The sequence below is a fragment of the Campylobacter sp. CCUG 57310 genome, from assembly GCF_013201975.1.
GTDB lineage: Bacteria > Campylobacterota > Campylobacteria > Campylobacterales > Campylobacteraceae > Campylobacter_A > Campylobacter_A canis.
Map to the genome: position 1 here is coordinate 111,843 of NZ_CP053845.1, position 115,343 is coordinate 227,185.

A 115,343-nucleotide genomic window follows, 5' to 3' on the forward strand; every position below is an offset into this window, starting at 1 on the left:
CTATAACAAAAGGTATTAGCTGCGAGGAGTGCCACGGTGCTGGAGCTCACTTATACGGAGCTAGAGGTGCGGGTATGCCAAGTAACTGCGAAAGATGTCACCAAAGATTTGCTTGGCATAAAGCAGACTCTGAAAAAAACCCAAGAAAACAGTTTAACGCATACTTTAAATCATCTTGTCCATCTTGCGGAACCGAAGGTGCTCAACTGTTTAACTCCGCTCACTACGATGAGGGTATGAGATGTAACACTTGCCACGATCCGCACGAAGTTACAGCCAACGACTGGAAAGACGGCTATACATTAACAGGACTTAAAAAGACTTGCGAAGACTGCCACGAAGTTCAAAAAAGCTTCTTTAAACAAGGCGGAATTCATGCTAAAGACAATTGTACAGGATGCCACATGCCAAATATGATGAGTTGTGAGAACTTCGCAGCTGTTCAAAATCCTGACAAAGGCGGATTTGACAACGTTCGTGCTTCACACATCTGGAACATCATGGTTGATAAAGATAGAAAATCAATCAACCCACCTGAAGGCAAACCAAGAGATCCTATGACCGTAAAAGGCTGGACACTTGATAGAGATGAAAACGGAAGATTCTTCGTTGACTTAATGTGGTCTTGCGGTAGAACAAGCTTTAGTGATCCTAACCTAATGGCTCCTGGAGCTAGCGGTTGCCATAGCCCTGTTCAATCAACATTGCCTGATAAGCTTAAATTTACAGATCAAGCTATGATTTATGACCTGGTTATGGAATGGCAACTTCCTGTTAAAGACGGCTACTCAAAAGTAGAGATTGCTCTTAGAAAGATTGATCGCGGTATGAGTAACAACAAAAAACTTACAACAGATCAAAAAGCTAGAGTTATATCTTATGCAAGACAAGCCGAGGATATCTTAGAAAAACTTAAAAAAGACGGTTCTTGGGGTGTTCACGGACCTAAATATTCTTTGAAACTAGTTGATGAAGCTTTGGTTTACGTTGAGCAAGCAACAAACATCTTAGAAGGTAAATCAAAATAAGCTAAACACGGCTGCGGGGCAAAAATCGCCCCGCTATACCTAGTGACGGTTCATTAGGATATATGGAGGAAAGAATATGTATGGATTATGTATAAGATTGATGATATTTTTTGCTTTAACGATATCGCATAATCTTTTTGCTAGTATGGATTCGCCTTTAAATTTTGGTATTGAAGGGGCAAAATCGCTTAGTATCAATCAAGCTGAGAAGATGCTAGGTCAAAAAGATACATATTTTATAGATATGAGTTCGCCTGCGGGTCGTCTGTTTGGACATATTCCCGGAGCGATTTTAAACAATGCGGACGAGTTGAATGCATCGTTATTGCCAAAAGATAAAGAGGCTCATTTAGTATTTTACTCTGATAATAGAATGAGCTTTGACAGCAGCGTTGCAGCAAAGACTGCTAAAGATTTGGGCTATAAAAATCTCTACATCTTAACCGATGGCGTAGAGGGATGGTCAATAGCCGGAAATAAGATAGAAAAAGTAGGTAAATCAAAAAGAAAGCTAACCGAAGAGAAGATAGAAGATTTTGAAGATATGGTTCACGGAGGAAGACTGTTTGGTCAAATTCCTTCTTGTAGAGATTGCCATAGCTCGGAAAAAATTCTATTTGCTTCAAAAGAGCAACGCGAAGAGCTTTTTAAAGATAAAGATTTCGTAAATGACAACTGTGCAAGCTGTCACAAAGATGTGAAAAAAGATTTTATGGGAAGCGTTCACGATGAAGCGTCTCATAAGAATTTAGATCCGAACAAAGAGCTTCCTAACTGCTCTGATTGTCACGGTATCCACACGGCGCAAGCTAGAATGACGCTTGATCTTAAGCAACTTAGCGAGCAAAAATGCGGCTCTTGTCACGAAGAGCAACAAAAGCACTATCACGATACCTTCCACGGCAAAGCGCTCTTGCTTAACAAGCCGGGCGATGCACCAAGGGTTGCGGCGTGCTTTGATTGTCACGGAACACACAACGTATTTAAGATCGATGATCCAAGATCAACTTTGGCTATGACGGAAAATCGTATCAAAACATGTGCCGAGTGTCACTCTGGATCAAATGAGAATTTCGTTAGCTTTGTAGCTCATGCGGATCATACCGACGGTGAGAAATTCCCTCTTTTATATACGGCGTATATATTTATGACGGGACTTGTTATAGCGGTATTTAGCTTCTTTGGTTTCCATACATTGTTGTGGTCAATTAAGCTTATTAAAACTAGACTTGAAAATCCGGTCGCTTGGAAAAAAGCAAGAGAAGCGGCTCATCACGATAGAGTTAAAGTTAGACGCTTTAGCGCATTCCACATGTGGCAGCACTTCTTTATGGCGGCTTCATTCCTTGGACTTGCGTTCTCGGGCTTACCGCAAAAATTCTATACGGCTCCTTGGGCTCAAGATATGATGAATTTAATGGGCGGACCTATCATGGCTACTCAAATTCACCATATTTCGGCAGTTATTATGTTTGCCGTATTCTTTAGCCATATAGCTGAAATAATCGCTAAATGGGGTAAATATGAAGGCGGTGTCTTTGGCGTAAACAGCTTGATGCCAAATATGCAAGACTTAAGAGATATGAGAGACCACTTCAGATGGTTTATGGGCAAAGGCGAAAGACCTCAGTTTGACCGCTGGACATACTGGGAGAAATTCGACTACCTTGCGGTGTTCTGGGGTATGTTTATCATCGGATTTTCCGGTCTTGTGTTGTGGTTCCCTACTTGGTTTTCAAATTTCTTGCCGGGTTGGGCGCTAAACCTTTCAACTCTAGTACACTCAGACGAGGCGTTGCTAGCGACAGGATTTATCTTTGCGATCCACTTCTTTAACACTCACTTTAGAGCGGACCGCTTCCCTATGGATACGGTAATCTTCTCAGGAAGCTTAACTGCCGAAGAGATGAGACAAGAAAGAAGCAAGTGGTATGACCGCTTGATGAAGAACGGAATGTTTGATAAATTAGTCGAGAAAGAAGATAACTTCAAATCATACAGCTTCCTAGCTAAATTCGCAGGATATGCGATGCTAGTAACCGGTATGGTGTTCTTATTTATGATGATCTACGCGTTTATAGCGTAACACTTATCCCCGCTTTTGGCGGGGATTTTACTTTTTATCTCAAAATTTTATTTTTTATGTATGGTTTTGATATTGTTCTATTCCGTAGAGTAACGGCTACTTAAATTTCAAATATTTCAATATGAGAAAATATGGCAAAGTAAAGTTGATTTTTAAATGAGATTAGTATTTAATAGTATGATTTTATAAAATTTGATTAAAGATAATTATGATAATTTGTCATATAATAGTAATTGCAGATTCTATTTGTATGATAAAATATCAAAATCCTGAAACATTTATTTATAGAAATTCTTATTATGCATTTCCTGCATTAATACTTTATGGATGTATTATAGTATTCAGACCAAATTATTTAATTTGGTCTGAAAATAAAGCCGTATTTTGGCTAACTATTTTTGTTGCAGCTTTTACAATATTAAATTTGCTAGTTATAGGATTTTAAATTTATAAAAACTAGCGAGATAACTCATCTATTAAACCGTTTCTAAAAATGTAACCAATTAATTTTTTTACATTACCAGAAGTGATTCTTTCGGTTTTGAATGCAATAATAAAAGGAATATCAATGTATTTTTCAATTTTTTTCAAAACTATATCAAATATTTTATCATAAATAAATTTGAAAATTTGTGTCTTTTTATTAGGAATATTTATTTTAGTTGCTATATTAAATTTAATATAATTTAAGTTTTAAAGTATTATTATTTTTTATACTTAGGAGGTATTATGAAATATAGAATTATTTCGCTAATTTCTCATACCGCTATAATAAGCTTAATAATTTATGACTTAAAATTTGCAAATACTCAAGATATGCTAGACGGTAGAGAAGCTATAGCTTTATTTTTGTATGCGATGGCATTAGTATTTGATCCTGATTTATTTGTTTCTGATGAAAAATATGTTAGTTATATCTTTGCAGGTATTGCTATTGTAGCTTATTTTATAGATTTTGTAGTCGTAGCACCAAAATAATTGGCGCTACGCATATTTAATCAATACGATAAGTCGTCTATAATACCATAAAGCAAAAGACCCATTTGGCTTTTCCATTTTATATTGACCGTATCAACGCAAATTCTATATCTAACATTTCTAAAAATATACTTAAATATATTGCCTATATAATGAGAAGTTACAGCTTCAATAATCAATGCCCTAACATATGGAATATGCAAGTAGCTTTCAATTTTCTTTAAAAATATATTAAAAGCTATAGAGTAGAGTTGTCCGCCGGGTAACCCTACAAGAGTAGCCGTAATTCCCTGTGAGCAATTGGCTATTTCTTTTAAAAAGAAATCCGCAGCTTTTGCTACGTTTGGCGTAATTTGAGAAGCTTGCACGTTTCCTATAGTTCCTCTAAAGATGAAATTTAAAATATCTGCATAAAACTGTTTTTCTTCTTGAGTTAGATTGCTATAATCAACACTAGAGGCTACTAATGCAATTTGTTCGTCATAATTATAATCAGCGCAAGAATTTTCGCAATTAGTTAAATCATAACTTATCGGCATATTATTTTTACTAGCCAAATTTAAACTTACGATTACATCGTTTATTTCAAAATTTACTTTTACTGTATTGTTTGTGTTTTTCATTTTTTATCCTTTAAAATTTAGTTGTAGCGAAATTCGCTAAGTAAAATTTCTGCATTAGAAATCAACAAATTCCTTAAATTTGTAATTCGGATTAGGAATCTCTTAATAATTAACCTTTTGTAATTCAGACAAGTAAAACATCATAAATTTAACAACCTCGCCTAATTTAATAGGTTTTTATAAAATTATTTGAAGTTAATATATTAAGAGTTAATTTATCCGAATTACAAAAAATTGTAGCCTTAAAATACTTAAAATTTTATTTAATTATAAAAATTATTATCATAATTCTTATTGTATATAATTTAAATTAAATTTATTATGCTCAAATTAACTTGGTTTTGGTATGATAAAAACTTTATCTAGTATTGAAATAGTATAAGCCAAATAGCCGATCAGAAGAGGTATAATTTTGTGGGTTGTTTAAATTTATTCGCTCTACTTTGGCGAGAGGGCAAAAAAAAAGGGGGGGGGATCTTTATCCTTTTAAAATTTATAATCACGTTTTTAAAATCATATAATCTCTCAAAGGATTAAATTTGTGGTATAAAATTTTCATCTGGCTAAAAAAGCCGAGTAATACTCTTTGGGTTATGCCTGCACTTGGAGCTATCATTGCGATAGTATTTGCCTTTATGGCGTTTTTAGGGACTTTTTATCTTCCGCCAGAGCTTTTACCCGATATCAAGCGAGATATATTACAAGATCTTCTTGACATCATAGCTTCAAGTATGCTCGCGGTTATTACCTTTTCGCTTTCCATTATGGTTTCTGCTTTTTCTAGCGCTTCTGCAAACGCTACTCCAAGGGCTACCGAGCTAATAATGGCCGATGATAATACCCGCATAACGATAGCTAGTTTCATATCGGCATTTATCTATGCGGTGATCGCTAAGATAGCTCTTGGGCTTGAATACTATGGTCAAAACGGCAGGTTTATACTATTTATAAGCACGGCTACCGTGCTTGTGTATCTTATCTATACGCTTATAAAGTGGGTTCATACGCTCTCGCATCTTGGTAGGCTTGGAAATACTCTTGATAAAATTTATAAGGCTACCGCAAAAGCCATGAAGAACCATGCCTTAAGCCCAAATTTGGGAGCTTGCTGGAGTCCAAACGACAAAGAGCCCGATATGGCGCTTTACTCTAAAGGCACGGGTTATCTAACTCATATGAATTTAAACTATCTTTATAATCTATCTAAAAAGTTTGGCTTTAAAATTTTTATTGATGTAAGATCGGGCGATTATATATTTAAAGGCGATGAGCTTGCATTTTTGTATTTTGATGAAGATACCGACTTAAGTGCAAAAGAAAAAGAGAGCATGCTTGCTCAAATTTATGAAAGCTTTGTTATAGAAACTCAAAGAAGCTTTGAGCAAGATCCAAGATTTGGACTTATCGTGCTTAGTGAAGTTGCGCAAAGAGCTCTATCTTCTGCCGTAAATGACCCTGGAACGGCATTTAGCGTGCTAAATTTGATAGCTAGACTTTTGCTTGACGAGAGCGTCTTGCAGGATAAGGACAAAGCATATATTTATCACCGAATAGGCGTTAAAGACCTTGATATAAGCGACTTTATAACTCAAAGCATAGATGCCATAGCCCGCGACGGAGCTTCAAACGTAGAGGTAGCTCTTAGGGTTCAAAAGACGCTTTTTGCCGTATACAAAAACAGCGAGGATGAAATTTTAAAATCCGCTTCCAAAGCTCAGGCTAAAACGGCTCTTGATAGAAGCTTAAGCGTGCTTGTAAGTGATTTTGACAAAGCAAGATTAAGTAAGAAGTATAGTGAATTTTTCGGCTAAGCTGTCTTAAAAATTTCAGTAACCCTATCAAGCACGCCTTGGCAAAGCGAGATGATGATACCGTAGTTTGTTATAGGCACTATGGCGTGTGAAGCTTTTTGCATGCGGTTTTTCATCATGGTTTTGTTTATCATGCAGCCTCCGCAGTGGATAATGAGCGCAAATTCATCCAAATTCGCAGGATAATCCTTGCCGTTTGTGTAGCTAAACTCAAGCTTTTTACCGCTAAATTTGCTAAGCATTTTTGGGATCTTAACCCTTGCTATGTCACCGTCTTTTGCGTTGTGAGTACAGGCTTCGGCTATTAAAATTTTATCGTTATCCTTTAGGCTTTTGGCTCGCTCAGAGCCTTTTATAAATTCGCTCAAATCACCCTTTAGTCTTGACATCAAGATAGAAAAAGTAGTGATTTTTGCCTCTTTTGGAGCTGTTTTTACGACTTCTAAGACGCACTGCGAGTCGCACACTATCAAATTTGGCTTAAATATCTGCGCGGTTTTTGACACATCCGCGCCACTTGAGACGCAAACGTAAGCCTTGCCGTCTAAAATTTGCCTTATGGCTTGCACTTGAGGCAATATAAGCCTGCCTTTAGGCGCTTCATCATCAATCGGCGTTATAAGTAAGACTATGTCGTCAGGATTTAAAATTCCGCTAAAAAGATCGTCAGTATCTTTTGAAATTTGCTTTGAAATTTCGGCTAAATTTTCATAAATCAGCTCTAAATTCAGACTCGTTTTGGCAGAAGTTTTGACAAATTTAAATGGCTTTATCAAATTTAAAAACTCATCCTTTGACCCTTTTAGGTCGCACTTATTTACAAGCACTAAAAAAGGCTTGCTTAGGCTTTTAAATTTGGCAATAAGCTCGCTTTCAAATTTGCCAAATTCGTTATTTTCTACAACCAAAAGGGCTATATCGATATTTTCTATCGTCTCGTTTGTCTTTAAAACTCTTTGCTTGCCAAGTTCGCCCACATCATCAACGCCCGCCGTATCAAATAGCGTAGCGGCGCCAAGCCCGTGTATCTCGATACTCTTTTGCACCGTGTCGGTCGTAGTTCCCGCAACATCGGATACTATAGAGGCGCTTTGATTGCTTAGCATGTTCATAATGCTTGATTTGCCGACGTTTCGCCTGCCGAAAATCCCTATGGCCGTGCGCATCGATTTTGGAGTGTTCACAGCCCTTGCCTTTGGTTAAAATGCACGCTGTTGCCGTTTGTAAGCGAAATTTTATCTCCTATCAAGGCAAGCATATCATCAAACCTATCATAAATTTCAGCCACGCTTTCTTTTAGACAAAATTTATTCGGATAGAGCCTATATAGATCGTGATATCTGCCTTGCGTGATTGAAGGCATGATGACGTTTGCACCGCTTCTTAAAGCCATTTTACGTCCTTCGTTTGGATCAAGCGTTTCAATAGCGGTTGTGGCGGGGATATTTATCTTAGGCAAAAGCAGTCTTGTTAGAGCGTTTGCTTTTAGGGCTAGCTTTATCTCGCCTGCTTTTGAGTACTCAAGCGGTGTGTTTGTAGCGGGTATAAAAGGCCCTATGCCTATCATGTCAAAGTCGTGTTTCTTTAAAAACATCAGATCTCTTGCTAGAATTTTAGCACTACTTCCCGGCAAGCCCACAAGCAAGCCGCTTCCCGTCTCGTAGCCTAAGATTCGCAAATTTTCTAAACACTTAATGCGGTTTTTTAGGCTCATGTTGGGATGAAGAGCTTTATAAAGAGCTTGATTGGTAGTTTCTATGCGAAGCAGGTATCTATCTGCACCCGCTTCTTTGTAGGCTTTATACTGCTCAAAGCTCTTTTCGCCAAAGCTAAGCGTGATCTGAACGCCAAATTTCTTTATCTCGCGTATGATCTCGCAAATTTCATCATCTTTAAATGCGCCACTTTCGCCTGATTGCATGACTACGGTTTTATATCCGCTTATGGCGGCTTCTTTGGCGCAAGAAACTACCTCATCTGCGCTCATCTTGTAGCGTTTTAGACTTTTGTTTTTGCTTCTAAGACCGCAGTAAAAGCACTCTTTAGCACAGATATTTGAGATCTCTATAAGAGCTTTTAGATGCACCTCTTGTTTTACAAATTTTTGTCTAACTCTATTTGCCGCCTCGAAAAGATACTCGCAGTTGTCATTGTCAGCAATGATCTTTTCAAGCCCGTAAAGCGAAGTGGTATGGGTTGCTTCAAGCTCATTTATAAATTTTATAGATGACAATCTCTTGCACCCTTTTCCATATCGCTTATCAAATTTCTAACTTTTTGCGCAACGCTAGGTAAATTTTCCTCAAGCTCGCTAAGATACTTTGGAATGATCACGTTTTCGCCAAGCTCTCTTGCTTCGGTTGAGCCGTAGTCTAGCAAATACTCCTTAAGCGTCAGTATCGCATTTGGCAAGCAAAGATACTTGATCTTGGCGTTTTTGGCATAAGGCATGAAGTGATCACCCGTGCGCCCCTCACGGTAACAGGATGTGCAAAAGCTTGGAATTTTGTCTTTTTTCATCACGTTTAGCACGAATTCATCGATACAGCGGTGATCTCCGATTTTAAATTGCTGATTGTCAAGCTCGTCTTTGATATTTTTCTTAGAATACCCGCCTATGCCTATGTTTGTGCCTGCGTCCATTTGAGAAATTCCGCACTTTCTTATCGCCTCATCTCTTACGGACGGCTCTTCTCTAGCCGTTAGGATAGTGCCTGTAAACGGACACATCAGGCGAATGATCGCAATAGCTCTTAAAAACTCATCATCACTTAGCGCATAAGGCATGTCGTTTGCGCCGGCTGAGGTCTTTTTGATACGAGGGAAAGAGATAGTATGCGGACCTATGCCGAAGTATTTTTCTAAACTCATGGCATGATAAAGCAATCCCAAAATCTCAAATTTATAGTCATAAAGTCCCAAAAGTGCGCCTATAGCCACATCATCAAGCCCTGCTTTAAGAGCTCTATGAAGCGCAAAAACGCGCCAGTCGTAAATGCCTTTTAACGTATTTTGTGGGTGGTATTTGGCGTAAGTTTCTCTGTGATAGGTCTCTTGAAATACTTGAAAAGTGCCTATGCCTTCAGCTTTAACTACCTTATACTCGTCCTCAAAAAGAGGAGCGGCGTTTATGTTTACCCTGCGAATGCTGAGGTTGTTTTTTCTAACACCGTAAATTTCTCTTACCGTCTTTGCGATATAGTTATAATCACTCTTTGGATGTTCGCCGTAAACCGCTATAAGGCGCTTTTGTCCCATATCAAGCAGGCTTTCTATCTCGTTTTTTAGCTCGTCGTCTTTTAAAATTTTCTTTTTCGTAGCGGTGTTTGAAGCGGCAAATCCGCAGTATTTGCAGTTATTTACGCACGGACTTGAGATATAAAGAGGCGAAAAAAGCACCATTCTGTTGCCGTAAACTTCCTCTTTGACCTCTGTTGCGGCTTCAAAAATTTCATCCCAAATTTCATCGTGAGAGTTATTTAAAAGCACCGCCGTTTCGTAAGGAGTTAGCATGGTGCCTTTTATAGCGTTTTCTTTAGCCTTTTTGATAACGGCTCTAACTTCATCTTTGCTTGCGTTTTTGGTTTGAGATAGAATTTCTTCTATCTCGTTTTCATTGATGAAATCTTCGTATTCGTGCTTGCTAACCCATTTTAGAATTTGTTCGTATCGTTCATCTGTCCACGACATAAATCGCCTTTAATGAGCGGGTTTTGCAGCATCAACCGCCATAAGATCGTTTTCTACCCATTTTGGGGCGTGATGGTGCGCATCATCAAGCGGCACGTCGCCCGCGCCTATTCTAAACATAGCTTTTAAATCCTCTACGTTTATAATCGCTAGCGGCATATGCACGCAAAATGCAAGTAAGCTTGTTAGTATCGAGCCCCAAACGTGGAAGTAAAACATCCATTTAACGAAAATTTTGCCCATCGCGGCAGGATATGCATAAAGCAACCAGCCTGAAACTATAAGCCCAAATATCATAAACATAAATATAAGATAAGCAGCCTTTTGACCGGCGTTAAATCTGCCTTGAGGAGCTACCTCTTCAGGACCGAATTTGATGCCAAACAGTCTTCTTGGATATCCGCCGAAATTCTTAAACCAAGCGAAAGTATCGCGATCCCAGATGAGTAAATTTCTCATCATCAAAGCAAAACGATCAAAATTTAAGAATACAAATCCGAAGAAATTTATCGTAAATACGATGCCTATACCGATATGCCAATCCATCATAAGCTCTGAAGTAGGCTCATCTACAAGCTGAAAGTAGATCAAAACACCCGTTACGATAAGAGCTATCCAAGTGATTAAGTTTACGTTATGAAAGACCTTTTCTGATAGAGGAAATTTTAAAACTCTTTTTTCATGCATGGTTAGCTCCTTGTAGGATCAAATTTTTGCGATCGAAATAAGCATTGGTATGCAGAAGTTTTTCAGCTATCTCGCCCATCGGTTCGGTCTTTAGATCCTCGTAGGATTTCGCACAGCTTGGGTTTTGATGAGAGCTTGTAAGCTTTAAATTTTGACAGCGCTTGTCATCTTTATATAAGCCTTCTTGGCGCATTGCGATATAGGATTTGCGTCTTTTGATGATGTCTGTGATGGCATATCCTGTCATTGCAACGACCGCCGTCATCACTCCGCCCACTTTTAAGAAATCTCTTCTTGAGAAGATTTTGCCTACCGGTTTTTCTATGTATTGAAATTTCATCTTTTGTCCTTTAAATTTATGCTTTTAGAGGTAGAGGAAGCAATGGATGAAGCCACGACGTTCCCATAGCGTGAACCGGCTGACCGCCGCCGTTTACGCAGCCTCCAGGGCAGTTCATAACCTCGATAAAGTGATATCTGTTAGAATCTTTCGTGATATGTTTTAGTATCGTACCGAGGTTTCTTGAAGCGCCGTTTACTACCGCTACTTTAAGCTCGAGCGTCTTGCCGCCGTAGTCCTTTAAAGGGATAGGTATAACGGCTTCGGTTAAGTCTTTATCATACCCTCTTACAGGGGTTAGCTCAGGATCTCTTAGCTCTTGTCCCGATAGTAAGAAATAAGCCGTTCTAAGTGCAGCCTCCATAACGCCTCCGCTGTTGCCGAATATCGTTCCTGCGCCTGTATATACGTTCATTGTTTTTTCCGGATATTCATCGCTCATTTCAAGCGGATTTATGCCCTTTTTACGGAAAATTTCAGCTATATCGCGAGCCGTAAGAGTTGCGTCTATATCAGGGAAGCTCTTTGTATCAGCAGGAATTTCGCCTGTCTCTTTTAGATACTGGTAAGCCGAGTTAAACTCAGGTCTGCTTGCTTCGTAAATTTTAGCCGTACATGGTGTAACGGTCGCTACGTAGATATCGCGCGGGTCTTTGTTCCAGACAAATTTAGCCGCCCATGTTTTAGCAAGCGGTCCGCCCATTTGGATAGGCGATTTTGCACCTGAGATGTGAGGTATGAGCTCGGGATGGAAAATTTCAGCATTTCTAACCCAAGCCGGACAACAGCTTGTAAAGTGCGGAAAAGGGTGGTGCGAAACGTGCTCTAAATCAGCGCTTCGCTCGCCAAGTAACCAGTATTTGATCTTTTTGATTAGCTCGGTTCCCTCTTCAAGTATAGTGTGATCGGCGGCGAAATTTACGTCGTACATATTAAAGCCCGCCATCTCAAGAGCGTTATACATCTTATTTATCGTTAGTTCGCCCGGTTTTCCGCCAAATTCTTCAGCCAAAGAGACACGAACGGCAGGAGAAGGGTGCGCTACGACAAAGGTCTTTTTGTCCTCAAGTTTAGCCATAACCTCATCGACAAAGCTCATCTGCTCGATAACGGCAAACGGACAGTTGATGAGGCACTGCCCACAGGCTACGCATAAATTTTGATCTATCCTGTGTGCGATGCCTAACGAGCCTTCTATCGCATCCGTTGGACAGAAAGAGCGACAGGTGTCGCATCCGACGCAATTATCTTGATTTATCGTTATGATACCTCTAAGTTCGCCTTTGCGATAAGTGCCTTCAAATTCAGCCTCACCGCCTCTTGAATTTGCAGACGGCGGGAAGGTATTTATCTTATAAACACTCAGCATAAAACCTCCTAAGAAAATTTTTATTTTAGTAATACTAATTCAAATTTCGTCATATTGTATATAAACAATTATTAATAGAAAGTAAAAAAGTAGATAATGTTTTTTATATGCAAGATAAAAGATATTTATAGTATTAGATTTGTCACTAAAATGTATCTAAAATCTTGCCAATGCCGTAAATTTAGGCTATAAAAGCTATATAATAGTTACTTTTTAAGGTTAAAATTTTGCCTAAAATTTGGTAAATCTGTAAAATAATAAATTTAAATATTTTGATAATAAATATAAAACAAATCCGGCTAGCATTTAAGATTTTAAAAACTAACTTTTGGTAAGATGTTTTAGGCAAATTTATTTCAAAGGAGCTTTTATGAGCGGCGTTGTATTAATCGTGTGTTTCGTTATAGCTATAATTTTGATGATTTGGCTTATATCAAAAGTCGGCGTACATCCGTTTTTGGCTATCATGCTTATATCCTTGGTTCTTGCGATCGTTGCGGGCATTGATCTGGTTAAGATACCTGGTATCATCGGCGACGGATTTAGCGGGATATTTAAAAGTATCGGTATAGTCATCATCTTTGGCGCGCTCATAGGCATGGCGCTTGAAAAGACGGGTGCTGCTTTAAAATTAGCCGATATGGTCGTAAAATGCGTAGGTGAAAAGCATCCTGAAATGGCTATGCTTATCATGGGTTGGATAGTAGGAATTCCCGTGTTTTGCGATAGCGGTTTTGTCGTCCTTGATCCTATTCGCAGAGCCATAAGAGAAAAGATCGGCGCAAGCCCTGTGGGAATGGCGGTAGCTCTTTCGGGTGGTCTTTACACCTCTCACGTATTCGTTCCTCCCACTCCGGGACCTATAGCTGCTGCCGGATTTGTGGGTATAGGCGGAAATTTGCTTCTTGTGATTATGGTTGGTATCGTAGTTTCTATCCCTGTGCTTATATCAGCTTACCTTTACTCTAAATACATAGGCAGTAAAATAATCATCAAAGAGGATTTAAACGAAGTAGGCAAGAGCTATGACGAGCTTATCAAAGAATACGGCAAGCTTCCGTGCGCATTTTTAAGTTTGGCTCCGATTTTAGCTCCTATCGTTTTGATGGCTCTTGGCTCGATAGTAAAAATCGCAGGCATGAAAGGTGCGATCGCAAATTTCTTTTTATTCTTAGGAAGTCCTGTTATAGCGCTTGGCGTAGGCGTTGTGTTTGCGGTTATTTTACTTGTAAATACGGGCAAGATAAAGAATTTAACCTAATGACAAACGATACGCTTAAGATAGTAGGACCGATTTTGTTTATAACGGCGGCCGGCGGCGTGCTTGGCAAGGTTATAACCGCAGCGGGATTTGTTGAATTTATGAAAGCGAACGCTCACGTTATAGGCTCGGTTGGAATATTCTTTCCGTTTCTTATATCTGCTATCATCAAGACGGCTCAAGGAAGCTCAACCGTCGCGCTTACTACTACGGCGGCGATTATGGGGTTATTTACCGACAGCACATCCATGATGACGGCTCTTGGACTTACTACGGAAATGGGTGCTGCTCTTACCGTTATGGCTATCGCAGCGGGAGCCATGACCGTATCTCACGCTAACGACAGCTATTTTTGGGTTGTTACGAATTTCAGTAAGATGACGCCAGAACAAGGCTATAAGACCCAAACTACCTTGACTATTATCATGGGAGTTGTGGGTATGGCGACCGTTTGGTTAGCTTCGCTTATATTGCTATAATTAGCAAGTGATTTCTCGGCTAAATTTGAACTTGCACTAGAGTCAAATTTAGCCCAAATTTTAATTTATATGCGGCGATGCGAGCCGTGAAAGATCATGTAAGGAGAGTTTATGAGAGTTTTAGTAGCTATTGATTCTTTTAAGGGTTCGCTAAGCTCGTTTGAGGCGGGCAATGCCGTAAAAGAGGGTATTAAAGCGTTTTGCGACGAGGTTATCGTTAAACCCATAGCAGACGGCGGCGAGGGTAGCGTGGAGGCTTTAGCCGATGCTCTTGGCGGCGAATTTATAGAAGCTATCGTGCAAAATCCGCTTGGCGAAAAAATCCCCGCAAGATACGCTATCGCAGGCGAGCTTGGAATTTTGGAGATGGCAAGCGCCAGCGGGCTAACTCTCATAGAAAAAGAGCGCAGAAATCCTAACAAAACAAGCACTTACGGCTTTGGTCAGATGATAGTGCATGCGATAAACAAGGGTGCGAGAAAATTCATCATAGGTATCGGCGGAAGCGCTACGAATGACGCGGGTACGGGCATGCTAAGCGCGCTTGGATATGAATTTTATGACGAATTTGGAAATTTACTTGAAGGCATAGGCGAAAATTTGATTAAAATAACTAAAATTTCTGAAAAAAACGTTATGCCGGAGCTTAAGGAGTGTGAATTTCTTATAGCATGTGATGTGGACAATCCTTTGTTTGGTAAAAACGGAGCGGCTTATGTTTATGGACCTCAAAAGGGGGCTGATGAGAAGATGGTAAAGGAGCTTGACGCGGGACTTATCAGCTTTGCAAGCGCTACGAGCGAGCATTTTTCAAGCGAATTTTGGAATTTTAAAGGCGCTGGAGCAGCGGGCGGACTTGGGTTTGGGTTCGTAAGCTACTTAAACGCCAAATTAAAGCCGGGAATTGACATCATAACGGAAGAAATTCGCCTTGAAGATGAGATTAGAAAGGCTGATTTGGTTATAACAGGCGAGGGTAGGCTTGATTTTCAAAGTTCGATGGGCAAGACGCCTACAGGAGTTGCAAAGATAGCGAAAAAATACAATAAGCCCGTAGTAGCACTTGCAGGATGTGTGACGGAGTGTGCGGCAAACTGCAACGAAAGCGGCATCGATGCGTTTTTTAGTATATTAAATGCGCCCTTAAGTCTTGAAGAGGCTATGGATAAAGAAACCGCAACAAAAAATATAACACGAGTTAGCGAGCAGGTTATGAGGCTTTATAGGCTTTAAAATTAAAGCCTATAAAATTGATATTTGAAATAAAATTTTATTTTAATTGGTTAGGTATTTTAGGAATTTAAATCCGAAATTTTCGTTATGGTTTAAATTTGGCCAATATCAAAAAAGTCTAGCATCTAACCCCATCATTATAAGCGACAACAGGCTATTTAAGCATAGCCTCTATGTCGATTTTTATCTCTATTTTATTTGATATGAGCGAGTCGGGGTACTTTTCGCCTATATTGAAATCGCTTCTAAGTAAGCTTCCTTCTATGTTAAGGCCGATTTTTTCTACGCCATGCCTATCTTTGTTTTCACCGCCGTATTCAAAGTCAAGCTCTATAGGTTTTGTGATATCTCTTATGGTGATATTGCCGTAAATTTTGCCCTTGGTTTCGCTTTTCTTCTCAAATCTTATCATTTTAAATTTTATCTTAGGAAATTTCTCCGCATAGAAGAAAACCTCCTCTACAAGATGTGCGTCGCGCTTTTGATTTTGCGTATTTACGGACTTTGCTTCGATATCTGCTTCAAGCTTGGTTAAGCGGTTTGTAAATTTGTCGTAACTAATTTTACTTTGATATGTTGTGAAATTTCCGTGAACCTTAGTTATCTTAAGGTGTTTTGCCGAAAATCCTATATTGCTATGAGCGGGATCTATCTCATAATCCGCCGCATTTAAAAGTCCTGCCAAAACGGCAAAAGGCAACAAAAATTTTATTATTTTTCCCATTTTTCCTCCTAAATTTCTATTATTTCAGTAATGCAAATCCGATTCCGATTTTATTTGTGTGTCTGTTGTAGTCAATCAAGCTCTCGCCGTATCCGCTGAAATATTTCACATATCCATAAACTCCGCTGTTTCCAAACGGAAATAGCCATCCTGCTTCGGCAGCACCTTTGTTTGTGCTATCAAGACGCAGGTTGTTGCGAAGCATAAGAGTTAGTATGTGCCCGCGGTAAGGAAACGCTATATTTACGTCCGCCACGCCTATATATTTTGTTATGCCAGGATTATCGTCTTTGCCGTCAGGATCAGGCAGTCTCACCCAGCCTCGCGGTATGATTATAAATTTACCTGCGTAAAATTTGGCGCTTGCGTAAATTCTATTCCATGAGCGTGATTTTTCGCCGCCTTGTCCGTTACTCTCGTGTAAAAGCCCAGCCCGCACGTAGTCAAGCTGAGGTAAAAATTCAAATTTCGTAGGAAACGTTACGAAAATTTCAGGTCGGTAGTTGGTTTCTCTAAACGGCGTTGAGCTCTTTGCCGTCTGCCACCACGAGCTTTGCGAGTAGCCAAACGAGATGGTTTCGTTCATATCAAAAACATCATGAAAGAGCGGCTTTTGGATACTAAGCTGGAAATTTGTCTCAAATTTCTTTCTGCCTTCTATATCCTTAAACGCCGTAGTCGCAGGCAAAAGGTAGTTAAGATGGTGCATTTTGATGCCTAAAATTTCATCTATGTCATAAGGCGCTTCGCTCTCGTATATTTTAAGAGGCTCGTTGGTTGCCGCAATCTTTCTTTCTTCTGTAGTAGCGTCCGCGATCGTTTGAGATGGCGCTATGATGCTTTTTTCAAGCTGTTCGCCGTTAGCCTTGATAAACGAACGCTCGGCTGAGAGTTTGTAAAATTTCATTGCATTTGCTGTGTCGCCCTTGCTTTCAAATTCCTGAGCCATGTCGTAAAGTTCTTGTGCGCTTTGAGCAAACAAGCTTGCGGACATAAGCGCTATGATTAAAATTTTTCTCATATTTTTACCTTTATCGCAACTTCGTAGTCGCTAAAATAATTTATATTAAAAAACTCTTTTTCATCTTCAAATTTTACTTTTTTACATTTGCAAACCGAGTGTAAAAGCCCGATCTTATGCTCGCCTTTTTCGTAAAATTCTTTTGCTTTATCTGCCAAATTTGAGTTAAAAAATCCGCACAGCGAGTGTGTGTGATTGTCATCTTGCGGGATAACTATATCAAATTCTTTCGTAAATTTAAAAAGTTCTTCTATCGTTTTTGCTCTAACGAAGGGCATATCCGCAGGGATGATAAAAACGCTTTCGTCTTTGAAATTTGACAAAATGCTCGCTAACGCCAACATCGGCGAAAAATCGTCCGTAACTTTGTCTTTGATGAGTCTTAACGGCGGATCAAATTTCTCAAATTTCGAGCTTACAAATACGTTATCAAAAATTTGGCTAAATTTATCCACTTGAAAGTGCGTAAGCGTGGCAAAATTTCCAAACGGCATGAGAGTCTTATCCTGCCCCATGCGCGAGCTTTTGCCTCCTGCTAAGATAACGCAATTTTTCATATTGTTCTTCTCAATGTCTTTGCTATTTTTTCTTTTATTTCATTTCCTTTTAAAACAAAAGCAATATGTGCTTCGGCTATAATCTCGGAGTTGCTTTGATTGATAGCATAGTTTGTAATCTTTTGGAATAGTTTCATAAATTCTTCATAATCTTTTTTGAGTTCAGGTGCATAAACGCTTATTAAAAGGTGTAGTTTTCCAGTTTCGTTTTTTGGAATTTGTGATTCTAAGTTTGGATTTGTTAAAGCAGAAGTATATTTTATTGAATTACCTACCATATCACCAATAATAAGAAACATTTCTTCTAGTTTTTGAATTTTAATTTTTTTATTTTCTCTTTTATTTGTCGCATAAAAATAAACTAATTGACCAATAATTGTCAGCAAAGCACCTATAAAAATTTTTGCCATGTCAAATAAAAAATCCATCAATTACCTTTTTTAATTATTACAAATCCCTAGGATCGGCTATCTTGCCCGCTATTGCGCTTGCTACGGCTACGGCTGAATTAGCAAGGTAAATTTCGCTTGTTCTATCGCCCATTCGCCCTACGAAATTTCTGTTCGTAGTTGCTACGCACCTTTCGCCCGCGCCTAAAATTCCCATATATCCGCCAAGACAGGCTCCACAAGTCGGGTTACTCACTACTGCGCCCGCTTCCACAAATATATCCATGAGCCCCTCTTTTTGCGCGGCAAGGGCGATTTTTTGAGTTGCTGGCGTGATGATAAGGCGAGTTTTGCGCGCTACTTTTCTTCCTTTTAGAAGTTTTGCGGCGATTCTAAGATCGCTTAAGCGCCCATTCGTGCAAGATCCGATAAATACCTGATTGACCGCCAGATCGTCTTTGACCGCCTCTCTTACGCTCTTGCCGTTGCTTGGTAAAAACGGATAGGCTATGACGGGATCTAAATTTGTAACGTCTATTTCTAAAATTTGCTCATACTTTGCGCCCTCGTCGGAGTAGAAAAATTTCGGTTCGCAGCGTAAATTTTTATCTTTTAAAAATTCTTTTGTTATATCATCTACCGCGATGATTCCGCTTTTTCCACCCGCTTCTATCGCCATATTGCACATAGAAAATCTTGAGTCCATGTCAAGCGCTTCTATCGTCTCTCCGCTAAATTCAAGCGCTTTATAAAGAGCACCGTCAACTCCGATTTGCCTTATGATCTCTAAGATCAAGTCCTTGCCGTAAATATGCTCGCCAAGTTTGCCTTTAAATACGACTTTGATCGTAGGCGGTACCTTAAACCAGTTTTTGCCCGTTATCATCGCATACGCAAGATCGGTTGAGCCCATGCCAGTTGAGAATGCTCCAAGCGCGCCGTGGGTACAGGTGTGAGAGTCAGCGCCTATTATCACGTCTCCCGGGACTACAAGTCCTTTTTCGGGCAAAAGCGCATGCTCGATACCCATGTCTTTTTCGTCAAAATAGTGCTTTAAATCGTGCTTGTAGGCAAAGTCGCGCGAAATTTTGGCTTGATTTGCGCTTAGGATGTCTTTAGCGGGGATGTAGTGATCCATTACGATTGAAAATCCGTCAGGATTTGCAAGTTTTGTCGCACCGCTTCGCTCAAACTGCTTTATAGAAATCGGAGTCGTGATGTCGTTGCCGATTACCATGTCTATATCGCACTCTATTATCTCGTTTGCAAAAACTTCGCGTCCTACGTGGCTTGAGAATATCTTTTCGGTTATTGTCTGTTTCATGTTAAATTTCCTTTTTGAATTTAGTCTCTTTGCCTAGTCAAATAGGCCTGATTGCGAGTTGCAAGAGCGCATAAATTTACCTGATTTTATCAAAAATTTGTTAATTTTTCATATAATAAGCCTCATGAAATACGCAGTTTTAAAGCAGATACAAAAGTTTTTATCCGAATTTAGAAAAATCACATCCGTTAAACGCGTCCAAGATATGGTGATCTTGATTTGCTTTGATGGTAAATTTGAGCTGTTTTTTGATCTTTCAAAATCAGCTTCATCTATCTACACAAACGATGAATTTATAGCGATTAAGGAGTATAAAGCTCCTTTTGACGTGGCGTTAAAAAAGCGGTTTAACAACTCTAAAATTTTAAGCGCCGAGGTTCTTAACGGCAATAGAATTTTAAAATTTTGCTGTGTTCAGGAGGGCTCTTATAAAAGCAGCAAAAGCAACCTCTATCTTGAATTTACAGGTAGATTTACAAACGCCGTTATAACCGATGAAAACGATGTGATAATCGAAGCTTTAAGGCATATTGAAAATAGTTTTAGAAGGATCAAACCGTCTAAAAAATTAATCCGGCTTGAGCCCATAGAGATAAAAGAAAAGCCCGTCGGCGAAATTTCGGATTTTAAGAAGTTTTTTAAAGAGGAATTTTTAAAGTTAAATGAGAAAAATTTAAGCGACTTAAAAGAGGTAAAAACAAATCAAATTTTAAAAAAATTACACTCGCTTGAGGAGAATTTAAACTCTCTTGAGAAAGAGGACGAGCTAAGCAGACAAAGTGAAATTTTAAGCGCAAACGCAACCGTTTTGCTTGCAAATTTGCATAGCTTGAAAGAATTTCAACGAGATATAAAACTAAGCGGTTTTAATGGCGAAATTTTAAATTTAAAGCTTGATGATAGCCCTAAAAATAGTGCAAATTTATTTTTCGCTAAAGCAAAAAGACTCAAGCAAAAAGCAATCGGCGTCATAAACGAAAGAGCAAATTTGAATGAAAAAAAGGAGTTTTATCTAAATTTGCTAAATTTGATCAAAAACGCAAAGAGCACAAGCGAGCTTGAAATTTTATACCCTAAACGAGCTAAAAATATAAAGCAAAAAGAGCAGATAAGCGACAATATCGATATTTTTTATATAAACGATTATAAAATTTTAGTCGGTAGAAACGAAAAAGGTAACGTAAATTTGCTCAAAAACGCAAAAAAGGACGATATTTGGATGCATTTAAAAGATATTGCATCATCTCATGTTATTATTAAAACGTCTAAGAATTTGCCCAGCGAAGATGTGCTTAAGTTTGCCGCCAAACTTTGCATGGAATTTAGCGTAAAGGGTGCTGGCAGATATGAGGTTCATTACACAAAGCGCGCAAATGTCAGAGTAAATGACGGAGCGCATGTAAATTATACGGATTATAAGACGATAATAATACAAAAGGAGCAAGGGGGATAAGATGCCCGTAACGCCGCTTGGAAATACGATTTATATAAATCAAAATATGAATGTCGTTGCAAATAAGCAAGCAGATATGCAAAATAGATTTGACCTGCAAAGTCTAGCCGCCATGACTCTTAAAGAAGACGAAGACAAAGAGGTTGTGCAAGTAAGACCTACCGAAGAGACTTACAAAATTGATCCTCAGCATCAACACGAAAAGTCCCAAAGCGATCAGCGTGAGAGTGTTTTTGAGGGTGAAGAGGAGCCAAACGGCGAAAGTAGCGTGGCGCAAGATGACGATGAGAGCGAGATAATTAGCCAAGATAGAATTTTAGATATTAAAATCTAAGCAAAATTTTTATAATATTTCCAAATCAAAAAGGAAATTTTATGAAAACACGAGTAATTACCGGCGTTATAATGTTTTTGGCTATTTTGATAGTATTTCTTATCGATAGCCATCTGCTAAATTTCGCTGTTTTGGGCGCTGTTTTATTTATCTCGTTCATAGAAAGCGAGAGATTATACGGAATTCACGAGAAGTCATTAGTGCTTATCGCTATGATTTTTTATCTTCTAACACCTTTTTCAAATCCTGTTTTTATAGCGCTTTTGGCGGTATTGCTCGTTTTAAGCGTGCTTGTTCATTTTAAAAGCGAAAATTTAAAATCCGTCTTGCCGTTTTTATACCCGATGACTCCGATATTTCTTATCTGGATGCTTTATGATACATACGGTATAGGATATCTGGCGTGGATGATATTTATAGTTATAGCTTGCGATAGCGGGGCATATTTCATCGGAAAGCGCTTTGGCAAGCACTCCTTTAGCCCGACTTCGCCTAATAAAACTTGGCAAGGAGTAATCGGTGGCATATGCGCTGCAAGCGTTGCCGGAAGCGTGTTTGGCTACATAATAACCGAAGCCTTTTTTCATAGCTTGCTTACAAGCTTCTTTGTGGGCGCTTTTAGTGTTTGGGGCGATCTGTTTGAGAGCTATTTAAAGCGCAAAGCGGGAGTTAAAGATAGCGGCGATCTGTTTCCTGGTCACGGAGGCATGCTTGATAGGATAGACGGGTATCTGTTTGGCGTAGTTGCGATGCTTTGGATGCTTTCGTGGTAGTTCTAGGCTCAACCGGCTCCATAGGCAAAACCAGCTTAAATTTAGCTCATAAATTTAATATCGGCATTGAGGCTATTAGCTGCAACTCAAACTACGAGCTTTTAAACGAGCAAATTTTAAAATTTAATCCCAAATTTGTCTGTATAAACGACGAAAATTTGGCTAAATTCGTTAAGCATAAGCAGGTTTTTACAGGAGAACAGGGTATTTTAGATATGCTTGAAGCTTGCAAGTCTAAGCTTGTGATAAACTCTCTTGTGGGTTTTGCGGGGCTTGCTCCAAGCGTGAAAATCCAAAATTTAGGCAAAAAACTAGCATTAGCCAATAAAGAAAGCCTTGTAGTGGGCGGTAAATTTCTAAATGCAAAAGAGATAAATCCGATAGATAGCGAGCATTTTGGACTGAAATTTCTACTTGAAAACAAAACGCCCGCAGGTAGCCTCATCATAACCGCAAGCGGCGGAGCTTTTTACAAAACTCCTATCAAAGCGCTAAAAAACGTAACGGCAAAAGATGCTCTAAAGCACCCAAACTGGGATATGGGCGCTAAGATAACCATAGATAGCGCGACGATGGCAAACAAGCTTTTTGAGGTTTTAGAAGCGTTTTGGCTCTTTGGCACAGATAGGCTAGATGCCTTAATAGAGCCTACGTCGATGATTCATGCGCTTGTAGCCTTTAAAGACGGCTCAACTATGGCTCATCTTTCAAGAACCGATATGAGTTTAGCGATTGCGCATGCTGTTTTGGGTGATTTAAACGCGTCAAATGCAGATCAAAAAAATAAAAAATTCAGTCAAAACATAACTGCGAATTTAGATCTGCTCGCGCTTAAAAACATAAAATTTCATAAGATAAATTTAAACAAATATCCGATTTTTTCGCTTAAAGACGAGCTTTTGGCAAATCCTGATTTAGGAGTTATCGTAAATGCGGCAAATGAGATCGGAGTATTTAAATTTCTAAAAAACGAATGCGAATTTTTAGAAATTTCAAGAGTGGTTTTAAAAAGCGTTAAAGAGTTTGGAAATACTAAGATTGCAAGCCTTAACGAGCTTTTTGAGATAGATAAAGAAGTAAGAATTTGGGCTAGCAAAGAGATAAAAGAAAGGGTGTGAATGCAAAAATACGAAGGGTATAAATTTAGGTTAAAAGATAGCCTTATAGGCGTTCAGTTTTTATTTGTGGCGTTTGGTGCGCTGGTTTTAGTGCCGATTTTAACAGGGCTTGATACGAGCGTGGCGCTATTTACGGCAGGTATCGGAACTCTTTTGTTTCAGGTTGTTACTCGCAAAAACGTTCCGCCGATATTTTTGGCAAGCAGCTTTGCCTTCATAGCTCCTATAACTTTTAGTATCGAGAAGTGGGGACTCTCTGCTACGATGGGCGGGCTTTTTGCCGCAGGGATTTTTTATGTAGTGCTTAGCTTTATCGTTCGCTACCGAGGCGAGGGCTTTTTGCACAAATTACTTCCGCCTGTGGTTGTTGGGCCTGTGATAGTTACTATCGGACTTATTTTGGCTCCCGCTGCGGTAAATATGGCGATGGGTAAAGGAAACGAGGCCCTTTACGGCCAAAACACGGCGATGAGCATAGCCTTTTTGTCCTTGCTTGCTACGATTTTGGTTATGATGTTTGGCAAGGGAATGATGCGACTTATACCGATTCTTTGCGGTATAGTGGTTGGTTATGCGGCTTCTTATTTTGCAGGCATTGTTGATTTTGCACCGATTGCAAAGGCGAGTTGGTTTGCGGTGCCAAATTTCACTACGCCTAGCTTTAACTTTGACGCTATCATCTATATGGTGCCTATAGCTATCGCGCCTGCTATCGAGCACATCGGCGATATGCTAGCTATCAGTAACGTTACTAAAGAGAATTTCTTAAAAAATCCGGGGCTTAAAAACACCCTTTTAGGAGACGGGCTTGCTACTTCTGCGGCTTCGCTTTTCGGCGGTCCGCCAAATACGACTTACTCCGAGGTTACGGGTGCGGTAAGTATCACTAAGGCATATAATCCTGCGATCATGACTTTTGCTGCGATTACGGCGATCTTGCTTGCATTTATCGATAAGCTTGGAGCCGTGCTTGCTACGATTCCGACTCCTGTTGTGGGCGGTATCATGCTGCTTTTATTTGGTATTATCGCTTCTGTCGGTATAGAAACACTTATAAAGCACGAAGTTGATCTTGCCGAGCCAAGGAATATGATCATCGTAGCGCTTATCTTTGTTTGTGCGATAGGCGGCATGGTGCTTGACTTTGGCGTGGTTAGCTTTTCGGGTGTGGGTCTTGGTGCGCTAGTTGGTATCGTGCTAAATTTACTACTACCAAAAACCAAGCATTACGAGGGCTTTTAGAGGTGATTTTAGGGATAGAAAGTAGCTGTGATGACAGCTCTATCGCGCTTTTTGATATCAAAAATTTAAAGCTCATACATCATAAAAAGATATCTCAAGACGAAGAGCACTCAAAATTTGGCGGAGTGGTGCCCGAGCTTGCCGCAAGGCTGCACACTGCCGCTTTGCCAAAGCTGCTTGAAGAGATAAGGCCAAATTTTAAGGATATCAAGGCAATTGCCGTTACAAATGAGCCCGGGCTTACCGTAAGCTTGGTGGGCGGAGTGAGTATGGCAAAGGCGCTTAGTATCTCGCTAAATGTGCCGTTAATCGCAGTAAATCATCTCATAGGGCATATTTATTCGCTTTTTTTAGAAGAAGAGGCACGCTTTCCGCTTGGTGTGATGCTCGTTAGCGGCGGTCATACGATGATACTTGACATCGATGAAAAGGGAGATATCAAGCTGCTTGCTTCCACGATGGATGATAGCTTTGGCGAGAGCTTTGATAAGGTTGCTAAGATGCTTGATCTTAGCTATCCGGGCGGGGTTGAAGTGCAAAACGCAGCGCAGCGATGTGTGCAAAAAGACAGGTTTAAATTCACGGTTCCTCTTTTGTTTGATCCTCGCACGGCTTATAGCTTTTCAGGGCTTAAAAATCAGGTCAGAGTCGAGATAGAAAAGCTAAAAGAAAGCGGAAATTTAATCGAGCAAGATATCAGCGACATCTGCTACGCTTTTGAAAATGCAGCCTGCGAGCATATTTTAAATAAGCTTGAGAAGGTATTTAACGAGCGAAAATTCAGGCGTTTTGGCGTAGTAGGCGGAGCAAGCGCGAATTTAAATTTACGCTCTCGAATTGAGAATTTATGCTCTAAATTTGATTGCGAGCTTTTGCTTGCACCGCTTAAATTTTGCTCGGATAATGCCGCTATGATAGCTAGAGCAGGGCGTGAGAAATACCTTAAAAATCAGTTTGTAAAATTTGATGAGCTAAAGATAAATCCGCGTGTTAAATTTGATGAGGCTTGAATTTTAGTTCTTGTGCTTTTTTATTGACTTAAAGTCTGCACCAATCTAAAAACCAAGTAACTTTGCGTTCAAGTAGCAAAGACAATATTAAAAGGCGTTGAAAGCGCTATGAAATTTAAATTTGATTGCTATTTGCTACTGTTTATAAATTCTAAAATTTCATCTTTTTTATCTAGGAATTTGTCTGAAATCACGATAAATTCGTTGCTTTTTAGATTTTGCACGGTATAAAGCGGCGAATTTTTATTTTTTAGATCTATCATCACGGCACCCGCTTCGCTAGCTATAATTTCACCTGCGGCGTTATCCCAGATACAGCTTGGACTAAATCTTGCGTAAATTTCAGCCGTATCCTCGGCTATTTTACAAAATTTGATAGCGGAACTTAGTCTAAAGGGCTCTAAATTTAGGCTTTGGGCTAGCAAATTCGGGATTTTATTTTTGCTATACCTGCTAACGGTTATTAAGCTTTTACTCGCTTTGTTTGATACGTTTTTTAAATTTTCTTTTGAAAATTGTGCGTTTTGATCTTGATAAGAGCTGAAATTTGGCATTTTTTCGTAGTGCGATCCTTGATTCTTGATCGCATAAAAAAGCTCGTTTGATATCGGTATATAAATCACGCCTAAAATCGGTCTAAAATCCTTGATAAGGGCTATGCAGACGCAAAATTCACCTATCCCGCTAATAAAATCATTTGTGCCGTCAAGCGGGTCTATAAGCCAAAATTCATTTGTATTTTCATCTAAAATTTTCTCTTCCGAGCAAATCGGCAGACCGCTTGAGCTTAAAATTTCAAAAATTTTGTCGTTTGAGGCAAGATCGGCTTGAGTAACGGGTGATTTATCGGGCTTTATGTAAATTTCATAGCCTATTTTTTCTTTTGAGTCGTTTTGCTCAGGGCTGTTTGAAATTTTGCTTTTCTTAAAAGGCAAATTATCTTTATCAATCGGTATATTTTGCATTAGCGCTTGTTTTAGCTCTTTATCTAAGTCGCTTTTGTAGAATTTTAAAATCTCTTTTCCGCCCTCAAAGGCGGCGCTTTTGGCTAGTTCAAGTAAAAAATTCAGGTCTTTCATTTTAATCCAAATTTATAGATATGGCATAAGGCAATCAGCTTAAAAATTTAAACTTTGCCCACTTTTATTTTTATCAAGGGGGCGGTTGCTCAGAGTTACAAGGCCCGCTCCGTCCCCTTTAACCCGCACCTAGGGCGACGTTATAAGTTGCTGTGCTTTGCACAGGTTTAAAAATCACTTCGGCGTTCGGTTTGTCTCTCCGACATAAAGCTGTCTAGGACGAACGATCTTGATCGTATCTTGCTCTTTTAGCTCTATCCACTGGCTTATCCAGCCCGGTGTGCGCCCGATCACAAAGATAACGGCGAACATATCGTTTGGAATCGATAGCGCCTTTAATATAAGTCCCGAATAAAAATCCACGTTCGGATAAAGATTGCGCGAGATGAAATAATCATCGCTAAGTGCGATTTCTTCGATCTTTTTGGCGATTTTTAAAAGCTCGGTATTTATGCCGATCTCGTCAAAGAGCTGATCGCACATCTTTTTAAGCACTCTTGCGCGCGGGTCGAAATTCTTATATACGCGGTGCCCAAAGCCCATGAGTCTAAACGGATCGTTTTTATCCTTTGCGCGCGCGATGTATTTTTCTACGTTTGCTACCGAGCCTATCTCTTCAAGCTGGCGTATGACTCCTTCGTTCGCTCCGCCGTGAGCCCATCCCCAAAGAGCTCCGATGCCTGCCGATATACACGCATACGGATGAGCGTGTGTTGAGCCTACGGTGCGGACTGTCGTGGTTGAGGCGTTTTGCTCGTGGTCGGCGTGAAGCATGAAAACCGTATCAAGAGCCTTTACTTCGATAGGTTTTAAATTCACGTGCTCATAAGGATAACTTCTCATCATATAAAGAAAATTTTCGGTAAATCCGCGGTCCAAATTCGGATAAATAATAGGAAGCCCTCTTGAGTAGCGATAGCTAAACGCGGCTATGGTAGGGATTTTGGCAATTATTCGCATAGCCATTTCGTGGTATTCTTCGGGTTTGTCCATATTAAGATGATCGAAATAAAACGCACTAAGCGCAGAAACGCTAGCTTGCAAGATCGCCATAGGATGAGCTTTATCCGGAAAAGCGTCGAAAATTTTCATCATGCCTTCGTGTATAAAGGAGCGCTTTTTAAGCTCGAGTCTAAATTCATCATACTCTTTTGCGTTAGGCAATTCTTTGTTTAAAAGCAGATACGCGACATCAAGGAAGGTTTTGTTGTCGGCTAGATATGCTATATCATATCCGCGGTGCATAAGCTCGCCTTTAAGTCCGTCTATATAGGTGATAGACGAGCGGCACATTGCGGTTGAAGTGTACCCGCGGTCAAAGGTAAACATACCCGTTTGGCTGAAAAATGTCGATATATCTATGACATCAGGACCCATAGTGCCTTGTAAAATCGGGAATTCGTAGCTCTTGCCGTTTCTGTTGTCCGTAAGCGTGACGGTGTTTGACATCTTTACTCCTTTGAGATTGCTCTAAAATTTTTCTTTTGGGAATTCATCAAAATTTTTATACTTATCATCACTATTATAGCCTGAGTTAGACTTGCAAGGATACAAGAGAAGTAAAATTCCTCGCTTATGTCGCCTGATTTGTGAGCTATGGTAGCAACGGCTATCAAAAGCGTAAGCGGCATAGAGTGAGATAGTGCGTAAAGCATAGTCTTTTTAAAGCCGAGCAAATTTAAAAATACAAGGCTTGCTATCATCCTAAAGCCTATCATTACCGATACTATCAGCATAGCGTTTTTGATGATGCCATCCATGAATAAAGCGTCAATCTTAAAAGTAGAGCCGATATATATGAAAAACGTAGGTACCAAAAAGCCAAATCCAAAGCTTGCAAGCTTATGCGGAAGATCTTTTTTGTGATCAAAAAATGTCGCTATAAATGTGCCTGCGACAAAAGCTCCAAAGGCTATCTCAAGATCAAGATAAAGCATAAGTGCGATAATGCCGAAAAATAGCGCCATAGAAAGCCTTATGTCTTTTTCGGCGTTATCATAATGAGGCATAAGCATGACTTTTAGCTGAGGATACCACCAAAAAAGCACGTTTAGCATCTTAAAGCCAAATGCGCTAAGCAGTAAAAATCCTCCAAGGTAAATGATAGAAAGTGCCAGCTCGCTTCCGGCGCCAAATTTCAGATATGCCCCGACAAACGTCAAAAGAACTATACTTACAACTTCACCTATGGAGCCGACAAGCATGCCTAAATTTAGCCATTTTTCTTCTCTTCCGTACTCTTTAAACAGCGTAAATATCATACCCACGCTCATAAGCGGTATGATGAGGATAAAAAGAGGTGTTAGATCAAAGCTAAACGTAATTATAGATGAGAGCAGATATAGTAGTGCGATGTATATGAGCCCTGATTTTAGTATTTTTTTATCGGTTGTAAAAAATATCTTTAGATCAACCTCGGTTCCCGCTAAAAACATCAGGTAGAAAAACCCGACTTCGCTAACTATGTGAAATATATCGTTGTGCCCTATAAGTCCGAAATACCCCGCAGCCGCACCTAAAATGATCTCAACCGGAGCGATTGGGATACGCAAAATTTTAGAAAAATACGGCGAGGTAAATACTATAAAAGCAAGTGCTATTAGTATGCTAAGACCGCTAGTGGCAGAGTGTGGCAAAGCTATATCCCCTTTTTGTAAGCTCTTTTATATCGCTGCTTGCAACTTCGCCTTTAGCCGTAAGATAATCTCCTATCACAATAGCCTCCGCGCCGTAGTCAAAAACTTCATATTGACGCTCTTTAAGCACCGCTTCGCGGCCGCCTGCTATCATTACTCTTGCGTTTGGCAAAGCCTCTTTCGTATCTTTTATGATTCTTAGCGCCTCATCTTGGCTTAGCTTTTTTTGTTTTATAGGAAGTGCTGCGTGCGGGATAAAGAAATTTATAGGCGTGGAAAACGGATCAAGCTCTTTTAGACTATTTCTAAAGCTAACTCTATCCTCGTTACTCTCGCCAAGTCCGTATATACCCCCGCAACAAAGCGTCAGTCCTGCCCTTTTGGCGTTTAAATTCGTCTCAAATCTCTCATCCCAAGTGTGCGTAGTGCAAATTTTAGCAAAGTATTCGCGGCTGGTTTCAAGATTGTGGTTGTAGCTAAAAACTCCCGCACTCTTAAGCTCTTTAAGCGCTTCGTAGCTTGCCATTCCGTTGCATGCGATCAGCATTAAATTCGGAAGCTCTTTTGAAATTTCTTTCGCCGCGCGGCAGATAAGTTCAAGCTTTGTGTCGTTTAAATTTTTACCCGAAGTTACTAGGCAAAAGCCAAGTGCGTGGTTATTTGAGGCTATTTTAGCCTCATAGATGATCTCTTCGATTGTTTTTAATTTGTATTTTTCTATTCTGGCGTCTATTTTTGCGCTTTGCGTGCAGTAACCGCAGTCTTCCGAGCAGTTGCCGACATTTAGCGAACAGATCGCGCATAGCATAATTTGTTTCATAAATTCTCTTTTTGTTGATTTTATAAAAATTAACATTATACAAAATCAAAGCTTTTATCTGTTTAAACGCGCCTTGTTTTGGCTTTTTGGTTGCAAATTTGAGTTAAATTTCTACTTTGAATAGGCTAAAATTTAGCCGTTTGAATTTTGATTAATCTTAAGCGTAAAAAGAGATATTGGCTTGGTTATCGTGTCGGTAAAGGTGGAAATTTTGGCGGAGGCGGCTCAAGCGGTAAAGCGGCTTAAGATATCAGGCAAAGTATCTAATACTCACTCGTTTTACTCGTTCGAAATTCTTTGTATAGAGGGATGGGCGAGTGATTATCCCTCTATCTGCTTTTTATTTTTGCACTTTACGCACTCTAGGAAAATGCCTTTTTTAAGCTCTTTTCTTGCCATCATGCCGCCACACTCGTCGCATTTTTCGGTTGTCGGCTCGTATTTACTGATAAAATTGCACTTCGGATAGCCTGAACATCCGTAAAATTTACCTCGCTTGCTTATGCGCTCAACCAGATCGCTTCCGCACTCAGGACAAGGCACGTCAAGCTTTTTAAGCTCTTTTTTCGGCTTTACTTGGTCGCTTGACTCGCTTGTTTCTTGTTTTTTGATATTGCGCGAGTATTTGCATTTTGGGAAATTTCCGCAAGCTATAAATTCACCAAATCGCCCTTTTCTAAGAAGTAAATCGCCTCCGCATTCAGGGCATTTTTCGCCGATCGGAGTTGCTACTTTTTGGCTTTTTATATTTGTTTTGCCGCTTGAGATCTTCTCCATAAACGGATAGTAAAATTCGCTTAAAAGCTTTTGCCAATCAACCTTATCTTCAGCTACGCTATCAAGCTTTTCTTCCATAACCGACGTAAATTCGCTATCCACGATATCGCTAAAGTGTTCTTCAAGCACACCCATCATCGTAAATGCTATCTCATTTGGTATGAGCTGCTTTTTTTCCACTCTTACGTAATCGCGCGAAGTTAGTAGCGATATGGTCGGTGCGTATGTGCTTGGGCGACCGATCCCTAGGCTTTCAAGCTTTTTAACAAGCCCCGCTTCCGAGTAGCGACTAGGCGGTTCGGTGAAGTGCTGGCTACTTGATATGCTTTGTAAGCTCATCTCGTCGCCGATATTTAAATTTGGTAAAATTTTATCCTTATCCAAATCCCCGTAAGCTTTATAAAAGCCGTCAAATAGCACCTTTCGTCCACTTATCTTAAACTCGCCCTTATCGCCTGACACAAAGACATTTTGCGTTTGGCTTATGCTTGCGCTCATTTGGCACGCTAAAAAGCGGTTGTATATAAGCGTATAAAGCTTAAGCGCGTCTTTTTCCAGAAATTTAGCCGCTATTTCAGGAGTGAAGCTTAAATTTGTAGGGCGTATCGCCTCGTGAGCTTCTTGTGCGCCTTTACTTTTGGTAGCGTAAATTTTAGCCTTGCTTGGCAGGTATTTCTCTCCGTATTCGCTTTTAATGATCTTGCGTGCTGCTTCAACTGCCTCTTTGGCTAAATTTAAGCTATCGGTTCTCATGTATGTTATCGCGCCCATGAAGCCTTGATGGGTTTGCACACCTTCATATAGGCTTTGAGCGATCATCATTGTTTTTCTCGGGCTAAATCCAAGTCTATTGCTTGCACTTTGTTGAAGTGTTGAGGTCATAAACGGCGGACTTGGCTCGGTTTTGCGCTCTTTGCTTTCGATCTCGCGAATTTTAAATTTGTCGTTTTTTAAATTTTCTACGATAAATTTTGCACGATCCGGGTTTGTTATCGTAAGTTTTTCTATCTTTTGGTTTTCAAATTTTACAAGTTCGGCTTCTAAATCTTTTTTAAATTTTGTATCAATCGTATAGTATTCTATAGGCTTAAATGCCTGAATTTCACGCTCGCGATCTACTATTATCTTTAAAGCAGCACTTTGCACTCTGCCCGCGCTTAGTCCTTTTTGAATTTTTAAATTTAAAAGCGGAGAGAGTTTATACCCCACTATGCGATCAAGCAAACGACGCGCTTGCTGCGCATTTACGCTTGACATATTTATAGTTCGCGGGCTGTTTAAGGCGTTGTTTATCGCGGTTTTGGTTATCTCGTGAAATACGATTCTTGGCAGGCTTTCGGGTTTTTTGCCTATCGCCATTGCGATATGATAGGCTATGGCTTCTCCCTCTCTATCCTCGTCGGTTGCCAGATAGACGTTATCAGCGCTTTTAGCAAGCTCTTTTATCTCTTTTACTACTTTGGAATGATCGCTACTTACTTTGTATTCGGGAGTGAATTTGTCATCTTCTATCTTTATACCAAAAGTCGTTTTAGGAAGATCCCTGATATGCCCTTTGGAGGCTATCACATCGTAGTCTTTGCCTAAGAAATTCTTGATAGTTTTTGCTTTGGCGGGTGATTCTACGATGATTAAATTTTTCATTATTATAACCTTATTAAAAATTTATCGGCTAATTGTAGCAAAAATTTTATCATAAAAATAAAAATTTAATTTTTTTCATTTTGGCTATAAACTTTTTTTTAAAACTCACGATATAGTTTTTGTGCGACATGAAGTCGTAACTAAACTTAAAAGGATTTAAAATGAGTTTTCGCATTAACACTAACATAAATGCACTTAACACACACGCAAACGCAGTCAGTAACAACAGAGAGCTTTCTATGTCTCTTGGCAAATTAAGCTCAGGTTTGAGAATTCAAACCGCAGCTGACGACGCTTCAGGTTTGGCTATTGCAGATAGCCTTAGAGCTCAAGCTAACGCTTTAGGTCAAGCTATAGCAAACGGTAACGATGCTATTGGTATCATCCAAGTTGCAGATAAAGCAATGGACGAGCAGTTAAAAATTCTTGATACTATCAAGGTTAAAGCTACTCAATCGGCTCAAGACGGGCAGACAACTCAGTCTCGCCAAGCACTTCAAGCCGATATCGTTCGCCTTATGGAAGAGCTTGATAACATCGGTAATACGACTTCATTTAACGGTCAGCAACTACTTAACGGAACATTCTCTAACAAAGAGTTCCAAATCGGTGCTTACTCAAACCAAACTGTTAAAGCTTCTATCGGTGCTACAACATCAGACAAGATCGGTCTAACAAGATTTGAGAGTTCAAAGATTATGACATCGGCTGAAATAGTTAGCCTTACATTTATGAATGTGGATGGTGTGAATAACGTTAAAGTAGCATCAGCTGTTATATCTACAGGCATCGGTAAAGGTATAGGTGCTTTGGCTGAAAATATAAATAAAGTTGCGGACAAAACAGGTGTTAGAGCCACATTTGATGTTACAGCTATCGCAGATAAAGCTATCGCAGGTGGCAAGATAAGATCTCTTACTATTAATGGTGTCAAAATAGGAGACTTGGTAATTAAAGCAAAAGATGAAAATGGAGCTCTTGTTAATGCAATTAACTCTGTAAAAGATCAAACTGGAGTAGAGGCTTCAGTAAATACTGAAGGCAAACTTGTTTTAACAAGCCGTGAAGGTCGCGCTATAAGAATTACAGGTGACAATGGTGCTGATAAAAAAGTAGGACAGGCTTTGGGTATGTCAGAAAAAATTGCTGATATGCTAAGTAAAGAAGGTTCTGTGTTTGCAGGAAGGCTAAATCTTGTTCGTCTTGACGGTAGAGATATAAAAGTAGAGAGTGGCAATGCCGGCAAGAGTAAATTTTCTGTGGCATTTAGTGCAGATGGAAACAAAAATGGTGGTAATCAACAATCAGTATCTTTAAGAGATATAAAAGGTCAAATAAACGTAAGTGTTGCTGCAGCTATGGGCTTCCAAAGAATGAGTAGAGGTGTTATGACTTCAGCTCAATCAGCAGGTGTTATGACACTACGTGGTGCAATGGCGGTTATGGATATAGCAGAGTCTGCTCAACGCACGCTTGATTTTATCCGCTCTGACCTAGGTTCTGTTCAAAATCAACTTGTAGCAACAGTTAATAACATAACAGTTACTCAAGTAAACGTAAAATCGGCAGAGTCTCAAATAAGAGATGTTGATTTTGCTAAAGAATCAGCAAACTTCTCTAAGTTTAACATCCTAGCTCAATCAGGAAGTTATGCAATGAGTCAAGCTAACGCTGTTCAACAAAACGTTCTTAGATTGCTTCAGTAATCTAAGATAAGTTTCCTTGAAAACGTTTTAAGACTACTACAGTAGTATTAAAACGTTTCTACGCGAAGCAGGATTTTTTAAAATCCTGCGAAGTCAGCAATCTAGAATATCCATCCTTAAGCTTAAAAGCTTAAGGCTTCTTCAAAATGTGTTAAGTTGCTTAGTTGTTAAAACTCAAATTTCAAGCCGGATAATCCGACTTGAAATTTTAATATACTTAAAATTTAAAACTATCTTTGCTTTTACTTATAATTTGATTTTTCTATCAGACCTCTTTTTTTAAGCTCTTTTATCAAATTTCTTGAAGCTTTTTTAGTGGTTTCTATATCGGCATTTAGACCACCTGCAACTGAAAACAGCCAGTATTTATGAATTTCAAGCCACTCTATGAGCTTATTTACTTTTTCTATCGCCGTATCGCTTGGAGCAACTGAAATTTTAGCAAGTTCTAGCTCTTGGTAATAAATCGACATTGAAATAATGCTTTCTAATTGTTTTTGATAATTTTCTTTCATAATAAAATCTTTAGCTTTATCAATTTGGTTTGAAATTTTAACTAGTTTACCAAAAAGATTTTCTGTAATTTTTCCTTCATTTCTAAGTTTTAGTATTTTGTCTATTTGTGGAACTACATTTAAAAACACTTTTTCTACTTTAGATTTAGCAAGTTCTTGAATTTTTATTTTTTCGCTTATAACTTTATATGATTGCAAAAGGTATCTGTTTGCGGTTTTTTCTTTTACTTCGTTGATGTTTGGTAAATTTTTTACTTTTTTGTCTTTACAAAGCTTATCCATTACCTCTAAAAAAGGCTTTTCGATAGCGCCTTCTATCCTTGCTCCGCCCTCGGTGCAGTTATATGTTGCGATATCTTCTTTTTTGGATTCTTCTATGTCTTTTTCAAATTGATTTTTAAACTTATCCCAAATGTAAGTAGTTCTTACTTCGCCTTCTCCGCCATAAGCTTTGGTGTAGAGGTGTTCTTCTGCTTGAGCAAATGCGTGACCGGTCGCATGGCTCTTGCCGTCAGGAGCGAATGCTAAATCCTGTCCTATCAAAACGATATTTTTATGCCCTAGTGCATAGGCTAGTTGATATGCTTGATTGGCAGTGCTGTGTCCTATACCAAGATAGCCATAGTCTTTGAGATTAAATACAAATTCGCTTGATTGAGGGCGCATGGTTAGGACAAGTCTTCTTGGTGATATGTTTTTGATAGTTTGCTTGTGAGTGAGCGAAGCTACGATAAAGTATATGTCTTTATCGAATTCTTTGTTTTTATGCTTAAAAAAGCTTGAAGTAGCCACCACTCTTTCGATAGATGTTACGTAATCGGGCTTTATGCCGTGCTTTAATAGTATAGGATAAGAGGCATCAAGGCTGATGACCGTGACGTATGGAGCGAATTTTTTAAGCGTTGCAAGCTGTTTATCAAGACTAGGTCCTGTTGATACTACGACGGCTGTATTCATTAGTCCGTAGCGCTTTTTAACAAGATTGACATAGGAGTATCCTGTAATCATAACAGGTAAATTCTCTATATGGTGCCTTATGCCTATAAGCATATCGTCAATGCTGTTTCCGTTGCTTACTACCATTTGAGAGATGGCTTTAGTGAATTCTTGGTTGATCCTTTGGTAATCATCGGCAAAGTTGTCATAAAAAGCTGTATGTATATGCAGATCGTAAAGCTTTGCGTACCTGTTAAATTCAATTTTTGCTACCAAATAATAAAACTGTGAATAATTGGCAAATTCCGAGTAAAACAGAGTTAATCGCTCACTTGCAAGTTCGTTTGAAAGATCGATTAAATTTAACACTATATAAATTATCTCAAGCTCGGGCTCGACGACCACTATTCTTTGATGTGTTTCATTGCAAAGTAGTGCTTTGTATAAAATTCCGTTGCCAAGTCCGTAAAAATACATAATCGGATAGCGCTTATACTGTTTTTCAAGACTTTCAAGCATATCGTGCGTGTCTTTTACGGGATTTTCGTATATGTATTTAAAGCTTTTGCGATCAATTATGTTTATATCAAGAGGATCTTTTCCTATAAAAACTTCGTATTTGTCTTGAGCACCCATAGCAAAGAGCCTAGCGGCTAGAATTTCATCTTGCTGAAATAACGCTTGAAGGTTTCTTTCAAAGATAGGGTTTTGTATATGCCCTGCTTGACTGTCGGCTTTATTCTTAGTCTCTTTTGTGCTTATATTACTTTTGCCTATTTGCTCTTTTTTATCTATCTTTTTGCCCATTTTTTCTCCTTTTTTATAGATCCTCTTGTTTTATCGCTTCGCCAAATTCTATATCTCTTTTTACTGTTTTTCCTATTAGCTCTTTTTTAAATTTAGGATGAAGTCCGTAGCTTGGACGCACACTTTTTACGTTATCATCGCTAAAAATTTCTCCAGCTTTTATATCTTTGCTTGCATAAAGTGAGCGAGCAAATTTGCGGCTTTCGCCACCTGAGATAAACTGCTTTTTGCCAAGCAAGGCTTCAGCGTCTCGCACCGCTTTTACCATTTGGGAGAATTCCGCTTCATCAAGGCTAAACGCATCATCTACGCTTTTTACATCTTTGCTTAGTATGAAGTGCTTTTCGATTATACATGCCCCCAAGCTTACCGCTACAACGGGCGTAACGATACCTAAAGTATGATCGCTAAAGCCTATTTGCACGCCAAATTCATCTTTCATATAAGGTATATTTAGTAAATTCATCTCATTTAACGGCGCAGGATAGCTTGAAGTGCATTTTAAAAGAGCGATTTCGTTATTGCCTGTATTTTTGCAAATTTGCACGATATCCTCGATCTCTTCTTGAGTTGCGATGCCTGTTGATATGATGATTGGTTTATTTTTCTTGGCAACATACTCTACAAAATCATAATCAATCGCTTCAAAGCTGGCGATTTTATAAACCGGCGGATTAAACTGCTCTAAAAAATCCACATCGTCTTTGCAAAATGGGCTTGAAAAGCAGATTAAGCCCTCCTTATGCGCAGTGTCAAAAAGCTGCTCATGCCACTCTCTGGGAGTCATGGCTTGCTCGTAAAGCTCGTATAAATTTCGCCCGTCCCAAAGCCCGCCTCGTATAATAAAGTCCTCTTTTTTAGAATTTAGCGTAAGACTATCGGCAGTATATGTTTGTAACTTTATCGCATCGGCTCCGGCGCGTTTGGCTGCTTTTATGGTTTGAATCGCTGTCTCCAAGCTTCCCGAGTGGTTGGCTGAGAGTTCGGCGATGATAAATACGCTTTTACCCGTATCAAAATTTCCTATTTTCATATTGTTTTGCCTTGTAAATTCGCTTTTGTAAGCCTTAGATAGCTCATTTGATCATCCTTATCATAAATTTCAAAGCCAAATTTTTCATAAAGCGCAATGGCTTTTTTATTGAAATTATAAGCGCATGAATTGAGCCTAAAAACCTTTAGCTTGTCAAATGCATAGTTAATTATAATTTGCATTAATTTTGCGCCTTGATTTTTTAAATTCGGATTTGCATAAAGTCCGAATTCGCACTCCTTATCGCTTATGTTTATAAAGTCGATCACGCCGATAAATTCGTCATTTTCCTTTACCAAAAAGTAAATTTTATCATGTGCGGTTTTTAAGTTTTTGATAAATTTAAGATGCTCGTTTAAGTTTATATTTTTTGAGCGCATAAATTTCGCTACTCGCTCATCGTTTCGCCAATCAAAAACCATCATCTTTTGCTCTTTTGTAAGCTCGGTAAAATTTATAAGACGGATCATATCTCCTCGCTTGTATAGGCTTTATATCCGTTTTCTATAAGCCATTTATACATCTGTTTTTGATTGTTTGCAACCATAACCGCACTGAAATTTGCGCCTAAAACAAGCGCTTCGTTTACAAGGGAGCTTGCCGAGATGATAAGCTCTTTACTCTCGTTCATTAGTTTTGCGATTTGATTTGAGTCGGTAAAAAGAGTTAAGTTTTTATAGCTTTTCTCAAGCCTTTTAAGCGCGTTTAAATTTGCATTGGCACTTGTTGTAACAAGAGCGATTTTTAAATTTTTTTCAAGTAGTTTAAGCGCTAAATTTGCACTTAAATTTTTACTGTCCGTTCCGCCAAGTGCGATAAAAACGTCATAAATTTTCTCTCTTTTTATCTTTTTTTCTTGATAAAATTCATCTCTTACCAGCATAAATTCTCGCCCGCACCAAATTTCACAAGCGGGAGGCAGTAAATTTTCATATTTTTTGGTATTGGCAAATATATTTACGTTTAATAAAATATCGCAAAAATGGCTCTTATACTCATCGTCAAAGCTTAAAATTTTAACTCCCGTAGCCTCTTTTATCGTCTTTTCATCTTCGTAGTTAATGCCGTAGTGATCAACGATAAGAAGTTCAAATTTATGAGCGTTTATAAGGCTTATTAGCTTATCTAAATCGTTTGTTTTAAGAGTAAAAACAGGGGAATTTATCTCGTTTATGAGCGAGCCTTCAAAATTTATGCAAGCAAAGCCGATGTCTTTGAATTTTTTTGCAAGAACAATATCTCGCCTGATGTGTCCGTGCCCGATAGTTGCGGAGCTGTCGGCTCTAATTAAGGTTTTTAAATTTGCAAGTTTTTCAAAGCTCATGATTGATTTTATAAAGTTTTTGCGCGAACTCAAAATCTGCAAGCGTGTCTATATCACATACCAAGTGTCTTGGCAGGATAAATGCCCTAGAATGTGCCGCAAATATCGGCTTTTGCTCAAGCCACGCCTCGCGTTTTGCGAAATAAAACTGTCCTGCGTCGTGATACACTCTTTCTAAATCTTGCGAGCGAGTGCTTAGATGCTGCGGATAAAACATACTTACCGCGCCTTTTTCATCAAGCTTGATTGCACGCTGAATAGGAAAGCTAAATTCGCAAGCGGAAAATAAAAACTCACACTTATTATCTTGAAATTTCTCGTAAGCCTCACACAAAATTTCAGCCATTAAAAGCGGAGCCGTAGCATAAAGGCAACAGACGTTTTTAAAATTTTCGCCCATTTTAAGGCAGGCGTCTTTCATGACATCGCTTGTAGTTGCAAAATCATCGCTTAAATTCGCTTCTCGCATGAACGGCACTTTTGCGCCGAATTTAAGCGAAATTCTTGCGATATCCTTATCGTCTGTACTGACTATTACTTCGTCAAAAATGCCCGAATTTAGCGCACTTTTTATACTGTGAGCAATGAGCGGCAAGCCCGCAAAGTCTTTGATGTTTTTATGCGGTATCCGCTTGCTTCCGCCGCGAGCGGGTATGACGCAAAGATTCATATATCGCGCCTTTGGTTTGCAAATTCGCTAAGCACTTCAAGCAGAGTATCGGCTACGAATTTTGCGTCATCCATGCTCATGCTTTGGTGGCACGGCAAACTAAGTTCGGCTTTGTAAAAATCCTCTGCCGTCTTTAGCTCGATCTCTCCGTAAAGCTTGGTATAAAAGCTAAACTGATAAGTCGGTTTATAATGCACCTGCACGCCGACACCTCTTAAATGAAGCTCTTTAAAAATTTCCTCTTTTGAATTCCAAAGATTGCTAAAAAGCAAGATCGGATAAAGATGACGCGAGCTTTTTTTGTTTTCAGGGATTTTTATGAGGCTAAAATATGGATTTTTATCAAATCTTTCGTCGTAAAATTGAGCGATATTTTCACGAATTTCGATCATCTCGTCAAGTCTTTTAAGCTGGTTTAACCCTAGCGCGCAAGCTACGTCGCTTAGGCGGTAGTTGTATCCAAGCAGGCTCATATCGCTGTGCCAAAGTTCGGTTTTAGAAATTCCGTGACTTCTATATAGGCGCGCTTTTTTGGCTATCTCGTCGTCGTTTGTTACAAGTGCACCGCCCTCAAAAGTAGTGATAGGCTTAATCGCATGGAAGCTAAATACGCTTGCGTCCGCATGGCAGCCTACTTTAACTCCTTCTATAGCGCTACCAAGCGCATGTGAGGCGTCATCAAGCACTTTTATGCCTTTTGCGCGAGCTATTTTCATGATCTCTATTATGTTTACGCTATTTCCGCCAAAATCAACGGGAGCTATGACCTTTGTTTTTGATGTGATTAGCTCAGAAAGCTTGTTTTCGTTTATATTTCCGTCAAATTTGATGTCGCAAAATTTAACCTTAGCTCCCGCCATTAAAGCTGCGTTTGCCGTTGCCGCAAAGGTTAAAGGCGTAGTTATGACCTCGTCGTTTTCTTTTACGCCAAGAGCAAGATATCCGATGTGAAGCGCAGAAGTTGCCGAATTCATTACCACTGCGTGTTTTACTCCGACGTATTCGCAAATAGCAGCTTCAAATTGAGCCACCTTATCTCCGCCTGTTAAAATTTCCGCTTGCATAGCTTCGCAAACGGCTGCTATATCGCTATTTGTGATCTGTTGCTTGCTATAAGCTATCATTTATCATCTCCAAAAGACCCTCTTTATCAAGCCAAATTTTATTAGTATTTGAGCTGTATTCAAACCCGTCTTCTACAAGCTTGCCTCTTTCGCCAAGCGCATTTGTCGAAAAGTCTTGTATAGTCGCAAACTGAATGGACGGGCTTATCACGTAGTGGTCGCTAAATTCGTAAGTTAGGTGCGCATCGTCTTTTCCAACCATCACTTCATGCATTTTCTCTCCCGGTCTTATGCCTATGATTTTGACTTTAAGCTCAGGCGCAAGGGCGCGTGCAAGATCAAGCATAGTCATTGAAGGAATTTTAGGTATGAAAATTTCTCCACCCTTCATGCGCTCGAAATTTTTAAGAACGAAATTTACCCCTTGCTCAAGAGTGATCCAAAATCTCGTCATCTGCTCATGCGTTATAGGAAGCTCTTTTGCGCCTTCTTGAATGAGCCTTTTAAATAGTGGAACTACCGAGCCTCGAGAGCCGACGACATTGCCGTATCTTACGACGCTAAAGCGAGTTTTTTTACTGCCTGCTATGTTGTTTGCCGCGACAAACAGCTTATCGCTAGCAAGCTTTGTGGCTCCATATAAATTTACAGGATTGCACGCTTTGTCCGTTGATAGTGCGATCACTTTATTTACTCCGCAGGCAAAGGCTGCATCAATGACGTTCTGGGCGCCGTTTACGTTTGTTTTTATGCACTCCATCGGGTTATATTCGGCTATGGGAACGTGTTTCATCGCGGCTGCGTGAATGACAAAATCAACTCCGTCCATCGCAGTCTTAAGCCTCTTTTCATCGCGCACGTCACCGATAAAATATCTCATCGCGGGATTTTTAAAAACTTGAGCCATTTCGTATTGCTTAAGCTCGTCTCTTGAGTAGATAATTAGCCTTTTTGGTTTAAAATTATTAAGTAAAATTTCGGTGTATTTCTTGCCGAAGCTTCCCGTTCCGCCGGTGATTAAAATATTTTTTCCGTTAAACATCTTTATTTTCCTTGAGACTAAATTATAAATTTAATGCGCTGGATTTATTGTTTTCAATAACTCTTGTGTAAATTCCCTGCTTCTGATGACTTCCTTTGGATGTACGGCGGTATTTTTTAATGCTGTATCCAAGGCATCCTCTGCATCTTTTATATAAGGAGCTAGCTCTTCAAGGCTTTCTTTCTTTAAAATCAAGTCTTCATAACATAAATTATTTTTTATTTCTTGCTTTATTTTTTTAAAAATAATTAAAGCTAAGTGATATTTGAAGCGTTTATATTTGGTATTTTTTCTTTTGTATAATGTTTCTATTCTATTTACAATTAAAGCCGAAAGATAGTAGTCTTCAAAGCCAGTTTTGTCTACAAAAATTTTATCACGATTGCTATTTAGTAATTCTCCAAAATATCTATGTGTACTTTGTGGTTGTGCAAGAACCGTTGAAACATATGATTTGATTTGTCCTGACAAAGAGATAATTTGATAAGGCTTAATGTTTGCATTATCAATGAACTCTTTGGATCTTCTTTCGTAGTATATGGGATACTTAATTTTGTTTGCTATTGCCTTATAATATTCTTGTAGCCCTCTATGAAATGGCTTTATTGATTCAAAAGACTCCTCTTTTACTTCTGTTTGCCTATTTGTAGCTCTTATTATTTTATTTATAATCTCTTGATCATTGGTTTCTATAATTTTTAAAACTATATTTGTCTCTGGCGCTATTTTGTCTCTGTTATTAAATAAAACATAGCTTGTTTGACATCCATTGATAATTTGAAAATCGGTCAACTTTATTTTGTTTCCAACTCTATCTATTTTTCTAGATATTATAGTTATTCCATTGTTAAGTAGTAATAATAAAGATTGCTCATTCCTTGAATTTAATGTATTTTTGATCTCTAAATTAACTTTGTTATTTCCTTGGTAATCTCTTACATTATCATAAAATAAGCCTCTAGATAAGTTGCCGTCGCTATCGGAGATAAGCTTTATATAGTCTATAGCTGATGCGCAGCCTAAAAAAGACTGTTTAACGCCTCCTTGATTACTAATTTCTGGTAAAGCTACTTGCGTAGGAATACTTATTTCTTTTATCACTTTTCTGTTTATTTCTCTATATGTAGTTTTGAGTTTTTCAGCATCATAAAAATCAATAACTACATCCTCGGAAAATAAGTTTTTATTATTAAGTTCCTCAAGTTCCCTTTTTGCTCTATTTTTTATATATTCTGACTCTTTCCATTTGCTAGCATTGGCAAAGTATAGTTTTAGAGTTGGGTTTGATGCAAAATTTATTGATTTGCTATATATAGCATTTTTTATTTCTCTAGCTATTTTAATTTTTTCATTTTCTTCTATCGATGGAGAATCATCAAATAATGATTTTACCCCAAAAATAAAAGTTCCAATCCAGTCTGATTTAGTTCTAGATGATTTTTTTGATTGTATTAATACAAAAGTTGTTTCTATTGAATTATCATTTTCGATTAGCCCATAAATTTCTTCTGGACTATTAATAATGTTACCATTTACTATAATAGCTATACCATCAATACCAGTGTCGTTTTCTCCATCTACAGACAGTTCTTCAATATCAAAACTTCGAGGATAGAACTTTGAAACTATATTATAATTTACAAATAGTTCAAATTTCTTACTATCGTCTAGGCTTTCAAAACAGTATTCCTTAGAGAAAGTATCTATAAAATTATTAAGAACAGTATCATTTGTCATAATTTACACCTTTTTATTTCAAAATTCTAGGTAGCGTTATGCCTTCTTGAGCTTGATATTTACCCTTTTTATCGGCGTATGTCACTTCGCATGGCTCATCGCCTTCTAAAAATAAAACTTGCGCTATGCCTTCGTTTGCATAAATTTTAGCCGGAAGCGGGGTAGTGTTTGAAATTTCAATCGTGATATGCCCCTTAAACCCCGGCTCAAAAGGCGTTACGTTCACGATGATGCCGCAGCGTGCGTAGGTGCTCTTGCCAAGGCAGATGGCTAGCACGTTATCAGGCATATTAAAATACTCGACCGTGCGAGCAAGCGCGAAGGAATTTGGCGGAACTATACATACATCGCCAACAAAATCAACTACGTTTTTCTCGTCGAAATTCTTTGGATCTACGACCGTGCCGCCGACATTTGTAAAAATTTTAAACTCATTTCCGACTCTTATGTCATAACCGTAGCTGCTAACGCCGTAACTTACGACACCTTTGCCTACCTGCTCCTCGCAAAAAGGCACTATCATGCGCTCTTCTAAGCTTTTTTTTCGTATCCATCTATCGCTTTTTAGACCCATCTTTTTTCCTTATTTTAAATTTGTTAATTATATCATATTCGCGATGCATGAAGTATTTTGTAAATTTAAAATATAAAATTTAAATTAATATCGATATAAAGCCTATTTTATTAGTATATAAGTATATATTTTATATTATTTGCGAAATTTTAAAACTCAAAGGATCGGCATGAAAAAATTTTTATTTTTAGCGGCCACCGTCTGCTTGGCATTTGCTTCGGATGCTTTGCTTGTAGGCGCAGGTGGCGGATATAAAAAGCCCGTAACGGCAGTTATTGAAAACCTTAAAAAAGACGGCATAAATGTTGAGGCTGCCTTTGCAAACATCAAGCAAATCACTATCCAAGCAGCAGAAGGCAAGATGGCGGTGATAGTAGGCGATGAAGCGTTTTTAAACAAAAGCGGACTTGCGATAAAGGGCTACGAACGCCTTGGCAAAGGTACTTTGGCTCTTGTAACTCCCAAAGGAAAAACGATAAATGATATCAAGGATATCTTGAAATTTGAGCGTATCGCGATGCCTGATGCTAAAAAAGCTATTTACGGAATTCGCACTACTGAGTTTCTTAAAAATTCGAACTTAGAAAAAGACGTGGGCTCAAAGATGCTTGCCGTAGCGGGCGTTCCTCAAGTGGTGGCTTACGTGCTTAACGGTGAAGTTGATGCGGGATTTATAAATTCGACCGAAGCTGAAGCTAGAAGAGATGAATTCGGTTCGGTGATTTATGTAGATGAGAGTCTTTATAGTCCTGTTTTTATAAGTGCGGCCAAGCTTGCGGCATGTGAAAAACACGTAGATTGCTCTAAATTTATAGATGAGCTTAAAAGCGAGCGTTCAAAAGAAATTTTTGCCAAATTCGGTTTAAAGTGAGTGCTTGATCTTTTAATTTGTCGCTTCTAAAAGCAAAATTTATATAGAATTTAAGGCTTTAAGATTTGCTAGCTGAGTGGAATTTGTAAATTTGATTAATTTAAAATCAAAAGAGAGTTTAAAAATAGATTTCCGTGGTTTGGTAAATTTAAATTAATTTGCGTTACAAATAAAAGATTTAAGATAAAATTTCTAGCTTTTGTCAAACTAAATTTATGCGTGAAAACTAAAAAGGTTTAAAATTTGAGCGAGTTTTCTTGGTTGGTTCACCCTTTGATTTTAAGTGCCAAAACGCTTTGCATAACCTTTGTCTGTCTTGTTTTGATCGGACTTCCGATAGCATATTTTCTAGCATTTTATAAGGGCAAATTTAAGCCGGCTCTTGAGGCTTTGGTTATGTTTCCTTTGATATTTCCGCCGATTGCGACGGGATTTTTGTTGCTTTATTTGCTGGGGCGCAACTCGTTTTTGGGAGAGGCTTTAAATTTGCAGATAGTTTTTAGTTTCAGCGCTCTTGTTATAGCTTCGTTTTTAGCAGGGCTTCCGCTTTTGGTTAAGCCCGTATCCGCAGCGCTTGAAAGCTTGCCTAAAAGTCTTATTGAAGCGGGGCAGAGCCTTGGCAAGAATAAATTTGAAATAGCAGTTTTCATAATCATGCCAAACGTCATTAAAAGCATCATTTCAGCCCTTGTTTTAGCTCTTGCAAGAGGCCTTGGCGAAGTTGGTATCACGCTCATGCTGGGCGGAAATATAGTAGGCAAGACAGACACGGTTTCGCTTGCGATTTTTAACGCCGTTTATGACGGAGAAAACGAACGCGCGCTCATTTTAAGCCTTATTTTGGTTGTCTTAAGCCTAGCAATGTTTGGATTTATAAATTTACTTGAAGCAAGAAAGACCGGCGCGTAAGTCAAATTTAGCTAACTTAAAGCGTGCTTTAGGCTATCTTCTATCTTTGCGTAGTCAAATTTAAATCCGTTTTGAAGTAGATTTTTAGGATATACTTTCTGCCCTTGAGTTAGTATCTTAGCTCCTTCGCCAAATTTAAGCTTAAGTGCGAATTCTGGCACCTTAAACCAAGCCGGTCGTTTTAGAGCGTTGGCAAGAGCAGCGGTAAATTCTTTGTTTGATACGGGATTTGGCGAAGAGAGGTTGTGTATGCCTTCAAGCTCGTTTGATAATACAAACTCATAAGCTCTTGCCAGATCGTTTATATCTATCCATGAAAATCCTTGTTTACCGTCGCCTAAAATTCCGCCAAGACCGAGTTTAAAAACGGGAAGCATCTTTTCTAGTGCACCGCCCTTGCCGATAACTACCGATATCCTAAAAATAGCCGTTTTGATGCCTAGATGCTTGGCTTTTAGCGCCTCTTCTTCCCATTTTTTAGAAAGCTCTCCTAAAAACCCGTCGTCAAATTCCTGCGAGCTTTCATCGTGTTCTTTGCCTGTTTTATATATGCCCACAGCCGAAGTACTGATGAAAATTTTTGGCTTATTTTGTAAATTCTGCATAGCTTTTACTAAATTTATCGTCGTATCCAGCCTGCTTGATACAAGCTCTTTTTTGTATGATTCGCTCCATTTTTTAGCTATGCTGGCACCTGCTAAATTTATTATGGCATCGCAGTCTTCTATCTTGTCTTGCAGTTGTTTTATGTCGTTATAAATTCCTCTTGGTATGCGCACTATCTTGTGTTTTGACTTTAAAAAATCAGTCAAGTAGTTGCCCACAAAGCCTTTTGTACCGTTTATAGCTATCTTCATTCTTTATCCTTTAAATTAAAACTTTGCAATACGTAGCCTTTTGAGTGAATATTTTTAATATCTAAATTTAGCTTTCTTTTTAAATTCCCTACTAAATTTTGCATAGATATTTTTGAATGGCATTTACCTTCATAAACTATCTCATCTATCATACTAAAAGAAGTGAGTTTATCTACATTTCGGCTTAGAAGCAAGAGCAATTTATGATTTGAATTTGTAAGAAAAATTTGTTTGTTTCGGTCATAGATCTCTTCTTTTGTGAGATCTACTTTTATATTTTCGTTTAAATTTAGAAATTTAGGCTCATTTTTGGTGGTAATCAAGATAATATTGTCTAAAATGGCACTTGATCTTATAGGTTTAAAGAGTATCATGGAGCTTCCTCCGTCAAAATTTTTTAAAAATTTTTGATAAGTTTTTCTATTTTTAGCTAAGAATATAAACTGTTGATTTGGATTTATGGATAGAATTTTAAAAAAATCAATCTCGTCTTCTTTTTTGATAAATTCGTCCAAATCAATAACTATAATGTCTAAATTTACATTGCAGTTAAGATAGTAGTTTATGAAATTTTCACTATCGGCAATATATAAATTCCTAAATTTTTCTTTTTTTGATTTGATTCGGCTTAGTATCCGATTTTCCATACAAACAAAGAGAATAGAAAGCCTTTTAAGCCTTAAAAATATACTTTTTATCTCAATATCCTTTTATAAAGTTAAATAAAAATAAATAATTTTATAAAAATAAGTTAAATTTAATTTTAAAATTGAATTTAGAGTGAACTTTTTGATTAAAATTGCCATGATTATAAACAATATCTAAGGAGAAAAAATGTCAATTTCAAGGCGAAGTTTTTTGAAATCATCTGCCGCTGCAGCCGTTTTGGTTTCTGCAAATCCGCTTTTGGCAAGCCAAAAGAAAGTTAAAACTATACCTCATGCATCAAATCTAGGAGCTTTTTATGCTGATGTCGACGAGAGCGGGAGGATAGTTAAAATAAGATCTCAGGAGTCTGATAAGGATCCAAAATTTCCAGGAAATGAAGCATGGATAGATAGAGTATACTCAGACACCAGAATAAAATATCCTTGTGTGAGAAAGAGTTATTTGGAAGGCAAAAATACCCCAGAACTTCGCGGTAAAGAGGAATTTGTGCGAGTTAGCTGGGACGAAGCGATGAAGCTGATAGTAAAAAAGCTTCAAAGCGTAAAAATAGATGAAATTTATAATGCCAGCTATAGCGGATGGGGTCATCCCGGACTTTTGCATAACTGCAACTCCGTAGCCGGTAGGTTTTTTAACACTGCACTAGGAGGAGCCGTAGGAACTGACGGTGAATACAGCAACGGGGCTGCAGGAAGAGTCAATGCTACTGTAGTGGGTGATTTGGAAGTGTATTCGCTACAAACTGCGCATGAGGTTATGCTTGAAAATACAAAAGTTTATGTTATGTGGGGCGCTGATTTGTTTAAATGCAATCAGATTGATTATGTCGTAGCAAACCGCGGGAATAACCCTTACTTTGAAAAGTATGCAAAATCAGGTATTAAATTTATCACAATAGATCCTCAATACACCGAAATAGCAAAGAAATTTAATGCGGAGTGGATAAAGATTCGCCCTAATACCGATGTTGCGCTTATGCTAGGTATGGCTCACTATCTTTATACAAGCAATCAATACGATAAAGATTTTATAGAAAAATATACTTACGGATTTGATAAATTCCTTCCTTATTTGCTTGGAAAAACGGAAGATAAGATAGAAAAGACTCCTACTTGGGCGGCTAAGATAACGGGCATTGAAGAAAAAGTTATAAAAGCGCTTGCCGATACTTTTGTAAAAAACCGCACATTTTTAGCAGGTAACTGGGCTATGCAAAGAGCTCATCACGGAGAGCAGGCTGACTGGATGCTTATGGTTTTAGCTTCCATGATAGGTCAAATAGGACTTCCTGGGGGCGGATTTGGATTTTCTATGCATTATAGCGGAGGCGGTCAGGCATTTTCCGGAGCAAAACTTCCTCTTGGTCTTCCGCAAGGAAAAAACAGAGTAGATGTAAATATACCTGCTTCAAGAGTTAGCGAAGCTCTGCTAAACCCCGGCAAGAAGATCAAATTTAAAGGCGGAGAGATAACATATCCTCATATCAAAGTTATGTATCTAACGGGAGCTACTGTTTTAGGACATCATCCGAACACAAACGAACTTATTAAAGCCGTTCGTACGCTTGATACTCTTATAGTGCATGAGCCTTGGTGGACTCCTATGGCAAAGATGGCGGATATAGTCCTTCCTTCTACAACGCCGCTTGAAAGAGACGATATAAGCTATGGAGGCTCTTATTCGCAAGATTATGTTTATGCGATGAGAAAGGTTATAGAGCCTGTTTTTGAAGCGAGAAACGACTATGACGTGTTTGCCGATATGGCTAAAATGATAGGCGATAAAGAATATAGAAAATTTACCAGCTCAAGAACAAAAGAGGAGACTATAAGAAGATTTTATGATAGAAGCGATTGCGCTAATGTAATGAGCTTTGAGGAGTTTTGGGAGAAAGGATTTATATATTTTGAGCCAAATGAAGATGCAAAGAAATTTGTTCGCCACTCCGCCTTTAGAGCTGATCCTATAGTAAATAAGCTGGCTACGGAAACAGGCAAAATTCAAATTTTCTCTGAAAAATTTGCAAATTTCAAATTAGAGGATTTTAAAGGTCATCCGATGTGGTTTGAACCCGCAGAATGGCTTGGAAACGAGGCTGAAACCAAAAAATACCCGCTTCACTTATTAAGTCCGCATCCAAAATACAGAATTCACTCTCAGCTTGATAATTCTTTTGTTAGAAAAGCATATAAAGTAGGAAATAGAGAGCCTGTAAGAATAAATGATGAAGATGCTAAGAAATTTGGTATAAAAGATGGAGATACGGTTGAAATTTACAACGACAGAGGTAGAATTTTAGCCGGAGCTATCGTAAGCAAAGATATAATGCAAGGCGTAATTAGCGTAGATGAAGGCGCTTGGTATGATCCTGAAAATATAAATGACGACAAACCAAGATGTAATGCAGGGCATGTAAATATACTTACAAGCTCAAGACCGACTTCTACTATGGCACAGGCAACTTCTGTAAATACTTGCCTTGTAGCCATTAAGAAAGTTGACGCTAAACCTTATGGCGGCGTAAAAGCACCGGTTGTAAAAGGAGTATGAATATGAGAAAAATTTTAGCTTTAGGAGCGATTTTAGTAAAATTTGCTTTTGCAAAAGATATGTTTGTGTTTGATATGAAAGTTGATCTTATGGATGTAAATACAAAAGAAGTGGTGGGTCAAATTTATGAAGGAACGCCTGTTAAATTTATAAAGCAAGTTGATAAATTCGCTCTTATAGAAGTTAACGGAGAAGTTGCCGGTGATAATGAGAAAGTTTTGGCGCATAAAAAAGACCCTCTTGTTGTATTCTTAATGCTTAAAAATCAAAAAGCAAGCCCTAAATCTCAATTCTTGATAGATGCAAGCAAGCTTACTGCCGACTATATGGCTGCATGGGACGAGATTGATTTGTTTTATTATGATGCTTGCAGCTCTTGTCATGCCGCACATAAGCCAAAAGAACATCTTATGAGTGAATGGGACGCATATGTAACAGCTATGCAAACATTTGCTAAGATTAATGATGAAGAGAAGAGTAGAATTTTGCGCTTTTTGCAAGCTTTCGCTAAAGACGGTATAGCAAAAGACGAATAAAATTTCGGCTAAATTTAGGAGTTAAATCTTAAATTTAGCCGTTTTATATATGTTTTATACTCCTTTATTTGGCTCTATTTCAGCCGCTTGAAATAATAAAACAAAGTCCAAAATTTAGCTTTTTTTGATACAATACCCTAATTAGCTTAAAATTTTTAGGAGAGCTTTATGAAAAAAGAAGACATCAAAGAGTTGATCGAGTTTTTTAACGAAATGGATATGAATCGTATCAAGATTAAAAGCGGAGATTTTGAAGTCGAGCTTGAAAAATTCGCCGATTGTTGCGAGCTTCCTAAGCCCGCGCCCGCTCCAATGCCCGCTCCGGCTCCAACACCCGTAAATGTAGTAGTAAGCTCTGAAGTTAAGCAAACTACAAGCGCAAAAGAGAGTATCAAATCGCCTATGGTAGGGACGTTTTATGTGGCTCCAAGTCCCGGTGCGGCGCCGTTTGTAAAAGTAGGACAAAGGGTGAGAAAAGGCGATGTAATAGGCATCATAGAAGCCATGAAGATAATGAATGAGATTGAAGCGGAATTTGACTGCACTATCACCGAAATGTTGGTTTCAGACGGACAGCCTGTTGAATTTGCGATGCCGCTATTTGGAGTGGAGAAAATTTAATGGAAATCAAAAGAGTCTTAATCGCAAATCGCGGTGAAATAGCACTGCGCGCACTAAGAACTATCAAAGAGATGGGCAAAGAGGCTATCGTGGTTTATTCTACCGCCGATGCGGATGCCCTTTATGTTAAATACGCAGACGCAGCTATCTGTATAGGCGGACCGCGTTCAAGCGACAGCTATATAAACATCCCTGCAGTCATCAGCGCTGCTGAGATAAGCGAAGCCGATGCGATATTTCCGGGATACGGTTTTTTAAGCGAAAACCAAAATTTCGTTGAAATTTGCGCTCATCACAATCTAAAATTTATAGGGCCTAGCGTAGAGGCTATGGCTTTAATGAGCGATAAGAGTAAAGCAAAGCAGATGATGCAAAGAGCGGGAGTGCCTGTAATACCCGGCTCTGACGGAGCTATCTCGGATACTAAAGCCGCCAAAGAGCTAGCCAAAAAAATCGGCTACCCCGTTATCTTAAAGGCTGCCGCGGGCGGTGGCGGTCGCGGTATGCGAGTGGTTGAGAAAGAAGAAGATATCGAAAAGGCGTTTTGGTCGGCTGAAAGCGAGGCTATGAGTGCATTTGGCGACGGAACAATGTATATGGAAAAATACATCCTAAACCCACGTCATATCGAAGTTCAAATCATTGGCGATAAATTCGGCAATGTTATTCATGTCGGCGAACGTGATTGCTCTATGCAGCGCAGACATCAAAAGCTAATCGAAGAAAGCCCTGCTATTTTGCTTGATGAAAATACCCGTGCAAGACTTCACGAAACCGCAATCAAAGCGGCTAAAGCCATAGGCTATGAGGGTGCGGGGACGTTTGAATTTTTAGTTGATAAAAATTTGGACTTTTACTTCATCGAGATGAATACCCGCTTGCAGGTTGAGCACTGCGTAAGCGAAATGGTAAGCGGACTTGACATCATCGAGCTTATGATAAAAGTCGCAGAGGGCGAGAAGCTTCCTAGCCAAGATAGTATCAACCTAAAAGGACACGCGATAGAGTGCAGGATAACGGCTGAGGATCCAAACACTTTCGCGCCAAGTCCGGGAAAGATAACCAAATACATCTGTCCTGGAGGTAGAAACGTGCGTATGGATAGCCATATCTATCAGGATTACTCTATACCGCCTTATTATGACAGCATGATCGGCAAGCTTATCGTGTGGGACGAGGATAGAAACAAAGCAATCCACAAGATGAAAGTGGCTCTTGAGCAGCTTGTCATACATGGTATAAAAACCACTAGAGATTTTCATATAGGAATGATGGAAAACAAAGATTTTATCAACAATAATTACGATACGAATTACTTATCTAAACACTAAAATTGCACTAATTCGGCTTTGTTATTTGCAAAGCCGAAAATCTTTTCTTTTCTGCTTGCTAAGACCAAAGCTGTTTATTATTTCAAACTATTAAACCATACAAGGAGACAAAATGGACTCTTATATCGTTATAACTGGCGCTAGCTCGGGTATCGGATATGAAGTCGCCAAAGCTTTTGCAAAGCGTGGCGAGAATTTAGTGCTTATAGCTAGGCGCGGAGAGCTTTTAGATAGCTTAAGGGCTGAAATTTTAGCCGATTTTAGCAATCTTAAAGTGATAACTAAAATTTGCGATCTCTCAAATCCTAAAAATGTTCATAAATTTTATGACGAACTTAAAATTTATGATATTAAAGCGTGGATAAATAACGCAGGCTTTGGCGATTATAGCCTTGTAGGTTCGCAAAATTTAGACAAAACCGAGCAGATGATAGATCTAAATATCAAGGCTCTTACTATCTTTTCAACTCTTTTTGTAAGGGATTATTTTGATAAACCTGCCAAGCTTATCAATATCTCTTCAGCCGGAGGATACAGCATCGTGCCAAACGCAGTTACGTATTGTGCTAGCAAATTTTACGTAAGCGTGTTTACCGAGGGGCTATATCATGAACTTAGAGCAAACGGCGCTAAAATGCAGGCTAAAGTACTAGCTCCTGCGGCTACTAAGACTGAATTCGGTATGAGAGCAACCGACAAAGACGAATACGACTATGACGCAAATTTTAAGAGATATCACTCATCTAAGCAGATGGCGGAATTTTTGCTTAAGCTTTATGATAGCGATAAATGCGTTGGTTTAGTAGATAGAAATAGTTTTGAATTTAAGCTAAGCGAGCCGATATTCGCTCATGTTTTTAGATAAATTTAAAAAGAGTGAAATTTAAGCTCAAATTTCACTCTTAAAGAACTATCTAAGCATTTTGATATTTGCTCTGGCGCGAAGTTTGTTGAAGTATTCGCTTATGACGCGCTCTTCTTCGAGTCTATATATGCTATTCATGACTTCGTTTTTTACATCTTCAAATCTTGGCATCGTTACGCCTGATTTTGAACTAACTAAAAACATCTCAAATCCGCTTGGTGTTTGGAAAATTTGAGTAAATGAACCGTCTTTCGTCATCTCAAAAATTTGTCTTAGTTGAGGCGGAATTTGCTCGCTTTTAAGTTCTAAAATTTCGGTTTTTACGGCAGGATTTACGCTTAGTGGCGAATCTTGAATAGATTCTAAAAGCTCCCTTTGTCCTGATATATATCGTGTTGCTTTAACCTCTGCGAATTTTACGAATTGACTAGGATTTTGCTCAAAATAAGCCCTCGCTCCCTCTTCGCTAACATTTACTTTTGCGTCTTTGAATATGTTTTGATAGAGCTTTTCTTGCTTGATACTCTTTGCGACATCCTCTTTAAAATCGCTATAGTTTATGCCTTGGCGCGATAGCACGCTGCTAAGATCGGCTAAATTTACACCGTTTTCTTGTGCAATTTTTTGCATTCTTTCATTTATCTCAAAGCTGCTTGCGTCGATGTTTAAAGCTTTTATCTGTGCTTGCTCGAGCCTATCTTTGATTAAAAAATTTATAGCGCTTTTTTCATCTGTTTTTAAAATTTGCGAAGTTTTATAAACCTCATACATCGTTATAGGTTCGTTTTCTACTATGGCCGCCAGTCCGTTTACGAGTTGCTGCGAAAAAGCGAAATTTGCACTGAGTAAAAAAGCCAGAAAAAACATCTTTTTAGACATATAAAACCCTTATTTAAGTTTAAAGTAAATATAATTATCCGCAATTATAACATTTTAATTTTTAAGATTGATAATAAAGGCAAAATTATGATAGTTACGAGATTTGCCCCGAGTCCGACAGGGTATTTACATATAGGCGGACTTAGAACCGCGCTTTATAGCTATCTTTACGCTAGGAAAAACGGCGGGAAATTTCTACTTCGTATCGAAGATACCGACTTAAAACGCAACTCCGAAGAAGCTACCGTCGCTATAAAAGAGGCATTTGATTGGTGCGGGCTTGATTATGACGGAGAGGTTGCTTATCAGTCAAAGCGCTTTGATATATATAAAGAGTATGTTAAAAAGCTGCTTGAAGAGGGCAAGGCGTATAAGGATTATATGAGTAAAGAGGAGCTTGATGAGCTTAGAGCCGAGCAAGAAGCGCGCAAAGAGCGTCCTAAATATGACGGCAGATACCGCGACTTTACGGGTGTGCCGCCTCAAGGAATCGATCCTGTTATACGCATAAAAGCGCCTTTAACTGGCGAAATTTTGATAGATGACGGCATAAAAGGCGAAGTTAAATTTAGAGCCGAAGATATCTTGGATGATTTTATTATCGCCAGAAGCGACGGTACGCCTACATATAACTTTACGGTAGTTATAGATGATATACTTATGGGCATAACTCACGTTATAAGAGGCGATGATCACCTCTCAAACACTCCAAAGCAGATCGTTTTATACGATGCGCTGGGCTTTAAGCCTCCTAAATTTTTTCACGTCGCGATGATAAACGGCGAAGACGGCAAGAAGCTAAGCAAGCGTCACGGAGCAACGGACGTGATGGAGTATAAACGCATGGGCTATCTGCCTGAAGCGCTTTTAAATTTCTTAGTGCGACTTGGCTGGAGTCATGGAGATGATGAAATTTTTAGCATGGAAGATATGCTTAAATACTTCGATCCGCACCATATAAACAAATCCTCAAGCACATATAACGCGCAAAAACTTGAGTGGCTAAACGCTCACTACATCAAAACTCTGCCTTATGATAGGCTGGCTAAGGATATGCTTGAATTTGGAGTGGATTTTAAGGCTATGCCAAAGGGTGAAATTCTGCTAAATTCGCTAAGAGAGCGCTCTAAAACCTTGCTTGAGATGAGTGAAAGTGCAAAGACTATCATCAACGCGCCAAGCGTTTATGACGAAAAGGCTTTTGGCAAATTTATAACCGATCAAAGCCTTGAAATTTTGGCTAAATTTAAAGAAATTTTAACTTATGATCTAAGCGCTGCGGGCTATGAGGAGATAACTACTAAATTTTTAGAAGAAAACGGTCTGAAATTAAAAGATCTGGCTCAGGCTTTAAGAGTGAGTTTAACGGGCTCAAGCGTCTCTCCTTCGATATTTGAAGTACTTGAAGTACTTGGAAGCGCGGAGATAAAAAAAAGAATAGAAAATATAATAAAATACAAGGAAACGAAATGACACATGTAACGAAAGAGGAGAGTTTAGCTTATCACGTTGGCGGTAAGATAGAGATCAACGTAAAAACTCCGTGCGAGAGCGCAAGGGATCTATCCATGGCTTACACTCCCGGTGTTGCAGAGCCTTGCAAGGCGATTGAAGCGGATAATGAACTTGCGTATAAATATACCAATAAAGCGAATTTAGTAGCCGTCATAACCGACGGCACGGCGGTACTTGGGCTTGGCGATATAGGAGCCGTAGCGGGTAAGCCCGTCATGGAAGGCAAGTCTGTTTTGTTTAAAAAATTTGCAAACGTGGATGCCTTTGATATCGAGCTTGACGAAAAAGATCCGGATAAGATAGTTGAAATTTGCAAAGCGCTTGCTCCTACCTTTGGCGGTATAAATTTAGAAGATATCAAAGCTCCAAAATGCTTCGAGATAGAAAAGAAGCTTCAAGAAGCCGTTGATATCCCCGTAATGCATGACGATCAGCACGGAACGGCTATGATAACGAGCGCCGGTCTTATAAACGCGCTTGAAATTTCAGGCAAAGATATAGAAAAGATTAAGATCGTAGTAAGCGGCTCAGGCGCTGCGGGAGTAGCTTGCGCTAGGATGTATAGACTGCTTGGTGCTAAAAATATCGTGATGATAGACAGCAAGGGCGTAGTGCATGATGAAAGAGACGATCTGACCGCCGAAAAGCAAGAATTTGCCATAAAAACAAGCGATAGAACTATGGCTGATGCCGTTAAGGGTGCGGATATGTTTTTAGGTCTTAGTAAGCCGGGAGTGCTTACAAAAGATATGGTAAAAAGCATGAATCCGGAGCCTATTATATTTGCTCTTGCAAACCCGACACCTGAAATTTTCCCAGAAGAAGTTCTTGAAGTAAGAAGCGATGTCATGATGGGAACGGGCAGGAGTGATTATCCAAATCAAGTAAATAACGTGCTTGGCTTTCCTTTTATCTTTAGAGGAGCGCTTGACGTAAGAGCTAGAAAGATAACGGAAAATATGAAAATGGCGGCTGCCCGCGCTTTAGCCGACTTGGCAAAAGAGCCCGTGCCTGAGGAGGTTTGTAGGGCTTCAGGCGAAGATGAGTTAAAATTCGGTAAGGATTACATCATACCAAAGCCTTTTGATAAGCGTGTTTTAACGGCCGTTGCTCCTGCTGTTGCAAAAGCCGCTATCGAAGACAGCGTGGCAAGAGTTGAGAATTTCGATATAAACGCTTATACGGCTAGACTTGCAAAGGGCATAGTATGAAAAACGTTAAGCTCATCTCTCATCCGCTAATAGAGCATAAGCTGGCTATTTTAAGAGATATCTCGACAGAGCCGTTTCAATTTCGAATGCTTGTGGATGAGATAAGCCATTTGATGATATTTGAGGCCACCAGAGATCTTGGTTTGCGTGAAGTTAGCGTCAAAACTCCCGTCGCCGATACGACGGCTAAAAAGCTAGCCGATAAAATCATGATATGCCCGATATTGCGCGCCGCTCTTGGTATGCTTGATAGTGTTTTTACGCTGATTCCTGATGCAAGCGTCGGCTTTTTGGGCTTTCAGAGAAATGAAGAGACGGCTGAGGCTGAGTTTTTTTACGCTAAACTTCCAAAGGACGCTAAAGATCGCGTTGCTATCATCATAGATCCGATGTTCGCTACGGGCGGTACGGCTATAGACGCGGTTAAATTTTTAAGAAAAAACGGCGTTAAGCATATCAAATTTATCTCTATCATCGCAGCTCCTGAAGGGTTAAAAAGATTTAGTGAAATTTATCCTGATGTTGAGGTTTTTACCGCGGCGATAGACGAGAAACTTGACGAGAGAAATTATATAGTTCCGGGTCTTGGCGATGCGGGAGATAGAGTGTTTAACACACTATAAGCAGATATTTTCGTGAAATTTAATGAATTTATAAAAAGGAATAAAATGAGAAATTTTCTAGCCTGTTTACTTTTATCTGTTTTTATGGCGGGTTGTGCTGCTTCTAGCACGACAAAACCTAGTGCTAAAGTCGAAGAAAGGCAGTTTTCAAGCGTATTTTATGCGGTTAAGCTAACTAGCAGTGACGGCTGGCAGACTGCAACTATGGAAGATAGCGACGGAGATGTTTATGAACTTAAGAAGAAAGATACTCCTAAGGGGTTGTTTTTAGTAGCTGATAATAAAAGAGTAAACATCCATATCAAGGGGCAAAATGCTTTGCTTCAAAACAGTATGGGTGAATTTTTCGTACTTGAAGAAGCGAAGTAATCAGTAGTATTTTTTGGGTTAAATTTATCTGGTTTATATAGCCAATTTAAAGCCGTTAGTAAAGATATTGTGGATATAATTAATCTAAATTTATATGTTAAAAACGGATAAATTAAATACACCTGAAAGGAATAGTAATGAAAACCGTTGTCATTATGTCGCATCCGGATTATCAAAATTCAAGAATGAACAAGGCTCTTTTTGAAGCCGCAAAAACTATCAATGATGTTACCGTAAGGCATTTAGAAGCCATCTACGGATATGATACAAAGGCTTTTAACGTGAAAGAGGAGCAAAAAATTTTAGAAAGTGCCGATAGGATAGTCTTTCAGTTTCCGATGTTTTGGCTTGCAACTCCTGCGATGCTAAAAGCTTATATAGATGAAATTTTTACTTACGGCTGGGCGTATGGAAGCACGGGAAATAAGCTTGCAGGCAAAGAGCTTCAGATAGTGGTTAGCTTAGGAAGCGCAGAGGCTGCGTATTCAAAAGAGGGTAGCATCAAGCATACCGTTAGTGAAGTGCTTTTGCCTCTACAGATCACGGCTGATTATTGCGGGATGATATTTAATAGAATTTTTATAAACGGCGGCTCGTTCAGTGCAAATGACGATGATATAAAAGAGTGCGTCGAAAAATACGTAAAACTACTTCAAAACGAGCCTATAGAGGAGTAGATTTCAGGAGTTTTCTCCTGAAATTTTGAAGGAAATTTGTGATCTTTGGCAAGATTGATTATCTGAATTTACTTCCTTTTCACATATATCTTAAGCGCTCACCACTTCAAAGCTACACTAAAAAAACGATTGAGTTTAAAAAGGGAGTTCCAAGTCGTTTAAATAAAAATTTACGCGCTCGCAGAGTCGATGCTGCAGTCGTTTCTAGCATAGAGAGCTATCAAAAAAGATATAAAAAGCTTAATTTCGGCATAGTCGCAAAACGCGATGTAAAAAGCGTGCTGGTACGCAAAAATTCTCTCCCAAAGAGCGATCCTGCATCCGCCTCTTCAAATTTGCTTGCTAAAATTTTAGATGTCAAAGGCGAGGTTATCATAGGCGATAGGGCCCTTAAAGCTTATCTTATCGAAGGCGGCGAGCGGTTTTACGACTTAGCCGGGCTGTGGCATGAGCGGACAAATTTACCTTTTGTATTTGGCAGATTTTCATGCACGAAAAATTTCAGTAGATACAAAAGGTTAACTAAGAAATTCTTAAACCAAAACATCAAAATTCCAAACTATATACTAGCGGAATACGCTAAAAGTAGAGGTATCTGCAAAGAAGATATAAAATGGTACCTTGAGTTTATCAGCTACAAGATAGAGCCTAAAGAGCAAAAATCGCTTAGGATATTTTTTAAAGAGGCAAGACTTTTAAAATCCCGTCCAAAACAGCCCAAAATTTAAAATTTAAAGCGCAAGTGGTTTGTAGTGTGTTTTAGAATTTAACGCTTTTTAATCATGCAAATCAATAGTATTTGGTTTGTGTTGTGCGAGATATTTAAATTCGGGCTTTGTAATGCTTGAGTTTGGCTTGTATTAAATAACAATTTAAATTTCAGTAGAGCTAAATTTGTCTAAAAGCAACCTAATAAATTTATCGCTAAATAAAATTAAAATTTACAAAATCTCTTTTTTAAGATAAATTACCGACGTTAAAGCTTATGCGAACTTCTACTAGAGCGAATTTATAAGCTTTTAAAGTGATGAATTTTAAGCGGATAGCTTAAAATTCATTTTGTATAACTGGAGTAAATTCTTCCCAGTGAAGCTTGGTTTTTGCCGTAGGCATCTTGCTTTGAAATGGCTCTTTTTTCATTGAGGCCACCGCTACGCTATCGCCGATAGGTTTAGCAGGCGCCTCAATAGAAAGTATCGTGCGCTCAATCTGCATAAAAATTTCTATTATCTGAGCGTAGGCTTTAAAGAAATTTGAATTTTTGTGATTATGTAAAAGCAGGGTGAATTCATCTACAAAATTATTTATAACCCCTGAAAATAGCTTGTCGCTGATGTTTTTTGCACCGCTAAATTCATCGTTTAAAAAAGTTGACATCGCCAAAAACACAAAACCGATGAAGTCCTCGCTATCTTTGCAGTTTTGCACGTCGCGTCTATACGGGCTTAGCTTAAGGCACTCTATCACTCTAAGTCTTGCTGCGCCGTCATCACGACCCTCTTCGTAAAAAGAGGCGTTTAGCGGGATGTTTGAGTAGGCAAAGTCAAAAAGCACGTCGTTTTGCTCACGCAAAAACGTTTCAAAATCAAATTTCTTAAGATGAGCAAACGCCTCGTCCGATTGCTCGGAGATCGGTGTTGAAGCTAGATACTCAAGCTTTTCTTTCCACTTTTCAAATTTTGATTTGTCGGTATTAAAAAACAGCGGAAAGGCTAAAAATTCGTAAAAATATGAGCGCGCTTTGGTGATATTGTTATCCATTGAAAATATCCTTTTGCATCATCTCGATTTGCGCTTGCACCATCACTTTGGCTTTGCAATCCGCACAGCAGTAAAGCGTCTTATGCTTTATCGGATCGGAGGCGAATTTCGGACCCATTATAGAAGCGATTTTCTCAACGGCTTTTTTAGTCGCAAACTCTTTGCCGCACTCTATGCAGGCAAAGAGTTCGTCGCGTGCAAGCTCGTTATATACGAAATATTCCGGTTTTAGATCTATCTCTCCTCGTTTAAGTACTATGGTGTCTTTTTCGGCGCAACTTACCTCGCAGTATCCACAGTTGGTGCATATACTTGGGTTAAACATTATGGAATTTGTCTTGGTGTCCGCAACGAGCGCGCTTACGTTACATGCACCCACGCAGCTTAAGCAAAGCGTACATGTATCGCGGTTTATCTCAACCGTGCCGTAGCTTATGTTTTCACCCGTTTTTACTACTCCTAAATTTTCATCTCCGACAAGCCACTCAAGTCGTTTGCCAAAAATTTCTCTTTTTGGCATTGCGTATTCGGAAACCGAATGCTGTGAACCTTCTATTAGAGTCGCTTTGCTAAGAGCGTCTTTAAGCTCTTTTTCATTCATGGCGACATAGACCGCTTTGCGGGCGAATTTGATCTCATAAATTTGATTTACTATGTCAATGGCGTCTTTTGAGCCGCGACTTACGAAATCGGTATAAAATATCACGCTTGCTCCGCTTTCTTGCAAAAGCGTCATAAAGTGCGCCTCATGTAGCCATTTTTCGCCTTCTATGGCAAAAGGAAGCACGCCCGCAGGCAAATTCAGACTTAAATTGGCTAGATCCATTTTCTTAGGCACGATCAGCGCGATTTTGCCTTTATACATCTTTGCTATTTCTCCAAACGCAACACGCGGAGTATATGAGTAATCAAGCGCACCGCTAGGGCATACGCTGATACAGCCGCCACATCCAAGACAGTCTATGTGAGAAAATACAAGATGTTTTGTCGCATCCTCTTTTAAAATCGCAACCGTAGGGCAGACATCCGCACATCTTCCGCAAATTTCTTGTCTGCGCTCGTGGTATTGACAAATGGTAGAATCATAAAAAATATGCGTTTTGTATTTGAATTTCGGGCTTTTTTCAAGCATAAAATTTAGCACGTTCTCATCGCTCATATTTGCTATCTCGTAGCAACCGCTTTGCTTAAGCATATAATCTCTTGCGTTTTCAACCAGCAAGAAATCGCAATCAACTTCAAACTCGTCGTTTTCTCTTAGCATTATCACGCTTAATTCGCCTGCCGCGCCATATACGAATTTCATCTCAAAGTGCGTTATTTCAATAACCTTAAATCCGTTTTCTTTTAAAATTTCAGCCAAATTTTCGCGGCCTGTGTTGCTTACGATGACGACGTTTTTGCCGACTTCCTTTTCGTGCTCGACATCTCTTGCAAGGTCAAATCCGTGAGCTCTTGCTTCGTATAATAAAAGCGTGTTTTTGGCTTTGTCAAGTACGCTATCGCTACTGTTTTTGAGATAAAAATTTATCTCAGGGGCTATGATATCAGCCTTTAATTTATCCGAATTTGAGATCAGGTACTCGCCTTCTTTTGCTATTTCAATCTGTTCGTTTAGCATCAAAGAGTCGTCAAAATCGTTATAAAAGCCAAATTCTTTCATTAATATTCTCCATTATCAAAAACTACTGCATTTTAATACTTATGTCATTAATGAGTACTGAATTTAAAAATCTATTTTTAATATATAAGCTAAAATCTCTTGCAAAATTTATGATACAATCCTCGTAGTAAAACAAAATTACTTGGAGAGTTGAAATGAGCGAATTTAAAAGCCTACCGCAGATAGATAAAATTTTAAAAATGCCCGAATTTAAAGATAAGATTCCAGCTTTTGTAGCCAAATTTGCCAGAGAAGAACTTGAGTTTCAGCGCGAAAAAATCATAGCGAATAAAACTTGCGATCAGTTGCAAGATATTATAAAAAATATCCTAAAACGCTACGCAAAATTTGAAATTTCATCTTTGCAAAGCGTGATAAATGCAACAGGCGTTGCCGTGCATACAAATTTAGGCAGAAGCGTAATAGACGAAGAAATTTTGATGCGCGCAAAGGACGTCATCACGGGGTATTGTAATTTAGAATACAGCCTTGAAAGCGGGACTCGCTCAAACAGATACGATTACGTCGGCTCGCTTTTAGCGGAGCTTTTTGGCTTTGAAGACGCAATCGTCGTAAATAATAACGCAAGCGCCGTTTTTCTCGTGCTAAATACCTTTGCAAAAGGCGGTGAAGCGGTTATCAGCAGAGGCGAGTTGGTTGAGATCGGAGGAAGCTTTAGAGTGCCTGAAGTGATGGCAAATTCGGGAACTTTATTGCGCGAGGTCGGCACTACAAATAGGACAAATTTAAAAGATTATGAAGCGGCTATCGGTGAAAACACCAAGATGATCGTAAAAGTGCACCGCTCAAATTTCGATATAGTCGGATTTAGCGAGGATGTTTGTATAAACGAGCTTTCAAATTTGGCTAAAAAGCATGAAGTGATTGATTATTACGATCTTGGAAGCGGATATGTCGGCGAGCTTCCTTATAATCTAGGCAGAAATGAGCCGAATGCGAGGGAATTTAGCGATGTTTCGTTACTAAGCTTTAGTGGCGATAAGCTGTTTGGCTCCGTTCAGTGCGGTATAATCCTTGGCAAACGCGAACTAATAGCAAAGCTTAAGCAAAATCAACTCCTTAGAATGCTTCGAGTGGATAAAGTGATAATATCGCTTCTAAGCGAATCGGTAAAGGCTTACATAAATAAAGAATTCAGTCTCATAACCACAATTAATCAGCTCTATAAAGACATTAACGAGCTTGAAAATACCGCGACCAGGATAAATTTTGCTCTTAAAAAACCGCTTGAAGTGGTGCAAACCAAGACATTTGTGGGCGGAGGCACTATGCCAAATAAGGCTATACCGAGCATTGCTCTTAAAGTGCGCGGTAACGCAAATTTAAACGAGGCGAAATTTAGAGCTAAACATATCATCGGACGGATTGAAAACGGAGCGTTTTTGCTTGATTTAAGAAGCGTTTTGCTTAAGGATGAAACAAGGCTCATAAATTCGATAAACGAAATTTTAGGAGAGTGCGATGAATAGCCTTATAATCGGAACCGCAGGACATATCGATCACGGTAAAACGGCACTTATAAGAGAGATAAACGGCTTTGAAGGCGACGTGCTTGAAGAGGAAAAAAAGCGCGGCATAACTATCGATCTTAGTTTTTCAAATTTAAGGCGAGGCGAAGATAATATCGCATTTATCGACGTTCCGGGACATGAAAGCTTGGTTAAGACGATGATAAGCGGGGCGTATGGATTTGATGCGTGCTTGTTTGTAGTTGCCGCAAACGACGGGCTTATGCCTCAGAGTTTAGAGCATTTGCAAATTTTAAATTTGCTTCAAATAAAGTCTTTGATTGTCGCCGTAACAAAGTGTGATTTGGTAGATGAAAGCAGGATAGAGCAGGTTAAATTTGAAGTTGCAGAGGCTATAAGCAGGCTAAAAAATCTTGAAATTTTGGAATTTTTTGCAGTTAGTATAAAAGACGTCCAAAGCATAGCCGAATTAAGAGATTATCTCTTTACTTTAAAGCCAAAAACCAAAAGCGAACACGGCGTGTTTCGCTACTATATCGATAGGGTCTTTAGTCTAAAAGGAATCGGTAGCGTAGTAACGGGAACTATCATAGAAGGAAGCGTAAAAAAAGGCGAAAAGATCTATAACTACGGCTCAGGCAAAGAAGCGCTTGTAAGAAGCGTGCAAATTCATGATAGTTTCGTTGATGTCGCGTATGAAGGCAGCCGTGTGGCGCTAAATTTAACAGGTATTGAGCTAAATGAGCTTAAAAAGGGGCAACTTCTAAGCAAAAAAGGCTTTTTTAGGGGATTTAGAGAGGCTGATTGCTTCGTAAATGCAAAAAATTTAACTCACAATGAAAGCGTGACGTTTTGCGTGGGAGCGCAAACCGCAAGTGCAAAAGCGATTATTTTGAGCCAAAAAGACGATAGTTGTTTTGTAACTTTTAAATTTGAAAAGGATATGTTTTTAAAATTTGACGAGCCTTTCGTCTTGGTTGCAAATTCGCGCGTGATAGGCGGCGGTAGGGTTTTAAATTCGGTAAATGAACCGCTTAAAAAGGCGCAAAAAATTCTATTTTTAAATCATCTTTTTAAAAAAGATTTCACAAACGCTTTTACTTTGCTTAAGGACACGCATAAAAACGGCTTTGGCATTATCTCCTCTTATCAAAGATTTGGTTTAACTCACGAAGAAGCGGTTAATATAGCAAAGCAAATTCCAAGTGTTTATGTAGATGAAAAAGCCTTAAATATCTACGATATAAGCGCGATTTCTCGCATTAAAGAGATTATAAAATTTATGATAGAAAAAAATCCTTATGCGATATTTTCTGCTTCAAGTATCAGTCTAAAGCTAACTTGGGCGAGCGAGGAGCTATGCCAAAAAGCTATCGACGAGCTTTGCAAAAGCGGCCTCATAGCTCAAAATGAAGGCGTTTATACAAAAACAGGGGTTGATATCAAAGAGCTTAAAGTAAGGCTTGAAGAGCGAATTTATCAAATTTTGGAAAGCTCAAATTTAGCTCCAGCCGCGCCTTATAACATCTATGACGAACTTGAGATAGACAGGTTTAGCGGAGATAACGCGCTTAAAAAGCTAACGGGCATAAAGCGAGTAGTAAGGCTTGCGCATAATCTTTTCATAACTTCAAAGGCTTTAAACGAGGCGACTAGTAAGCTTAAAGAGATAATAAAAACCGAAGGCTTCGTAAACGTAACAAATGCAAAAGATCATCTGAATTTAAGCAGAAAATACATAATCGCATATCTTGAATACCTCGATACTATGCCTGATATCTTAAAAAACGGCAATGATAGAGTGATAAAAGAGTGATTTTCTATCCGTTTAAAAAAAGTTATTATAATCGAGCGAAATTTCAACAAAAGGTAAAACAATGAAAAAAATTATATTAGCGTCCGTAGTTGCGGCTACAAGTCTATTTGCTGCCAGCAATGAGCAGATAATCGATTTTTATAAGTCAATAGCTCAGCCGGGACTTATGTTTAAGGTTACTGAGCGCCAAAAACTGGCCGAAAACCCTGAATACGAAATGGTTGTAGTAAATATCAGCAACGGCAAGCTTAGCGAAGATGAGATAATGTTTACTAAGGGCGATCTGCTTCTTCCGGATATCATCGATCTAAAAAATAAAAAAGCTTATAAAGCCGAGATGAAAGAGAAGATAACTGCTAAAAATATCGCAGCTCAGTTTAATAAAGAAGAAAAGAAAAATATCATAATGCTTGGCAACGACTCTAAAAAGCCTACTTATGTTATGTTTTCAGATCCTGAGTGCCCATACTGCAGAATGGAGCTTGAAAAGATCGAGACAACCCTAAAAGAGGCAAATGTCCATATAATCCTAACTCCTGTACATGATAAATCAGCTCTTCAAAAGAGCTTTTTAATATATAAAGATGCGGTTAAGGCAAAAACCGATAGCGAAAAGATCAAAATTCTAAGAAAATATTTCGCTGAGGATTATAAAGTAGCGGATAATGCAGTAAGCGACGATGAGGTTAAAATGATGGATGATCTTCGCACAAAATACCTTGCGGCAGGCGTTAGAAGCGTGCCTTATATAATAAATTTGCAAGATCTTAAAAAATAACACTTCATTACAAAAGCTCTCTTTTTGAGGGCTTTTATCAAATTTAGCCACTTTAAATTTTAAATTTTCTTTTTCGTCCGCTTAACCGCTTTGGCATTGATACTTAAATTTTATAATCTCTCATTTTAAATTTCATCTTTGAAGAAATATTATTATTTTTTTATATTTTTAAAGATTTTTAAAAAATATTATTTAATATCAGTTCTTTACGATTTCCAATTATAAGATATGCTAAATTTGCATAGTTAATATTTATGTAGTTCAAATTAGCTATTTAACGCTATTTGATAGCGATTTCCAATTAGAAATATGCTAATTTTGAACATTTTAAATTGAATTTTACTTTTTAATATAGACAAGTTGCTTTTATATATTTAAAAGCTGAAAGGAGAAAAGATGGAAGGATCAAGACGAGATTTTTTAAAAAAATCTTTAAAAATTGGCGCCGTGGGCGGCACGATGATAGCTACCGCTGCTATCGCAAATAGCGGCAACAAGGCTAGCTTGCAAGCTGATTCTAACGGCGTAGTGCTTGGTAAGTCAAGCAAAAAAGAGGTGCTTTATCAAAAAAGCAAAGAGTGGGAGTACTACTATAAAATCGCTTACTAAGGGAGAATACTATGAGTGATTCACGTATAGGAAGACGCTCTTTCCTTAAGCTTGCAGCCCTTGGAGCGGGTAGCACGGTCGCTTTTGGAGAGAATGAAGTCTTTAGAAAAGCTACGAACGAAGAGATAAAAAATCCGTTTGAGGGCTCAAAAAAAGTTAGAACTATCTGTTCGATATGTTCTGCCGGATGCGGTATAGAAGCAGAAGTAAAAGACGGCGTTTGGGTTCGTCAAGATATGGCGATGTATCATCCCGTATCTCAAGGCAGTCACTGCTGTAAGGGCATAGATCAAATCGATCTAACCAAGAGCAAGCAACGCATCAAATACCCTATGAAAAAGGTAAACGGCAAGTGGGAGCGCATAAGCTGGGAGACTGCGGTAAACGAGATCGGCGATAAAATGCTTGAAATTCGTAAAGAGCACGGACCTGATTGTGTCGAATTTTTGGGCTCTGCGAAATTTAGCAACGAGCAGTCGTTTTATTTTAGAAAATTTGCAGCATTTTGGGGCACAAACAATATAGACCACGTTGCACGTATTTGACATAGCGCATCAGTCGCCGGAGCGGCGAATACTTGGGGTTATGGCGCGATGACAAACCACTTTGGAGACGTGGCGGCAAATTCAAAAGCCATTATGGTATTTGGAGCAAATTCCGCAGTTGCAAATCCAGTCGGAGGCATGAAGCACTTCCTTCAAGCCAAAGATAGAAACAACGCAAAGCTGATAGTTGTAGATCCTATCTACACAAAAACAGCGGCAAAAGCCGATATATATGTGCGTGTTAGACCGGGAACGGACATAGCTTTTGTTTACGGGCTGCTTCATATCATATTTAAAAACGGCTGGGAGGATAAGAATTTCATCGCCGATAGAACTTACGGCATAGATGAAGTTCGCAAAGAGGCCGAGCACTGGACGCCTGAAGTAACGTCTGACGTTACCGGAGTTCCTGCCGATTTGATTATGCAGGTAGCAAATATTTACGCTCATACAAAGCCGGCTTCTATCGCATGGTCTCTTGGAATGACTCAGCACAGTATCGGCAGCTCAAATACGAGAATTTTGCCTATCCTTCAGCTTGTGCTTGGAAATATGGGCGTAGAGGGCGGCGGATGTAACATTATCCGCGGACACGATAACGTTCAAGGTGCAACCGATATGGGCAACCTAGCCGACAGCTTGCCTACATACTACGGGCTTGGCGATAAGGCTTGGAAGCACTTTTGTAAGGGTTGGGGCGTAGAATTTGACGAATTTGTAAAACGATTTGCCGTTTCAACCAAAGAGCCTAAAAAAGGCGGCGCTCTTATAAAAGGAACGAAATTTGAGGAGTATTATTACCACGATCCTAAAAATCCTGAAGATAGAAACTGGAGAAATGAAAAAGGCTGGTCGCTTTCAAAATGGTGGCAGGGCGTTTTAAAAGAGGAAAATACCTTTACAAGCGGCGAGCTTAAGGTGCTTTGGGTTCAAGGAACGGGAATTACCTCTATGGCTCACCTGGCAAAAATTCAAGAGGCGATAGATAAGCTTGATTTACTGGTTATCGCAGAGCCGTTTGTAAACGAGGTTGCGATCTTAAGCGATAGAAAAGACGGAATTTATATCCTTCCTGTTGCGACTCAGTTTGAAAACGAAGGTATCGTTGTGGCTACAAACCGAGCTGCGCAGTGGAGAACGAAAGTTGTAGATCCACTTTATGAGAGCAAGCCTGATCATGAGGTTATGTTTGAATTTGCTAAAAAATGGGGCTTTTATGAGGATTACACTAAATCCTTAAAGATGAACGATGATCTTGAAGTAGTAAAAGATAGCTTCGTGTGGCCTGATGACGCTACAAGAGAGCTGGCCAGAATGGGTCAAACTATCGGGCTTCAAGGTTGGCAGCCTGAAAGATTAAGAAAGCATCAGCAAAATTGGGAAAATTTCGATCCCGATACGCTAATAGGAATAGGCGGAGACGTAAAAGGCGAATACTACAGCTTGCCTTGGCCTTGCTGGGATAAGCAGCATCCTGGAACTCCTATACTTTATGATCTAAATAAGCCTTATACCGAGGGCGGTTGCGGATTTAGAAATAGATTTGGTCTAGAGCATAACGGCGTTTCTCAAATCGCCTCTGAAGCTGTCCAGCTAAAAGGCTCTAAGGTTAAAGGCGGCTATCCGCAAATCACTAAGGACAATATCGAGCAGGTGCTTGGCATAACCTTAACCGAGGAGGAAAAGGCTAAGATCGGCGAAAACTGGACTATGGATTATAGCGGTATCATAAATCAAAAATGCCGCGAAGCAGGCGTTGCTCCTTATGGAAACGCAAGAGCAAGAGCTATAGTTTGGGAATTTATAGATCAAATTCCAAAACACAGAGAGCCGATACACTCGCCAAGATGGGATCTGGTACAAAAGTATCCTGCTATCGACGATCAGGCTAGAAATTTCCGCGTTGAGACGAAATTTAAATCAGAGCAACAAAAGCAAGATTGGAGCAAGGATTTCCCTACTATCATCAGCTCAATGCGCTTGGTGAATTTAAGCGGTGCGGGAATGCTTGAGCGTACAAGTAAATATCTAGCGGCTATCACGCCTGAGATGTTTGCTAACGTTCACCCTGAACTAGCGCTTAAATACGGCATACAAGACGGCGATATGATGTGGATTCACTCTCCGCAAGGCACGAAGATAAAAGTAAAATGCTATCACAACAGAAGCGTTACGCCCGATAGAATTTGCTTGCCTTATAACTTCGCGGGCGTGATGCAAGGCGTTGATCTAAGCCATAGGTATCCTGAAGGAACTAAGCCATATACGATAGGTGAGCCTTCAAACATCGTAACAAACTACGGATTTGACCCTGTTACTCAAATTTCAGAGTATAACGCAGGTCTATGCCGTCTGGAAAAAGCGTAAGGAGTAAGCCATGGCAAGAATGAAATTTTTCGTAGATAACAACAGATGTATAAGTTGTTTCGGTTGTCAAGTAGCTTGTTCTTCGGCGCACGAAACTCCTGTGGGCATTAACCGTCGCAAGGTTATCACGCTGTATGACGGCGTTGAGGGCAAGGAGGTTTCAACAACCATCGCATGCCAACACTGCACGGACGCTCCTTGCGAGCAAGTTTGTCCTGTGGATTGCTTTTATATCCGCGAAGACGGTATCGTGCTTCATGATAAAAACAAATGCATAGGCTGTGGATACTGCTTATATGCTTGTCCGTTTGGTGCGCCGCAGTTTCCAAGAGACGGGGCGTTTGGCATTAAAGGCGAGATGGATAAATGCACGATGTGCGCGGGCGGTCCTGCAGAGACAAATTCTCACGAAGAGCGCGAACTATACGGACAAAACCGTATCGCAGAGGGCAAAGTGCCTATGTGTGCGGCGGTTTGTGCGACAAACGCTCTTTTGGTTGGAGATGCAACCGAAGTTGCAAATGTATATCGCAAACGCGTCACACTTCGCAATACAGGCTTTTCTATCTAAATTTAAGGGGGCAATTCGCCCCTTTTTCTTCTCTTTTATTCTTTAAAATTTAGCTTTTATTTTATCTTTCATTAATCGCAGCGAGTTATAATTTCATGTAAAATCATAAAATTAAAGGATTTGAGATGAGGTATGTTCAAATTTTACTCCTTTTATTTATAGCCTTTTTCTTTGCGGCTTGCAGCACAAATAGCACGCCAAAACTATACTTAAACTCCAGCGCGCCCGTATTTATTACAAATTTAGACGCAAACCAAACGGTCTTTATAAATTTTAAAAACTCATCAGGACATCAAAACACTCTTGAAGAGACGGTTAGAAAGAAATTTGTAAGTAAGGGCTTCGTGCCCGTAGCTGATAAAAAGCGTGCCGATATCGTCTTGCTTGGGGATTTTATGATGCTTGAGAGAGTGGAGCGTAAGGATCCTAATGTCTTTATAAATTTAGGCTACGGCTTTGGCTCGTTTGGACGTAGGAGTTCAGCGGGAGTTGGCATGGTGTTTGGAGATCCTTTTTATGATGATTATTACGACACTCGCCACTATATCTACAAGGCAACGGTTAGCGTCTCGATCGCTACAAAAGAGCGTGAGCAACGTACCATACTTGATGTGCAAAGCGATAAAAACGTATATTCGCCAAGCTACATCATGCCTTTTGTAGAAGATAAAATAGCTACTCAGATAATCAACTTCTTTTATTAATTTTGTTTGTAAAGAGGACGGATAGGCTCTCTTTGCAAGCCTTTATCCTTTCAAGCCACGCTTATAATTTATCGATCTAAATTTCAAATTAAGCTTTTAGTGTATATTTTAGAGTTGATATATATCAATATCTTTAACTGCTTAATAATGATATACTTAATCAAAATCAAAAAATCAAATTTCTCATAAATTTCATACAAACAAGGACACAAGATGAGAGTAGTTTTAAGTTGTGCCGCGTTAGCTAGCTTGCTTGTAGCAAATAGTGCAAACCCAGATAATATCGCTCCGTTAAAAGATTTCGCGCCACCTAAGCCATATACGCCAAATATCGCTCAAAGCGCATTTCCCGCACATCAGTTTGATCGCACGAATAGGGATGAGTATTTTTTCGTAACCGACCTGCTTGATGATTCGATGGATAAATTTCACGTTTCAGGCGGATTTTACGGTAGAGATTTTTATAGCTCGACTCTTTTTAAATATCGCGGGGCAAATTTCTACACCATCTTAAACGCAAATTTTTCAAAGGGCAACCGCTATAAAGACGGCGGTGGCAATGAAGTTGATTTTGGCTACTCAAGACAAGGTCAAAGCGCTATTTTGGGCTTTGTGCCAAACGATATAAGCGAATTTCGTTTTACATTTTTGCGTGATAATATAGATAACGAAAAAGAACCTCATCACGCGATGGACGCAGTTAAAACCGAGCGTAAGATAGCGAAATTTAACGCTCGGTTAGGCGAAGAAAGTCTTGCTAATACGCTAAATTTAGAGCTTATGCTAAGAGATATCAACCGCGACGCAAACAACTACGAGCTAAGAAATTCGGCTCAAAAAGTAAAAGTCGAAGTAGAGAGGAAAATTTTTGACGCGAAGCTTAGCTATGACGCTGATTTTGGCAATTTTCACAACATGATAGGCACTAGCTATCAGCACGACTTGCACGAGGGCAAAAGGTACGGATTTGTGAGTGGCAAATGGGTGTTTAACGGATATCGCTTCGGAGATGTTAAGAACCAAAGCGCGAGAGTGTTTGACGAGATATCTTATAAATTTAACGAAGCAAACAAGCTAAATTTGGCGCTTAACTACGAGTGGATGAGCTCAAATTTGCGCGCGGCGAACAACCCATACTCAGCGCCTATGCCTCAAATTTCAACGATAAAAGGGCTGGTTAAGTCAATTTACGGCGAAAATTTAGACGGCGACATCAAGCATAAGGCTTTAAGCGCGAGCCTGAAATACGAATTTAGCCCGAATGAAAAGGATCTTTACTACGCGGCGCTTGAGAGCATTAGCAGGATGCCTTCAAACATGGAGCGCTTTAACACCCTTTACGGACCGCTTGATAACGGCTGGATATCAAATCCGTTCTTAAAACCTGAGCGCCACAACCGCGTGAATTTGGGACTTGAGTATAAAAGCGAGTTTTTCAAAGAGTATCTAAGCTCAAAGCAGGGCGAGGATAGTTTCGCTGTCAAAGCTCATCTTATCGCAAGCGACGTAAAAGATCTCATCATCTATGATCGCAGGCACTCAAAAGCGGCTATGCCGATGAACAAAAACGCCGTTATTTCCAGAAACGTTGATGCTGAAATTTACAGCGCAAATTTAAGCGCAAGCTATAACTTCTTACAAAATTTTGGCTTAAAAGCAGCACTTTTTTACAACTACGGACAAAACAAAACAGACGGCAGAGCCCTTTATCAAATTCGCCCGTTTGAAGCGAATTTAGCAGCTGATTACAAGAGCTACGCAAGCTTTGGAAGCTTTAGTTTAGGCAGTGCGCTTAGATATGTGGCAAAGCAAAACAGAGGCGATTTTGATAAAAACAGCGGTCTTGGGATAGACAGCAAAGAAGCAAAAGCGTTTACGCTCATAGACGTTTACGGTGCGGTTGAATTTAGAAATAAATTTGGCTTAAGGTTTGGCATAAATAATATCTTTGATAAGGAGTATGCGGAGTTTATAAGCGGCGATCATGTAGCAGCTCTTGATCCAAGGAGGGTGAATGCGCCGGGTAGGGTGGTGTTTGTAAGTTTTCACTCAAGTTTTTGATAAAAGCTAGTCTCGCAAGCGCTTTTTTGAGATTTTGCAAAATTTTCACTGCAGCAGGCTATCTTGCCTAGCTTTGCTTAATTTTGCTTCAAAGCTCAAAAAATCATCTCGCGATACTTTGCTTTTACGACTTTATTTTAGTTAAAAATTCAGATCAACACAAAGGATAAAAGATGAAAAGACGAAATTTCTTAGGTTTAGGCGCAGCTCTTGGAGTAACGGCATTTGCTCCAAATTTGTTTGCAAAAGAGAGGTTTGACATCTGGGGGATGCCCGCTATCCCAAGCACTATGCTTGCGGTTGCAACCATGCAAGGCGAGCTTAACAAAACTCACGATATGAAGCTAAGAATTTGGAATAATCCCGATCAACTCCGCGCGGGTGTGGCAAGCGGAGATATGAAGCTAACTGCCGCACCTAGTAATGTGGGCGTAAATTTAGCCAACCAAGGCATAAAATTTGGCATGCTAAACATCATGACAAACGGACTTCAAAACGTCCTTGTTAAAGACGCAAGCATAAAAAGCATAGAGGATTTGGTCGGTAAAAAGCTTATCATGCCTTTTAAAAACGATATGCCCGATCTCGTCTTTCGCGCCATTTGCAAAAAGCGCGGCATAGACATCTCAAAGATCGACATCACCTACGTGCAAACTCCGCCTGAGTCGGTTGGGCTGTTTTTGCAAAAAGACTATGACGCTGCACTATCCATCGAGCCTATGAGCTCGGCTGCCATACTTAAGGGTAAAAAGATGGGCGTGGATGTAAGCGTGGGCTTTGAACTGCCTGAAATTTGGGGCGAGAGCTTTGGCGTGAAGCCATATATCCCGCAAGCGGGTCTTATAGTGAGTTTGGATTATTATAATTCTAACAGAGAGGTTTTTGAGGTATTTCATAACGACTTGCAAAACGCTCTTGAGTGGATTTTGCAAAACAAGCAAAGTGCCGCTAAGATCGGCGCTCAGTATCTGCCTGCGCCGGAACCCGCTCTTGCAAACGCATTTGAGCGCTCAAATTTAACCGTAACTAAAGCAAGCGATTTGGCTGATGAGCTGATGAGCTTTTTTGAAGTGCTGTTTGAGCTAAATCCAAAAATTTTAGGCGGTAAAATGCCTGATAAAAGCCTGTTTTTATGATTTTAATCGATAACGTTAAAAAAGATCGCGCGGCGATAAACCGCGTGGTTGATTATCTCTGGGGCGGATTTAGCGGATTTGCTACGATATGTCTTTTGATCGCTCTTTGGCAGCTTGGTAGCGAGAAATTCGGCGAATTTATGCTACCTGCTCCAAAGGTCGTCTTTCTTAAGGCTTATTCGCTTCTGCTTGAATACAAGGCAAGCGAGATTGACGTAACGCTCTTTAGGTCGCTTGTAGGTGTGGGAACTGCATGTATCATCGGTATCACACTTGGGCTTATTGCCGGTGCTTATAAGAGCTTTGCCGCGCTTTTAAAGCCGCTTATAACGGTGCTTTTAGCCATGCCGCCGATCATTTGGATAGTGATGGCGATATTTTGGTTCGGATTTGGAAATTTTAGCACCATCTTTACTATCATCATAACTGTTTTGCCGCTAACGTTTGCAAGCTCGGCGGTTGGCATGATGAGCGTTAGCGAAGAGCTAAAGGAGATGTTTGACGCATATCATTTGGGACTTGTTAGGAAAATTCGCCACCTTTACATCCCGCATCTTACGGGATATATCATAAGCTCTTTGAGTGTGGCTGTGGCGATGGGCGTTAAGATAGTCATTATGGCGGAGCTTTTGGGAGCAAATGAAGGAATGGGTGCAAAGATAGCAAGTGCGCGTGTTATGCTTGATACGACCGAGGTGATGGCTTACGTGGTGCTTGTTATCACGCTTATCATGCTTTTTGAATATCTCATTATCGAGCCTTTAAAGATAGCACTCATGCCTTGGAAGCGCTAAGGAGAGTGTAATGCTAGAGCTTAAAAATGTAGAATATGAAATTTTGCGCGATAAGGTAGTGAGAAATTTTAGTATAGATGTTAAAAGCGGCGAGGTTATAACTCTTTTTGGCGCAAGCGGGTGCGGTAAGACTACGATACTTAGGCTGATTTCCGGTATCATAGAGCCAAGAAAAGGGCGCATAATCAACAAATTCGCCCGCACGACCTATCTTTTTCAGGAAAACCGCCTCTTAGAGTGGAAAAACGCGCTTGAAAACGTGCTTTTGGTTATGGATAAACCCGATGAAAGTCTAGTGCTTAGCTACTTTGAAAGGCTTGGTCTTGGCAAAAAGGATGCTAGAAAATATCCTAATGAGTTAAGCGGCGGTATGCGCCAAAGAGTCGCCTTCGTGCGCGCTATCGTGACTGAGCCTGATTTGCTTTTGATGGATGAGCCGTTTTCGGGGCTGGATTATGATATGAAAGAAATTTTGATGGAGATGATCGCAGACCGTGTGAAAAACGGCATGAGTGTAGTGCTTGTAACTCATGATAGGATGGAAGCTGCCAAGATGAGCGATGAAATTTGCTTCCTTGAGAGCAAAGGTGCCGTCATCAAGCGCAGGCTAAAGCTTGAAAAACGCTTTGAAGATAGGAATTTTGAGTACTTAAACGCCGTGATAAATGAGAATTTTAAGGGGGAAATTTACTATGATTAATGATTTTTTTACCTATCCTATGCGGATATTTTTCCTTTCAAGCGCGATTTGTGCGGCACTTGGTGGAGTTATATTCTTTGCGCCGGTTGATTTTATAAGCCTTCATAAATTTATATTTTTACACCTTGTAGGCGCGCTTGCTTATGCGGGATTTTTGCTTACGGGACTTACGGACTGGACGAATTTTACTAAGTCGCTTAAAATTCACGCTCATATTTTGTTTGGAATTTTTACTCTTAGTTTCCTTGCCTCGCTCGTAAATTTGTGGCTTGCCCATCTTTTTATGGCTACCTTTTGGGCGTATTTGGTGATGCTTTGTGCTTATATGATCTGGCTTGATAAAAATGATGATCAATTCGGAGTCATGGGCTTTTTGCTTGGAATTTTGCTCTTTGAAATTTGCTATATTGTAACCGGCGAAGAGAAGTTTTTAAATTTGCAAATTCATCTGCATATCATCGCGATTTTGCTCATATCATTTCGCGTTAGTATGGTGCTTGGACGCGAGGCGATAAAGCGCGAAAGCGATATGGATGAGGCTGTGTTTGTGCCAAATTTGGTCTATAAAAATATCGCCATTTGTTGCGTTTGTGCGTTTTTGATCTTAAGCGTGTTTTTTGAATCAAGCGGCGCGATAAGTTATGCGGCGTTAGCTTGCGGTGCTGCGATTTTTGCCAAGCTTAAGGAGTGGCATTATAAAGAGCTCTTAAGGCATAATTTTATCGTTTTTTACTATCTTATGCAGCTTCTTGCGGCAGTTGCTTACGCCGTCTTTGGCATAAGCGGAATTTTGGGTCTTGGGCTTGAGGCAAACATGATTCACATACTTGCGATTAACGGCATGATATTTAGCATTATGCTTATCTTTAATATCGCCGGGCTTCGTCATAGCGGACAGGAGCTTGAGTTTCTACGTCTTAGTAAGATAGCTTTTGCTTTGGTCATGGCCGCGGGAATTTTTAGAGGGTTTTTTGCCTATGCTTGGAGCGGATTTTATATACATCTGCCGGCGACTTTGATTGTAATCGCTTTTGTTTTATGGTTTGTTGATTTTTATAAAATTTTTAAAGAAAATGAATTTAGTGATGATCCCGAGTAAGAAATTTAAAAGAAAATTTTTTATAAAATAATGATATTTTAAATCAAATCAAAGGAGATTTAATGAATAAAATCATTTCAAGTGTTGTTGCGAGCATGCTTTTGGCTAGCTCTGCTTTTGCTTTTAGTGCTAAAGGTGATCCTGAGCTTGGCTACATAGGATATAAAACAGCTGCAAAGACTGCTGTACCGGGAGTTTTTAAGAAATTTGAGTTTAAATCGACTAAAAGCGATAAATTTGCCGATTTTGCAAAGAGTATCGAGATAAATATCGACTCAAACGGTATAGAAACCAAACCAAAAACTCCGCTTCGCGACAATCGTATTATTGCGATATTTAAAAAAGAGCCGATAATGGCTAAAATAGTTGATGTTCAAGGTGATGAGAACAAAGGTGTGTTTAAGCTTGAGATCACTACAAACGCAGTTACTAAGACTTATGACGCTCCTTATGAGCTTAAAGACGGTATGCTGATGGCAAAAGCTATAATTGATGTTCTTGATTTTAACTTAAATGAGACTTTTGCAAAATTTGCAGAAGAATGCAAGGCCCTTCACGCAGGTAAAACTTGGAGCGAAACTGAAGTTAGCCTAAAGCTTGCCGTAGAAAAATGATTTAAAGCCCAAATTCGGGCTTTAATCTAATCAAGCGTTCTTTTATATCTATACAACGATAAAGCAGTACTAGCGCATAAAAATACAAACATAGCTATCACGTCATAGACGTAGTCTGTTATAAGAGCGTTTTTAAGCCAAATTCCTCTAATCATACGCAAAAAGTGCGTCAGCGGAAAGAATTCTCCTAAAATTTGCGCCCATTTTGGCATGCCGTAAAACGGAAACATGAACCCCGAAAGTAGCAGTGAAGGCAAAAAGAAAAAGTAAGTCATCTGCATAACTTGAAGCTGATTTTTAGCAAGCGTGCTAAAGGTAAATCCAACTCCCAAATTTGCAAGCATCAAAAGAGTGCAGCAGGCTATAAGAGAGCCCCAATTCGTTATGACGGGAAGCTCAAAAAGATATCGCGCGATAAACAAAAGCACGCAAATTTGCAGATACGAGATAAAAAGATAGGGCAAAATTTTACCAAGCATCACCTCGGTCGGATATAGCGGTGTCGCGAGCAAATTTTCCATCGTGCCGCGCTCATACTCCTTAGTCATCGAAATTCCCGCCAGCAAAATAGTCGTAAGCGTAAGAAGTATGCCCACTAGCCCCGGGATGATCTGATATCTTGTTAAAAGCTCAGGGTTGTATTTGGTATGAACTATCAGCTCAAATTCGCTGTTTTGATGCTCTGTGCTAAATTTATCCCTTGAAATGGCTTGGTTAAAAGCTCTTATAAGCGCGCTTGAAACCTGAGCCGATGAGGCGGGATCGGTAGCGTCAATGTCGATTAAAATTTTTGGCATAAAGCCTCTTGTTAGATCGCGCTCTAAATCATGCGGGAAGTGGATAATAAACTGTACATCGCCTTTTCTCATCAGTTCATCTGCAAGCTCTAAATCCCTCGTAATACTTTTTATATGAAAATATCCCGTGTTTTGCATGGACTTAATAAGCGATCTGCTAAGCTCTCCTTGCGAATTTATGACAAGTGCGGTTGGTAAATTTCTTGGATTGTTGTTGATCGCGTAGCCAAAAAGCAGCATGAGCATAAGCGGCATCATGATGATAAGAGCGAGTGTGCCTTTATCTCTTAGAATTTGGCGAAATTCCTTGATAACTACGGCGTGAATTCTAAGGATTGAGAATTTTTGCATGATTTTTCCTACGCACGCTCATCTTCAAAAATGTTTAAAAGATGGATAAATATATCTTCCAAACTCGTTTTTATCGGCTTTAAATTTGCTTGAGCGTTTGAGTATCCAAGATTTTTTATCTCGCTTTGGAGCAAATTCGCATCGCGAGCTACTATGTGATAGCTGTTTCCAAAAGCAGAAACTGTATAAACCGCTCTGCTTGAGGCTATTAGCCTTGAAATTTCAGCTGCGCGCGAGCCGCTTAGATCCCAGATGTCAAGTTTGTATTTGGAGATGATCTCATTTTCACTGCCTTGGGCTAAAATTTTGCCGTAAGCTATGTAAATAAGCTCGTGGCAGCGCTCGGCTTCATCCATGTAGTGGGTTGAAACTAGCACGGTTATGCCGTCGTTTGCAAGACGGTGTATGATATCCCAAAACTCTCTTCTTGCCTTTGGATCAACGCCTGCTGTGGGCTCATCAAGCAAAAGCAGTCTAGGACTATGCACAAGGCACATCGCAAGTGCAAGGCGCTGCTTCCAACCGCCAGAAAGAGCGCCTGCGCTTTGGTTTTGTCTAGCTGCAAGCCCAAGCTCATCAAGCGTCCTATCTATCTCAAATTTTTGGTTTTTAAGCTTGAAAAGCTTTGCTATAAACTCTAAATTTTCTCTAACGGTTAGGTCGCTATACCAGCCAAATTTTTGCGTCATGTAGCCCGTGTTTAGCCTTATGGCGTCAGACTGCGTTAAAAAATCATATCCGAGACACTGTCCGCTTCCGCTATCGGCCTTTAAAAGTCCACAGAGCATACGTATCGTTGTCGTCTTGCCGCTTCCGTTTGGACCTAAAAATCCACAAACGCTGCCTTTTCGCACTCTGATATTGACGTTATCCATGATGACGCGCCCGGCAAAGCTCTTTGAGAGTCCTTGAACGTCTATGGCGTACTCGCTCATCGCCTTTGCCTTACACTGATAGGAAGAGAAGGGTGTAAAAACTCGCTTGGGTTATCAAGCAGGGCTTCGACGCGGTAAGTTAGCGTATCTTGTGTATTTTCGCTGTATATGATGGGCGGGGTGTATTCGGGCTTGGAGGCTATCTTGCTAACGGTTGCGGTTAAATTTTCACATCCAATGCAGCCGATTTTTATCTTTTGTCCCTCTTTAAACTCGCCGATATAAGCGATCGGCACGAAAAATTTGGCTTTTAGCTCGTTTACGGGAAGTAGCAGGATGGCGGGCTTTGAGTTTAACGCCCACTCGCTCTCTTTATAAAAAATCTCTTCGATCTTGCCCGCTTTTGGAGCGTAAATTTTGGTTTCGTTTAGCTGCCACTCTTTGGCTTTGATATCTTCTTTGAGTGCATTTATGTCCGCTTTTAGGCTGTTTATTTGATTAGCTCTGGCGGGCAAATTTGCGATCTTTAAAGAGGCTTCAAGCTCGCTTACTACGGCTCTTGCTCTTTCAAATTCGGCTTTTGCGATATCTGCTTCTTTATTAGAAACCGAGTTTTTGGCTATTAGTTTTTTAGTTCGCTGCCAATTTTTATCTGCAAGCCAACTTGCCGCTTTGGCTTCGTCTAGCTTGGCTTTGATACGCTCGATCTCTTCTTTTCGCATGCCTAAATTTAGATCCTCAAGCTTTGCTTCAAGTGAGGCTAAATTCGCTTTAGTTATGTTTAAATTCGCTTTTTGCAAAGTATCTTCAAGCTCAAATAGCAACTTGCCCGAATCAATAATCTCGCCTTCTTTTACGTGAATTTTTACTATGCGTCCGCTAAAATAAGGCGATATGTGGATATATTCACCTTCTAAATAGCCGTTAAAATGCGTGTCGTCCGCTTTCTTGTCGCAACCGGCAAGTAGCAAAAAAAGAGATAAAACTATAAATTTTGCATTCATTTTTACTCCTGAAATTTAGAGTGCAAATGCTAAAAACAGCTTTTTAAAAGCGATATCATTATAGCGGAATTTAGCTTAGCGGCTAAATTTTAGTATCGGTTTGAAATCTTTAAATTTGAGCTTGTTCTGATATAATCATTTTTAAATTTCTAGCTTTTAGGCACGAAATTTGTGAAACAAAAAGGAAAAATATGCGGATAAAAGAGAATAAAAAGGGCGCTATAGGATCGCTTATCATGTCGGTTTTGCTGTTTGTGGCTGGTTTTTTAGGATATGTTTATTATGAACTTGCGGCTTCTGCGATTTTTACCATGATAGCAACTTTAGTATGTGCCGTTTTTTGTGTGAAAAAGATAATTCAAGAGAGTTTTATAGAAATTTTTGATGACGGATTTGGCGTGAAAAAGGGTTCTAAACAACATAAATTTTATTTTAAAGATATCGATGAGATCAGCACTCGCGTTGTGGATAAAAAGCGAGATATTCAGGTTTTAAATGTGAAATTTAAAAGAGGAAGGCTTGATAGAGAGGTCGCTGAGTGGCTTATCCAGCCAATCGGTGAAAACGATGCGATAATCTTAGATAAATACGAAAAATCAAAATATGAAATTTTTAATCTTTTAAGAGAGAAGCTGCAAAAACTTAATACTGAAAAATAACTTTTGTTTTGAAATTTGATTTTTTTCTTGTTGTTAGTTATATTTTATAAATAGTAAAATAATTATTTGTTTATAAATGCAAAATATTTTTTGTGCTAAAAACTTGAATTTATTACGATATATAAGTCATTGTATATAAGTAAAATTTAATTTTTTTAATATATAATTTAAATTATTTTTAAATGAAAAGGATATTTATATGGAAATTTCAAAAGTTGTTTGTGGAGTATTGGCGGGGATAGCTTTAAGTTCGATTTCTTTTGCTGCGGATTATGATTTAAAAGATATACCGCAGATGCAGGCTGTAAATTTAGACGATGATATAGCAAAATCAGAAAAAGAAAAAGATGAAGCTAAAAAAGAGCAAGGAGAAAATAATAAGCTTCTTGAGGGTTTGAAAAATCAAAAGAATCAAAAAGAACAAGAAAAAGTAAATGCCGATAAAAAACTTAAAGATAAAAAAGCTGAAGTTGATAACTTAACTAAAAGCCTGACTAAAGACATTAAGGAGGCTGATGAGAGAATTAGAAAAGCAATTGAAGAGAGGAAGGGAATTGAAAAGTTAATCATATCATTTCCGGAACAAATTAAACAATTAGAAAAAGAACTTCAAGTATTAGATAAAGAGATCAAGGAATTAGAGAAACAAAAAGAATCTGCCGACCCATCTTCACAACCAGGCATTCAAGAAAAAATAGATAAAAAAAAGAAAGAAAAAGATGAAAAAACAGAGAAAAAAGAAATTGTGAAAGCGGATATTGATAGGCTTAAGGAAAGGAAAAAAGGAGTAGAAGAAGATTTAAGAGAAGCTCAAGAGCAGAAAAATAAATTTAATGCTCAAATAGATCAAGCAGAGAGAGAGTTGAGTGAGCTTGTACCAAAAACACAACAACAAATACAAAAGGCCGAACAAGAGATACAAAGATTAAATGGCGAGATAGATGCTTTAAATGAAAAGATTAAAAAGCAACAAGAGAAGATAGATAAGATAGAAAAAGAGCTTGAAAAAGCTAAAAAACAAAGAGATAAATCAAAAAATTTACTTTCAGGAAATGAGCTTAGCGCCGAGCAAAAGGATGTTTTAAGAGCATTGCTTGAGTTTAAGGGAAATGATGTAGTAAATGCTATCATATCACAAGGAACAGCTGAGGAAATTTCAGAATTTGTAAGATCAAATACTACATCTATCAACCAAACTTTAGAGTCGTTAAATAAAGGATTGCAAACGGATATTATAAAATTTAGCTCAGATTTATCGACAAATACTCGTCTTGCTAAACTAAGCAATCCTTTTAAGGGTGATCTTGCTCTTGCCTATGCCGTTAAAAATTTAAAAGGAGAGATGTTTGCCGATAGTGGCGACTCTATGGCTTCTGTGGTTAGATACTATACTGATAGATTTAATTATGATAGTAACTTTTGGGGTAACATTATAGGAGCAAAAGGCAAAGTAAAAGATGGCGGCAACCCTGAGCTTTATGGATTTACTTTAGGATATGACAAAGCCTTTGATGATGTTATATTTGGTGCGTTTGTCACTTATGCTAAGTCAAAAGTTGATTTTAGTATGATTGAGAGCGAGGCCGACAACTACCAAATAGGCGTTTACTCAAGAGCTTATATGGATAATCACGAGATAGACGGTAAAATTTCTATGGGTATAGCAAAAAATGAGCTTGATAGAAGCGTTAAGGCAGGATTAAATACTCTTAATCAAAAAGGCAAATACAATTCATATTTAGCATCTTTTGATCTGGACTACGGATATGTGACAAAGCTTAGCGATACTATGTTTATCAAGCCTACGGTAGGTTTTGGATACTCTTTTGTAAAAAATAAAGCATTTAACGAAAGCGGAGATTTGCCTTTGTCATACAATGCAAATAGGTCTAAAGTCTTAAATTTAAGAGCATCAGGCGAATTTAGAAAGTATGTTAATGACGGAAGTTACTTGTATGTAGCGCCTGGAGTAGAAAGAGAAATTTATAAAAGCATTGATGATAATATAGTAAGATTTGTAGGGTCAAATAAAGATATTATCTTTAAAAACAATGATAAAAAATCAACCTATTTCACACTTCAAACAGGTGCTGATTTTAAAATAACCGAAAGCTTAAGCACAAATCTAAATTTTGGCGTAAAAGCTAAATCAAAAAATCAATTCTACAACGGAAGCATAGGATTGAAGTATAAATTCTAATTAAATTTGTGTAGTAAAGTCGCCGATAGTTTTAGTTAATTTAAAGCGTTGGCGACTTGAAATTTATATCTTCTTTTTAGCCTCATATCTCTTGCCGGCCTCATCTCTATTATCTCTCATACCAAACCTTGCTTTGTAAGCTCATCCGTAAAATGATATGTCTCGGTTTGAAATTCTATCGCCAAATGTGAGACTTAGTTGGATAAGAGAGATATAAAAATGTGGAAACCAAAGAAAAAGGAAAAGTGGAGTAAAAAAAAGGGGGGGGGTAATAGGCAATTAAATTGCCTATTAAAATTCCATACCAACACTTAATAAAACATTGATTTGTGAATAATTTTTACCCTGTTCGCTAGATAGACCTATGCGAGTAAAGTATCTTTTGTGTATTAGTTCGGCATCCATTCCATAATACACACTGTGTCTGCCCGCAGTTGTTTTTTGATCAAAGCTTTTGTCTGCAAAATCGCTGAAATGAGTTTTGTTATTTATTTTTTCGTCATTTAATCTTAGAGTATAGTATCCAAAGCCGTTTAAATTTAACTTCGTGTAATCATTTAGCGATAGTTGATAGCTTGTATGAAGCCCAATTGATGTTGATAGGGTTTCGTGTCTCTTTTTATCATAGGTTTTTGCAAAAATTCCGCCTTGCTCATTAAATTTATTTTGCATTACTGTTGAGTAGTTTAATGTCACAACAGGTTTTATGGATAAATTTTCAAAGTTGAAATTCTTTAAAATTCCTATTTGGGATGATGCTAAATAGCTTTTGTAATCAGCTTTTAAGTCGCTTGATGAGCCTACTATATATCTTGTAAGATCGTTAAACCCTATGCCTAAATTTCCTTGAGCTATGAAAGAGTAGTTGTTCCCAAGATCTAAAAGACCGCTTATGCCTACAGAAATTCTTTTTTGTTCGCTTGATGAGTATTTGTGCGTGCTTTTTGAGGTTGCTAGAGCTATTGAGCCGCCAAGTAAATTTTCATCTATCAGTTTTTTGGCTTGTAAATTTGTAGAGTATGTTTTGCTCTTATACTCATCATGATTTAGTTTTATGTAGTTTGAATTTAAAGAAATTTGAGTATCTCTTCTACTGTCTTGGAGCGCATCATATGCTATCTGATCGGTTACGTCAGAGCTTAATGATGCCATAGGCTCGCTTGGTAAAAGCATAGGAGAAAATGTTGAAAGCAAGAAATTTGTATTATCCAGTGTAAGTTTTTCTTGCGCCCATAGATTATCTTTGGCATCACTAGGAACAGGCGAATTTTCAAGGCTATCTAATGTTTTGGCAAATTCACTTTTGCTTGCTTTATCTAGATCTTTAAAAAACTTATTATACTCTGCTGCATGAGGATTGTTTTTCGCAAAATCTTTGCTTAGTTTTATGTCTAGAATTTTATTGATCAAATTTTTAAAATCATCATCATTGTTGTTGTTTTCGAATGGATCTTTCTTTTTGTTGATTTTGATGATGTTTTTATCTTGAACCGTAAAATCGAATAAATTCGTATCTCTTGCGTCTATAGTCAAGTTATCTGTTGGAAGGTTGCCTAGATTTACGATAACTTCAAAATTGTTCGCAAATGTATCTTGGCTGTTTTTATCATAAACGGGCGTATATATAAGCTTTCCGCCTAAAATATCATAACCGTTTGCGTTAAAGCTAGTGTGTCTTGCTTGAGGATTAAATCCTATCTCAAGATCGCCATTTGCATTTTGAGTATATTTACCTTCTATGTTTAAATTTCCTATCGCAAGACTTCCATCCTTAAAGCCTGCCTTAACTATACCGCTTTCATTTATAAGATCGCCTTTTATAGTGCCTTCTCCGCTTAAGACGCCTTGATTTTTGAGCGTCACATTAGGTGTTATGAGCTTTCCCTCTTTAAGCTCTATGTTTCCTGCGTCCGCGACAACCGAGCCACGTATATTATGATCATTTTGACTAGATGTTATGAGCTTTCCGTTTTTATAGATGACAGCATTTCCTGTGATGTCTGCACCTTTTAAATTTATATTTCCACCATCTTTTGCATAGACATTTTGTTTTATTTTTGAACTTGCCTCAAGATCAAGATTGCCTTTATCTACCGCCCAAAGATTGCTATTTGTCATCTCGCCTTTTATCTTTAGGGTTCCGCCAGAAGCTATAGTTAAGCCTTTATAGTCGGTATTTCCTGCTAATGTCAGTGTTCCTTCGCCTATTTTTCTAAAGCCTATTTTATCTATATTTTCAATGTCCATAGCCGGAGAATTTGATGCATCTGCAACATGCAAGCTGCTATCCCATAATTTTTGTGTTATATCATTGGTAAATTCTCCATTGTGTCCTTTTGTATCAATGGTATAAAGGGCTTGTTTTTCACCGTTAAATTCAACTATATTTTCCGCATCAAATCTATTTGCATCAAGTTTAGCTAAACCCTTGAGCGCCTTATCTACATCTAACACGCCTTGACCTATTAAATCTCTTTTGTTAAGTCTTACGATACCGTCTTTTGGAAAAAGTTTTCTAAGCATTGTGTCTATGTCGGTTTGCGAGTATCCTATACTTGAAAGATCTTGCCTTACTTGATTTTGATCTATTTGACCGTTTTTCATAGGTACGTCATTATCTATGTATATGATATGATAAAAAGCTGTATTGTTAAAAGATTTTACGGTAAGTTTTGGCAATATCACGTCATCATTTGCAGTACTTAAGATGATATTTGCCATATCAATTCCACTTAAAAACGGAAATTTTTGTTGCAGCAAGGCCGCAGCACCGCTCACCATAGGCGTTGCTTGGGAAGTTCCGCTCATATTAAAAAATTTAGCTATTTCCTCAGGTTTAGGGTTGTGAAATCCACTATGATTATAATAAGAATTTGCAGAGTCTATGTACTTACCAGGTGCTATTATAGAGTAATAAGAGGCGCCTTTAAAGGCATTTGAAAATTTAGCAAGACTATCGCATTCGTAAGTAGGGGCATTAGAGGCACATTTTCCACTTATAAATTTTATACGTCTTTTGCCTGTAGAGTTATCAACCTTAGTGTCTTGTCCGTTCATAGCCCCTACAACTATCCATGATTTAATCGATTTATCGTAAGACGGAACGATAGCTGTTGAGCTTGGAGCTAGCATACCGTCATTTCCTGCAGCTATTACTATTAGAGCTTTTTCCTCTTTAGCAAGTCTTATAAGGCTTGCAACTCCTTTGCTATTTTCATTAATTTGTGCCAATTTTTCCGCATTTAAATGCTCATTAAAAGTATTGTAGCCGTTTGACATATCTCCTATTCCAAGACTTGGATATTTTTGTGAGCTCCAGCTATTATTTATAATTTTTATATTTTTTCCGCTTAGATCATTATAGAGATTTCCTGTATAGTTTGAAAATAAATTTACATATCCTACTCCGTAATATTTAGCCCCTTGCGCTATACCGTAAGGTTCGTCATTTCCTAGTTTTTTGCCTAAAATAATTCCGGCTATATGAGTTCCGTGTCTAGCGCTATCTTTTTTTGCTCTATCCGCTATTTCATTTATACTATTTTGATCTACGTTAAATAGCCCAAGATCTTTGTTTTGTATGCTTGGGTGATTTGTTTTAAAAAACGAATCGACAATTCCGACTACAACACCTTCGCCTGTTATACCGGGATTGTTTTGGTATGCGCTTGGCAGATTTATTAGCTCATAAGATCTTCTTAATACACTAATATAATCAGAAGAAAATCCTACTATAGGAAAAGCCAAAAGTAAAATTTGAGTTTTTTTCAATTTATTTTTTAGTGATTTTTTCAAATACTATCCTTTTTGATTTATTTTCAATTTTCTAAATCGGCAATTATAGAATAAAATTTAATAATTTCTAAATATAAAATTTGAATCTTGTTTTATTTTACTATATAAAGTGCTATTTTAAGGGGATTTTGTAGTAAAAATTTAAATTGTTTTTTGTTAAATAAAAATTTAAAAAGGGCTAAACATAGCCCTAAATTTATTAAATTTTCCTCTCAACCTCATATCTCTCGCCGGGTTTCATCTCTATTATCTCCCATGGCAAACCTTGCTTCATAAGCTCATCCATGAAAGGCTTAGCGTTAAATTCTTCCATATTAAATACACCTTTACCATTCCAAATTCCTTTAGCAACCATCATAGAGCCTATCATAGCAGGAACTCCCGTGGTGTAGCTAACGGCTTGCGCACCCGTCTCTTTATAGCACTCTTCATGATCGCATACGTTATAGATATAGACTTGGCGCTCTTTGCCGTCCTTTATGCCTCTTATGACGCAGCCGATGTTTGTCTTGCCTTTTGTTCTTGCGCCAAGGCTGGCGGGATCCGGAAGTAGGGTTTTTAAAAACTGGATAGGCACTATCTTCATGCCGTTATGCTCGACTTCGTCTATGCGCAGCATGCCGACGTTTTCAAGGCATTTCATGTGAGTTAGATAGCTTTGTCCAAAAGTCATAAAGAAGCGAATTCTCTTAAGTCCTTTGATGTTTTTAACTAGGCTCTCAAGCTCTTCGTGATATAGCAGGTAGCTGTCTTTTACTCCGATTTTCGGGTAATCCCACTTAAACATTATCTCCATAGGCTTGGTTTCTATCCATTTGCCTTCGCCGCTTTCGTCTTTTTCCCAATACCTGCCCTTTGAGCTAACTTCGCGCAGGTTTATCTCCGGGTTGAAATTCGTAGCAAAAGGATATCCGTGATCTCCGGCGTTGCAGTCTAGGATGTCTATCTCGTGGATTTCATCGAACAAATTTTGCTGTGCATAGGCGCAAAATACGTTTGTCACACCTGGATCAAATCCGCTTCCAAGAAGCGCCATCGTGCCTGCGTTTTTAAAGTCGCCGTCTTTTGCCCATTGAAGCTTGTATTCAAATTTAGCAGTATCGGGATGCTCGTAGTTTGCGGTGTCTATATAAGGAATTTTAGCTTTTACGCAAGCGTCCATAAGTGTCAAATCCTGATACGGAAGCGCCACGTTTAGTAGCAAATCGGCTTTGGTTTGTTTAATGAGTTCTACAACCGCATCGGTATTATCAGCGTCGATTTGAGCCGTATTTATCGTAACTCCAAGGCGCTCTTTGATAAATTTTGCTATAGCGTCGCATTTGCTCTTTGTGCGGCTTGCAAGCGTGATAGTCGTAAAAACATTACTATTCATCGCGCATTTTACGGTTGCCACTTGGCTTACTCCACCGGCTCCGATAATTAAAATATGTTTCATGATTGCTCCTTTTTTATATTATTCTTGCCTGATATTGTAAAATTATATTATATCTTAAAAATATTTAGTAGTTTAAGGTTATAATATCGATTAAACCAAAAGGACACACTATGAAATTTATCTTAGCCATGCTATCAATAATATGTTTAATCTTTTTAACGGGTTGCTCTGCTAAAGATACAAACAACATAAACAAAAAAGAGTTAGAAGAATTAGCTAATAAATACGGAGGAGTGTATATATTTAATAAGAAGTATTTAGAGGAGATAGAGAAGAGGGAAGAGGAAAGAAAGAATTTAAGTGCGGAACTCGGAGATAAGATAAGAAAAAAGATAGGTAAGCATACTTATTCTATAGATATGAAACCCATAGATAAAAAACTCCCTCAAATTCTATCGAACGGTAAGAGATATTATACTTATTGGACTCATTATGAAAACGAAACGGGAAAGACGGCTGTTATTCCTCAAATTTATGTAGATAAAATAAAAAAATTCATAGGACTCGAAAATTATAATAAGTATAAACCCGATATGCTTTTATCTTATTTTTATATTGACAAAAATAATGAAATAATTCCTGTATCTATATCTGTATATTATAATGTTATTAATACCGAATACGGAATATTCGGAGATGAGGGTGCAGGAATATCTTTTACAAAAAAAACAGTAAAAGATTTGGGCGGATTTAATAAATTCTATTTAGAATAATCTAAATTAAAATTTAATAAAATAAAAACTATAAATTTAAAAGGCTAAATAATGAACAGTGATAATAAATCGGTATCTAAAATAATACAAGACATAAAAGATTATGCAAATTTAGCCGATGCTTCTTATGTTTTAGCCTTAAACTTAATGTTTGTATAATAAACCATAGCATACATTTTTATAAAAGACAAATTTAATTAACAAATCAATATAATAAAACCTACTAAAAACTCTCAATAAACCAAAAGGACACACTATGAAATTTATCTTAGCCATGTTATCAATAATATGTTTAATCTTTTTAACGGGTTGCTCTGCCAAAGATACAAACAACATAAACAAAAAAGAGTTAGAAGAGTTAGCTAATAAATACGGAGGAGTGTATATATTTAATAAGAAGTATTTAGAGGAGATAGAGAAGAGGGAGGAGGAAAGAAAGAATATGATAAATGAATTAGGAGATAAGATTGTTATATCTAAAAAACAAATAAAAGTGGGGGATAAACCAAAAAATATATATAGTATCAATATGAAACCCATAGATGAAAAACTCCCTCAAATTCTATCAAACGGCAAGAGATATTATACTTCTTTTTATAAATACGAAGGCAAAGAAAAAGTTTCAGACAAAACAATAGAAAAAATAAAAAATAATATGAGTAAGGAAGCTTACGAAAAATCCAGAATAGTTCCAAGGTATTTTTATATTGAAAACAACGAACTTATTCCCATAGTAATAACAGTAACATTTGATTATATAAAAACCAACTACGGAATATTCGGAGATGAGGGTGCAGGAATTAGATTTAAAGATAAAGAAATTATATATTTAGATAGTGATAATACATTCTATTTAGAATAATCTAAATTAAAATTTAATAAAATAAAAACTATAAATTTAAAAGGCTAAATAATGAACAGCGATAATAAATCGGTATCTAAAACAATACAAGACATAAAAGATTATGCAAATTTAGCCGATGCTTCTTATGCCTTTTACAATTATGTGGATAATAACGAAAAACTAAGTCAGGCAGATAAAGATTACAATGAAAACGTAAGAAAAAAACCTAGGCCTGTTTGGGAATTTGCAGATGGAGAAAGAATAGGACATAAGTTAAAAGACGACATAAAAGATGAAGATGGAAATATTTTAATACCCTCGGGAAATCCTACGGCTTACGCTTTGGCTACTGAAGCCAGATTTATGCAAGAAAAGATAATTAAAAGACCCAAAACTATACAAAGAAAACAAAATCTAGGAAATAATAATATTGAATATGAGGATATTCAGATAAATAATAATATTAAAAATTTTATTGTTAAAGACGGTGATTTGCAAGAACTTTTTTACAAACACTCCTATTTATCAACTCGAACCAAGATGTTTTCTAATCGTTTTAGACTGATTCATCATCAGGAAAATACTTCTATAAGCGGGTTTTCGTATACTATTTTTAAAGATGATATATCAAAGTCCGCTCCAAACAGATATACTATAGCCTTTAGAGGAACAGAAGCTTATCTTAAAGGTGGAGAGATCTTTAAAGATATGATTTTAACTGACGGGTTTATAGCCGGTTTAGTGGGAATACCTCAAATCATATCTTTAATCATACTTAAAAAAGAGATGATGAGTAAGATACAAGAGGATTTTGCTAAAAACAATTCTAATTTAAATGAAAAATCAAATACAAGCGCAGCTAAATTTGAAACCGTGGTAGTAGGACACTCTTTGGGAGGGCATTTAGCTCAGGCTACTTATTTGTATAAAAATAGCTTAAATATAAAAGAGCTATATACATATAATGCTCCGGGATTTGGCGGAGCTTTGGCTTCTTTATTTAACATACTTTTAAGAGTGGTAAGAGTTGTAGTTAAATTTATAATAAAGGGCGTTAAAAAGTTATTTGATCTTTTTGGTTTTACAAGAAGAGTTATAGATAGATGTGTAAATAAGGTTTATGGTGGCGGCAAGACTACCGATGAAGTTATAAGCGAGTGCAAGGAGCATACTAACTATAGTCGTGATTTTGATGAGGCTGCAAAAAATGCAAAAGATGCAGGCAAGAATAGCTTCGGCGGTATTGAAATTCATCATATAGAAACTATAAAAAAGGCGATTCCGGTAGATGATTTTACCATTAATAGAGAGTCAAGACAGACTATAGAGCCTAGTGTGTCTGTTATATCGGATCTTGGATATAAACTTGGACTTGGCATAAGAAGCAAGTTGGATTATAAAAATACCGATAGGCTTCATTTGCTTCATATAGGAGAACTAGACGGCTCTTACTATCTAAACAGCCATTATATGACAAGCATTATATATGCTTCTCATTTTTATGATTATCTCTTAAAGCAGGAGAATAATAAAAACAAAGAAGCATTGAGCAAGGATATAGCTTGTGCTCTTGATTATTTAAATTCATACTCTCAAATTTTAGTAGATTTGATAGACAAGGATAAATTTTATAAGGACAATATAAACATTAAATCAAAAAATCAAAACTATATAAGCATAATCCTAGACGAGATGTATTATAGGCTAAAAAATAAAAAAGATAACTCTGAGTATAAGGAATTTATAGATAAGTATGAAAATAATGTAAATAAAGTAGAGTTGGTAAACATAATGCTAGATCTTGCCGAAAAAGAAGTTTTTATAAAGATAATAGATAAAAAAGATCTAGAAAAAGAGTTTGAGGACGATAAAAATTTTAGAGCCTTATTTAAAATGCTACCTTTTGTTCCTAGTTTCAAAAATGATGAAAAGTTGGATAAAAATGATATAACTAAAGCGTATAAGTATAACTCTAATTTCACAAAGACTTATTTGACTAGAGATAAAGAGAAATTTTTAAACGCTAAAAAAGAACAATATAAAAACACTATGTTTGACGACGAGTTTAATAGTATTTATGTATCGCCCGTTTACAACAACAAAAACTATGTAAGACTAAACGAATGGAGCTCTACGGTATTTGTAGATACTCTAAATAGAGAAATTTTTGTATTTAGTCATAATAGGGATGTTGTTGATTGCAAGAGTATTTATAAGCGAGTAGAGGAAAAATTCGCAATTCAAGATGATATGAGCTCTTATAAATATCATATTTTTTTAGATGGTGTGCTTTTAAGCGGAGCCGGCGAATATAAAGATACGGCTTTTGCGTTTGGTTCGCTAGATGAAGGCGGCAATCCCGATGAGTCCAAACCTGTTTATTATTACCAAGATAATGGCGAAGGCGAAGGGACGTTAAGAGTTTTTAACAAGAACTCCAATGTTGATATATTGCACTATTCTTTAGGAGATGAAAGTCTTGGAATCAAACTTATGCCTACCCATAAATCAACGATGCAAAAACGAGAGCTTTCTCGTTCAATACCAAAGAAAAGAGAGTTTGACGATATAGAAAAAAGACAATCAATAGCCGTTCGTTTTCCTATCATAGAAGATGATGTGGTTATGTGCGAACATGGCGGTACGGTAATACTAAAAAGTGTTAGAGGAAGGACTCTTAGGACAAAAGGCATTCCTATAATACTTGGAAGCGATTTTATAAATTCTCCTATAATAAACTGCCCTTGTAACTCTCCTTGCACTAGTGTAGCCGTAGTTCCAAGAAGTGCATTAAGTGAAAAAACGGTAAATAATGAGCATGCCCTAATGCAAGACTATATCTCGGAATGCTTAAGCGATAAGGGAAGCAAAATTATATGTGTTAAGAAGCCTAATGATTTTAAATTTTTTGATTCGAGTCAAGATAGCGAGTTTTTCGATAAACAAGGAAATGCTCAGAATGAAATTCAAAAATCAAATATAAGAGTGCACTTTAAATCCGATGCTTCTCAAAAAGACAACATGCTTGTTTGCGTATATTATTTAAACGATGTTAAATTCGAGGATAAAAATGGATTTAGCAATATAGAACTTGATTTTAATAATGCAAATAGTGTAAGCGACACCAAGCTTTTAGATGATTTAAAGAATAACTACAAGAAAAATCACGAATTTAAAGAATTTAGCTTGAAATTTGGGAAAGATGAAATAAAAATGGTATTTATAATACCGGAGTATATTCATAAAGTAAGCAAGCAAAAGTATAATGAACTGAATAGGCCAAGTAGTGGAATAGGATATTTTTCAAGACTTCACGGCTTTGATAGCACAAAGTGCAAAAAAGATTATGTGGTAAAAACTATCGTGTTTTACTCGCCCGGATATGTTAAAAAAACCGCTCTTGACATAGCAAAAGGGTTTGATGATGATTATGCTTACGAAGTAGGGTTGTGTAGAGTTGATATAACTAACTCTTTAAAAATCGGTTGATACAAATAAGGTTGCTTAAGGACTAATATGGCTTTAGAAAATTTACAAACTATACACAAAATAGATGATCTACTTGAGAAATTTAGCGAATATGAAAAGCGTTGCAATCATATAACTTTTTATTGTTCAAATTTAAATAAATTTTATCCTATTAAGGAAGCATCAGAGCTTGGCGGAAGTATCATTAACCGACTTTTCAACTGCTCTAAAAGCAAATCCGTAAATATAATAACAAAATACTATGTGGATAAAGATGAAATTTTAGATAGTCGAGATGGAGGTGACAATCGCCAAGAAAAATACATAAAGATCAAAAGATTTTTTAAAGATAGCATAGATGTAAAAGTTTTACTTGATGGCAAATCTCCGGTAGAAGAATTTACAAGAGGCCTTATCAGGCTTGCCGATGATATAAAAAGGATTGAATACGAAAAAGAAATATCAAACAACCCCCATTATAGGTCCTACTCTTATAATCCTCCTAAGGCAAATATCCAAACTTATACCGAAGCTACAAATTTATTAATCAAACACTACCAAGAGCAGGAAGCCAACATATTAGGGCTTTTAAAAAAGCTAAAAGACGATATTGTAAAACAAGCCAAAATGATTTTTTCTAAGGAAGAATTTGATGCTGAAAAACAAGCTAAAGACAATATAGAAGAAGCCTTTAATAAGCTTACCGAAAATATGAAAGAGCTTTCTGAAGACGGAATAAGAGTTGTATTAAAAGAGTTTATAAAAATGCTTATAGAGCTTGTGGATATAAGCGATTTCAAAAAGACACTTAAAAAGACAAATTTGCTTTTAAATGCCGATTCGGTGTTTAGATTTGGACTAAACGTCTATAGTTATTATAGCAATAGAGGTTTTTATGCTTTTGCAAATCCGATTAGGAGTTTGCTTGCTCAAGAATTTGGTTTTATGTTTAATCTCGTAAATACTAAGTCGCTTTGCAATATTATAGTTTTTAAGCCCGACAAAGATAGTAAGGACGGTTTTTTTATAGATTTTACGGGATTTGACGTAGGCAGTCAAAATGAAGAAGTAAATGCTGATGAGTATTTAGGAGTTTGTGGGTATGTAAGTGGCGATACGGATGCTTTTGATTATGAAAAAGCTACTAATGTATCTACGGCAAAGCACAATCCGAAAATCGCTCTTAGGGCAAACAAAGGAGAAGGTAGGCAAAAAGATAGCGATAGTATGTATGCGATGCTTACAAATACGGTAGCTTCAAGCCGTTTAAATTTTGTCTATATTCAACATCCTTTTTTTAACTCTTTTAAATTTGCCAAACTCATATCGGGCAAATCAAATATCTCCAAAAACGATAAAACTAACAGTGAGAAATATACGGGAGTGACAAAAAACTATCTTGTTATATCAAACGCCCCTTTTAAAGAAAATGCAGGACTAAGCGAGCGTATCCTTACCGCTGCTTTGCAATACAAAATAACTGATGAGAACAATAGAATAAATAAAAATCCAAAAGTAAACAAGACATATACCCAAGCTCCTGACGATATGACCCCGGTAAAAGATTATAGTAAATATAAAATAGAAATTAATGCAGATAATGAAAACGATGCTTATGTTTTAAATTTAAGCCCGTTTATTCGTATAGAAAAATCATATATAGACGAGCTTAAGCAAGACATACTAGTCGGCAATGAAGCTCTTTGGGATATTGATAATAGCGATGATGTAAAATATAATTTAGAGCTTATTGAAAAAGGTGAAGTGTCTAAGCAAAATTTAGATTATATAAACTTGTTTTTCAAGCAGCCTAAAGACATGGAAGAGATAAGAGAGAAAGAACAAAAGTATCTAGATCAAAGCATTGATTATTTTAAAACTTTTTTTGAAAGTATAAACAAAAAAGATATAACTGTATTTAAAGACTATAGCGGCAAAGTGTTGTATGTTTACGAAGGATTTTTTCCCACAGATGAAGATCCCTTTGTTCAGAGTGATTTCGTAACAAATCCTTACTCTGCGCTAGATGTGGTGCTATTATCGGTCACGTTTTTTATGATTAAACAGATGTACGGAAAGGTAGGTGTCAGTAGGTCTGAGTCAGTATTTAGTGGCATCGGAATCAATACGCAAGCCGACGAATACATATCTGTACATGAAAGGAAATTTAAAGTATTAAATAAGAATGCTTTTATGGAAGATGAAAATTCTAAAAAACGAATTTACTTCTTTAGAGATACAAAGTCTGGAGCAAAAGATGAAGATGCTCTGTGCATAGAGGAGTTGGCCGATGAATTCGAGAAGAATTTAATACGTGACGATCAAGTCTTGTTTGATGATGAATTTTATAAATTATTATCCGAACTTGAGTCGAGTTACGAAGATGATAAACCTAAATCCGATTTATCGAATGAAGAGAAAGATATAGAGGATTTTTTAGATAAAGAGTATAAACTCAATAAAGATAGATATAATCAGCTAATAAGCGATTTAAACAATATGGGCAAATCAGAAAAAGACATTATCGATGAAGCTATTGAAAGCATTACAAACGATATTCTTAAAAATTTATTTCCTTTTTATGCATATTTTTCAGACGAAAACTACAAACACATCCTAAGAACCATAGCAAAAAGTATATTTAAAAGAGAGTCCTTAAAATCTATCCTAATTCAAGAGTTGGGAATTTTAAGCATAATATCTACTTACAACAATATAAGTTCAAAGATAAATATAGTAGCTACCAATAACCCAAAACGGATTAAAGGCATATCTAAGCGTATAGCAAATAAATCATTTGCCAATATTTTAAAATTTAAAAAGTATACTTTCTTGTATTACATAGACAAGGAGAGCAAGTCTAATTATAAAAAATTAAATGATGCAAAGAAGATATATCCCGATATACTTTCAAAGATCAATAAAGAAGTATTAAAACAACACATTGAAACCTATAAAAGTGCATTAATGGAATCTATAGTAAAAAATGGCCTATCAAGCATAGTGGATTGTTTAATCACTACGAAATTTGAAGAGCTAAAAAATGGGTATGAGAAACTAAAATATGAGAAATTTACCCATAAACACAACGACCCTTATGCAGTCGAAAACATATCCTTATGTCCTTTAACACACAAGGCGTCCTCAAATGAAAAAAGTTCATATCTATACTACCCTATGAATATATACTCATCTTTTATGAGTATTGATCTAAAAGATATGTTTATAGGAGGAAGACTATCAAGCGGAGGACTTGATTATAACTCCTTTATATATTACGAGATGGATAACTCAAATCTTAAAACGTCAAATAATCTTTCTAAGCAACTACCTTTAAACAAACTGCTTGCATACTTATGTTTAGATGAGCTTAGGACCACAAGCGATAAAAGCGATCATAAATACTTTAGACATCTAAAAGGTAAAGAATTCGGCTTTATGCCTGAAGAGTTAAAGATAGCAGGGTTTAATAGAGAGCTTAATATATCCAAACTAAACCCTATACCTATAGAGCACAGGAATGAGATGTATAGAGTTTACCAGCAAGGCTCTGAAGATGAAGTTGATATTCCTATAGACAAATACAACGAATCAATGGAAATCCTAAACGACTTTAGCAGAGGAATTTATAACACTGACGAAGAAACCAAACAGGATGATAAGGCAAGAAGGCTTCTTAAGGCTCTTAACGTAATAGGACAGAATAATCTTAAAGGTATGTATGTGGGGTGTAAAGAGAGAGAAAAAGACAGAATAGCTAATATAAATACTGTTATAAAAGAAATCCCCCCTCGTCTAATCGGAAGATTAGCCACTACAATCATAATGGAAGACGGACTTTATATAGGATGAAATTTAATAAACTTACAATAATATCTTTAATATTTATAATTCTAACAATAATCATAGCAATATATCTAAAAGGAAATTCAGTGAATAGTAATGAGACTTATAATATTAAAACAATGGATGGAACATATGTAACATTTGACAAAAGGACAAATTTACTAATTCCAAACAATAAAGACTATAAAAAACCTAGAACAAATCAAGAATATTTAAAAATACATTCTAAATTTCTCCTAGACTCCAGAGCCATCCTAGACTCATCTGCTTATATAAACTATAAACCAAACTACTATAACCCTAAACCCGACTCATACGGACAAACAGATTATCTCTCATTTCAAGCATGGCTTGATATGAGTTATAAAAGACCTCAAAAAGGAAGTATAGCTCCTTGGACTAAAAAAGAAAAAGCTTACTATGAAAGCTTAAAAGATAAAAGAGAAAGGTTTATATATTTAATTAAAAGAAGTAACTTAAAATGTACTATGATAGAAATTCCTGAAGACGCTATGCTTAGAGTAGACAGTAAAGGAGTTCTTACTAAACCCGAATATGAAGATATATATGATAGGGTAAGTGCTAATGTAGACAGTTTAAAATCAAGACTGTTTTCAGGGGAATGGAGAATATGTGCAGGAATGCTGGGAGATAAAAGATCATTTGCAAGGGCAACCATACTTAACTATTCAGGATTTAAGACAAGAGCTAGGCAAGCCGTATTCTTATCTGCCCAATTGGGAGAAGTAGATGCTTTAAAAGTATTAGCCAGATATTTTTCCTCATCATCTACTACATCAGGATCACAAAAAGACTTAATCAGATCAAAAGAATTAGAACTTATATACAACAACCCGCCTTTAGATGAATACGGTATGATACCTTATCTGGACGAGATAATAGGAGTGGATTGGATAATGGATTTTAATAGGGGAGGGTTGGCTTTAGATCCAGGAGGAGATATTATGCGATATTTAAGAGAACTGGTTGAAGAAAAAGGAGAACTACTTGATCCTAGGGATATGGATGCCGATGAAAGATCAAGAGAGGAATTTATGGAGTATGTTAAGAAATTATTGAAAGAATTTGCAGAGCCTTATGATGTGGCTGACCCAGATGATAAAAGTCAAGAGCAAGTTTTGTTGAATAGAGATATAGGAATTTTAGAATCTAAAATAATATCCTTAACTCCTCCCGAAGGCTATCCTAATGCACCATACTACAATACCCCCGAAGAGTTAAAAAGAATGTATGAAGCAGGAACACTGGATAAAAAACTAAATCCTACTATACCTGCAATGTATAGAGAGTATTTCCCTAAAGACTTAAAAGAAAAGATAGAAGATTATGCTTTAAGGCATAATATAAGGGATTAGTTAATTACGGATTGTAGCTTTCAATGGAAATCCTAAACGACTTTAGCAGAGGAATTTATAACACTGACGAAGAAACCAAACAGGATGATAAGGCAAGAAGGCTTCTTAAGGCTCTTAACGTAATAGGACAGAATAATCTTAAAGGTATGTATGTGGGGTGTAAAGAGAGAGAAAAAGACAGAATAGCTAATATAAATACTGTTATAAAAGAAATCCCCCCTCGTCTAATCGGAAGATTAGCCACTACAATCATAATGGAAGACGGACTTTATATAGGATGAAATTTAATAAACTTACAATAATATCTTTAATATTTATAATTCTAACAATAATCATAGCAATATATCTAAAAGGAAATTCAGTGAATAGTAATGAGACTTATAATATTAAAACAATGGATGGAACATATGTAACATTTGACAAAAGGACAAATTTACTAATTCCAAACAATAAAGACTATAAAAAACCTAGAACAAATCAAGAATATTTAAAAATACATTCTAAATTTCTCCTAGACTCCAGAGCCATCCTAGACTCATCTGCTTATATAAACTATAAACCAAACTACTATAACCCTAAACCCGACTCATACGGACAAACAGATTATCTCTCATTTCAAGCATGGCTTGATATGAGTTATAAAAGACCTCAAAAAGGAAGTATAGCTCCTTGGACTAAAAAAGAAAAAGCTTACTATGAAAGCTTAAAAGATAAAAGAGAAAGGTTTATATATTTAATTAAAAGAAGTAACTTAAAATGTACTATGATAGAAATTCCTGAAGACGCTATGCTTAGAGTAGACAGTAAAGGAGTTCTTACTAAACCCGAATATGAAGATATATATGATAGGGTAAGTGCTAATGTAGACAGTTTAAAATCAAGACTGTTTTCAGGGGAATGGAGAATATGTGCAGGAATGCTGGGAGATAAAAGATCATTTGCAAGGGCAACCATACTTAACTATTCAGGATTTAAGACAAGAGCTAGGCAAGCCGTATTCTTATCTGCCCAATTGGGAGAAGTAGATGCTTTAAAAGTATTAGCCAGATATTTTTCCTCATCATCTACTACATCAGGATCACAAAAAGACTTAATCAGATCAAAAGAATTAGAACTTATATACAACAACCCGCCTTTAGATGAATACGGTATGATACCTTATCTGGACGAGATAATAGGAGTGGATTGGATAATGGATTTTAATAGGGGAGGGTTGGCTTTAGATCCAGGAGGAGATATTATGCGATATTTAAGAGAACTGGTTGAAGAAAAAGGAGAACTACTTGATCCTAGGGATATGGATGCCGATGAAAGATCAAGAGAGGAATTTATCAATTATGCTAAAGAAAAACTTATTGAAGAATTAGAATTTTTTGCCTCAGGGTTTCCTGATAGTTGGAATGAAAACCAAATAAATCTTTATATAGACTCAACCCTACTAGAATCTAAAGTAATATCCTTAACTCCTCCCGAAGGCTATCCTAATGCACCATACTACAATACCCCCGAAGAGTTAAAAAGAATGTATGAAGCAGGAACACTGGATAAAAAACTAAATCCTACTATACCTGCAATGTATAGAGAGTATTTCCCTAAAGACTTAAAAGAAAAGATAGAAGATTATGCTTTAAGGCATAATATAAGGGATTAGTTAATAATAGCGAAATTGCAATTATTAACTAATTTTTAGAGTTATAGCTTTCCAAAGCTTTTAAAACAAGATATTCAAATGCTTTTTTGTCTTCTTGCGTACTTTTTATTACAATTTCTGAAAAGTATCTAAAAAATGAATTATTCTCTATAATGTCATACATATGGCTATATAGTTCTTTGCAGATCAGCTTTACTAGAACGGTATTTATGAGTGTTGTCGAATTTGATAGCGGTATAGTTGATATTATTGCTTCAAGATCTTTTACATTTAACACCTCTGAGTTTGTTCTAATAGATGCCGGCTTATCATCTGTTTGCAAATTTTTGATGATTTTTTGTATTAGATTTTCCATGTTTTCTGATGTAAGCATATTTTTTTTAAGAGTTTCTTGTGTTATAGGATTTATAAATTCAGGCTCTGTATTGTTTATTATCTTTTCAGCTTCTCTTGGCGAAAGATTTATATTTGATTTTTCTTTGAAATCAGGATTTAAAATTTTGCCTCTTGGCTCAAGATGAATATTGTCTAATTTATCAAAATTTGGTGTATTTTCTATAAGTTTTTGAGATTGTCCTATGTATTCGTCTATTTTTGAAGGCTCTACAAACATTAGCTTTAAATCGCCTATTTTAAATACATCTCCTTTGTTTATAACTGTTTCATAGTCATTTGCAAGTTTTGAAAAAGAGTCGTTGTAAAATATCTCACAATTATTATAAGGAGATATAGCAAAAAAGCCTTCTTCGTAATTTATGCGTGCATGTTTTGCTTGTATGGAGCCATTTGTGTCTTGACAATAAAAATTTACACCGCTATCACTTCCTATATCGCCTCCATTTTCATCAAATACATAAAATTTAGATGAATAACTTGTCGCATTTTCTAAATTTTGTAAGATAACAGCTATTTGTTCCATAGAAAAATCCCTTTTTAATTATAAAATACTTTTTGGAAGCCTTATTGATCGTATTGTATCCATAATCTTTAATATTTCATTATTGTTTGAAGTAATTTCAAAACCAAAATAAGACTCTTTTTGCATATCAAGATATAACGAATATACACTATTTTGATTAAGAGTCGAAGCTTCTATAAGCCTATACCAAGCCCATTCTCCATTAAATATTTTTTGTTTTGTTTTGTTCTCATTTTGAACTTTTGCTATAAATTTTAATTGTGTCGATGTATCGAAATTTCTTGGCATTATATGCAGACTTGAAGGGATGGTATGATCATAAACTATTCTTTCATTATTGCCGTAAGAAATGTTTATATTGCTAAAATCAGCAGACAAATCAACGGCTTTTAAGTAGAAATTAATTTTGATTCTATCGTCCGAGTCAAGCATAATATTTGCAATTTCATCTAATAAAGCTGCATTTTTTAGAAATCTCTGACTAAAATTAAAATCTTTTCTATAGGCTGATTTAACATAGTAGCCTTTGCTATTTTTTGCTAAAATTTTGTTTAGGTATCTTTTGTAAAACTGATTCCATGTCCCTTTTTTGCCAAAAAATGATTTGAATGATTCTATGCTAACCGATTCTGTTGCTATTGGATTAAATGGATAAAATGGCAATATTTCATTTGCATATTGATTATATACTTCGTCATACCACAAAGAGTTCAAGATAGACGAGGTGCCGGACTCTATCTGTTGCCATGACAATTGAGATAATCTCTGGTAATAGTTTGTTAACTCTCTGGGAAGTAACTTGGAGTTATTGTTTAAGACGATAAAAGGATCATTTTCATTTTTGACTCCGCCTACAACATAAGTAATTTTATCACTCTCGCTTTCTAACATTTGAAAGTTAAAATCAAGAATTTTTTTATGTATTTTAGAGATATCTCCACTTATGGTTTCAAGTATATTGTTGTTTTCGTTTTTTAATGAGTGATATTCTTGAAATTTTGTACTGAAATTTGAAAATACTTTTTTGATTTCAGTTGAAGGAAAACCTAACGAGTATACAAATTTTAATAGATCATCATTGTTTAAATTTGTGTTATCGTTTAAAATATCTATCATAGAGTTAATTGGATTTTGAGTTTTTGATAAAATTTCAAGCTCATTTAATACGTCTGCTCTTGAGTTAAATTTTTTAGGCAGTATATCACTTAAAATAAGTGACCAAGTGCTATCATACTTTTGCAGATATAGTTTTACTACTTCTATTTTTAAGTTGTTTTTATCAATATTTTTTTCCTCATTTTCTCCCATAAGCCATTTTTCTATATTTGTAGTGTTGTCTATGTATGAGCTTAAATTTGATAAGAACTGCTTCATTCCGTTTTTTGTATAAATTTTATTAAACGGATCAAAATTGCTACTATCTTGAACAACATGTTCAAAATTTGTTAGTTCTTGTTTAAGATTATAAAGCTCTTTTTCGCTTTTATAGGAAATAAATTCCAATAGAGAGTAAAGTCTCTCCGGTCTTTGTATCTTTGTAAGCTTAGAATTGGCAGCATTTACGGATTGGTCATTCTGAGTTATATTTATAAAATCAGCATTTAAGATAATATCTACATAAGATAAAAAGTCATTTTTGTTTATATTATATTTTTCAAATTTATCCCAGTTTGAATTAACCCAAAATTTAAATAGATCGACATTGATAAATTTTTTATCAAATAATGATTTATACATATAAAATGTTCTGATTAATTTATCCAAATTCGATTCGGTGTTTAATATATTTTCCATCTCGACTAAAATAGTATGCCTTAAGAAATTTGCACTAAGTTCATAGTATAGTTTTTTAGCCGATTCAAAACCTTTGTATGATATATCTAAAAGAGGGTATTCAAATTTTGTGTCACCGGAAAAAAGTCTAGGATAATCTTTTAATGTGTCTTTTAGTTTATGTAGTAGTTCAATCTTTTGAGTCGGCGTATAGCTAGCATATTTTTCTTCATCAAGTAATGAAGAAATAGCGAGTAATGTATCTTGTGAAGTTTGCTCTTTTAATTTTTTTGTCTCTAAAAAGTGATTTGAAGCAAAGTATGTAAAGAAGCCTATAAGTGCAATAAATATAATATTTAAAAATTTAGTAGCGAAATTTTTATTTAAGGATGTGTGCATTAAATGATGTTTAAAAACTATATCTTTTAAAAGCGATTTAACAAAGTAGCTTTGCTTGCTATAGTTGCTAAAGGCCCTAGTTAGCGGTTTTTTGATATTGTATTTTTCGCAAATCGTGTTTATAAGGTAATTTCTAGGTATGTTTTCTTGGAAAGCGCTTACAAAATAGACACCTTTTATAGGAGAGCCGTTTTTAAGAGAATTTTCCTCTTTTAGCTTTAGCATGAATTCTTCAACTAAAGCAAATAAATTGTCAAGCTGTTTTAAGAATAAGTACGAACGCTTTTTGTCTTCTAAAGAGTGGGCTAGTGAATTTTTATTCATTATATTAAACAGTAAAGATTCGCTAAGTTCTTTGAAATCTTTATTTAAGCTATCTTTTGTAAAAGAATTTGATAGGCTGAGCCCTAAAGCTTTATTTGCTATGTTTTCATTAAAAATTTTAAAATAATCGCCCATCCCATCTATCAAGTCAAGTTTGCTAAAAACTACATATATCGGAAATTTTATTTTTAGGCTACTTTCGCAATCATTTACTCTTTTTACCAAATATCTGATTAGATTGTCAAAATATTCTCTGGAATTTTCTAAAAATTGTTGAGTATCTATTATTAATATGGCTCCATTCAGTTTTGAGTGGAAAATATTTTTATTTAAAAAATTTAAAAATTCTCTCCATATATTTTTTTTAAGTAAAAAATCTTTATTTTTTTCAATATCATCTTCCGGCAATTCATCTGTTGAAGTTGGATTAAATAAGTTTTCTTGTGAGAAATGAACTCCTTCGGTATCTATAAGCGCTCCATCTTTAGAGATGTATAGATTAAAATTCGTAGTGCTTTGATGAATTTTTTTATATGTTTCAAGACTATCTCCTAGCGGATATTCTATGTTTGAGTAATTTATAAATGCACTTTTGCCGACTCTTTCGTTACCGATTATCATTATAAGAGGTATTTTTTTAAGCTTTAAATCCGATTTCCATGTATTTTTGGCATCTTTTATAGAGATGAAAAAATTCCTTTTTGCCTTATTTACCGAGTCGCTTGATAATTTTTTAAGCTCTCTTATCTGCCCTCTTTTTTCGCTTTTAAATGAAATAAAGTAGCGTATCATAGGAACTATAACAAAAATTATAAAGACAATGGACCAAAATACACTAAGTGCGATTATCCTTGAAGATACTTTAGCAAAAACATGAATATCGTTAAAGGCTATATTTGGACTGTATTGCCAAAATAAGAGGCTAAGAACTATAAAGGATATAAAAAGAGATACGTTTTTGAATTTAAAAAATGCTAAGAATTTACTTATATAAGACAAGATAGACAATTTAACCACCATATTCATAAAATATTTTAATCAAAAATTATAGCACAACTTCTCGAAAAATTAAAAATTGAAATTTAATTTATGAATATAATTTAAATACCATTAAATGAGATTTTTTATCTTTTTGATGCAGAGTGGAAGCGTACCCTAACTTGCTGTGAGTTTTATCTTTTAGCTTTAAATTCATTTGTCTTGAATAATTGATTTTTAAGTATAAATCAACTGCAAATTCGTTATTTGTCAAAAAAATAATACTATTTTTTATTTCATTATATTTTTGAGCATTTGGAAAATATTTTAAAGCCTCATTGTAACTTATATCTTTGATATAAATTGCTATTTTGTTTTGATAGCTCAATGCTTTTTTCCCTAATATGAAATTTGAATTTAACGTATTGTTAAAATTTCCAAGGCAATTCCTTTGTTTTGGGGCTATAACGATTTGATGCGGTATGTTTTCTAATATAAAAAGCTTATCTTTTAAATTAAAATTATATTGAAGCACTTTTTGTATATAAATTTTTGGGCGTCTTAGGCTTAAAATAAGCGGTGCAAAAGGTAGATATGTTTTAGCAATCTTTTTATCTTTAATTCCAAGCATATTAAATAAAATTTTTGAAATTCTATCGCTAAAATCACTTTGAAATGACATAGGATAGCTTTTTGTAGAGATGCTTTCAAAAAATATCCATAGAAGATAGTTGTTAAAAAAATCAAAAAATAATTTCCAATCCTCGCTTTCGCTTTTTGCAAATTTGTCAAGCATGTAGCTTGGTAGTTGCGAGGAGCTCCCGCAAATTCCCATAAAATTTACCATTATTTCTACAAAAAGTTCTTTTTCGGATTGATTAAATTTTGAATACTCGATTTCTTTAAAAGGATGCCCTAAATCCGAGCTATTTCTTAGAATAACATTTTTTTTATCGTGATCTTTTATAATATTTTTTAATAGTTTATAAAAAGATATACCTCTTGTGTCATCATTCATATTAGAGCTTTTTTGCCGCTAGATAAAGGATAATCTATGATGATTTTACTATGGAGGCATTTGATTTTGACTTCGCAAAATGAATTTATGGATGAGAAGCTTGAGAGGAATTCCGATAATACCATCCCCATCACATAAACTTCTCCTATGCTATAAAATTTACTTTCATCAATAAGGAATATGCACAAAGTTCCTTTTTTTACCATTTGTTCGTTAACTCGATATATTGATTTTGTTTTTATATCTTCAATGGAATTTGCTATTGTCTGAGAATAGTAGTTATCCTTATCAAATGTAAATGCGCTTAAAACGCCCAAAAAGGAGCCTTTGTCAAGTATCGTTTGATAGCTAAAAGATAGTATAGAAACAAGTCTCCATAATAAATTTCCATCTATGTCTACTTTTTGTATATTTGTAGGTACTGTGATATTTTTTGTAGCCACTTCTTGATGGTTTGGTATATTGTTAATGTCTGATATTTTTAGTTTTGAGGGCAAATTTCCATTGCAACATAGAGCATCTATTGTTATTGTTTGTTCTTTTGTAGAGCCTGAAAAAAATGAAATTTCTTTATATGGATTTAAATTATTATCTATTTTATTGCTTAAAGAATAGTAATCTTCAATTTGATCGTTGTTAAAAAATTTAAATCTTTCGAAGCTTTTGTAGTTTTTAAGAATTCGCCTTCCCGTATCGCTATTATGTGCTAATACTTTATTGATTTGAACAATCTCGTATGCTTCTATTTTATTTCTATCCAAAAATATTCTATAACCGTTTCTTCTGTTGTCGTTTAATATCGGTTCCGCGCTCATCTGGAATAGATTAACTACAGGAGTAGCAAATAATGAAAAATACTCCACTCTTGGTATATATCCATTTGGAAGATCTCTATCAAATACAAATTTAATAATAAAATTTTTTGACTGAGACTTTTTTAATATATCGAGATTTTTTATGCTTATGAAATTAAATTTATAAGGAGTAAAAAATAGTTCCTGTAAGAGACAAAATGCATCAAAGCCAAGGTCTTCATACTTTATCAGTTTTTCATCGAGTCCCATAGCGTGTATGGATGATTTATGAAGTTTAAATTCTTCATTTGTATCCGGACAAAATATAATAAGTTCTTTTGTATACATTTTCATCCACATCAACAATGCTGCAGACATGTATACATCATGGCCTAAATATAAATTTAGATTGTTGATGTCTAAATTAGATAATTTGACATCCTCTTTGGTTATTTTAAGTTCTAAATTGAGAATATAATCTGTTTTATTATTACTTAAATATGTTTTATCTATAGCAAGTGGGTGCAATACAACATCATATATGGTTTTAAATTTACACACAATATCATTAATTGGTTTTGAGCTTACTATTGAATTTTTAGGTATAGTTAGACTATATTTATCGCTATCTTGTTTTAGTGAAAATTCCTGAATACACGAAGAGGGAATGGGGTTTGTATAATTTGGGGATACAATATTGATTAAAGATTCTGCTATCAGAGGCATATTCTCATCAAGTTCTTGGTGAATTTTAGATGTTAATATTGCTACGTTTTCTATAATTCTTTCAACATCTGGATCTTTGCTGTCTACATTTAAAAAAGGAGCTACTTTTGGAAATTTCTTAGCAAATAGATTTCTCATTTCATGCAGATAAGACATTTCTTTGCGAAAATACAGTATATTATTTTCGTTTTTTTTCACTATAAAACCTCACAATATCTATTGTTGCGAAAAGTAACTCTTATATTAAATTCTTTAAATAAATCGGTTTCATAAACATATGCAATATCAAATGTAAGTTGCCATGGTTTTAAAGAATCATCATAATTCATAGAAACAATTTTGATTCTATTTTCATATTTTTTAATAAGATTATATATCTCTTTGCCTATTATTTGGCAAAGGTCTTTTGAGTCTATGCTAAAAAAAGATATATCGGGAAATCCCATGTCGCTTGAACTTATGCAATCATCAAGCTTTGAATTTAAAAGAACGCTGATATTTTCTTTAATATCTTTAAGTAGATCTTGATGATAGGGCTTGTCTTTGTTTTCATCGCTTAAAACATATAAAACCCTATCTGATAACGACACAAAACCTCTTTTTGTCTTATTCTTTATCGAGTTTTCCAACTAAAGATAGTTCAAAATTTGCGCCCATAAATTTAAAATGCGGTCTAGCAAGAAGTTCTATTTTATACCATCCAGGCTCTCCGGGTATATCGCTTACATCTATTCTCGCATTTCTAAAAGGTCTTCTGCTTCTTACTTCTGCAGGTGGATTTTCCTGATCCGAGATATATTGTCTAAGCCATTCATTAAGCCCACGCTCTACGTCAGCTCTTTCCTTCCAAGTTCCTATTTCCTCTCTTTGTAATACTTTTAAGTAGTGCGCTAGACGAGAAATCAAAAATATGTAAGGAAGTTGAGTGCCTAGCCTAAAATTTGTTTCGGCCTCTTTTCCTTCCGGAGTATTTGGAAAAATTTTAGGCTTTAGTGCAGAATTTGCAGAGAAAAATGCTGCATTGTTGCTATCTCTTCTTAAGGTAAGAGTTATAAAGCCATTTTCGGAAAGTTCATATTCTCTTCTATCTGTTATTAAAACTTCTGTTGGAATTTTGGCTTGAACACTACCATAATTTTCATAAAGATATGTAGGTAGGTCCTTAACGGCTCCACCTCCTTTTGGCCCTATTATATTTCCGCACCATCTAAAATCCGCAAAACTTTCAGTAAGCCTTGTTGCAAATGCATAGGCTGAATTTCCCCATAGCATATGATTGTGCGAGCCTTCGACATTTTCCTTGTAGTTAAAGCTTTTTATTGGGTTATCTTCCGGTAAATATGGAGAGCGAGTTAAAAATTTAGTAACTAAAAGACCTACATATTTTGCATCTTCGTTTTCTCTAAAAGTTCTCCATCTTGTATACTGAGGTCCTTCAAGCATACTCTTCAAGTCCTTGATGTTTGCCATTTCACCATAATGCTCTAAACCAAAAAAATTAGGTGATAGCGACGTTAAAAACGGAGAATGGCTCATGGCGGAGACAGATGACATTTTATTTAAAAAAGTCATATCGGAATTCGTTTTGTCTAGCTGATAGTCGCCTATAATTGCGCCTATAGGCTCACCGCCGAACTGTCCGTACTCATGAGAATAAACTTGTTTATAAACAACACTTTGAGTTATATCCAGATTGGCTTCAAAGTCATCAAGAATTTCTTCTTTTGTAATATCAAAAAGAACAATTTTTGTATTTTCGTTAAAGTTTGTTCTTTCTACTAAAAAGCGAATTCCTCTCCAAGTCGACTCTAATTGCTGAAATTGTTCATTATGAAGTATTTCGTCCATTTGCTTTGAAAGCAAACCGTCTATATGGGCTATCATTTCATCAAGAGCAAGCTTGTTGATTTTTTCTTCCGGATTTTCAGATGTTACAATGTTGGAAATAAATTCAGCAACTCCTCTTTTTGCGACACTATAACTTTCATCATCCTTTGAATATCTGCTTCTTTGCATAATGCTTTCAATGATCGGTGTTTGAACTTTTGTTTTTGGCATATCAGTCCTTTTGCTCTTGATCTTGCGTATTTTTGATTTCTAGGAGTAGTTTTTCTTTTGTTTCGTTATTTTTTAGAGCCTCCAAAACCGCTTTTCTAAAATCAGGTATATTTCCCATAGGTCCTTTTAGGGCAATCAAAGCCTTTCTTAGCTCTATTAACTTGTTTATCTCAGGGATTTGTTTGGCTATATTGTCGGGGGAAAAATCTTTCATATTTGATATTTTTAAGTCCACATTTATCTCTTCGCTACCTATACCAAGCTTGTTTTTTACTGAGAAATTTGTTTTGATATCCATTTTTTCCATTACTTGATCAAAGTTTATTTTGTTTATTGAAACAACTTCTCTTTCTTCTACAGGTTTTTCATTGTGCCCTGTTAAATTTGACATGACCATAACTTTTAGCGGAAGCTCAACATCTGCCTCTTGATTATTGGTTTTTGTTTTGTAGGTTATGTTTATACGCTCTTTTGGAGCTATAGAATTATCTGCCACGACACTCTCCTTTTAAAAATCTTTAAATTGGATATAATTATAATTAAAAAATATTAAATTCTTTTTAAGAAATATTTTACAAAATAAGTAGCGATTACTTACAAAAAGATTTCGCTTTTTTATAAATATCTGATAAATAATCTTTAAGTTCAATTGTTTCTATTAAATTTATTATTTGCAAATACATAATTTTGGCGTTACTATCCATATTTTTATTTGTAAATAGTTCTGCCATTGATATCATGGATTGTAAATTTCCTTTTACATCATTTAGCTTGTTTTCATTGTTTATGTCTATTAAAATTTGATCGATGGATTGGTTTTTATAGTCTTTGGTTTTATTTTTTAAACTATTTGTTTCTTTATTCGAATTTGCGAAAAAATCATAAGTCTCTTGCGGGCATATGTCTTGATTGTCTTGAAATTTTAATTTTAATATTTCTGTATTTTGATCTAAAAATATTTTTACTTGATCTGATATAAATTTTGATATACCTGCAAAGCCGTTTTTTTGAAAAAATTCACAAAAGAGTCTAAGCCCTTCTATCCAAAAAGGATTTAAAGACAAATTTTGCATAAAATATTTTATATTATCAACATTAACTTCCGCCATATCTTTTAGTGATATTATTAAATTTTGATCAGGATATCTAATGGGCGTTATATGGTTATTATGAGAAGGAAGAGATTTGATTCTTCCCCACATAGCTTCTAAAAATACGGCGTAAGAGCTTATATTTGATATGTTATTTGCCAGTAAGCTTGTTGCTAAATTTATAAAATAATCTCTAAATTCTCTATCGTTTAGGTGGTTGATGTCTGAAGGATTAGCTTTGGAAGAGTATGTTTCGCTCGGTTTTTTTATATGTTGAGAATTTGGCTTTATATCTTGACTTATTTGTACTTGAGGATCGGAAGGTAAATTAAGATTTTCAAATTTGCATTCAAGTAAAATTTCAAATTCGCCAATCGTCTTTTGAAAAAGCTTGGCTATTTCTTTTTTGCAATTTAAATTTGATTGATTATATTCATTAATAAAAAAATCTATAGTAGTTTTTAGAATTTTCTTTTTGGTTGAGAGCAATTTGTCTGATTGTCCTAGTGTTTTAGGGTTTTCTTTTAAATTTTTTAAAAAAAAGTTTATTGCCTTAAGAAAAATTTCATAGTTTTCTGCTTTGTCTACATTTACGGTTGCTATTGATAAATAATTAAGAATTTTTGTATCAAGAGATAAAGATTGTAAAACATATAATGAATTTCCAAAAACTACATCCCATTTTATTTTTTCATGGGCAAGTGTTTTGTACTTGGACATCTCGTCTTGAAGCTCAATATAGATTTCATCTTCTTGAAAATTCTGATTAAATTCTTGATAAAGTTGCATGCATTCCTCAAATCATTTTATGAAATTTTGGATTATTACACTTAAAAGCTTTTAATAAACTTAACGATATTTTCTAAACAATAGTTATTGTTTGTGATAAATATTTTTATTGCGATAAATTAAATATTAAAAAATATTGTAATTATATTTTAAAATTTAATATGTTAAACTTCAAAAATTTTAAAATAACTTTAAGGTGATGTCAAAATGATTAAAAAAGTAATTTTATCTGTTTTTGTAGCATTATTTTTTAGTGCTTGCGGAAAGTTGAGCGTCGGCGTTAATAATACGCCAAATTCAAATTTTAATCACCGTGGTGATAATGTCCCGATTACTGTCATACTTTATCAATTGAAAGATATTAAAAAATTTCAAGAGGCCACAGAGATGGAACTTCTTGAAAGAGAAGATGAAATTTTGGGCAGGGACAAAATAGACTCTATTAAGCTTCAAATAGAGCCTGAAGCGGATGTTTCGATTTTGAATATAGACAAGCAAGAGGTGCCTTATGTGGGAATCCTTGTTCTTTATGCGGATCAAAATAAGACAAAAATTAAAGAATTCAAAAAAACTGCAGAAATAAAGTCAGATTATTTAGTATTTAAGATTACCGATAAAGATATCAAAGCATTGGGAGCTAAAAGTCTAAGTGTAAAAATTAATCAAAAGGCTAAATGATGGCGGATAGACTAAAGGTAGTCTGGCACAATGGAATGAATGTAGATAAAATTCATTTTGAGCAACAAGAGAGATATTTTGAGAGAAATATAAATTTAAAAACCATCTCTTCTTTTACAAATTTATATGGAGTTTTGGATTTACAGATTTCAAATGAGTTGCTTGAGCAGGGCAAAATAAGCTTGAAGAAAATTTCAGTGATAGCTCAAGACGGATCCATTTTGAATGCTCCCGATGAAGATGATTTGCCGGAACCTTTAGAAGTTGAATTTGATTCATTGGCCTCTTCGGTTATAGTTTTGAAGATTCCCGTTGATAATTTAGTTGTGGATGTGAGTTTGCAAAATAGCATACCTAATTCCAAATTTAAAGCCAAGAGAGCGATAGTAAACTCTAAAATACACGATGACGCAAATATTGATGTTTTAAAAGATTTGAGCGATGAAGAAGATTATTTGCTAAGCTCGGCATTTAATCAAGACAAAGAAAATGTTGTTCTTGCAAGCTTAAAAACAAGCTTGGGGGTTTTGGGTAGCAAAACTCCGTATGAAGTTGAAATTCCAATATGCAAAATACAAAATATTAGTTCCAGTAAACAAATTAAGCTTGATGATAAATTTATACCGACTTGTCTTGATGTGAGCAATCATTCATTTATAAGACAATTTTTGGATGAAATGATTTATACTACAAAACAACATAAAGAGACATTATCTAGTATATTTAAAAGTATCGATCAGGCTAAAAATACTTTAGATTTTGCTACATACTTATCACTTAATATGCTAAAGAAATGGCATTTGATTTTTTCATATATGTCAAATAAACAAAAGATTCATCCTGAGTATCTTTATGAAAAATTGATAGACTTTCAGGCTGATTTAATGGCCTTAAGTAATGATGAAAAATTTAGCGGTTTTATAGCTTATAAACACTATGATCTTACTTCAACTCTTATATCCCTCATAAATAATATTAGGCTGCTATTTTCAAAAATCATATCGCCAAAATACACTATGGCTCATGTTGTTACAAACGCCCATGGCTTTTTTGATTGTATATTTGATAATCCGGGGATTGTCCAAAGCGCAGAACTATTTTTGGCTGTTAGCTCGGATAGTGGAACTGATTATTTGCTTAAAAATTTTAAAGATCAATCTAAAATTCATACTCAATCAAATATAAAAAATATAGTTGCATCCCAGCTTAAAGGGCTAAACATTGAACAAATTTCGGTAATACCTACAACTCTTCCTAGACTAAATGGCTATGTTTATTATCGTTTAGACAAAAAAGATGCCTTGTTTAAAGCATTTAACGGAGAGAGTATTGTGAGTATATATGTTACAAACAATATAATAAATCCTGATATAAGAATGTGGGCAGTATTATAAAAATTAAGGAAAAATATGCAAAATCAAGATAATCAAACCTCTATATTGTTTGAAAGCAGACTGCAGGGATTGGGTATAAATCAAGCACTAGATAGTATTTTGCCTCTTTTGCTTCTTGCAAATAGGATGTCTAAAATTCAAAATATGTCTCAATCGGAGATGGTAAATTTAAAAGAAAGATTGACAAATGATATATTGAGTATAAGCTCAAGGCTTGCCAGTTTAAAAATTTACGATGAAGATGATATAACTCGCCTTAGATATTGTCTTTGTGTATTTATAGATGAAAGTTTAATGAAAAATGAAATTTTTATGAATAGTTTTTGGGCTAACAATACACTTACCATTAGACTTTTTAACGAAAATTTAGGCGGAAATAAATTTTTTGGAATAATGGATAAGTGGTTTGAAAACCCTACTAAAAATAAGGATTTTTTAGAAGTCGTTTATGTATGTTTAATTCTTGGCTATAGAGGCAAATATGATTTGCAGGATGATTGTAATGAAAAAATAAGTTATCTTTGTGAGAGTATAGCCGCGGCTATTACCCCATTAATTAAAAGCGATGAAGAGATAATGTTTCAAAAAGCATACACCTCTTCAAGTAAAGATAGTGCATTGAGTCGATTTGATTTTAAAAATTCTAAAATAATTGCTACTGCAATCGGACTTTTAATAATAATTGCTTCTTTTGTTTATTCTTTATATTCTCTTGATAAGCAGAATTTAAAAACTAATGTAAGCATTAATAATAAAATAGATAGTTTTATGAAAGACTCAAATTCTACTTTATAAGATTTTTTGAAAGTTAAAGAAAATAAAAAGTTGTATTGGATACAATTATCAAATATTTTTAATTTAAAAAGGAGCTATTATGGCACAACCAGCGTATATAAGGATAGAAGGCGTTTCACAAGGACTTATTTCCAGTGGCGCATCTACAGAAGCAAGTATCGGCAATCGCTACCAAGCAGGACATGAAGATGAGATAATGGCACAAGAAGTGTCTCATATCGTAAATGTTCCAACCGATCCTCAGAGCGGACAACCTTCAGGGCAAAGAGTTCACAAGCCTTTTGTCTTTACTTCGTCGTTAAACAAAGCTGTTCCTTTACTTTATAATGCATTAACAAACGGAGAGAGACTTAGCAATGTTGAAATTCATTGGTTTAGAACATCTACAAGCGGTGGAGCGGAACATTATTTTACAACTAAATTAGAAGACGCCATTATAACAGACATTACTTTGGTTATGCCAAATGCACAAGAGAAAAATAATAGCGATAAAACAGAACTTTTCCAAGTTTCTATGAACTATAGAAAAATAGTTTGGGAGCATGTTGCTGCAGGAACTAGCGGAAGCGATGACTGGAGAGAAGGCACAAGAAATAGCTAAAGTTTTAATTTGCATGGATTATTTCCATGCAAAGATTACTTGAAAACAGGTAATGCAAAAAACAAATTTCAACCGTTTTAGAGCATATTTAAGATATAAATTTAAGGGTCAGAAAAAATCTTCAAATTATAAACAATATCTTTATATATTTATATACATTCTTATCTCACTTACCGTATTTTTAATCCCTAATGATATTTTAGACAGATACTCTTTAGCTAAACATTTTACAAATTTTATGGAATTTATCCCCGCTATAGAACAGATAGAACATAGAAGTGCCATACCTCAGATAGCTAAATTTTATACAGCTTACATGTTTATAGTAGGGATAGTATTTGCTATGTTTTTTATGTATAACTTTTTTGTTTATTCTATACATCATTGCAGATTATTTGATATCTATAAAAAAGAGCGTTATATACCTAGAATAAAGCCAAAAACATCTCTATTTATGTTTATTGCTTTTGCAGTAGGAATTTTTTGGTTTTTTTACATGATTATACAAGGAAATCTAATAGGAATAAGACCTAAACAAGCTATAAAATCTACTACTATAGACGACATTTATGGACTTTTGTTTTATGTAGATTCTTATTATTTAATGACATTTGGATGTATTGCCATTGTAGTTGTTGCTATTGTTATAATAATAGATATACTATTTTTAACAAGAATTAAAAAATGAGTAACGACAATAACAAAACAAAAAACAATACTATAGTAACAAGTACCATAAGCAATGTAGGTGCAGGAACCGACGCAGCTTGGAGTAAATTTATAAGCGATCAAAGCGATGATATGGGTAAAATTTTTAAAGGCGTATTGAGTAAAGCATTTAAGCCTATAGGGACTATAACTGATATAAATAGCTACACAATAGCAAATACTGAAAAAGAGAAAT

General features: G+C 36.8%; 97 protein-coding genes and 1 pseudogene (2 of these 98 cut by a window edge). 54 read left to right on the plus strand and 44 right to left on the minus strand.

Annotation, left to right across the window (positions count from 1 at the left end):
* The 3 genes from CORI_RS00675 to CORI_RS00685 form a co-directional block, all read left to right on the plus strand.
* On the plus strand, positions 1-1,028 hold the 3' portion of the coding sequence (locus CORI_RS00675; RefSeq protein WP_173030388.1) for a multiheme c-type cytochrome. The gene continues 967 nt to the left of window position 1, outside the view; the window shows 1,028 of its 1,995 coding nt (coding positions 968-1,995); its start codon lies off the left edge, out of view; it ends in the stop codon at positions 1,026-1,028.
* 76 nt (positions 1,029-1,104) lie between these two features.
* Positions 1,105-3,114, plus strand: coding sequence for a rhodanese-like domain-containing protein (locus CORI_RS00680; RefSeq protein WP_173030389.1), 2,010 nt, complete (start codon positions 1,105-1,107; stop codon positions 3,112-3,114).
* A 729-nt stretch (positions 3,115-3,843) separates the two neighbouring features.
* A complete protein-coding gene (locus CORI_RS00685; protein WP_173030390.1) occupies positions 3,844-4,092 on the plus strand; it encodes a hypothetical protein in 249 nt (82 codons plus the stop codon).
* A gap of 20 nt (positions 4,093-4,112) precedes the next feature.
* Here the strand turns inward: CORI_RS00685 and CORI_RS00690 are convergent, their stop codons facing one another.
* Positions 4,113-4,715 (minus strand): hypothetical protein, encoded by a 603-nt coding sequence (locus tag CORI_RS00690; protein ID WP_173030391.1) that lies wholly within the window; start codon positions 4,713-4,715, stop codon positions 4,113-4,115.
* Between the two features lie 539 nt (positions 4,716-5,254).
* Here CORI_RS00690 and CORI_RS00695 point away from each other — a divergent pair.
* On the plus strand, positions 5,255-6,526 hold the full coding sequence (locus CORI_RS00695; protein ID WP_173030392.1) for a DUF2254 domain-containing protein: 1,272 nt from the start codon (positions 5,255-5,257) through the stop codon (positions 6,524-6,526).
* Here the strand turns inward: CORI_RS00695 and hydF are convergent.
* The 6 genes from hydF to CORI_RS00725 are packed head-to-tail and all read right to left on the minus strand — an operon-like array spanning position 6,523 to position 12,612.
* Entirely contained in the window at positions 6,523-7,710 is a 1,188-nt protein-coding gene (gene hydF, locus CORI_RS00700; protein ID WP_173030393.1) for a [FeFe] hydrogenase H-cluster maturation GTPase HydF, read from the minus strand. The genes CORI_RS00695 and hydF overlap by 4 nt on opposite strands.
* A complete protein-coding gene (hydE, locus tag CORI_RS00705; RefSeq protein WP_173030394.1) occupies positions 7,707-8,759 on the minus strand; it encodes a [FeFe] hydrogenase H-cluster radical SAM maturase HydE in 1,053 nt (350 codons plus the stop codon). Before hydE ends, hydF begins: the two co-directional genes overlap by 4 nt.
* A complete protein-coding gene (hydG, locus tag CORI_RS00710) occupies positions 8,747-10,216 on the minus strand; it encodes a [FeFe] hydrogenase H-cluster radical SAM maturase HydG (RefSeq protein ID WP_173030395.1) in 1,470 nt (489 codons plus the stop codon). The genes hydE and hydG overlap by 13 nt, the downstream gene beginning before the upstream one ends.
* 9 nt (positions 10,217-10,225) lie before the next feature.
* Complete coding sequence (locus CORI_RS00715) at positions 10,226-10,903, minus strand: cytochrome b/b6 domain-containing protein (RefSeq protein ID WP_169976350.1); 678 nt, start codon at positions 10,901-10,903, stop codon at positions 10,226-10,228.
* Positions 10,896-11,243, minus strand: a complete 348-nt coding sequence (locus tag CORI_RS00720; protein WP_169976347.1) for an iron hydrogenase small subunit — start codon at positions 11,241-11,243, stop codon at positions 10,896-10,898. The genes CORI_RS00715 and CORI_RS00720 overlap by 8 nt, the downstream gene beginning before the upstream one ends.
* Positions 11,244-11,259: 16 nt before the next feature.
* A complete protein-coding gene (locus tag CORI_RS00725; RefSeq protein ID WP_173030396.1) occupies positions 11,260-12,612 on the minus strand; it encodes a [Fe-Fe] hydrogenase large subunit C-terminal domain-containing protein in 1,353 nt (450 codons plus the stop codon).
* A gap of 370 nt (positions 12,613-12,982) precedes the next feature.
* Between CORI_RS00725 and CORI_RS00730 the strand changes: the two are divergent.
* Both CORI_RS00730 and CORI_RS00735 read left to right on the plus strand, forming a co-directional pair.
* Positions 12,983-14,352, plus strand: a pseudogene (locus CORI_RS00730) (GntP family permease).
* Positions 14,353-14,463: 111 nt separating this feature from the next.
* Complete coding sequence (locus tag CORI_RS00735; protein ID WP_173030397.1) at positions 14,464-15,585, plus strand: glycerate kinase; 1,122 nt, start codon at positions 14,464-14,466, stop codon at positions 15,583-15,585.
* A 154-nt stretch (positions 15,586-15,739) separates the two neighbouring features.
* Here the strand turns inward: CORI_RS00735 and CORI_RS00740 are convergent, their stop codons facing one another.
* From CORI_RS00740 to leuC, 5 genes are read right to left on the minus strand one after another with little or no spacing between them, the layout of a single operon-like run.
* Positions 15,740-16,309 carry a YceI family protein gene (locus CORI_RS00740; RefSeq protein ID WP_173030398.1) on the minus strand — a complete coding sequence of 190 codons (570 nt, stop codon included), beginning with the start codon at positions 16,307-16,309 and terminating at the stop codon, positions 15,740-15,742.
* Positions 16,310-16,328: 19 nt separating this feature from the next.
* Positions 16,329-17,330, minus strand: a complete 1,002-nt coding sequence (locus CORI_RS00745; RefSeq protein WP_173030399.1) for a phospholipase A — start codon at positions 17,328-17,330, stop codon at positions 16,329-16,331.
* Entirely contained in the window at positions 17,327-17,887 is a 561-nt protein-coding gene (locus tag CORI_RS00750; RefSeq protein WP_173030400.1) for a molybdenum cofactor guanylyltransferase, read from the minus strand. Before CORI_RS00750 ends, CORI_RS00745 begins: the two co-directional genes overlap by 4 nt.
* A complete protein-coding gene (locus CORI_RS00755; RefSeq protein ID WP_173030401.1) occupies positions 17,884-18,315 on the minus strand; it encodes a hypothetical protein in 432 nt (143 codons plus the stop codon). The genes CORI_RS00750 and CORI_RS00755 overlap by 4 nt, the downstream gene beginning before the upstream one ends.
* Positions 18,316-18,334: 19 nt before the next feature.
* Positions 18,335-19,600 carry a 3-isopropylmalate dehydratase large subunit gene (gene leuC, locus CORI_RS00760; RefSeq protein WP_173030402.1) on the minus strand — a complete coding sequence of 422 codons (1,266 nt, stop codon included), beginning with the start codon at positions 19,598-19,600 and terminating at the stop codon, positions 18,335-18,337.
* Positions 19,601-19,724: 124 nt separating this feature from the next.
* On the opposite strand from leuC, the gene CORI_RS00765 reads away from it, so the two are divergent.
* From CORI_RS00765 to tsaD, 6 genes are read left to right on the plus strand one after another with little or no spacing between them, the layout of a single operon-like run.
* Entirely contained in the window at positions 19,725-21,053 is a 1,329-nt protein-coding gene (locus CORI_RS00765) for an NFACT RNA binding domain-containing protein (RefSeq protein WP_173030403.1), read from the plus strand.
* A gap of 1 nt (position 21,054) precedes the next feature.
* A complete protein-coding gene (locus CORI_RS10585; RefSeq protein ID WP_216842248.1) occupies positions 21,055-21,387 on the plus strand; it encodes a hypothetical protein in 333 nt (110 codons plus the stop codon).
* Between the two features lie 41 nt (positions 21,388-21,428).
* Positions 21,429-22,160 carry a phosphatidate cytidylyltransferase gene (locus tag CORI_RS00775; RefSeq protein ID WP_173030404.1) on the plus strand — a complete coding sequence of 244 codons (732 nt, stop codon included), beginning with the start codon at positions 21,429-21,431 and terminating at the stop codon, positions 22,158-22,160.
* Complete coding sequence (gene dxr / locus CORI_RS00780; protein WP_173030405.1) at positions 22,154-23,278, plus strand: 1-deoxy-D-xylulose-5-phosphate reductoisomerase; 1,125 nt, start codon at positions 22,154-22,156, stop codon at positions 23,276-23,278. The genes CORI_RS00775 and dxr overlap by 7 nt, the downstream gene beginning before the upstream one ends.
* Positions 23,279-24,520, plus strand: a complete 1,242-nt coding sequence (locus CORI_RS00785; RefSeq protein WP_173030406.1) for a uracil-xanthine permease family protein — start codon at positions 23,279-23,281, stop codon at positions 24,518-24,520.
* A gap of 2 nt (positions 24,521-24,522) precedes the next feature.
* Positions 24,523-25,530: a tRNA (adenosine(37)-N6)-threonylcarbamoyltransferase complex transferase subunit TsaD gene (gene tsaD, locus CORI_RS00790; RefSeq protein ID WP_173030407.1), complete on the plus strand. Its 1,008-nt coding sequence runs from the start codon at positions 24,523-24,525 to the stop codon at positions 25,528-25,530.
* A 128-nt stretch (positions 25,531-25,658) separates the two neighbouring features.
* Here tsaD and CORI_RS00795 read toward each other — a convergent pair whose 3' ends face one another.
* From CORI_RS00795 to topA, 5 genes are all read right to left on the minus strand, one after another.
* Positions 25,659-26,609, minus strand: coding sequence for a 3'(2'),5'-bisphosphate nucleotidase CysQ (locus CORI_RS00795; RefSeq protein ID WP_173030408.1), 951 nt, complete (start codon positions 26,607-26,609; stop codon positions 25,659-25,661).
* A gap of 174 nt (positions 26,610-26,783) precedes the next feature.
* Positions 26,784-28,058 (minus strand): citrate synthase, encoded by a 1,275-nt coding sequence (locus CORI_RS00800; RefSeq protein WP_173030409.1) that lies wholly within the window; start codon positions 28,056-28,058, stop codon positions 26,784-26,786.
* Between the two features lie 2 nt (positions 28,059-28,060).
* Entirely contained in the window at positions 28,061-29,245 is a 1,185-nt protein-coding gene (locus CORI_RS00805) for a cation:proton antiporter (protein ID WP_172198393.1), read from the minus strand.
* Positions 29,226-30,065: a biotin synthase gene (locus CORI_RS00810; protein ID WP_173030410.1), complete on the minus strand. Its 840-nt coding sequence runs from the start codon at positions 30,063-30,065 to the stop codon at positions 29,226-29,228. The genes CORI_RS00805 and CORI_RS00810 overlap by 20 nt, the downstream gene beginning before the upstream one ends.
* A 321-nt stretch (positions 30,066-30,386) precedes the next feature.
* A complete protein-coding gene (topA, locus tag CORI_RS00815) occupies positions 30,387-32,486 on the minus strand; it encodes a type I DNA topoisomerase (protein ID WP_173030411.1) in 2,100 nt (699 codons plus the stop codon).
* Positions 32,487-32,647: 161 nt separating this feature from the next.
* On the opposite strand from topA, the gene CORI_RS00820 reads away from it, so the two are divergent.
* Positions 32,648-34,192: a flagellin B gene (locus tag CORI_RS00820; RefSeq protein WP_173030412.1), complete on the plus strand. Its 1,545-nt coding sequence runs from the start codon at positions 32,648-32,650 to the stop codon at positions 34,190-34,192.
* A 242-nt stretch (positions 34,193-34,434) separates the two neighbouring features.
* Here CORI_RS00820 and CORI_RS00825 read toward each other — a convergent pair whose 3' ends face one another.
* From CORI_RS00825 to dcd, 9 genes are read right to left on the minus strand one after another with little or no spacing between them, the layout of a single operon-like run.
* Positions 34,435-36,450, minus strand: coding sequence for a motility associated factor glycosyltransferase family protein (locus tag CORI_RS00825; protein ID WP_173030413.1), 2,016 nt, complete (start codon positions 36,448-36,450; stop codon positions 34,435-34,437).
* A 13-nt stretch (positions 36,451-36,463) separates the two neighbouring features.
* Positions 36,464-37,483: a pseudaminic acid synthase gene (pseI, locus tag CORI_RS00830; RefSeq protein ID WP_173030414.1), complete on the minus strand. Its 1,020-nt coding sequence runs from the start codon at positions 37,481-37,483 to the stop codon at positions 36,464-36,466.
* Entirely contained in the window at positions 37,480-37,953 is a 474-nt protein-coding gene (gene pseH, locus CORI_RS00835; protein ID WP_173030415.1) for a UDP-4-amino-4,6-dideoxy-N-acetyl-beta-L-altrosamine N-acetyltransferase, read from the minus strand. The genes pseI and pseH overlap by 4 nt, the downstream gene beginning before the upstream one ends.
* Positions 37,950-38,807: a UDP-2,4-diacetamido-2,4,6-trideoxy-beta-L-altropyranose hydrolase gene (pseG, locus tag CORI_RS00840; RefSeq protein ID WP_173030416.1), complete on the minus strand. Its 858-nt coding sequence runs from the start codon at positions 38,805-38,807 to the stop codon at positions 37,950-37,952. The genes pseH and pseG overlap by 4 nt, the downstream gene beginning before the upstream one ends.
* Positions 38,797-39,477, minus strand: a complete 681-nt coding sequence (pseF, locus tag CORI_RS00845; RefSeq protein ID WP_173030417.1) for a pseudaminic acid cytidylyltransferase — start codon at positions 39,475-39,477, stop codon at positions 38,797-38,799. Before pseF ends, pseG begins: the two co-directional genes overlap by 11 nt.
* The gene (gene pseC, locus CORI_RS00850; protein WP_173030418.1) at positions 39,474-40,601 is read right to left on the minus strand and encodes a UDP-4-amino-4,6-dideoxy-N-acetyl-beta-L-altrosamine transaminase; all 1,128 of its coding nucleotides are present in this window, start codon (positions 40,599-40,601) and stop codon (positions 39,474-39,476) included. Before pseC ends, pseF begins: the two co-directional genes overlap by 4 nt.
* Complete coding sequence (gene pseB, locus CORI_RS00855; RefSeq protein WP_173030419.1) at positions 40,588-41,583, minus strand: UDP-N-acetylglucosamine 4,6-dehydratase (inverting); 996 nt, start codon at positions 41,581-41,583, stop codon at positions 40,588-40,590. The genes pseC and pseB overlap by 14 nt, the downstream gene beginning before the upstream one ends.
* Before the next feature lie 30 nt (positions 41,584-41,613).
* Positions 41,614-43,320, minus strand: a complete 1,707-nt coding sequence (locus CORI_RS00860) for an AIPR family protein (protein WP_173030420.1) — start codon at positions 43,318-43,320, stop codon at positions 41,614-41,616.
* A gap of 13 nt (positions 43,321-43,333) precedes the next feature.
* A complete protein-coding gene (dcd, locus tag CORI_RS00865) occupies positions 43,334-43,894 on the minus strand; it encodes a dCTP deaminase (RefSeq protein WP_169941100.1) in 561 nt (186 codons plus the stop codon).
* Between the two features lie 169 nt (positions 43,895-44,063).
* On the opposite strand from dcd, the gene modA reads away from it, so the two are divergent.
* Together modA and CORI_RS00875 are read left to right on the plus strand one after the other, a co-directional pair.
* Positions 44,064-44,765 (plus strand): molybdate ABC transporter substrate-binding protein, encoded by a 702-nt coding sequence (modA, locus tag CORI_RS00870; protein ID WP_173030421.1) that lies wholly within the window; start codon positions 44,064-44,066, stop codon positions 44,763-44,765.
* 243 nt (positions 44,766-45,008) lie between these two features.
* Positions 45,009-45,674: a molybdenum ABC transporter permease gene (locus CORI_RS00875; RefSeq protein WP_173030422.1), complete on the plus strand. Its 666-nt coding sequence runs from the start codon at positions 45,009-45,011 to the stop codon at positions 45,672-45,674.
* Positions 45,675-45,685: 11 nt separating this feature from the next.
* Here the strand turns inward: CORI_RS00875 and CORI_RS00880 are convergent, their stop codons facing one another.
* Together CORI_RS00880 and CORI_RS00885 are read right to left on the minus strand one after the other, a co-directional pair.
* The gene (locus CORI_RS00880) at positions 45,686-46,531 is read right to left on the minus strand and encodes a TIGR01777 family oxidoreductase (protein ID WP_173030423.1); all 846 of its coding nucleotides are present in this window, start codon (positions 46,529-46,531) and stop codon (positions 45,686-45,688) included.
* Positions 46,528-47,178 carry a helix-turn-helix domain-containing protein gene (locus CORI_RS00885; protein WP_254064937.1) on the minus strand — a complete coding sequence of 217 codons (651 nt, stop codon included), beginning with the start codon at positions 47,176-47,178 and terminating at the stop codon, positions 46,528-46,530. Before CORI_RS00885 ends, CORI_RS00880 begins: the two co-directional genes overlap by 4 nt.
* Positions 47,179-47,365: 187 nt before the next feature.
* Here CORI_RS00885 and CORI_RS00890 point away from each other — a divergent pair, with 187 nt between their 5' ends.
* The 5 genes from CORI_RS00890 to CORI_RS00910 all read left to right on the plus strand — a co-directional run bounded on the left by CORI_RS00890 (position 47,366) and on the right by CORI_RS00910 (position 53,103).
* Positions 47,366-49,750, plus strand: a complete 2,385-nt coding sequence (locus CORI_RS00890; protein WP_173030424.1) for a molybdopterin-dependent oxidoreductase — start codon at positions 47,366-47,368, stop codon at positions 49,748-49,750.
* A 2-nt stretch (positions 49,751-49,752) separates the two neighbouring features.
* Positions 49,753-50,286 (plus strand): hypothetical protein, encoded by a 534-nt coding sequence (locus tag CORI_RS00895; RefSeq protein WP_173030425.1) that lies wholly within the window; start codon positions 49,753-49,755, stop codon positions 50,284-50,286.
* A gap of 168 nt (positions 50,287-50,454) precedes the next feature.
* Complete coding sequence (accB, locus tag CORI_RS00900; RefSeq protein ID WP_169941109.1) at positions 50,455-50,907, plus strand: acetyl-CoA carboxylase biotin carboxyl carrier protein; 453 nt, start codon at positions 50,455-50,457, stop codon at positions 50,905-50,907.
* Entirely contained in the window at positions 50,907-52,238 is a 1,332-nt protein-coding gene (locus CORI_RS00905) for an acetyl-CoA carboxylase biotin carboxylase subunit (protein WP_173030426.1), read from the plus strand. Before accB ends, CORI_RS00905 begins: the two co-directional genes overlap by 1 nt.
* Before the next feature lie 112 nt (positions 52,239-52,350).
* Positions 52,351-53,103, plus strand: a complete 753-nt coding sequence (locus CORI_RS00910; RefSeq protein ID WP_173030427.1) for an SDR family oxidoreductase — start codon at positions 52,351-52,353, stop codon at positions 53,101-53,103.
* Between the two features lie 45 nt (positions 53,104-53,148).
* On the opposite strand, the gene CORI_RS00915 is transcribed toward CORI_RS00910, so the two are convergent.
* Positions 53,149-53,982 carry a peptidyl-prolyl cis-trans isomerase gene (locus CORI_RS00915; RefSeq protein ID WP_173030428.1) on the minus strand — a complete coding sequence of 278 codons (834 nt, stop codon included), beginning with the start codon at positions 53,980-53,982 and terminating at the stop codon, positions 53,149-53,151.
* Between the two features lie 87 nt (positions 53,983-54,069).
* On the opposite strand from CORI_RS00915, the gene gltX reads away from it, so the two are divergent.
* From gltX to CORI_RS00945, 6 genes are all read left to right on the plus strand, one after another.
* Positions 54,070-55,455, plus strand: coding sequence for a glutamate--tRNA ligase (gene gltX / locus CORI_RS00920; protein WP_173030429.1), 1,386 nt, complete (start codon positions 54,070-54,072; stop codon positions 55,453-55,455).
* Entirely contained in the window at positions 55,452-56,708 is a 1,257-nt protein-coding gene (locus CORI_RS00925; RefSeq protein WP_173030430.1) for a malic enzyme-like NAD(P)-binding protein, read from the plus strand. Before gltX ends, CORI_RS00925 begins: the two co-directional genes overlap by 4 nt.
* Positions 56,705-57,331: a uracil phosphoribosyltransferase gene (upp, locus tag CORI_RS00930; RefSeq protein WP_169941122.1), complete on the plus strand. Its 627-nt coding sequence runs from the start codon at positions 56,705-56,707 to the stop codon at positions 57,329-57,331. Before CORI_RS00925 ends, upp begins: the two co-directional genes overlap by 4 nt.
* Positions 57,332-57,376: 45 nt before the next feature.
* Positions 57,377-57,700 carry a hypothetical protein gene (locus tag CORI_RS00935; RefSeq protein WP_173030431.1) on the plus strand — a complete coding sequence of 108 codons (324 nt, stop codon included), beginning with the start codon at positions 57,377-57,379 and terminating at the stop codon, positions 57,698-57,700.
* A 137-nt stretch (positions 57,701-57,837) separates the two neighbouring features.
* Positions 57,838-58,377 carry an NAD(P)H-dependent oxidoreductase gene (locus CORI_RS00940; protein WP_172198298.1) on the plus strand — a complete coding sequence of 180 codons (540 nt, stop codon included), beginning with the start codon at positions 57,838-57,840 and terminating at the stop codon, positions 58,375-58,377.
* A 38-nt stretch (positions 58,378-58,415) separates the two neighbouring features.
* Positions 58,416-59,105: an MqnA/MqnD/SBP family protein gene (locus CORI_RS00945; RefSeq protein ID WP_173030432.1), complete on the plus strand. Its 690-nt coding sequence runs from the start codon at positions 58,416-58,418 to the stop codon at positions 59,103-59,105.
* A gap of 319 nt (positions 59,106-59,424) precedes the next feature.
* Here the strand turns inward: CORI_RS00945 and CORI_RS00950 are convergent, their stop codons facing one another.
* Positions 59,425-60,138: a molecular chaperone gene (locus CORI_RS00950; RefSeq protein ID WP_173030433.1), complete on the minus strand. Its 714-nt coding sequence runs from the start codon at positions 60,136-60,138 to the stop codon at positions 59,425-59,427.
* The gene (locus CORI_RS00955) at positions 60,131-61,801 is read right to left on the minus strand and encodes a 4Fe-4S dicluster domain-containing protein (protein WP_173030434.1); all 1,671 of its coding nucleotides are present in this window, start codon (positions 61,799-61,801) and stop codon (positions 60,131-60,133) included. The genes CORI_RS00950 and CORI_RS00955 overlap by 8 nt, the downstream gene beginning before the upstream one ends.
* A gap of 155 nt (positions 61,802-61,956) precedes the next feature.
* On the opposite strand from CORI_RS00955, the gene selA reads away from it, so the two are divergent.
* From selA to CORI_RS01025, 13 genes are all read left to right on the plus strand, one after another.
* Positions 61,957-63,291, plus strand: coding sequence for an L-seryl-tRNA(Sec) selenium transferase (gene selA, locus CORI_RS00960; RefSeq protein ID WP_173030435.1), 1,335 nt, complete (start codon positions 61,957-61,959; stop codon positions 63,289-63,291).
* On the plus strand, positions 63,284-65,107 hold the full coding sequence (gene selB, locus CORI_RS00965; protein ID WP_173030436.1) for a selenocysteine-specific translation elongation factor: 1,824 nt from the start codon (positions 63,284-63,286) through the stop codon (positions 65,105-65,107). Before selA ends, selB begins: the two co-directional genes overlap by 8 nt.
* Before the next feature lie 61 nt (positions 65,108-65,168).
* A complete protein-coding gene (locus CORI_RS00970; protein ID WP_169941139.1) occupies positions 65,169-65,885 on the plus strand; it encodes a thioredoxin fold domain-containing protein in 717 nt (238 codons plus the stop codon).
* A 396-nt stretch (positions 65,886-66,281) separates the two neighbouring features.
* Entirely contained in the window at positions 66,282-66,494 is a 213-nt protein-coding gene (locus CORI_RS00975; RefSeq protein WP_173030437.1) for a twin-arginine translocation signal domain-containing protein, read from the plus strand.
* Positions 66,495-66,505: 11 nt separating this feature from the next.
* A complete protein-coding gene (locus tag CORI_RS00985) occupies positions 66,506-69,406 on the plus strand; it encodes a formate dehydrogenase subunit alpha (protein WP_254064938.1) in 2,901 nt (966 codons plus the stop codon).
* A 10-nt stretch (positions 69,407-69,416) separates the two neighbouring features.
* On the plus strand, positions 69,417-69,977 hold the full coding sequence (gene fdh3B / locus CORI_RS00990) for a formate dehydrogenase FDH3 subunit beta (RefSeq protein ID WP_173030439.1): 561 nt from the start codon (positions 69,417-69,419) through the stop codon (positions 69,975-69,977).
* A 125-nt stretch (positions 69,978-70,102) separates the two neighbouring features.
* Positions 70,103-70,681, plus strand: a complete 579-nt coding sequence (gene traT / locus CORI_RS00995) for a complement resistance protein TraT (protein WP_169941149.1) — start codon at positions 70,103-70,105, stop codon at positions 70,679-70,681.
* 213 nt (positions 70,682-70,894) lie between these two features.
* Positions 70,895-72,742, plus strand: a complete 1,848-nt coding sequence (locus tag CORI_RS01000) for a TonB-dependent receptor (protein ID WP_173030440.1) — start codon at positions 70,895-70,897, stop codon at positions 72,740-72,742.
* A gap of 173 nt (positions 72,743-72,915) precedes the next feature.
* Positions 72,916-73,878 (plus strand): ABC transporter substrate-binding protein, encoded by a 963-nt coding sequence (locus CORI_RS01005; RefSeq protein ID WP_173030441.1) that lies wholly within the window; start codon positions 72,916-72,918, stop codon positions 73,876-73,878.
* Positions 73,875-74,672 (plus strand): ABC transporter permease, encoded by a 798-nt coding sequence (locus CORI_RS01010; protein WP_173030442.1) that lies wholly within the window; start codon positions 73,875-73,877, stop codon positions 74,670-74,672. Before CORI_RS01005 ends, CORI_RS01010 begins: the two co-directional genes overlap by 4 nt.
* Positions 74,673-74,682: 10 nt before the next feature.
* Positions 74,683-75,372: an ABC transporter ATP-binding protein gene (locus CORI_RS01015; RefSeq protein WP_173030443.1), complete on the plus strand. Its 690-nt coding sequence runs from the start codon at positions 74,683-74,685 to the stop codon at positions 75,370-75,372.
* Positions 75,365-76,471, plus strand: coding sequence for an NnrS family protein (locus tag CORI_RS01020; RefSeq protein ID WP_173030444.1), 1,107 nt, complete (start codon positions 75,365-75,367; stop codon positions 76,469-76,471). The genes CORI_RS01015 and CORI_RS01020 overlap by 8 nt, the downstream gene beginning before the upstream one ends.
* A gap of 62 nt (positions 76,472-76,533) precedes the next feature.
* On the plus strand, positions 76,534-77,085 hold the full coding sequence (locus tag CORI_RS01025) for a hypothetical protein (protein WP_173030445.1): 552 nt from the start codon (positions 76,534-76,536) through the stop codon (positions 77,083-77,085).
* 26 nt (positions 77,086-77,111) lie between these two features.
* Here the strand turns inward: CORI_RS01025 and CORI_RS01030 are convergent, their stop codons facing one another.
* The 3 genes from CORI_RS01030 to CORI_RS01040 are packed head-to-tail and all read right to left on the minus strand — an operon-like array spanning position 77,112 to position 80,112.
* Positions 77,112-78,233 (minus strand): ABC transporter permease, encoded by a 1,122-nt coding sequence (locus tag CORI_RS01030; RefSeq protein WP_173030446.1) that lies wholly within the window; start codon positions 78,231-78,233, stop codon positions 77,112-77,114.
* An 8-nt stretch (positions 78,234-78,241) separates the two neighbouring features.
* On the minus strand, positions 78,242-79,168 hold the full coding sequence (locus CORI_RS01035; RefSeq protein WP_173030447.1) for an ABC transporter ATP-binding protein: 927 nt from the start codon (positions 79,166-79,168) through the stop codon (positions 78,242-78,244).
* Positions 79,165-80,112 carry an HlyD family secretion protein gene (locus tag CORI_RS01040; RefSeq protein WP_173030448.1) on the minus strand — a complete coding sequence of 316 codons (948 nt, stop codon included), beginning with the start codon at positions 80,110-80,112 and terminating at the stop codon, positions 79,165-79,167. The genes CORI_RS01035 and CORI_RS01040 overlap by 4 nt, the downstream gene beginning before the upstream one ends.
* A 191-nt stretch (positions 80,113-80,303) precedes the next feature.
* Between CORI_RS01040 and CORI_RS01045 the strand changes: the two genes are divergently transcribed.
* Both CORI_RS01045 and CORI_RS01050 read left to right on the plus strand, forming a co-directional pair.
* Complete coding sequence (locus tag CORI_RS01045) at positions 80,304-80,771, plus strand: molybdate transport repressor (protein ID WP_173030449.1); 468 nt, start codon at positions 80,304-80,306, stop codon at positions 80,769-80,771.
* 199 nt (positions 80,772-80,970) lie between these two features.
* Positions 80,971-82,971 carry an autotransporter outer membrane beta-barrel domain-containing protein gene (locus tag CORI_RS01050; protein ID WP_173030450.1) on the plus strand — a complete coding sequence of 667 codons (2,001 nt, stop codon included), beginning with the start codon at positions 80,971-80,973 and terminating at the stop codon, positions 82,969-82,971.
* A 291-nt stretch (positions 82,972-83,262) separates the two neighbouring features.
* Here the strand turns inward: CORI_RS01050 and CORI_RS01055 are convergent, their stop codons facing one another.
* A complete protein-coding gene (locus tag CORI_RS01055; RefSeq protein WP_173030451.1) occupies positions 83,263-86,766 on the minus strand; it encodes a S8 family serine peptidase in 3,504 nt (1,167 codons plus the stop codon).
* Positions 86,767-86,965: 199 nt separating this feature from the next.
* The gene (locus CORI_RS01060; protein ID WP_173030452.1) at positions 86,966-88,204 is read right to left on the minus strand and encodes a saccharopine dehydrogenase family protein; all 1,239 of its coding nucleotides are present in this window, start codon (positions 88,202-88,204) and stop codon (positions 86,966-86,968) included.
* A 110-nt stretch (positions 88,205-88,314) separates the two neighbouring features.
* Here CORI_RS01060 and CORI_RS01065 point away from each other — a divergent pair, with 110 nt between their 5' ends.
* The 7 genes from CORI_RS01065 to CORI_RS01095 all read left to right on the plus strand — a co-directional run bounded on the left by CORI_RS01065 (position 88,315) and on the right by CORI_RS01095 (position 100,102).
* Entirely contained in the window at positions 88,315-88,917 is a 603-nt protein-coding gene (locus CORI_RS01065; protein WP_173030453.1) for a tRNA 2-selenouridine synthase, read from the plus strand.
* A 256-nt stretch (positions 88,918-89,173) separates the two neighbouring features.
* The gene (locus CORI_RS01070) at positions 89,174-89,779 is read left to right on the plus strand and encodes a tRNA 2-selenouridine synthase (RefSeq protein WP_173030454.1); all 606 of its coding nucleotides are present in this window, start codon (positions 89,174-89,176) and stop codon (positions 89,777-89,779) included.
* A gap of 51 nt (positions 89,780-89,830) precedes the next feature.
* Positions 89,831-93,250 carry a hypothetical protein gene (locus CORI_RS10590; RefSeq protein WP_216842249.1) on the plus strand — a complete coding sequence of 1,140 codons (3,420 nt, stop codon included), beginning with the start codon at positions 89,831-89,833 and terminating at the stop codon, positions 93,248-93,250.
* Between the two features lie 27 nt (positions 93,251-93,277).
* The gene (locus tag CORI_RS01080) at positions 93,278-97,081 is read left to right on the plus strand and encodes a hypothetical protein (RefSeq protein WP_173030455.1); all 3,804 of its coding nucleotides are present in this window, start codon (positions 93,278-93,280) and stop codon (positions 97,079-97,081) included.
* Between the two features lie 80 nt (positions 97,082-97,161).
* Entirely contained in the window at positions 97,162-98,451 is a 1,290-nt protein-coding gene (locus CORI_RS01085; protein WP_254064939.1) for a thioredoxin reductase, read from the plus strand.
* A gap of 23 nt (positions 98,452-98,474) precedes the next feature.
* A complete protein-coding gene (locus CORI_RS01090; protein ID WP_173030456.1) occupies positions 98,475-98,732 on the plus strand; it encodes a hypothetical protein in 258 nt (85 codons plus the stop codon).
* An 80-nt stretch (positions 98,733-98,812) separates the two neighbouring features.
* The gene (locus CORI_RS01095; RefSeq protein ID WP_254064940.1) at positions 98,813-100,102 is read left to right on the plus strand and encodes a thioredoxin reductase; all 1,290 of its coding nucleotides are present in this window, start codon (positions 98,813-98,815) and stop codon (positions 100,100-100,102) included.
* A gap of 28 nt (positions 100,103-100,130) precedes the next feature.
* On the opposite strand, the gene CORI_RS01100 is transcribed toward CORI_RS01095, so the two are convergent.
* The 8 genes from CORI_RS01100 to CORI_RS01135 form a co-directional block, all read right to left on the minus strand.
* Positions 100,131-101,021, minus strand: coding sequence for a hypothetical protein (locus tag CORI_RS01100; RefSeq protein WP_173030457.1), 891 nt, complete (start codon positions 101,019-101,021; stop codon positions 100,131-100,133).
* An 18-nt stretch (positions 101,022-101,039) separates the two neighbouring features.
* Positions 101,040-104,543, minus strand: a complete 3,504-nt coding sequence (gene tssM / locus CORI_RS01105) for a type VI secretion system membrane subunit TssM (protein WP_173030458.1) — start codon at positions 104,541-104,543, stop codon at positions 101,040-101,042.
* Between the two features lie 61 nt (positions 104,544-104,604).
* On the minus strand, positions 104,605-105,513 hold the full coding sequence (locus CORI_RS01110; protein WP_173030459.1) for a type VI secretion system baseplate subunit TssG: 909 nt from the start codon (positions 105,511-105,513) through the stop codon (positions 104,605-104,607).
* On the minus strand, positions 105,510-107,189 hold the full coding sequence (tssF, locus tag CORI_RS01115; protein WP_173031897.1) for a type VI secretion system baseplate subunit TssF: 1,680 nt from the start codon (positions 107,187-107,189) through the stop codon (positions 105,510-105,512). Before tssF ends, CORI_RS01110 begins: the two co-directional genes overlap by 4 nt.
* Positions 107,190-107,230: 41 nt before the next feature.
* Entirely contained in the window at positions 107,231-107,623 is a 393-nt protein-coding gene (locus CORI_RS01120) for a GPW/gp25 family protein (protein ID WP_173030460.1), read from the minus strand.
* Between the two features lie 16 nt (positions 107,624-107,639).
* Positions 107,640-109,091, minus strand: a complete 1,452-nt coding sequence (gene tssC / locus CORI_RS01125; RefSeq protein ID WP_173030461.1) for a type VI secretion system contractile sheath large subunit — start codon at positions 109,089-109,091, stop codon at positions 107,640-107,642.
* A gap of 1 nt (position 109,092) precedes the next feature.
* Positions 109,093-109,587 (minus strand): type VI secretion system contractile sheath small subunit, encoded by a 495-nt coding sequence (gene tssB, locus CORI_RS01130; protein ID WP_173030462.1) that lies wholly within the window; start codon positions 109,585-109,587, stop codon positions 109,093-109,095.
* A gap of 94 nt (positions 109,588-109,681) precedes the next feature.
* Positions 109,682-110,971: a type VI secretion system domain-containing protein gene (locus CORI_RS01135; RefSeq protein ID WP_173030463.1), complete on the minus strand. Its 1,290-nt coding sequence runs from the start codon at positions 110,969-110,971 to the stop codon at positions 109,682-109,684.
* Positions 110,972-111,178: 207 nt separating this feature from the next.
* Between CORI_RS01135 and tssJ the strand changes: the two genes are divergently transcribed.
* The 6 genes from tssJ to CORI_RS01165 all read left to right on the plus strand — a co-directional run.
* Positions 111,179-111,649, plus strand: coding sequence for a type VI secretion system lipoprotein TssJ (gene tssJ, locus CORI_RS01140; RefSeq protein WP_173030464.1), 471 nt, complete (start codon positions 111,179-111,181; stop codon positions 111,647-111,649).
* Positions 111,649-113,043: a type VI secretion system baseplate subunit TssK gene (gene tssK / locus CORI_RS01145; RefSeq protein ID WP_173030465.1), complete on the plus strand. Its 1,395-nt coding sequence runs from the start codon at positions 111,649-111,651 to the stop codon at positions 113,041-113,043. Before tssJ ends, tssK begins: the two co-directional genes overlap by 1 nt.
* Positions 113,044-113,058: 15 nt before the next feature.
* Positions 113,059-113,838, plus strand: a complete 780-nt coding sequence (icmH, locus tag CORI_RS01150; protein WP_173030466.1) for a type IVB secretion system protein IcmH/DotU — start codon at positions 113,059-113,061, stop codon at positions 113,836-113,838.
* A 79-nt stretch (positions 113,839-113,917) separates the two neighbouring features.
* Positions 113,918-114,439 carry an Hcp family type VI secretion system effector gene (locus CORI_RS01155; RefSeq protein WP_173030467.1) on the plus strand — a complete coding sequence of 174 codons (522 nt, stop codon included), beginning with the start codon at positions 113,918-113,920 and terminating at the stop codon, positions 114,437-114,439.
* 52 nt (positions 114,440-114,491) lie between these two features.
* Positions 114,492-115,127: a hypothetical protein gene (locus CORI_RS01160; RefSeq protein ID WP_173030468.1), complete on the plus strand. Its 636-nt coding sequence runs from the start codon at positions 114,492-114,494 to the stop codon at positions 115,125-115,127.
* A protein-coding gene (locus CORI_RS01165) for a hypothetical protein (protein ID WP_173030469.1) crosses the window boundary here: on the plus strand, positions 115,124-115,343 show its 5' portion. It continues 35 nt past the right edge of the window; the window shows 220 of its 255 coding nt (coding positions 1-220); it begins with the start codon at positions 115,124-115,126; the stop codon falls past the right edge of the window. Before CORI_RS01160 ends, CORI_RS01165 begins: the two co-directional genes overlap by 4 nt.

Coding starts and splice junctions, on each gene's coding strand:
- CORI_RS10590 (WP_216842249.1), top strand. CDS start 89,831: ATGAACAGCGATAATAAATCGGTATCTAAAACAATACAAGACATAAAA.
- selB (WP_173030436.1), top strand. CDS start 63,284: ATGAATAGCCTTATAATCGGAACCGCAGGACATATCGATCACGGTAAA.
- tssM (WP_173030458.1), bottom strand. CDS start 104,543: ATGAATATGGTGGTTAAATTGTCTATCTTGTCTTATATAAGTAAATTC.
- CORI_RS00715 (WP_169976350.1), bottom strand. CDS start 10,903: ATGCATGAAAAAAGAGTTTTAAAATTTCCTCTATCAGAAAAGGTCTTT.
- topA (WP_173030411.1), bottom strand. CDS start 32,486: ATGAAAAATTTAATCATCGTAGAATCACCCGCCAAAGCAAAAACTATC.
- pseF (WP_173030417.1), bottom strand. CDS start 39,477: ATGAATCTTTGCGTCATACCCGCTCGCGGCGGAAGCAAGCGGATACCG.
- CORI_RS00915 (WP_173030428.1), bottom strand. CDS start 53,982: ATGTCTAAAAAGATGTTTTTTCTGGCTTTTTTACTCAGTGCAAATTTC.
- CORI_RS00755 (WP_173030401.1), bottom strand. CDS start 18,315: ATGGATTTTTTATTTGACATGGCAAAAATTTTTATAGGTGCTTTGCTG.
- CORI_RS01080 (WP_173030455.1), top strand. CDS start 93,278: ATGGCTTTAGAAAATTTACAAACTATACACAAAATAGATGATCTACTT.
- CORI_RS01005 (WP_173030441.1), top strand. CDS start 72,916: ATGAAAAGACGAAATTTCTTAGGTTTAGGCGCAGCTCTTGGAGTAACG.
- CORI_RS01050 (WP_173030450.1), top strand. CDS start 80,971: ATGGAAATTTCAAAAGTTGTTTGTGGAGTATTGGCGGGGATAGCTTTA.
- CORI_RS00800 (WP_173030409.1), bottom strand. CDS start 28,058: ATGTCAAACACCGTCACGCTTACGGACAACAGAAACGGCAAGAGCTAC.
- CORI_RS00810 (WP_173030410.1), bottom strand. CDS start 30,065: ATGAAACAAATTATGCTATGCGCGATCTGTTCGCTAAATGTCGGCAAC.
- pseB (WP_173030419.1), bottom strand. CDS start 41,583: ATGTTTAACGGAAAAAATATTTTAATCACCGGCGGAACGGGAAGCTTC.
- CORI_RS00880 (WP_173030423.1), bottom strand. CDS start 46,531: ATGAAGATAGCTATAAACGGTACAAAAGGCTTTGTGGGCAACTACTTG.
- selA (WP_173030435.1), top strand. CDS start 61,957: ATGAGCGAATTTAAAAGCCTACCGCAGATAGATAAAATTTTAAAAATG.
- CORI_RS01135 (WP_173030463.1), bottom strand. CDS start 110,971: ATGCAACTTTATCAAGAATTTAATCAGAATTTTCAAGAAGATGAAATC.
- CORI_RS01070 (WP_173030454.1), top strand. CDS start 89,174: ATGAAATTTATCTTAGCCATGTTATCAATAATATGTTTAATCTTTTTA.
- CORI_RS00820 (WP_173030412.1), top strand. CDS start 32,648: ATGAGTTTTCGCATTAACACTAACATAAATGCACTTAACACACACGCA.
- CORI_RS00940 (WP_172198298.1), top strand. CDS start 57,838: ATGAAAACCGTTGTCATTATGTCGCATCCGGATTATCAAAATTCAAGA.
- CORI_RS00795 (WP_173030408.1), bottom strand. CDS start 26,609: ATGAAAGACCTGAATTTTTTACTTGAACTAGCCAAAAGCGCCGCCTTT.
- CORI_RS00970 (WP_169941139.1), top strand. CDS start 65,169: ATGAAAAAAATTATATTAGCGTCCGTAGTTGCGGCTACAAGTCTATTT.
- pseH (WP_173030415.1), bottom strand. CDS start 37,953: ATGATCCGTCTTATAAATTTTACCGAGCTTACAAAAGAGCAAAAGATG.
- CORI_RS00685 (WP_173030390.1), top strand. CDS start 3,844: ATGAAATATAGAATTATTTCGCTAATTTCTCATACCGCTATAATAAGC.
- icmH (WP_173030466.1), top strand. CDS start 113,059: ATGCAAAATCAAGATAATCAAACCTCTATATTGTTTGAAAGCAGACTG.
- CORI_RS00895 (WP_173030425.1), top strand. CDS start 49,753: ATGAGAAAAATTTTAGCTTTAGGAGCGATTTTAGTAAAATTTGCTTTT.
- CORI_RS01025 (WP_173030445.1), top strand. CDS start 76,534: ATGAATAAAATCATTTCAAGTGTTGTTGCGAGCATGCTTTTGGCTAGC.
- CORI_RS01000 (WP_173030440.1), top strand. CDS start 70,895: ATGAGAGTAGTTTTAAGTTGTGCCGCGTTAGCTAGCTTGCTTGTAGCA.
- CORI_RS00735 (WP_173030397.1), top strand. CDS start 14,464: ATGAGAGTTTTAGTAGCTATTGATTCTTTTAAGGGTTCGCTAAGCTCG.
- CORI_RS00925 (WP_173030430.1), top strand. CDS start 55,452: ATGACACATGTAACGAAAGAGGAGAGTTTAGCTTATCACGTTGGCGGT.
- CORI_RS00745 (WP_173030399.1), bottom strand. CDS start 17,330: ATGAGAAAAATTTTAATCATAGCGCTTATGTCCGCAAGCTTGTTTGCT.
- CORI_RS01015 (WP_173030443.1), top strand. CDS start 74,683: ATGCTAGAGCTTAAAAATGTAGAATATGAAATTTTGCGCGATAAGGTA.
- CORI_RS01030 (WP_173030446.1), bottom strand. CDS start 78,233: ATGCAAAAATTCTCAATCCTTAGAATTCACGCCGTAGTTATCAAGGAA.
- CORI_RS01160 (WP_173030468.1), top strand. CDS start 114,492: ATGCAAAAAACAAATTTCAACCGTTTTAGAGCATATTTAAGATATAAA.
- CORI_RS00885 (WP_254064937.1), bottom strand. CDS start 47,178: ATGGAAAATCGGATACTAAGCCGAATCAAATCAAAAAAAGAAAAATTT.
- CORI_RS00890 (WP_173030424.1), top strand. CDS start 47,366: ATGTCAATTTCAAGGCGAAGTTTTTTGAAATCATCTGCCGCTGCAGCC.
- CORI_RS00720 (WP_169976347.1), bottom strand. CDS start 11,243: ATGAAATTTCAATACATAGAAAAACCGGTAGGCAAAATCTTCTCAAGA.
- CORI_RS00860 (WP_173030420.1), bottom strand. CDS start 43,320: ATGACAAATGATACTGTTCTTAATAATTTTATAGATACTTTCTCTAAG.
- tssK (WP_173030465.1), top strand. CDS start 111,649: ATGGCGGATAGACTAAAGGTAGTCTGGCACAATGGAATGAATGTAGAT.
- gltX (WP_173030429.1), top strand. CDS start 54,070: ATGATAGTTACGAGATTTGCCCCGAGTCCGACAGGGTATTTACATATA.
- pseC (WP_173030418.1), bottom strand. CDS start 40,601: ATGATAGCTTATAGCAAGCAACAGATCACAAATAGCGATATAGCAGCC.
- CORI_RS00955 (WP_173030434.1), bottom strand. CDS start 61,801: ATGAAAGAATTTGGCTTTTATAACGATTTTGACGACTCTTTGATGCTA.
- CORI_RS01090 (WP_173030456.1), top strand. CDS start 98,475: ATGGAAATCCTAAACGACTTTAGCAGAGGAATTTATAACACTGACGAA.
- dcd (WP_169941100.1), bottom strand. CDS start 43,894: ATGGGTCTAAAAAGCGATAGATGGATACGAAAAAAAAGCTTAGAAGAG.
- CORI_RS00765 (WP_173030403.1), top strand. CDS start 19,725: ATGAAATACGCAGTTTTAAAGCAGATACAAAAGTTTTTATCCGAATTT.
- CORI_RS01060 (WP_173030452.1), bottom strand. CDS start 88,204: ATGAAACATATTTTAATTATCGGAGCCGGTGGAGTAAGCCAAGTGGCA.
- CORI_RS01010 (WP_173030442.1), top strand. CDS start 73,875: ATGATTTTAATCGATAACGTTAAAAAAGATCGCGCGGCGATAAACCGC.
- CORI_RS01100 (WP_173030457.1), bottom strand. CDS start 101,021: ATGGAACAAATAGCTGTTATCTTACAAAATTTAGAAAATGCGACAAGT.
- CORI_RS01110 (WP_173030459.1), bottom strand. CDS start 105,513: ATGAATGATGACACAAGAGGTATATCTTTTTATAAACTATTAAAAAAT.
- CORI_RS01035 (WP_173030447.1), bottom strand. CDS start 79,168: ATGAGCGAGTACGCCATAGACGTTCAAGGACTCTCAAAGAGCTTTGCC.
- hydG (WP_173030395.1), bottom strand. CDS start 10,216: ATGTCGTGGACAGATGAACGATACGAACAAATTCTAAAATGGGTTAGC.
- pseI (WP_173030414.1), bottom strand. CDS start 37,483: ATGAAAATAGGAAATTTTGATACGGGTAAAAGCGTATTTATCATCGCC.
- CORI_RS00740 (WP_173030398.1), bottom strand. CDS start 16,309: ATGGGAAAAATAATAAAATTTTTGTTGCCTTTTGCCGTTTTGGCAGGA.
- CORI_RS00775 (WP_173030404.1), top strand. CDS start 21,429: ATGAAAACACGAGTAATTACCGGCGTTATAATGTTTTTGGCTATTTTG.
- tssC (WP_173030461.1), bottom strand. CDS start 109,091: ATGCCAAAAACAAAAGTTCAAACACCGATCATTGAAAGCATTATGCAA.
- accB (WP_169941109.1), top strand. CDS start 50,455: ATGAAAAAAGAAGACATCAAAGAGTTGATCGAGTTTTTTAACGAAATG.
- CORI_RS01040 (WP_173030448.1), bottom strand. CDS start 80,112: ATGAATGCAAAATTTATAGTTTTATCTCTTTTTTTGCTACTTGCCGGT.
- CORI_RS01020 (WP_173030444.1), top strand. CDS start 75,365: ATGATTAATGATTTTTTTACCTATCCTATGCGGATATTTTTCCTTTCA.
- CORI_RS00910 (WP_173030427.1), top strand. CDS start 52,351: ATGGACTCTTATATCGTTATAACTGGCGCTAGCTCGGGTATCGGATAT.
- CORI_RS00905 (WP_173030426.1), top strand. CDS start 50,907: ATGGAAATCAAAAGAGTCTTAATCGCAAATCGCGGTGAAATAGCACTG.
- tssJ (WP_173030464.1), top strand. CDS start 111,179: ATGATTAAAAAAGTAATTTTATCTGTTTTTGTAGCATTATTTTTTAGT.
- modA (WP_173030421.1), top strand. CDS start 44,064: ATGAAAAAATTTTTATTTTTAGCGGCCACCGTCTGCTTGGCATTTGCT.
- leuC (WP_173030402.1), bottom strand. CDS start 19,600: ATGAAACAGACAATAACCGAAAAGATATTCTCAAGCCACGTAGGACGC.
- CORI_RS00825 (WP_173030413.1), bottom strand. CDS start 36,450: ATGGGCAAAAAGATAGATAAAAAAGAGCAAATAGGCAAAAGTAATATA.
- tssF (WP_173031897.1), bottom strand. CDS start 107,189: ATGTCTTATCTGCATGAAATGAGAAATCTATTTGCTAAGAAATTTCCA.
- CORI_RS00690 (WP_173030391.1), bottom strand. CDS start 4,715: ATGAAAAACACAAACAATACAGTAAAAGTAAATTTTGAAATAAACGAT.
- fdh3B (WP_173030439.1), top strand. CDS start 69,417: ATGGCAAGAATGAAATTTTTCGTAGATAACAACAGATGTATAAGTTGT.
- CORI_RS00950 (WP_173030433.1), bottom strand. CDS start 60,138: ATGGATAACAATATCACCAAAGCGCGCTCATATTTTTACGAATTTTTA.
- pseG (WP_173030416.1), bottom strand. CDS start 38,807: ATGAGCTTTGAAAAACTTGCAAATTTAAAAACCTTAATTAGAGCCGAC.
- CORI_RS00725 (WP_173030396.1), bottom strand. CDS start 12,612: ATGCTGAGTGTTTATAAGATAAATACCTTCCCGCCGTCTGCAAATTCA.
- CORI_RS01045 (WP_173030449.1), top strand. CDS start 80,304: ATGCGGATAAAAGAGAATAAAAAGGGCGCTATAGGATCGCTTATCATG.
- upp (WP_169941122.1), top strand. CDS start 56,705: ATGAAAAACGTTAAGCTCATCTCTCATCCGCTAATAGAGCATAAGCTG.
- CORI_RS00935 (WP_173030431.1), top strand. CDS start 57,377: ATGAGAAATTTTCTAGCCTGTTTACTTTTATCTGTTTTTATGGCGGGT.
- CORI_RS00785 (WP_173030406.1), top strand. CDS start 23,279: ATGCAAAAATACGAAGGGTATAAATTTAGGTTAAAAGATAGCCTTATA.
- CORI_RS01065 (WP_173030453.1), top strand. CDS start 88,315: ATGAAATTTATCTTAGCCATGCTATCAATAATATGTTTAATCTTTTTA.
- CORI_RS10585 (WP_216842248.1), top strand. CDS start 21,055: ATGCCCGTAACGCCGCTTGGAAATACGATTTATATAAATCAAAATATG.
- CORI_RS00680 (WP_173030389.1), top strand. CDS start 1,105: ATGTATGGATTATGTATAAGATTGATGATATTTTTTGCTTTAACGATA.
- CORI_RS00750 (WP_173030400.1), bottom strand. CDS start 17,887: ATGAAAAATTGCGTTATCTTAGCAGGAGGCAAAAGCTCGCGCATGGGG.
- CORI_RS00975 (WP_173030437.1), top strand. CDS start 66,282: ATGGAAGGATCAAGACGAGATTTTTTAAAAAAATCTTTAAAAATTGGC.
- CORI_RS01155 (WP_173030467.1), top strand. CDS start 113,918: ATGGCACAACCAGCGTATATAAGGATAGAAGGCGTTTCACAAGGACTT.
- traT (WP_169941149.1), top strand. CDS start 70,103: ATGAGGTATGTTCAAATTTTACTCCTTTTATTTATAGCCTTTTTCTTT.